The 112,995-nt window shown below is 73.7% G+C and carries 103 protein-coding genes and 1 riboswitch (2 of these 104 only partly in view); of the genes, 39 read left to right on the top strand and 64 right to left on the bottom strand.

The genetic code is table 11. The features are described from left to right. The 6 genes from ACWD4U_RS08315 to ACWD4U_RS08290 all read right to left on the bottom strand — a co-directional run. Positions 1–364 carry the 5' portion of a demethylmenaquinone methyltransferase gene (locus ACWD4U_RS08315; protein WP_363455274.1) on the bottom strand. 332 nt of this gene lie to the left of the window's left edge, so 364 of the gene's 696 nt are visible here — the first part of the coding sequence; the start codon lies at positions 362–364; its stop codon lies off the left edge, out of view. 44 nt (positions 365–408) lie between these two features. Continuing rightward, on the bottom strand, positions 409–1,005 hold the full coding sequence (locus ACWD4U_RS08310; RefSeq protein ID WP_363455277.1) for a hypothetical protein: 597 nt from the start codon (positions 1,003–1,005) through the stop codon (positions 409–411). A gap of 208 nt (positions 1,006–1,213) precedes the next feature. Continuing rightward, positions 1,214–1,825, bottom strand: a complete 612-nt coding sequence (locus ACWD4U_RS08305) for an amidohydrolase family protein (RefSeq protein WP_363455280.1) — start codon at positions 1,823–1,825, stop codon at positions 1,214–1,216. An 11-nt stretch (positions 1,826–1,836) separates the two neighbouring features. Beyond that, positions 1,837–3,045 carry a cyclic dehypoxanthinyl futalosine synthase gene (gene mqnC / locus ACWD4U_RS08300; RefSeq protein WP_363455283.1) on the bottom strand — a complete coding sequence of 403 codons (1,209 nt, stop codon included), beginning with the start codon at positions 3,043–3,045 and terminating at the stop codon, positions 1,837–1,839. A 69-nt stretch (positions 3,046–3,114) separates the two neighbouring features. Continuing rightward, positions 3,115–4,881 (bottom strand): protein kinase domain-containing protein, encoded by a 1,767-nt coding sequence (locus ACWD4U_RS08295; RefSeq protein WP_363455286.1) that lies wholly within the window; start codon positions 4,879–4,881, stop codon positions 3,115–3,117. A gap of 140 nt (positions 4,882–5,021) precedes the next feature. Next, positions 5,022–5,912 (bottom strand): menaquinone biosynthetic enzyme MqnA/MqnD family protein, encoded by an 891-nt coding sequence (locus ACWD4U_RS08290; RefSeq protein WP_363455289.1) that lies wholly within the window; start codon positions 5,910–5,912, stop codon positions 5,022–5,024. A gap of 353 nt (positions 5,913–6,265) precedes the next feature. On the opposite strand from ACWD4U_RS08290, the gene ACWD4U_RS08285 reads away from it, so the two are divergent. After that, positions 6,266–6,469 (top strand): cold-shock protein, encoded by a 204-nt coding sequence (locus tag ACWD4U_RS08285; RefSeq protein WP_043915662.1) that lies wholly within the window; start codon positions 6,266–6,268, stop codon positions 6,467–6,469. A gap of 335 nt (positions 6,470–6,804) precedes the next feature. After that, on the top strand, positions 6,805–7,806 hold the full coding sequence (locus ACWD4U_RS08280) for a bile acid:sodium symporter family protein (protein WP_363455292.1): 1,002 nt from the start codon (positions 6,805–6,807) through the stop codon (positions 7,804–7,806). Between the two features lie 9 nt (positions 7,807–7,815). On the opposite strand, the gene ACWD4U_RS08275 is transcribed toward ACWD4U_RS08280, so the two are convergent. Next, positions 7,816–8,406, bottom strand: coding sequence for a TetR/AcrR family transcriptional regulator (locus tag ACWD4U_RS08275; RefSeq protein WP_363455295.1), 591 nt, complete (start codon positions 8,404–8,406; stop codon positions 7,816–7,818). Positions 8,407–8,420: 14 nt separating this feature from the next. Further along, the gene (locus ACWD4U_RS08270) at positions 8,421–8,783 is read right to left on the bottom strand and encodes a DUF1304 domain-containing protein (protein ID WP_363455298.1); all 363 of its coding nucleotides are present in this window, start codon (positions 8,781–8,783) and stop codon (positions 8,421–8,423) included. 79 nt (positions 8,784–8,862) lie between these two features. Between ACWD4U_RS08270 and ACWD4U_RS08265 the strand changes: the two genes are divergently transcribed. Continuing rightward, positions 8,863–9,408, top strand: coding sequence for a DUF1707 SHOCT-like domain-containing protein (locus tag ACWD4U_RS08265; protein ID WP_363455300.1), 546 nt, complete (start codon positions 8,863–8,865; stop codon positions 9,406–9,408). 14 nt (positions 9,409–9,422) lie between these two features. Here the strand turns inward: ACWD4U_RS08265 and ACWD4U_RS08260 are convergent, their stop codons facing one another. Both ACWD4U_RS08260 and ACWD4U_RS08255 read right to left on the bottom strand, forming a co-directional pair. Beyond that, positions 9,423–9,983: a Uma2 family endonuclease gene (locus ACWD4U_RS08260; RefSeq protein ID WP_363455303.1), complete on the bottom strand. Its 561-nt coding sequence runs from the start codon at positions 9,981–9,983 to the stop codon at positions 9,423–9,425. Between the two features lie 120 nt (positions 9,984–10,103). Continuing rightward, positions 10,104–11,438, bottom strand: a complete 1,335-nt coding sequence (locus ACWD4U_RS08255) for a dicarboxylate/amino acid:cation symporter (RefSeq protein ID WP_363455305.1) — start codon at positions 11,436–11,438, stop codon at positions 10,104–10,106. Positions 11,439–11,816: 378 nt separating this feature from the next. Here ACWD4U_RS08255 and ACWD4U_RS08250 point away from each other — a divergent pair, with 378 nt between their 5' ends. Beyond that, a complete protein-coding gene (locus ACWD4U_RS08250) occupies positions 11,817–13,007 on the top strand; it encodes an MFS transporter (RefSeq protein WP_363455306.1) in 1,191 nt (396 codons plus the stop codon). A 126-nt stretch (positions 13,008–13,133) separates the two neighbouring features. Next, entirely contained in the window at positions 13,134–13,571 is a 438-nt protein-coding gene (locus tag ACWD4U_RS08245; protein ID WP_363455309.1) for a GNAT family N-acetyltransferase, read from the top strand. Positions 13,572–13,578: 7 nt separating this feature from the next. Here ACWD4U_RS08245 and ACWD4U_RS08240 read toward each other — a convergent pair whose 3' ends face one another. The 8 genes from ACWD4U_RS08240 to ACWD4U_RS08205 form a co-directional block, all read right to left on the bottom strand. Continuing rightward, positions 13,579–14,586 (bottom strand): LacI family DNA-binding transcriptional regulator, encoded by a 1,008-nt coding sequence (locus tag ACWD4U_RS08240; protein WP_363455312.1) that lies wholly within the window; start codon positions 14,584–14,586, stop codon positions 13,579–13,581. 4 nt (positions 14,587–14,590) lie between these two features. Beyond that, a complete protein-coding gene (locus ACWD4U_RS08235; RefSeq protein WP_363455315.1) occupies positions 14,591–14,917 on the bottom strand; it encodes a DUF4229 domain-containing protein in 327 nt (108 codons plus the stop codon). A 74-nt stretch (positions 14,918–14,991) separates the two neighbouring features. Next, on the bottom strand, positions 14,992–15,519 hold the full coding sequence (locus tag ACWD4U_RS08230) for a GNAT family N-acetyltransferase (RefSeq protein ID WP_363455318.1): 528 nt from the start codon (positions 15,517–15,519) through the stop codon (positions 14,992–14,994). An 11-nt stretch (positions 15,520–15,530) separates the two neighbouring features. Then, the gene (locus ACWD4U_RS08225; protein WP_449787141.1) at positions 15,531–16,838 is read right to left on the bottom strand and encodes an MFS transporter; all 1,308 of its coding nucleotides are present in this window, start codon (positions 16,836–16,838) and stop codon (positions 15,531–15,533) included. Between the two features lie 86 nt (positions 16,839–16,924). Next, positions 16,925–18,196 carry an MFS transporter gene (locus tag ACWD4U_RS08220; protein WP_363455321.1) on the bottom strand — a complete coding sequence of 424 codons (1,272 nt, stop codon included), beginning with the start codon at positions 18,194–18,196 and terminating at the stop codon, positions 16,925–16,927. A gap of 361 nt (positions 18,197–18,557) precedes the next feature. Next, positions 18,558–19,034 (bottom strand): ATP-binding protein, encoded by a 477-nt coding sequence (locus ACWD4U_RS08215; protein ID WP_363455324.1) that lies wholly within the window; start codon positions 19,032–19,034, stop codon positions 18,558–18,560. 336 nt (positions 19,035–19,370) lie between these two features. Continuing rightward, positions 19,371–20,234, bottom strand: coding sequence for a formyltetrahydrofolate deformylase (gene purU, locus ACWD4U_RS08210; protein WP_363455327.1), 864 nt, complete (start codon positions 20,232–20,234; stop codon positions 19,371–19,373). A 106-nt stretch (positions 20,235–20,340) separates the two neighbouring features. Continuing rightward, positions 20,341–20,781, bottom strand: coding sequence for an SCO4402 family protein (locus ACWD4U_RS08205; protein WP_363455330.1), 441 nt, complete (start codon positions 20,779–20,781; stop codon positions 20,341–20,343). Positions 20,782–21,059: 278 nt separating this feature from the next. On the opposite strand from ACWD4U_RS08205, the gene ACWD4U_RS08200 reads away from it, so the two are divergent. Continuing rightward, complete coding sequence (locus ACWD4U_RS08200) at positions 21,060–22,352, top strand: ABC transporter substrate-binding protein (protein WP_363455333.1); 1,293 nt, start codon at positions 21,060–21,062, stop codon at positions 22,350–22,352. 115 nt (positions 22,353–22,467) lie between these two features. On the opposite strand, the gene ACWD4U_RS08195 is transcribed toward ACWD4U_RS08200, so the two are convergent. After that, complete coding sequence (locus ACWD4U_RS08195; RefSeq protein WP_363455336.1) at positions 22,468–23,577, bottom strand: hypothetical protein; 1,110 nt, start codon at positions 23,575–23,577, stop codon at positions 22,468–22,470. A gap of 187 nt (positions 23,578–23,764) precedes the next feature. Further along, positions 23,765–25,141: a transcriptional regulator gene (locus ACWD4U_RS08190; protein WP_363455339.1), complete on the bottom strand. Its 1,377-nt coding sequence runs from the start codon at positions 25,139–25,141 to the stop codon at positions 23,765–23,767. 255 nt (positions 25,142–25,396) lie between these two features. On the opposite strand from ACWD4U_RS08190, the gene ACWD4U_RS08185 reads away from it, so the two are divergent. Beyond that, a complete protein-coding gene (locus ACWD4U_RS08185; protein WP_363455341.1) occupies positions 25,397–26,101 on the top strand; it encodes a bifunctional DNA primase/polymerase in 705 nt (234 codons plus the stop codon). A gap of 587 nt (positions 26,102–26,688) precedes the next feature. Here the strand turns inward: ACWD4U_RS08185 and ACWD4U_RS08180 are convergent. Beyond that, positions 26,689–27,381 (bottom strand): metal-dependent transcriptional regulator, encoded by a 693-nt coding sequence (locus ACWD4U_RS08180; RefSeq protein ID WP_363455344.1) that lies wholly within the window; start codon positions 27,379–27,381, stop codon positions 26,689–26,691. Between the two features lie 199 nt (positions 27,382–27,580). Between ACWD4U_RS08180 and ACWD4U_RS08175 the strand changes: the two genes are divergently transcribed. From ACWD4U_RS08175 to ACWD4U_RS08165, 3 genes are all read left to right on the top strand, one after another. Beyond that, positions 27,581–28,330, top strand: coding sequence for an SIS domain-containing protein (locus ACWD4U_RS08175; RefSeq protein ID WP_363455347.1), 750 nt, complete (start codon positions 27,581–27,583; stop codon positions 28,328–28,330). 156 nt (positions 28,331–28,486) lie between these two features. After that, positions 28,487–29,416 (top strand): DUF4231 domain-containing protein, encoded by a 930-nt coding sequence (locus tag ACWD4U_RS08170; RefSeq protein WP_363455350.1) that lies wholly within the window; start codon positions 28,487–28,489, stop codon positions 29,414–29,416. Between the two features lie 17 nt (positions 29,417–29,433). Further along, complete coding sequence (locus tag ACWD4U_RS08165; protein ID WP_363455353.1) at positions 29,434–30,309, top strand: alpha/beta fold hydrolase; 876 nt, start codon at positions 29,434–29,436, stop codon at positions 30,307–30,309. Between the two features lie 180 nt (positions 30,310–30,489). On the opposite strand, the gene fxsT is transcribed toward ACWD4U_RS08165, so the two are convergent. From fxsT to pdxH, 6 genes are all read right to left on the bottom strand, one after another. Continuing rightward, on the bottom strand, positions 30,490–34,491 hold the full coding sequence (gene fxsT / locus ACWD4U_RS08160) for an FxSxx-COOH system tetratricopeptide repeat protein (protein ID WP_363455356.1): 4,002 nt from the start codon (positions 34,489–34,491) through the stop codon (positions 30,490–30,492). An 87-nt stretch (positions 34,492–34,578) separates the two neighbouring features. Next, on the bottom strand, positions 34,579–35,838 hold the full coding sequence (locus ACWD4U_RS08155) for a TIR-like protein FxsC (protein ID WP_363455359.1): 1,260 nt from the start codon (positions 35,836–35,838) through the stop codon (positions 34,579–34,581). Between the two features lie 103 nt (positions 35,839–35,941). Next, positions 35,942–36,730: an aminoglycoside N(3)-acetyltransferase gene (locus ACWD4U_RS08150; protein WP_363455362.1), complete on the bottom strand. Its 789-nt coding sequence runs from the start codon at positions 36,728–36,730 to the stop codon at positions 35,942–35,944. 13 nt (positions 36,731–36,743) lie between these two features. Then, on the bottom strand, positions 36,744–39,125 hold the full coding sequence (locus ACWD4U_RS08145; protein WP_363455365.1) for an FxsB family cyclophane-forming radical SAM/SPASM peptide maturase: 2,382 nt from the start codon (positions 39,123–39,125) through the stop codon (positions 36,744–36,746). A gap of 31 nt (positions 39,126–39,156) precedes the next feature. Next, on the bottom strand, positions 39,157–39,342 hold the full coding sequence (gene fxsA, locus ACWD4U_RS08140) for an FxSxx-COOH cyclophane-containing RiPP peptide (protein ID WP_363455368.1): 186 nt from the start codon (positions 39,340–39,342) through the stop codon (positions 39,157–39,159). A gap of 783 nt (positions 39,343–40,125) precedes the next feature. Continuing rightward, positions 40,126–40,749, bottom strand: coding sequence for a pyridoxamine 5'-phosphate oxidase (gene pdxH / locus ACWD4U_RS08135; protein ID WP_363455387.1), 624 nt, complete (start codon positions 40,747–40,749; stop codon positions 40,126–40,128). Positions 40,750–41,074: 325 nt separating this feature from the next. Between pdxH and ACWD4U_RS08130 the strand changes: the two genes are divergently transcribed. Then, complete coding sequence (locus ACWD4U_RS08130) at positions 41,075–42,175, top strand: citrate synthase 2 (RefSeq protein ID WP_363455371.1); 1,101 nt, start codon at positions 41,075–41,077, stop codon at positions 42,173–42,175. A 181-nt stretch (positions 42,176–42,356) separates the two neighbouring features. Beyond that, a complete protein-coding gene (gene serC / locus ACWD4U_RS08125; RefSeq protein ID WP_449787140.1) occupies positions 42,357–43,475 on the top strand; it encodes a phosphoserine transaminase in 1,119 nt (372 codons plus the stop codon). 161 nt (positions 43,476–43,636) lie between these two features. On the opposite strand, the gene ACWD4U_RS08120 is transcribed toward serC, so the two are convergent. After that, entirely contained in the window at positions 43,637–44,548 is a 912-nt protein-coding gene (locus tag ACWD4U_RS08120; protein WP_363458128.1) for an AraC family transcriptional regulator, read from the bottom strand. A 93-nt stretch (positions 44,549–44,641) separates the two neighbouring features. On the opposite strand from ACWD4U_RS08120, the gene ACWD4U_RS08115 reads away from it, so the two are divergent. Then, complete coding sequence (locus ACWD4U_RS08115; RefSeq protein WP_363458116.1) at positions 44,642–46,426, top strand: glycoside hydrolase family 35 protein; 1,785 nt, start codon at positions 44,642–44,644, stop codon at positions 46,424–46,426. On the opposite strand, the gene thpR is transcribed toward ACWD4U_RS08115, so the two are convergent. From thpR to ACWD4U_RS08095, 4 genes are all read right to left on the bottom strand, one after another. Further along, a complete protein-coding gene (gene thpR / locus ACWD4U_RS08110; protein WP_363458113.1) occupies positions 46,423–47,010 on the bottom strand; it encodes an RNA 2',3'-cyclic phosphodiesterase in 588 nt (195 codons plus the stop codon). The genes ACWD4U_RS08115 and thpR overlap by 4 nt on opposite strands. A 40-nt stretch (positions 47,011–47,050) precedes the next feature. Further along, positions 47,051–48,613, bottom strand: coding sequence for an MFS transporter (locus ACWD4U_RS08105; protein ID WP_449787139.1), 1,563 nt, complete (start codon positions 48,611–48,613; stop codon positions 47,051–47,053). Between the two features lie 162 nt (positions 48,614–48,775). Then, complete coding sequence (locus tag ACWD4U_RS08100; RefSeq protein WP_363458110.1) at positions 48,776–49,210, bottom strand: MarR family winged helix-turn-helix transcriptional regulator; 435 nt, start codon at positions 49,208–49,210, stop codon at positions 48,776–48,778. Positions 49,211–49,285: 75 nt separating this feature from the next. Beyond that, entirely contained in the window at positions 49,286–49,831 is a 546-nt protein-coding gene (locus tag ACWD4U_RS08095; RefSeq protein ID WP_363458107.1) for a DUF1707 and FHA domain-containing protein, read from the bottom strand. A 178-nt stretch (positions 49,832–50,009) separates the two neighbouring features. Here ACWD4U_RS08095 and ACWD4U_RS08090 point away from each other — a divergent pair, with 178 nt between their 5' ends. Then, entirely contained in the window at positions 50,010–50,498 is a 489-nt protein-coding gene (locus ACWD4U_RS08090; RefSeq protein WP_363458104.1) for a hypothetical protein, read from the top strand. Between the two features lie 50 nt (positions 50,499–50,548). On the opposite strand, the gene ACWD4U_RS08085 is transcribed toward ACWD4U_RS08090, so the two are convergent. Beyond that, entirely contained in the window at positions 50,549–50,725 is a 177-nt protein-coding gene (locus tag ACWD4U_RS08085) for an amino acid--tRNA ligase-related protein (RefSeq protein ID WP_363458102.1), read from the bottom strand. 389 nt (positions 50,726–51,114) lie between these two features. Between ACWD4U_RS08085 and ACWD4U_RS08080 the strand changes: the two genes are divergently transcribed. Together ACWD4U_RS08080 and ACWD4U_RS08075 are read left to right on the top strand one after the other, a co-directional pair. Further along, entirely contained in the window at positions 51,115–52,740 is a 1,626-nt protein-coding gene (locus ACWD4U_RS08080) for a PucR family transcriptional regulator (protein ID WP_363458099.1), read from the top strand. Between the two features lie 332 nt (positions 52,741–53,072). Further along, positions 53,073–54,389 (top strand): type III PLP-dependent enzyme domain-containing protein, encoded by a 1,317-nt coding sequence (locus ACWD4U_RS08075; protein WP_363458096.1) that lies wholly within the window; start codon positions 53,073–53,075, stop codon positions 54,387–54,389. 75 nt (positions 54,390–54,464) lie between these two features. On the opposite strand, the gene ACWD4U_RS08070 is transcribed toward ACWD4U_RS08075, so the two are convergent. The 4 genes from ACWD4U_RS08070 to ACWD4U_RS08055 all read right to left on the bottom strand — a co-directional run bounded on the left by ACWD4U_RS08070 (position 54,465) and on the right by ACWD4U_RS08055 (position 59,117). Then, positions 54,465–55,622 (bottom strand): hypothetical protein, encoded by a 1,158-nt coding sequence (locus ACWD4U_RS08070; RefSeq protein WP_363458094.1) that lies wholly within the window; start codon positions 55,620–55,622, stop codon positions 54,465–54,467. Then, positions 55,615–56,133 (bottom strand): DUF4365 domain-containing protein, encoded by a 519-nt coding sequence (locus tag ACWD4U_RS08065; RefSeq protein WP_363458091.1) that lies wholly within the window; start codon positions 56,131–56,133, stop codon positions 55,615–55,617. The genes ACWD4U_RS08070 and ACWD4U_RS08065 overlap by 8 nt, the downstream gene beginning before the upstream one ends. Before the next feature lie 203 nt (positions 56,134–56,336). Next, positions 56,337–57,512: a CopD family protein gene (locus ACWD4U_RS08060; RefSeq protein ID WP_363458089.1), complete on the bottom strand. Its 1,176-nt coding sequence runs from the start codon at positions 57,510–57,512 to the stop codon at positions 56,337–56,339. Positions 57,513–57,653: 141 nt separating this feature from the next. Further along, positions 57,654–59,117 (bottom strand): NCS2 family permease, encoded by a 1,464-nt coding sequence (locus ACWD4U_RS08055; protein ID WP_363458086.1) that lies wholly within the window; start codon positions 59,115–59,117, stop codon positions 57,654–57,656. Between the two features lie 193 nt (positions 59,118–59,310). Between ACWD4U_RS08055 and ACWD4U_RS08050 the strand changes: the two genes are divergently transcribed. Both ACWD4U_RS08050 and ACWD4U_RS08045 read left to right on the top strand, forming a co-directional pair. Continuing rightward, on the top strand, positions 59,311–59,589 hold the full coding sequence (locus ACWD4U_RS08050; protein WP_363458083.1) for a DUF2530 domain-containing protein: 279 nt from the start codon (positions 59,311–59,313) through the stop codon (positions 59,587–59,589). 78 nt (positions 59,590–59,667) lie between these two features. Beyond that, on the top strand, positions 59,668–62,106 hold the full coding sequence (locus ACWD4U_RS08045) for an HAD-IC family P-type ATPase (protein ID WP_363458080.1): 2,439 nt from the start codon (positions 59,668–59,670) through the stop codon (positions 62,104–62,106). A 70-nt stretch (positions 62,107–62,176) separates the two neighbouring features. On the opposite strand, the gene ACWD4U_RS08040 is transcribed toward ACWD4U_RS08045, so the two are convergent. Next, positions 62,177–65,467, bottom strand: a complete 3,291-nt coding sequence (locus ACWD4U_RS08040; RefSeq protein WP_449787138.1) for a sacsin N-terminal ATP-binding-like domain-containing protein — start codon at positions 65,465–65,467, stop codon at positions 62,177–62,179. A gap of 110 nt (positions 65,468–65,577) precedes the next feature. Further along, positions 65,578–66,459 (bottom strand): DUF3027 domain-containing protein, encoded by an 882-nt coding sequence (locus ACWD4U_RS08035; protein ID WP_363458075.1) that lies wholly within the window; start codon positions 66,457–66,459, stop codon positions 65,578–65,580. Between the two features lie 512 nt (positions 66,460–66,971). On the opposite strand from ACWD4U_RS08035, the gene ACWD4U_RS08030 reads away from it, so the two are divergent. The 4 genes from ACWD4U_RS08030 to ACWD4U_RS08015 all read left to right on the top strand — a co-directional run bounded on the left by ACWD4U_RS08030 (position 66,972) and on the right by ACWD4U_RS08015 (position 70,454). Further along, on the top strand, positions 66,972–68,267 hold the full coding sequence (locus tag ACWD4U_RS08030; RefSeq protein ID WP_363458122.1) for an MFS transporter: 1,296 nt from the start codon (positions 66,972–66,974) through the stop codon (positions 68,265–68,267). A 62-nt stretch (positions 68,268–68,329) separates the two neighbouring features. Continuing rightward, entirely contained in the window at positions 68,330–68,851 is a 522-nt protein-coding gene (locus tag ACWD4U_RS08025; RefSeq protein ID WP_363458073.1) for a hypothetical protein, read from the top strand. A 12-nt stretch (positions 68,852–68,863) separates the two neighbouring features. Beyond that, a complete protein-coding gene (locus ACWD4U_RS08020; RefSeq protein WP_363458070.1) occupies positions 68,864–69,601 on the top strand; it encodes a futalosine hydrolase in 738 nt (245 codons plus the stop codon). Between the two features lies 1 nt (position 69,602). After that, complete coding sequence (locus tag ACWD4U_RS08015; RefSeq protein WP_363458067.1) at positions 69,603–70,454, top strand: 1,4-dihydroxy-6-naphthoate synthase; 852 nt, start codon at positions 69,603–69,605, stop codon at positions 70,452–70,454. Positions 70,455–70,461: 7 nt separating this feature from the next. On the opposite strand, the gene ACWD4U_RS08010 is transcribed toward ACWD4U_RS08015, so the two are convergent. Then, positions 70,462–70,851, bottom strand: a complete 390-nt coding sequence (locus tag ACWD4U_RS08010) for a cold-shock protein (protein WP_363458064.1) — start codon at positions 70,849–70,851, stop codon at positions 70,462–70,464. A 325-nt stretch (positions 70,852–71,176) separates the two neighbouring features. Beyond that, positions 71,177–72,310, bottom strand: coding sequence for an alpha/beta hydrolase (locus ACWD4U_RS08005; RefSeq protein WP_363458061.1), 1,134 nt, complete (start codon positions 72,308–72,310; stop codon positions 71,177–71,179). A gap of 177 nt (positions 72,311–72,487) precedes the next feature. Between ACWD4U_RS08005 and ACWD4U_RS08000 the strand changes: the two genes are divergently transcribed. Continuing rightward, positions 72,488–72,733 carry a hypothetical protein gene (locus ACWD4U_RS08000; protein ID WP_363458058.1) on the top strand — a complete coding sequence of 82 codons (246 nt, stop codon included), beginning with the start codon at positions 72,488–72,490 and terminating at the stop codon, positions 72,731–72,733. Between the two features lie 7 nt (positions 72,734–72,740). Here the strand turns inward: ACWD4U_RS08000 and ACWD4U_RS07995 are convergent, their stop codons facing one another. After that, the gene (locus ACWD4U_RS07995) at positions 72,741–73,346 is read right to left on the bottom strand and encodes an HAD family hydrolase (RefSeq protein WP_363458056.1); all 606 of its coding nucleotides are present in this window, start codon (positions 73,344–73,346) and stop codon (positions 72,741–72,743) included. A 101-nt stretch (positions 73,347–73,447) separates the two neighbouring features. Between ACWD4U_RS07995 and ACWD4U_RS07990 the strand changes: the two genes are divergently transcribed. Further along, positions 73,448–74,458: an ABC transporter substrate-binding protein gene (locus ACWD4U_RS07990; protein WP_363458054.1), complete on the top strand. Its 1,011-nt coding sequence runs from the start codon at positions 73,448–73,450 to the stop codon at positions 74,456–74,458. Positions 74,459–74,480: 22 nt separating this feature from the next. On the opposite strand, the gene ACWD4U_RS07985 is transcribed toward ACWD4U_RS07990, so the two are convergent. After that, positions 74,481–74,843 carry a hypothetical protein gene (locus tag ACWD4U_RS07985; RefSeq protein ID WP_363458051.1) on the bottom strand — a complete coding sequence of 121 codons (363 nt, stop codon included), beginning with the start codon at positions 74,841–74,843 and terminating at the stop codon, positions 74,481–74,483. 147 nt (positions 74,844–74,990) lie between these two features. Here ACWD4U_RS07985 and ACWD4U_RS07980 point away from each other — a divergent pair, with 147 nt between their 5' ends. Continuing rightward, entirely contained in the window at positions 74,991–75,665 is a 675-nt protein-coding gene (locus tag ACWD4U_RS07980; RefSeq protein WP_363458048.1) for a TetR/AcrR family transcriptional regulator C-terminal domain-containing protein, read from the top strand. A gap of 68 nt (positions 75,666–75,733) precedes the next feature. Here ACWD4U_RS07980 and ACWD4U_RS07975 read toward each other — a convergent pair whose 3' ends face one another. After that, complete coding sequence (locus ACWD4U_RS07975; protein WP_363458045.1) at positions 75,734–76,561, bottom strand: hypothetical protein; 828 nt, start codon at positions 76,559–76,561, stop codon at positions 75,734–75,736. Positions 76,562–76,759: 198 nt separating this feature from the next. On the opposite strand from ACWD4U_RS07975, the gene ACWD4U_RS07970 reads away from it, so the two are divergent. Next, positions 76,760–79,255, top strand: coding sequence for a helicase C-terminal domain-containing protein (locus ACWD4U_RS07970; protein ID WP_363458042.1), 2,496 nt, complete (start codon positions 76,760–76,762; stop codon positions 79,253–79,255). A 199-nt stretch (positions 79,256–79,454) separates the two neighbouring features. Here ACWD4U_RS07970 and ACWD4U_RS07965 read toward each other — a convergent pair whose 3' ends face one another. After that, positions 79,455–79,727, bottom strand: a complete 273-nt coding sequence (locus tag ACWD4U_RS07965; RefSeq protein ID WP_363458039.1) for a hypothetical protein — start codon at positions 79,725–79,727, stop codon at positions 79,455–79,457. Positions 79,728–79,927: 200 nt separating this feature from the next. Between ACWD4U_RS07965 and ACWD4U_RS07960 the strand changes: the two genes are divergently transcribed. Together ACWD4U_RS07960 and ACWD4U_RS07955 are read left to right on the top strand one after the other, a co-directional pair. Next, positions 79,928–81,529 carry a DUF2079 domain-containing protein gene (locus tag ACWD4U_RS07960; RefSeq protein ID WP_363458036.1) on the top strand — a complete coding sequence of 534 codons (1,602 nt, stop codon included), beginning with the start codon at positions 79,928–79,930 and terminating at the stop codon, positions 81,527–81,529. A gap of 46 nt (positions 81,530–81,575) precedes the next feature. Beyond that, positions 81,576–83,207, top strand: coding sequence for a DNA repair helicase XPB (locus ACWD4U_RS07955; protein ID WP_363458033.1), 1,632 nt, complete (start codon positions 81,576–81,578; stop codon positions 83,205–83,207). Positions 83,208–83,213: 6 nt separating this feature from the next. Here the strand turns inward: ACWD4U_RS07955 and ACWD4U_RS07950 are convergent, their stop codons facing one another. After that, a complete protein-coding gene (locus tag ACWD4U_RS07950; RefSeq protein WP_363458030.1) occupies positions 83,214–83,369 on the bottom strand; it encodes a hypothetical protein in 156 nt (51 codons plus the stop codon). A gap of 305 nt (positions 83,370–83,674) precedes the next feature. Here ACWD4U_RS07950 and ACWD4U_RS07945 point away from each other — a divergent pair, with 305 nt between their 5' ends. Beyond that, positions 83,675–85,744, top strand: coding sequence for a HelD family protein (locus ACWD4U_RS07945; RefSeq protein ID WP_363458027.1), 2,070 nt, complete (start codon positions 83,675–83,677; stop codon positions 85,742–85,744). A gap of 17 nt (positions 85,745–85,761) precedes the next feature. Here ACWD4U_RS07945 and ACWD4U_RS07940 read toward each other — a convergent pair whose 3' ends face one another. From ACWD4U_RS07940 to ACWD4U_RS07920, 5 genes are all read right to left on the bottom strand, one after another. Then, the gene (locus ACWD4U_RS07940) at positions 85,762–86,436 is read right to left on the bottom strand and encodes a copper homeostasis protein CutC (RefSeq protein WP_449787137.1); all 675 of its coding nucleotides are present in this window, start codon (positions 86,434–86,436) and stop codon (positions 85,762–85,764) included. A gap of 94 nt (positions 86,437–86,530) precedes the next feature. Continuing rightward, complete coding sequence (locus ACWD4U_RS07935; protein WP_363458022.1) at positions 86,531–87,457, bottom strand: hypothetical protein; 927 nt, start codon at positions 87,455–87,457, stop codon at positions 86,531–86,533. Next, positions 87,454–87,798, bottom strand: a complete 345-nt coding sequence (locus ACWD4U_RS07930) for a PadR family transcriptional regulator (RefSeq protein ID WP_363458019.1) — start codon at positions 87,796–87,798, stop codon at positions 87,454–87,456. The genes ACWD4U_RS07935 and ACWD4U_RS07930 overlap by 4 nt, the downstream gene beginning before the upstream one ends. Positions 87,799–87,823: 25 nt before the next feature. Next, positions 87,824–90,619, bottom strand: coding sequence for an FtsX-like permease family protein (locus tag ACWD4U_RS07925; RefSeq protein ID WP_363458017.1), 2,796 nt, complete (start codon positions 90,617–90,619; stop codon positions 87,824–87,826). After that, positions 90,616–91,335, bottom strand: a complete 720-nt coding sequence (locus ACWD4U_RS07920; protein ID WP_363458015.1) for an ABC transporter ATP-binding protein — start codon at positions 91,333–91,335, stop codon at positions 90,616–90,618. Before ACWD4U_RS07920 ends, ACWD4U_RS07925 begins: the two co-directional genes overlap by 4 nt. A 148-nt stretch (positions 91,336–91,483) precedes the next feature. On the opposite strand from ACWD4U_RS07920, the gene ACWD4U_RS07915 reads away from it, so the two are divergent. Further along, positions 91,484–92,113, top strand: a complete 630-nt coding sequence (locus ACWD4U_RS07915; protein ID WP_363458012.1) for an HD domain-containing protein — start codon at positions 91,484–91,486, stop codon at positions 92,111–92,113. 6 nt (positions 92,114–92,119) lie between these two features. Here the strand turns inward: ACWD4U_RS07915 and ACWD4U_RS07910 are convergent, their stop codons facing one another. From ACWD4U_RS07910 to thrC, 6 genes are all read right to left on the bottom strand, one after another. Continuing rightward, on the bottom strand, positions 92,120–92,374 hold the full coding sequence (locus tag ACWD4U_RS07910; RefSeq protein WP_363458009.1) for a DUF4031 domain-containing protein: 255 nt from the start codon (positions 92,372–92,374) through the stop codon (positions 92,120–92,122). Then, on the bottom strand, positions 92,371–92,727 hold the full coding sequence (locus ACWD4U_RS07905) for a hypothetical protein (protein ID WP_363458006.1): 357 nt from the start codon (positions 92,725–92,727) through the stop codon (positions 92,371–92,373). Before ACWD4U_RS07905 ends, ACWD4U_RS07910 begins: the two co-directional genes overlap by 4 nt. 264 nt (positions 92,728–92,991) lie before the next feature. Beyond that, positions 92,992–94,614: a chaperonin GroEL gene (gene groL / locus ACWD4U_RS07900; RefSeq protein ID WP_363458003.1), complete on the bottom strand. Its 1,623-nt coding sequence runs from the start codon at positions 94,612–94,614 to the stop codon at positions 92,992–92,994. A 304-nt stretch (positions 94,615–94,918) separates the two neighbouring features. Continuing rightward, complete coding sequence (locus ACWD4U_RS07895) at positions 94,919–95,128, bottom strand: cold-shock protein (RefSeq protein ID WP_363458001.1); 210 nt, start codon at positions 95,126–95,128, stop codon at positions 94,919–94,921. A gap of 562 nt (positions 95,129–95,690) precedes the next feature. Then, entirely contained in the window at positions 95,691–95,969 is a 279-nt protein-coding gene (locus tag ACWD4U_RS07890; RefSeq protein WP_354641865.1) for a MoaD/ThiS family protein, read from the bottom strand. A gap of 41 nt (positions 95,970–96,010) precedes the next feature. Then, complete coding sequence (thrC, locus tag ACWD4U_RS07885; RefSeq protein ID WP_363457997.1) at positions 96,011–97,288, bottom strand: threonine synthase; 1,278 nt, start codon at positions 97,286–97,288, stop codon at positions 96,011–96,013. A gap of 17 nt (positions 97,289–97,305) precedes the next feature. Further along, positions 97,306–97,435, bottom strand: a riboswitch (SAM riboswitch). 139 nt (positions 97,436–97,574) lie between these two features. Here thrC and ACWD4U_RS07880 point away from each other — a divergent pair. Continuing rightward, entirely contained in the window at positions 97,575–98,597 is a 1,023-nt protein-coding gene (locus ACWD4U_RS07880; RefSeq protein WP_363457994.1) for a glucosyl-3-phosphoglycerate synthase, read from the top strand. Between the two features lie 97 nt (positions 98,598–98,694). Further along, positions 98,695–100,161 carry an alpha,alpha-trehalose-phosphate synthase (UDP-forming) gene (locus ACWD4U_RS07875; protein WP_363457992.1) on the top strand — a complete coding sequence of 489 codons (1,467 nt, stop codon included), beginning with the start codon at positions 98,695–98,697 and terminating at the stop codon, positions 100,159–100,161. A 15-nt stretch (positions 100,162–100,176) separates the two neighbouring features. On the opposite strand, the gene otsB is transcribed toward ACWD4U_RS07875, so the two are convergent. The 4 genes from otsB to ACWD4U_RS07855 form a co-directional block, all read right to left on the bottom strand. Continuing rightward, positions 100,177–101,022 carry a trehalose-phosphatase gene (otsB, locus tag ACWD4U_RS07870; RefSeq protein ID WP_363457989.1) on the bottom strand — a complete coding sequence of 282 codons (846 nt, stop codon included), beginning with the start codon at positions 101,020–101,022 and terminating at the stop codon, positions 100,177–100,179. A gap of 57 nt (positions 101,023–101,079) precedes the next feature. Further along, positions 101,080–101,307, bottom strand: coding sequence for a DUF3263 domain-containing protein (locus ACWD4U_RS07865; protein ID WP_363457986.1), 228 nt, complete (start codon positions 101,305–101,307; stop codon positions 101,080–101,082). Positions 101,308–101,375: 68 nt separating this feature from the next. Continuing rightward, the gene (locus tag ACWD4U_RS07860) at positions 101,376–102,641 is read right to left on the bottom strand and encodes an extracellular solute-binding protein (protein WP_363457984.1); all 1,266 of its coding nucleotides are present in this window, start codon (positions 102,639–102,641) and stop codon (positions 101,376–101,378) included. Between the two features lie 162 nt (positions 102,642–102,803). Continuing rightward, positions 102,804–103,598, bottom strand: coding sequence for a DeoR/GlpR family DNA-binding transcription regulator (locus tag ACWD4U_RS07855; protein WP_363457981.1), 795 nt, complete (start codon positions 103,596–103,598; stop codon positions 102,804–102,806). Between the two features lie 162 nt (positions 103,599–103,760). On the opposite strand from ACWD4U_RS07855, the gene ACWD4U_RS07850 reads away from it, so the two are divergent. From ACWD4U_RS07850 to ACWD4U_RS07835, 4 genes are all read left to right on the top strand, one after another. Further along, a complete protein-coding gene (locus ACWD4U_RS07850; RefSeq protein ID WP_363457979.1) occupies positions 103,761–104,690 on the top strand; it encodes an SIS domain-containing protein in 930 nt (309 codons plus the stop codon). 147 nt (positions 104,691–104,837) lie between these two features. After that, positions 104,838–105,770, top strand: a complete 933-nt coding sequence (locus tag ACWD4U_RS07845; protein WP_363457976.1) for an ROK family protein — start codon at positions 104,838–104,840, stop codon at positions 105,768–105,770. After that, complete coding sequence (gene nagA, locus ACWD4U_RS07840) at positions 105,767–106,969, top strand: N-acetylglucosamine-6-phosphate deacetylase (RefSeq protein ID WP_363457973.1); 1,203 nt, start codon at positions 105,767–105,769, stop codon at positions 106,967–106,969. The genes ACWD4U_RS07845 and nagA overlap by 4 nt, the downstream gene beginning before the upstream one ends. A gap of 98 nt (positions 106,970–107,067) precedes the next feature. Then, entirely contained in the window at positions 107,068–107,922 is an 855-nt protein-coding gene (locus tag ACWD4U_RS07835) for a class II fructose-bisphosphate aldolase (protein ID WP_363457970.1), read from the top strand. Between the two features lie 41 nt (positions 107,923–107,963). Here the strand turns inward: ACWD4U_RS07835 and ACWD4U_RS07830 are convergent, their stop codons facing one another. Then, positions 107,964–108,884 (bottom strand): carbohydrate-binding protein, encoded by a 921-nt coding sequence (locus tag ACWD4U_RS07830; protein ID WP_363457967.1) that lies wholly within the window; start codon positions 108,882–108,884, stop codon positions 107,964–107,966. A 76-nt stretch (positions 108,885–108,960) separates the two neighbouring features. Then, positions 108,961–110,787, bottom strand: coding sequence for a GGDEF domain-containing protein (locus ACWD4U_RS07825; protein WP_363457964.1), 1,827 nt, complete (start codon positions 110,785–110,787; stop codon positions 108,961–108,963). Positions 110,788–111,108: 321 nt separating this feature from the next. On the opposite strand from ACWD4U_RS07825, the gene ACWD4U_RS07820 reads away from it, so the two are divergent. Next, entirely contained in the window at positions 111,109–111,648 is a 540-nt protein-coding gene (locus tag ACWD4U_RS07820; protein WP_363457961.1) for a flavin reductase family protein, read from the top strand. Between the two features lie 24 nt (positions 111,649–111,672). On the opposite strand, the gene arfB is transcribed toward ACWD4U_RS07820, so the two are convergent. After that, positions 111,673–112,101 carry an alternative ribosome rescue aminoacyl-tRNA hydrolase ArfB gene (arfB, locus tag ACWD4U_RS07815; RefSeq protein ID WP_363457959.1) on the bottom strand — a complete coding sequence of 143 codons (429 nt, stop codon included), beginning with the start codon at positions 112,099–112,101 and terminating at the stop codon, positions 111,673–111,675. A 75-nt stretch (positions 112,102–112,176) separates the two neighbouring features. Here arfB and ACWD4U_RS07810 point away from each other — a divergent pair, with 75 nt between their 5' ends. Continuing rightward, positions 112,177–112,665 carry a hypothetical protein gene (locus ACWD4U_RS07810; RefSeq protein WP_363457956.1) on the top strand — a complete coding sequence of 163 codons (489 nt, stop codon included), beginning with the start codon at positions 112,177–112,179 and terminating at the stop codon, positions 112,663–112,665. Between the two features lie 102 nt (positions 112,666–112,767). After that, a protein-coding gene (locus ACWD4U_RS07805; RefSeq protein WP_363457953.1) for a TerD family protein crosses the window boundary here: on the top strand, positions 112,768–112,995 show its 5' end (the start). Its footprint extends 348 nt past the window's final position; only the first 228 of its 576 coding nucleotides appear in the window; its start codon is at positions 112,768–112,770; its stop codon lies off the right edge, out of view.

The following is a 112,995-nucleotide window of genomic DNA, read 5'->3' as shown; positions in this document are numbered from 1 at the left end:
GCGCGAAGGAGATGGTCACCGCGTCGAAGGAGTCGTCGGCGAACGGGAGCCTGGTGGCATCGCCCGCGGTGAGGGCGAGTTCGGGGTGGCGGGCCTTGCCCTCGGTGAGCATGCCGAGCGAGAAGTCGCACGGGACCACGTCGGCACCGGCCTCCAGGAACGGCAGCGAGGAGGTGCCGGTGCCCGCGCCGAGGTCCAGGATGCGCTGGCCCGCGACGGCACCCACCGCATCGGCCACCGCCCGGCGCCACAGCCGGGCCTGGCCCAGCGAGAGCACGTCGTTGGTGCGGTCGTACTTGGCCGCGACGTCGTCGAACATGGCGGCGACGTCCTGCGGCTGCTTGTCCAGATGGGCTCGGGTCACGACCCCATTGTTCACCTTGCGGGCCCGTCACCCGTCACCAGGGCTCACCGCAGAGCGCGGCGGCCCCCCTTGCGGCGCCGGCGGGACCGCTTCCCGTGCGTGATCGCGGGCATCCCCTCGGCGGCGAACGCCACCGCGAAGCCGCCCCGTCCGATCGTCCCGTCCGCCGGGTGGGCCCGCTTGAACCGTCGGATCCGGTACAGGCAGAGCACGCACAGCAGCACCGCCACCGGCACGCTGGTCTGCGCCAACCCGACGCCCACCGGCTGCGGATACCGCTTTCCGCACACCCGCACCGCGCCCGGGTCGTCCGCCGCGTGCTCCAGGCAGATCGCGTCGCCGACCTGGGCGTTCTCCGGCACCCACAGGTCCGCGGCGGCCAGCTTGCGGCCGTCCGCCAGGTAGCTGACCTGGCTGTAGGTGCCGCTGCCGCCCGGGAGTTGGGTGATCGTGCCCTGCACCCGCACCGGGTGCGCGTTGATCCGGTCCGCCTGGTCGGCCTGCCGCCAGCCCAGCAGGCACATCCCGAGCGCGACCACCGCGCTCAGCACCGCGCCGATGTACCAGCCGCGGCCCAGTCTCGGCCGAGCCGCCGCCGAAGCCGGGTACCCGGGCGGGCGGTCGGGGGTGGCGGCTCGCATGCGTCCTGTCCTGGCTCGGCAACGGGGGCTGAACCGGGATGTTATCCGCTGGCGGGTCCTCAGGTCACGGGGAGTCAGAACCCGCCGGTATGACCATCACCACGCCCCGCCTGCTTTCGGCCAGCGTCCGGGACACAGAACCACCGTGCGGGGCGCGGGACCACCACCGTCCGGGGCGCGGGACTACCGCTGCCCGGGGACGCAGGGACTACCGCCCGCGGTACAGCAGGCGTCCGCCCAGCACCGTCGCCAGACACGCTCCGCCGCGCTGCTCCCACTCCGCTACCGACCCGACCGCGAAGACCGCGAAGTCGGCCGGTCCGCCGACCGTCAGCGGCCGGTGCACGGCGGACGCCGGCGTCGCGTCCGCCAGCGGGTCGAGCTCGCCGGGAGCCGACGTGCCGTCACCGCCCAGCGGGTGCAGTCCGGATCGCGCCACGGCCGTGCGCACCGCCGCCCGTTCGAAGGGGCCGGTGACCGCGGTCGCGCCGTGGCCGAGCATCCGCTGCAGGCCGCGCCGGGCACTGGCGCCCCAGCGCTCGTCGGTCAGCTCCGCGGGGGGCGGCAGCGGCCGCTCCCCCGCCTCCTCGCGCGGGTCCGGGTGGTAGGCGTGCTCCAGCAGCCAGGCACCGTGCCGGTTGACCAGCCCCGGCACCAGCAGCCCGGGCCACTCCCGCACCCGCGCGCCGGCCACGTCCGCGAAGGGCCCGAGCCGCGCGATCGTCGCGCCGTCGACCAGCACCGCCCCGTCGACGATCGGCGAGGCGGTGGGGTCGGCCGGATCGGGCAGCAGCAGCGCGGCCCGGTGCAGCGTCAGCATGGTGAGGGTCGTCAGGAGGTGGCGAGGATCTTCAGCTCGGGGTGCGCGGTGCCGCCCTCGATCGCGGTGGAGGCGATGTGCGAGGCCACCCGCGGGTCGACCGGGTCGTTCGCCGGGTCGTCCAGCACCCGCAGGTGCTCGTAGGTGGTGGAGCGCTGCGCGGGCACCCGGCCGGCGGTGCGGATCAGGTGGATCAGCTCGTGCAGGTTGGAGCGGTGCTTGGCGCCGGCCGCGGAGACCACGTTCTCCTCCAGCATCACCGAGCCGAGGTCGTCCGCGCCGTAGTGCAGCGACAGCTGCCCGGCCTCCTTGCCCGTGGTGAGCCAGGAGCCCTGGATGTGCGCCACGTTGTCGAGGAAGAGCCGCGCGATGGCGATCATGCGCAGGTACTCGAAGACGGTGGCCTGGGTCGAGCCCTTCAGGTGGTTGTTCTGCGGCTGGTAGGTGTAGGGGATGAACGCCCGGAAGCCGCCGGTGCGGTCCTGCACGTCGCGGATCATCCGCAGGTGCTCGATCCGCTCGGCGTTGGTCTCGCCGGTGCCCATCAGCATGGTGGAGGTGGACTCCACGCCGAGCCGGTGCGCGGTCTCCATGATCTCCAGCCAGCGCTCGCCGGACTCCTTCAGCGGGGCGATCGCCTTCCGCGGACGCTCCGGCAGCAGCTCGGCGCCGGCGCCCGCGAAGGAGTCCAGGCCCGCGGCGTGGATCCGGGTGATCGCCTCCTCGATGGAGACGCCGGAGATCTTCGCCATGTGCTCGACCTCGGAGGCGCCCAGCGAGTGGATCACCAGCTGCGGGAACTCCGCCTTGATCGCCGCGAAGTTCTTCTCGTAGTACTCGACGCCGTAGTCCGGGTGGTGCCCGCCCTGGAACATGATCTGGGTGCCGCCCAGCTCCACCGTCTCCGCGCACCGCCGCAGGACCTCGTCCAGCTCCCGCGACCAGCCCTTGTCGCTCTTCGGCGGCACGTAGAAGGCGCAGAACTTGCACGCCGTCACGCAGACGTTGGTGTAGTTGATGTTCCGTTCGATGATGTACGTGGCGATGTGCTCCACGCCTGCGTACCGCCGCCGGCGCACCGCGTCGGCCGCCGCGCCCAGCGCGTGCAGCGGCGCCGAACGGTACAGCTCCAGCGCCTCGTCGGGGGTGATCCGGCCGCCCTCGGCCGCACGGTCCAGAACGGCCTGCAGCTCGGCGGCGGAAAGGTTCTGCTCGGACACCTTGCGGGCCTGCTTTCTTCATCGGAAGGGCGACCGAACCAGCCTACGCCAGCGTATTTCCGGGCCCGCTCACCCCTGCTTCCGCAAGTCCCCGGCCGGGTCGCTGCCCAACGGCGCCTCGCTGACCTGCAGATGGATCGAGGTCCCGTCACTCGCCGCGGTGTACGTCTGCTTCTCCGGGGCGCCGGTGCACCCGGCCCCGTCGCCGTCCGACCGCTCCTGCAGCACCACCTTCCCGGGCTCCGCGGACAGCAGGGTCAGCACGCCCGCGCAGACCGTGTCGCTGAGCTCCGAGGCGTTGCTGGTGCGGCCGACCTGCTCGCCGACCTTGCCGCCGGTGAAGGTGACGGTGAAGTTGGACTCCAGCGGCACGATCTTGGTGGTGATCGGGCCCTTCCAGGTGCCCAGGAAGGAGTCGGGAAGCGATTTCCCGTTGCCGCTCACGGCCGGCGACCCGGTGCTGCCGACCGGGGCGGCGGAGCTGCCGGTCCGCGGCGAGGGGTCGGCGGTGCCGCTCGGTTCGTCGGACGCCGAGGCGCTCGGGTCGTCCGAGGCGTCCGCGCCGTTCGAACCGCCGTCCGCCTGGTCCTGGCCGGGCGAGTGGGAGGACGAGGCCTCGGCCTGCCAGGGCAGGTTGTCGGTCGCCGCGAGCGTCCCGAACACCGTGGCCACCAGCACCGCGACGGCCGCCACCGCGCCCCAGATCCGGTTCCGCCGCGCCCGCCCGGTCGAGGTGACCGCGTCCGGCGCCCCGCCCGGGCCGCCGTCCAGCACCGTCGGCATCCGGTCGGCGAACCCGCCCGGACCGGTCGGCCCCCCGACGCCACTGCCCACCGGGTCGGCTGACGGCACGCGGGCTGACGGCAGGTCGGTTGACGGGCCGTTCGCACCGATGCCGGTCGCAGGGGTCCCAGCCGCGGGGGTGCCGAGCGGCGGTTCCGCCTCCAGGTCCAGCAGTTCGACGGCGGCGCGGCCCACGGCGGCGGCCAGGGCGGGCGGCAGCCAGCCGCCGGGACCGACGGCTCCGGCCGCGCCCGGGGCGAGCCGGGCGCGCAGCTCGGCGGGGGTGGGACGGCGGGCCGGGTCCTTGGCCAGGCAGTCGGCCACCACGGCGGCCAGCTCGCCGTGCAGCCCGGTGAGTTCGGGCTCCTCGTGGATCACCCGGTAGAGCAGGACGGCGGCGCTGACGCCCTCGCCGAACGGGGCCTTGCCGGTGGCGGCGAAGGCCAGCAGCGCACCGAGCGAGAAGACGTCACCGGCGGGGCCGACCGGCCGCCCGCCGGCCTGTTCCGGCGACATGAACCCGGGCGAGCCGACCACGTACCCGCTGTGGGTGAGCGCGGTGGCGGCGTCCAGCGCCCGGGCCACCCCGAAGTCGATCAGCCGCGGCCCGTCCAGGGTGAGCAGCACGTTGGACGGCTTGACGTCCCGGTGCACCAGTCCGAGCGTGTGCACCTGTTCCAGCGCCTCGGCCAGCCAGGCCCCGAGCGCGTGCACCGCGGGAGTGGGCAGCGGGCCGCCGCCGCGCACCGCCGTGCCGAGCGAGGGTCCGGCGACGTACCCGGTGGCGACCCACGGGCGGGGGCCCTCGGTGTCGGCGTCCAGCACGGGGGCGGTCCAGCGTCCGCCGACCTGCCGGGCGGCGGCCACCTCCTGACGGAACCTCGCCCGGAACTCCGGGTCGTCGGCGAGCTCCGAGCGCACCGCCTTGACCGCCACGGTCCGCCCGCCCGCCGTCCGGCCGAGGTACACCCGCCCCATGCCGCCGGCCCCGAGCCGCCGCAGCAGCCGGTACTCCCCGATCCACGACGGATCGTCAGTTCCCAGCCGCTCCACGCCACTTCCTCCCCGACCGGACCAATGGCCCCCCAATGGCCCGACAATCACAAAGTGATCGTCAGATCAGTCATTTCCCTCGACCTTCCCATAATGATCATCAGACCCATAATGATCACCGGGTCACCGGTCGCAGCCGTTCAGACCACCGCCGCGGGCACGGGCTCCCACAGCCGGATCTCCACATCCCCCGGGAAGCCGCTGTCATGCGCGACCCGGCGCGCGAACTCGGCGATCCCGGCGAGCTGCCGCTCCCCCAGCGAGAAGTCCAGCGCCTCGCTGAAGTACCGCTCCAGCAGCGGCGCGTCGAAGGCCTCCCAGCGCGCCGCCTGCTCCGCCACCATGGCGGCCTCGGTCAGCGAGAGGTCCCGGGACTCCAGGAACGCCCGGTGAACGGCGGCGGTCAGCTGGGGGTGCTGCTCGGCGTAGTCGCGGCGGGCCGCCCAGACCGCGAAGACGAACGGCAGTCCCGTCCACTCCTTCCACATCGCGCCCAGGTCGTGCACCGCCAGCCCCTGCCGGGGCGCCTGCTCGAGCGAGGCGCGCAGCGCCGGGTCGCCGATCAGCACCGCGGCGTCGGCGTCGGCCAGCATCGCGTCCAGGTCGGGCGGGCAGCTGAAGTACTCCGGCCGCACCCCCTCGCGCTCCTCCAGCAGCAGCCGGGCCAGCCGCACGGACGTCCGACTGGTCGAGCCGAGCGCCACCCGCCGGCCGTCCAGCTCGGCCAGCGGGCGCTTGCTGACGATCACGCAGGACATCACCGGGCCGTCGCTGCCGACCGCGATGTCCGGAAGCACCATCAGGCGGTCGGCGTTGCGCAGGTACTCCACGCAGGTGATCGGGCCGATGTCGAGTTCGCCGGCGACCAGCCGGTCGCTCAGCTTCTCCGGGGTGTCCTTGCTGAGGTCCAGATCGAGCAGGTTCCCGGTCCGCGCGAGGCCCCAGTAGAGGGGTAGACAGTTGAGGAACTGAATATGCCCGACCCGCGGCCTGACCGCCGCCGCCGGGTGGTCGGCATCCCGACTGCTCACCGTGTGCTCCCTTGCCGTTAGTGCTCCACCGGCAGGGTATGCCCGCTGATTGGGACGGCTCGCATCCGGTGCCCGACACACCGTCCCGCACCGTCGTTAGCCCCTGGTCGGGGCCGCGCCTGCGTGCTACCGTTCACGTCAGTTGCAGTTTGATTCCCCTTGCAGTACTTGGAGCCTGCGGAGCATGTAACCGCAGGCTTTTTGTAATTTTTCAGCAGTATCCGCATCAATTGAGCATTGATTGAGCACTGTGCGAAAAAACTCCGGACTCGTCCGGAGGCGGGGCGATCAGCGCAGCGGACCCGGGCGCCACAAGGTGTGGCGTCCACAACGTCCCTCGCAAGGAGAACGGTATGGCGACCGGAACCGTCAAGTGGTTCAACGCCGAGAAGGGCTTCGGCTTCATCGCCCAGGAGGGCGGCGGCCCCGACGTCTTCGTCCACTACTCCGCCATCAACGCGACCGGTTTCCGCTCGCTGGAGGAGAACCAGGCGGTCAGCTTCGACGTCACCCAGGGCCCGAAGGGCCCGCAGGCGGAGAACGTCGTCGCGATCTGACATCTCTTCACATCTGATCGCTCACGGCCCCTCGGGTCCGTAACGAGTTGCAGTTCCCAAGGGGGCCTCGCCGGCGGCGGGCCCCCTGCCCTTTTCCCGCCCGCACCACGCCTTTCCCTTCGGGCTTTCCCGGCAGGCCTTTCCCGGCAGGGCTTTCCCCGGCCGTTCTCCGGCCCGATCCCGCCCCCGATGCCATCCCCCGATCCCGGCTCGTTCTCCCGGCCCGTTCTGCGGGCTCGGTCTCCCGGCCTGTTCTCCCGGCTCGTTCTGCGGGTGCGATGCCGGCCTCCCGACCCGGTCGATCGGCCCGAGGGCCCCCGGGAGATCATCGAGCCATGGACCGAATCCGCGCCGCCCACCGCGCCCTCGACCGCGCCCTGCGCCGGATCGGTATCGACACCTACCTCGTGCTGCTGCTGTGCACCGTCGCCCTGGCCACCCTGCTGCCCGCCCGCGGCGCAGCCGCCACCGCCGCCGGTGACGCGGTCAAGCTCGCCGTCGCCCTGCTCTTCTTCCTGTACGGCGCCCGGCTCTCCCCGCAGGAGGCGCTGGCCGGCGCCCGGCACTGGAAGCTGCACCTGCTGATCCTCGGCTGCACCTTCGTGCTGTTCCCGCTGCTCGCCGAGGCCACCCGGCTGCTGCCCGACGCGGTGCTGCCCCCGCAGCTGTTCACCGGCGTGCTGTTCCTCACCCTGCTGCCGTCGACCGTGCAGTCCTCGATCGCCTTCACCTCGATGGCGGGCGGCAACGTCGCCGCCGCGATCTGCGCCGCCACCTTCTCCAGCCTGCTGGGCATCGTGCTCACCCCGCTGCTCGCCGCCTGGCTGCTCTCCGGCGCCACCGGGGTCGCGGTCGACGGCGGCCAGGTGCTGGACATCGTGCTCCAGCTGCTGGTCCCGTTCGCCCTCGGCCAGCTGCTGCGCCGCTGGGTCGGCCCGTGGATCGCCCGCCACCGGCTGGTCACCCTGGTGGTGGACCGCGGTTCGATCCTGCTGATCGTCTACGTCGCCTTCAGCGAGGGCGTCCGCGAGGGCATCTGGAGCCGGGTCACCGTCGCCCAGCTGGCCTGGCTGGCCGTCATCTCCCTGGCCCTGCTGGCCGCCGTCCTCGCCTTCACCCACCTCGCCTCGCACCGCCTCGGCTTCGCCCGCCCCGACCGGATCACCATCCAGTTCTGCGGCTCCAAGAAGAGCCTGGCCAACGGCCTCCCGCTGGCCACCATCCTCTTCCCCGCCACCACGGTCGGCCTGACCGTCCTCCCGCTGATGCTCTTCCACCAGCTCCAACTGATGGTCTGCACCGTCCTCGCCCAACGCTGGGCCCGGCAGGCGCGGTAAGCCACGCGCTCAGCCCAGCGGGGTGCGGTGCAGGCTGATCAGCAGGCGCCAGACGCGGCCGGCCAGTTCGTCCGGGGTGGCCTCGACCAGGCCGTGCAGCCAGTCGGCGAAGACGCCGGCGAATGCCGCGGCGACCGCGGACGCCACCAGCCCGGGTTCCGGTGCGCCCGCCAACTCGCGCTCGCGGCGGCTGTGTTCGCGCAGGTCGCGGTGGAGCACCTGCCCCAGCGGGCCGCCGCCGCCCGGGGTCATCAACTCCCGGTAGAGCCCGGCGTGCGGGGCCACCTCAGTGAAGAACTCCCCCAGCGCGGGCGGCGGGACGGCCGGGTCCGGCACCCCGCGCCAGGCGTGCAGCGCGTCCACCGCCGCGCGGACCACGTCCGCGCAGGCGTCCACGGCCAGCCCCGACAGGTCCGCGTAGTGCAGGTAGTACGTGGCCCGGCCGACGCCGGCCCGGCGGACCACCGACGCCACGCTCACCTCCGCCAGCGGACGGTCCGCGCACTCCGCGAGCAGCGCCGCCCGCAGTTTCGCCCTGGTCCGCTCGGCCCGCGGGTCCCCCGCCGCGGTGCGCCCCTCCGGCCGTCCGTCCGTACTCATCCGGTCATCATCGCTCATCCGGCGATGAGCACCGCGGTGAGCGCCAGCGCCCCCGGCACTGCCTGCGCGAACAGGATCCGCCGGTTCGCGGTCACCGCGCCGTACACACCCGCGACCACCACGCACACCAGGAAGAACACCCGCACCGCGAAGCCGGTCGGGTCGTCCGCGACCAGGCCCCACACCAGGCCCGCCGCCAGGAAGCCGTTGTACAGCCCCTGGTTGGCCGCCAGCGGCGCCGTCTTCCGGGCCAACTCCGCATCGAACCCCGACAGTTCACGCCCCGGCCGGCGCTCCCACAGGAACATCTCCAGCACCAGGATGTACGCGTGCAACGCGGCCACCAGGCCCACCAGCACCGCAGCCGTGATCCCCACTACAACCGCCTCCTCATCATGGACAGGCGTCCAGCATACATGGACGACTGTCCAGAATCCCTCCCGCTAAGGTGTCCGCGTGACTTCTCTGCCGGACAGTCCGCAGCGCCCCGTCCGCGACCTCGAGCGCGAAGCCGCCGTGACCCGCCTTCAGAACGCCTACGTCGAAGGGCAGCTCACCCACCAGGAGATGGACGAGCGCCTCCACCGGGCGCTCACCGCCACCACCCCCGCCGACCTCGCCGCGGCCACCGCCGCCCTCCCGGCCGAGGAACCCGCCCCGGTCTCCACCATCACCGCCGCCACCGGCCGGATCACCCGCCGCGGCGCGTGGCGCGTCCCCCGCACCCTCAAGGTCGACTCCGCGTTCGGCCGGGTCCGCCTCGACCTCTCGCGGGCGGTGATCGACCACCCCGTCACCGACATCGAGATCAACATCGGCACCGGCCGCGCGAGGATCACCCTCCCCCGCAACGCCGTGGTCGACTTCGAGGGCGTCCGCACCACCTGGAAGGACCTGCGCTACCGGCCCCCACGCCACCGCCCCACCCCCGACGCCCCGGTCATCCGCCTCACCGGAGTCATCGGCTTCGGCCGCCTCAAGATCCGCCACGCCAAGCACTGACCGCCCGCCCGAGGTCAGAACCCCGCCGTATCCACCCGCAGCCCGAACGGCTCCGGCAACGCGATCGGTTCACCGAACGGAAGCGGGCCGATCGCCCGCGTGTATCCGAGTTCGCCCGGCTCCGAGAAGAGCGTCCAGGCCCGGTCCCGCCGGTCGATCAGCAAGTACAGCGGCGCTCCGTACTCGGCGTACCGCCGCGGCTTCACGAGCCGGTCGGTGTCACCGTTCGAGTTCGAGGTCACCTCGACCACCAGCAGCGTCTGGTCCGGCAGCAGCGCGCCGCCGTCCTTGGCCAAGGTGCGCGGAACCACGGCGACGTCGGGGATGAACCAGTTGCTCGACCCTGGCAGATCGAGGTCGCCGGAGCCCATGATGCACTCGAGTTCCCGCACCTTCAGTCGGAGTTGGTCCCGAACGTCGTCGGCGACCGCCTCGTGGTCCCATCCCGGCGTCATGGGCGTGATGACTCCCTCGATGATCTGGACGCGGTCGCCCGCGTGGTGCTGGATCGCGTACTTCAGCGCCAGCTCCGGATCGACGCGGTCGTAGTGCCGCTCGCTCGGCAGTGCGGTCATCGGCCCCTCCTTCGCCGCCTCCACGCTATCGACCCGAATCCTCAACTCCCAGGATCCTCACCCCAACGAGCGACGGCCCGCACCGTGGGAGGGTGCGGGCCGTCGCGGCGGGTGGGGCGGTCAGGCGGCGACGGGGTCGCTCGCGGTCTGGGCCGGGATGGGGGTGGTGGGGCGGTCCTCGGTGAGGAGGTCGCCGGTGGGGGCGTTGTAGGCGGCGAGGTCGAGGGTCTTCTCGCGGGCGGAGACCAGGATCGGCACCACGACCTGCCCGGCCACGTTGGTGGCGGTGCGGATCATGTCGAGGATCGGGTCGATGGCGAGCAGCAGGCCGACGCCCTCCAGGGGCAGGCCCAGGGTGGAGAGGGTCAGGGTGAGCATGACGATCGCGCCGGTGAGGCCGGCCGTCGCGGCGGAGCCGATCACCGAGACGAACGCGATCAGCAGGTAGTCGCCGATGCCGAGGTCGATGCCGTACACCTGGGCCACGAAGATCGCGGCGAGCGACGGGTAGATCGCGGCGCAGCCGTCCATCTTGGTGGTCGCCCCGAACGGGACGGCAAAGCTCGCGTATTCGGACGGAACGCCCAGGCGCTCGGTGACGCGGCGGGTAACCGGCAGGGTGCCGACCGAGGAGCGGGAGACGAAGGCCAGCTGGATCGCGGGCCAGGCGCCCTTGAAGAAGTTCAGCGGGTTGAGGCCGCCGACGAAGCGCAGCAGCAGCGAGTAGACGCCGAACAGGACGATCGCGCAGCCGACGTAGACGTCGACGGTGAGGGTGGTGAACGGCTTGAGCAGGTCCCAGCCGTAGACGGCGACGGACTTGCCGATCAGGCCGAGGGTGCCGAGCGGGGCGAGCCGGATGACCCACCACAGGGCGGTCTGGGTGAGCTCCAGGACGGCCTCGGAGAGCTTGGCCACGGGGGCGGCCTTCTCGCCGAGCTTGAGGAGGGCCGCGCCGACCACCACGCCGAGGAAGACGATCTGGAGGACGTTCACCTTCAGGAAGGCGTCGGCGATGTTGGTCGGGATGATGCCGGTCAGGAAGTCGACCCAGCTGCCGGCCTTGTCGACGCCCTTGACGCCCTGGGTGGAGAGGTGGGCGCCCTTGCCGGGGTCGGTGAGCAGGCCGAGGCCGAGGCCGACGGCGACCGCGATCAGCGAGGTGGCGAGGAACCAGAACAGGGTGCGGGCGGCCAGCCGGGCGGCGTTGGTGACGTTCCGCAGGTTGGCGACCGAGACGATGATCGCGGTGAAGACGAGCGGCGGCACGGCCAGCTTGAGCAGTTGGACGAAGGTCTTGCCGATGGTGTCCAGGGTGGTCTTCAGCCAGGACACGTCGCCGGACCGGGCGATCCAGCCGAGCAGCAGGCCGAGGACCAGGCCGCCGACGATCTGGGCCCAGAACGGGGTGCGTCGGAGGCGTCCCAGCAGGGTGGGCGCGGGCGCGGTGGACATGGGTGTGCGACTCCGGGGGGAAGGGCGGTGACGGGGGGGAGGAGGCGGGGCGGCGGCACGGCGGACGCGGAAGCCGGGCTCACGGGCCCGGAGTTCCGACAGGGGAGGTGTCGGGGCGTCAGGAGAGGCGTGCCGCCCGCATACAGCCGCCGGAGCGACAGCGACACGGGCCGTCCACGGCGCCGGACAGACGCGGGCAGCGCGGCATGAGCGAGGTGCTCATCCCGGGCTGGTCAGCGGCGTCTGCGGCGGTCATGGCCGGAAGATTAGCAACAAACCTTTGAGATGTTCAAAGTACTTGTTTGAGGACGAGCTTTGACGCTCATCAGTTATACGTATAACTTGAGGGCACACACCGCCTGCCGAGAAGGACGCCCCATGGGCTACGCCGCGCTGCTCCGCGCCCCGCACGTCACCCGGCTCCTGGTGGGCACCCTGGTCGGCCGGCTGCCCGCCGGGATGACCGCCCTGGTGATCGCCCTCGCCCTGCGCGAGGCCGGCACCCCGTACAGCCGGATCGGCCTGGCCACCGCCGCGTACGCGATCGCCGCCGCGATCGGCGGGCCGGTGCTCGGCCGGATCGTCGACCTGACCGGGCAGCCCCGCGTCCTGCTCGCCTCCGCCGTCGCGGCCGGCGGCGGCTACGCGCTGCTCGCCCTCGCCCCCGGCTCCCCCGTCGCCGCCCCGCTCGGCGCGGCGATCGCCGGCCTCTGCATGCCCCCGCTCGAACCCTGCCTGCGCTCGCTGTGGCCGGACGTGGTCGACGAGGAGCAGCTGGACACCGCGTACGCCTTCGACTCCGCCTCGCAGCAGGTGCTGTACGTCGCCGGGCCGCTCGCCGTCGCCGGGATCGCCGCCGCGTTCGGCCCGTCCACAGCCCTGTGGACGGCCGCCGCGCTCGGCCTGCTCGGCGCGCTGGTGGTCGCCACCTCCGCCCCCGCCAGGGCCTGGCGGGCACCGAAGCGGGCCGCCTCCGCCGGGCTGCTCGGACCGCTCCGCTCCCCCGGACTGGTCCTGCTGCTGCTCGGCCTGGCCGGGGCCGGCTGGACGGTCGGCGCGCAGAACGTGCTCTTCATCGCCTACGCCGAACAGCACCCCGGCGGCCTGCCGGGCGGGGCCGGCACCCTGCTCGCCCTCGCCGCCCTCGCCGGGCTGCTCGGCGCGCTCGCCTACGGCACCGCGACCTGGAAGGCCGACACCGCCACCCGTACCTGGGTGCTGGCGCTCGGCATGGCCGTCGGCTACCTGCCGCTGTTGCTGCTGCCCGGACCGCTGCCGATGGCCGCCCTCGCCTTCCTGTCCGGCCTCGGCCTGGCCCCGCTGCTCGCCGCCGCCTTCGTCCTGGTCGCCGAACTCGCCCCCACCGGCACCGTCACCGAAGCCTTCGCCTGGCTGGTCACCCTCTTCGCCACCGGCAACGCCGCGGGCTACGCCGTCTCCGGCAGCCTGGTCACCACCTCCCTCCACGCCGTCGCCCTCTGCGCCACCGCCGGCATCACCCTCGGCGGCATCCTCCTCCTCACCACCCGCACCCGCCTCCGCCTCACCCCGGCCACCGCCACCGCCTGACGGCGGGTCTACGGATCGGGGATACACCGATCGTCTGACGGTCCAGGTCGGCGGAGCGCACCGCCCGGTCCCGACTCCTGCGAATCGACTCGCGTGTCGCCGCTGCCACCTGCTTGGATGCGCCGCATGACGACGAGGATCGAACTGCCTGCGGGCTACGAGGTGTCCACCGATGCGGCGCGGCTTGACCGGGGGGCGGTGCATCGGTGGTTGGCCGAGGAGTCGTACTGGGCGGCGGGGCGGGCTCGGGAGACGCAGGAGACCGCGATCGGGAACTCGCTCAACTTCGGGGTGTACGAGGTGGGGAGCGGGGCGCAGGTGGGGTACGCGCGGGTGGTGACGGACGGGGCGACCTTCGGGTGGCTGTGCGACGTGTTCGTGGCGGAGGAGGCGCGGGGGCGGGGGCTGGGCACGGCGCTCGCCGCCGCGGTGCGGGACCACCTGGCGGGGATGGGGCTGCGGCGGCTGATGCTGGCGACCCGGGACGCGCACGAGGTGTACGCGAAGGTCGGGTTCGAGCCGATGGCGGCGCCGGAGAAGTGGATGATCATCGGCGCGCAGTGACGCACCGTCAGGCGGACGTGGAGCGGCGCACCAGCAGCGTGGTGGCGAGCGGCGCGGTCGCCGTCGGCGGGGCGCCGTCCAGCAGCGCGACCAGGGTGGCGAGTCCGGTGCGGCCGAGCTCTTCGCCGGGCAGGTCGACGGTGGTGAGCGGCGGGCTGAGCAGTTCGGCGACCGGGATGTTGTCCATGCCGACCACCGAGAGGTCGGCGGGGATCCGCAGCCCGAGGTCGGCGGCGGCCCGGTAGACGCCGGAGGCGACCACGTCGTCGTCGCAGACCACCGCGCGGGGGCGGTCGGGGCCGGCCAGCAGCTCGCGGGCGGCCTGCTCGGCGGCCTTGCTGCCCTCGTTCAGGCTGACGCCGACCTCCAGGACGTCGAGGTCCGCGCCGGCCGCCTCGAACGCGGCCTGCCGCACCCGGAAGGTGTACGCGGAGTGCACCGAGCGCAGGCGGCCGATGCGGCGGTGGCCGAGCGCGGCGAGGTGGTCGACGGCGGCCCGCATGCCGGTGGCGAGGTCGAGTTCGACGGTGGGGCGGCCGGGGTTGGCGGCGGGGTCGGCGTCCAGGTAGACGGCGGCGGTGTCGGCGGGCAGCTCGCCGAGCTGGCGGTCGTCCGGGGAGCAGATCAGCAGGCCGTCGAAGCGGCCGGCGCCGGCGGCCTCGGCGAGGGTGGCGGCGTCCCAGCCGCTGCTGACGACGACGGCGAGGCCGTGCCGGGCGGCCTCCTGGTGGACGCCGGTCAGCACCCGGCCGAAGAACGGGCCGAGCAGGTTGGGGACGGCGAGCAGCACCATGCCGCTGCGGCCGAGCCGCAGTTGGCGGCCGGCCGCCTGCGGGCGGTAGCCGAGTTCGCGGGCGGCCCGGTGGATGCGCTCGCGGGTGGCGTCGGAGACCCGGTGGCCGGTGGTGCCGGAGAACACCAGGGAGACGGTGGCCTGGGAGACGCCGGCCAGCCGGGCCACGTCCCGGCCGGTCGGGCGGCGGCGCGCCGCGTCGCCGGACGGGTGGTCCGACACGTCGTCAGCCGGCCTGCGCCTGCTGGGCGGCGGCGCGGGCGGCGTCGTCCGCCGCGTCCTCGGCGGCGTCCCGGTCGGCGGCGCGGGCCTTGCGGGACTCGACGCGCTCCGCGATCTGCGCGGACATCTCGTCACGCTGCTTGCTGAGGACCACGTAGCTGATCGCCGAGGAGGCCACGGCGGCCAGCGCGAAGAGGATCAGCACGCCGAGCGAGCCGACCACCGGGATGACGCCGAAGTGGCCGAGCAGCAGCGCGACCAGCAGGCAGCCCAGGAAGATGCTCACCCGCAGGGAGGTGTAGCGGAGCGTCGCGTGGTTCTTGCTGCTCACGGGGCTTCGTCCTTCACTGCCGGGTGGCGCGACGGTGCGCGCGGGGGTAATGGCCCTCCCAGTGAAGCACGACCTCACACCCGTCGGTCGCGCAGGTCGAGCCACATCGTCACGTCGTCGCGCTCGTCGCCGGGCGCGACCCGGATCCCGCCCGGCACCCGGCCGACCTCGACGTAGCCGCTGCGGCCGTAGAAGGTCTCCAGCCCGTGGCCGCCGCGCAGGGTCAGCCGCAGCCCGGACAGGCCCCAGCCGCGGGCCACCCGCTCGGCCTCGGCGAGCAGTTCGGCGCCGTAGCCGAGGCCCTGGAAGTCGGGGTGCACCATGACGCGCTTCAGCAGCCGCCAGTGGTCCATCAGGTCGAAGCGCATGGACTCGAAGAAGACCACCGCGGCCAGCCGCCCGTCCGGCGCGTAGCCGACCAGCAGTCGGTCCGGGCCGAGGCCGTCGAACTGCTTCTTCGCGGTCGGGCCGACGTCCTCGACGGTCACCGGCGGGACGAAGCCGACGGCGCCGCCGGCGTTGGACACGTCGGTCCACAGCGCGACCACCGAGGCCTGCAGGTCGGGGGTGGGCTCGGGGTCGAGAACGAAGCGCAGCGTCATGGTCGTCCAGGCTACGCGGTCATTACCGCGGTCTGCTTCACCCGGCGCAGGGCCACGCAGCACCCGACCGCGATCACGCACAGGGCGCCGGCCGCGTACCAGGTGGCGTCGTAGTCGCCGAACCGGTCGCGGGCCAGGCCGGCCAGGCCCGCCACCGCGGCGGCGCCGATCTGGTGGGCGGCGAGCACCCAGCCGAAGACGATCGGGGCGTCCTGCCCGAAGTAGCGGCGGCAGAGCGCGACGGTGGGCGGGACGGTGGCGACCCAGTCCAGGCCGTAGAAGATCACGAAGGCGAGCAGCGGCGGGCGCAGCGCGTCGCCGAACAGCTGCGGCAGGAAGAGCAGCGAGAGGCCGCGCAGCGCGTAGTACGTGATGAGCAGGCGGGTGGAGTCGAAGCGGTCGGTGAACCAGCCGCTGGCGATGGTGCCGACCACGTCGAAGACGCCGACCAGGGCGAGCAGCGAGGCGCCGGTGGTGACGGGCATGCCGTGGTCGTGCGCGGCGGGGATGAAGTGGGTGCCGACCAGTCCGGCGGTGGTGGCACCGCAGATCGCGAACGAGCCGGCCAGCAGCCAGAACGGGGTGGTGCGGGAGGCCTCGCGCAGCACCCGCAGCGAGCGGACCAGCGCGGAGCCGTCGGTCCGCGGGGGCGGCGGTTCCTCGGTGGCGCCGTAGGGCAGCAGTCCGAGGTCGGCGGGGCGTTCGCGCATCAGCACCAGGACGGGGACGGCGACGGCGGTGGCGGCGAGCGAGATCACCACGACGGCGGTGCGCCAGCCCTGGTGCTCGACCAGCGCGGCGAGCACCGGCATGAAGACCAGGTTGCCGGCCGCGCCGGCGGCGGTCAGCACGCCGGTGACCAGTCCCTGCCGGGCCTGGAACCAGCGGCCGGAGATGGTGGTGGCGAACGCGCCGGCCATCGAGCCGCTGCCGAGTCCGACCAGCACTCCCCAGCACAGGATCAGCTGCCAGGGCTGCGTCATCAGGATGGTGAGGCCGGAGCCGGTGGCTATGGTCAGCAGCGCGCAGACCACCACCAGGCGCACCCCGAAGCGGTCCATCAGGGCGGCGGCGAACGGGGCGGTGAGGCCGTAGAGGGTGAGGTTGACCGAGACGGCGCTGGAGATGGTGGCGTGCGACCAGCCGAACTCGTTGTGCAGGGCGTCCATCATCAGGCCCGGCGCGGAGCGGAATCCGGCCGAGCCGACCAGGACGACCAGCGAGACGGCGGCGACCACCCAGCCGTAGTGCAGCCGGGGGGTGCGGCGGGGCGGGGCGGGGCGGTCGGCCTGCTCGGCGGTGGTGGTCAGTTCTGTCACCTGCCCGAGTCTCCCGGCCGGGGCCCCGCCCGCGCGACGGGGTTTGCTGCCAAAGAACGCACAGATCCTGACGCCGGGCCGGCGGTTCAGTGTCCGCCGGCCACCGGGAGGCCGTCGGGGACCCGGCGCAGGTTGCGGATCGGCGGGCTGAGCAGCAGCGCCGCGGCGGTGCCCACGGTGACCAGGCCGCCGAGGGCCAGCACCTGGTGGGCACCGAAGGCGTTCATGGCGGGTCCGGCGAGCGCGGAGCCGAGCGGGAACATGCAGACCGAGCCGGCCACCTCGTAGGCGTGGATGCGGTTGAGCACCTCGCCGGGCACCTGGGTCTGCACGCTGGTGGCCCACATGACGCCCCAGAAGCTGATGCCGATTCCGGAGACCAGCTGGGCGGCGCCGAGCACCGGCCAGGGCAGGTCGAGGGCGAAGGCGAACTGCTGGACGGGGAAGGCGAGGACGGCGACCGCGCCGGCCGCGAGCGGGCGGGCCGGCTTGATCCGGATCGCGATCAGGCCGCCGACCACGGTGCCGGCGCCGAACATGCCGTAGAGGACGCCGTAGACGGTGGCGCCGTGCTGCGGGATCACCAGGCCGGCCACGATCGGGTTGAGCGGGCCCCAGGACAGCACGGTGAAGGCCATCCAGATCACGATCACGCCCCACATCCAGCTGCGGGCGCGGAACTCGTGCCAGCCGACCACCAGGTTGCGCCACAGGCTGTCGCCGGGCGGCGGGGCGGGGACCGGGCCGAGCCGCAGCGCGAGCAGGCAGGCGGCGCTGACCGCGTACATCACGGCGGCGATCACCATCACCCAGCCGCTGGAGGCGGCGGCCAGCACGCCGGCCAGCGGGGGGCCGGCCAGGGTGGTGAGCGCCTCGGAGATCCGCAGCACGCCGTTGGCGCCCTGCACGTCGCGGGCGACCAGCGGGACGGTGGAGGCCGCGCCGGGCTGGAACATGGCGGCGGCGGTGCCGGCCAGAGCGAGCAGCAGGTAGAGCTGCCAGAGCTGGTCGACGCCGCGGAAGAACAGCACCGCGAGCAGCACCCGGGTGGTCAGGTTGAGCAGGTCGGCGAAGATCATCAGCCGCCGGGCGGTGAACCGGTCGGCGAGCACCCCGCCGACCAGCACCAGACCGGCGAACGGGGCGAGCAGGAAGGCCATCGCGTAGCCGACCGTGGAGGCGGAGTGGCCGGAGGTCAGCAGGCCGGTGGTGACGGCCACCGGGAGCATCGCGTCGCTCAGCAGGCCGGCCGAGCGGGCGGTGAAGTAGAGCCGGAAGTTGCCGGACCAGATGGCCGGGCCGACGGGGGTGCCGAGCGGTGGGGCGGAGACGGCGGGGTGCAGTTCGGGTGCGGTCACGGCCTCAGTTTTGGTGTAGACCACCACCGTTTTCCAGTGATTTTGGGTCACGATGCGGCTTCCCCGCGGAGCCCGGACGGCAGCCCGCCGTGCGCACCCCGAGCACGGCACGGCGGACCGCCGTCCAGGGTGGCGTCCGTGCCCTGAAGCAGCGACGCCGCGCCCCGTGTTCGCCGAGGTTCCGGGCGGCGGCAGCCAACGACCCCCTGTGTCGGCACCGCCCGGTCTCCCTCGGCGTCCCCTCGCAACGGAGCGCCGCACCCAAGAGTGATCAGTCGGATACGTCACGTCAATGGGTTGTCGGAAATTCGGAAGGATCAACGGAGGCGCGGGCGGCGCGCGACCGGCGCGGCCGAGCGGATCAGCGCGCCGAGGCCATCGGCTCGGCCGCGGCCACCGGCTCCAACGCGTCCGCGCAGAGCGCCGGGCCGGAGCGGTCGATCTCGCACCAGACCCGCTTGCCGGAGCCGTCCGGGTACCAGCCCCAGCGCTCGCACAGCAGCTCCACCAGTTCCAGGCCCCGGCCGTTGGTGGCGTCGGCGTCCGGGCCGGCGTGCCGGGGGGCGGGCGCGTCGTGGCTCGCGTCGGCCACCTCCACCCGCAGCGCCGCCGACGGGGCGTCCGCCCCGACCGGCAGGATCAGCCGCAGCACGGCCGGACAGCCGGTGTGCACCACGGCGTTGGTGACCAGTTCGGAGACCACCAGCACCAGGGTCTCGGCCACCGGCGCGTCCGGGGAGATCCCGTTGCCCTGCAGTCTGGCGCGCACCCAGCGCCTCGCGCGTCCGACCTCCGCCGGGTCCGCCTGGACCGCCAGCTGTACCTGAAGTACCTGCACCGTTCCACCACCCGCACTCGGTATTCGGCCCGCCATGGCATCGACACGAATACGCCTCAGGATGATTCCGTCGCGGGGGCGGAGCAAGAGCTTCGGGCATATTCCAGCGTTCGGGGGACGGCGCGGTGCATACTGTCCCGCTCACCTTGCCGGGCTTCGCACGACCGGTCGGTGCCGCTACCCCGCGGGTGCTAAGACCGTACCGCCAAAGGGCGTTCGCCCCTGGCGCGCCACGAGCGAACAACCCCTCCTACATATGTCCAGCGCGCCTCGAACGCCGGACGCGCGCGCCACCCGGCGCGCGCGTCGTGACCGCTCGTCAGACCTGAGCCGCCGTCAGGCGAAGACCACCGTCCGCGAACCGTTCAGCAGCACCCGGCGCTCGCTGTGCCACTTCACCGCGCGGGCCAGCGCCTGGCACTCGACGTCGCGGCCGATCGCCACCAGCTGGTCGGGGGTGACGTCGTGGGTGACCCGGGCGACCTCCTGCTCGATGATCGGGCCCTCGTCCAGGTCGGCGGTGACGTAGTGCGCGGTGGCGCCGATCAGCTTGACGCCACGGGCGTGCGCCTGGTGGTACGGCTTGGCGCCCTTGAAGCTCGGCAGGAAGGAGTGGTGGATGTTGATCACGCGGCCGGACAGCGCCTTGCACAGGTCGTCCGAGAGCACCTGCATGTAGCGGGCCAGCACCACCAGGTCCACCCGTTCCTCGGCGACCAGGTCGAGCAGCGCCTGCTCCGCCTCCGGCTTGGTGTCCCGGGTGACCGCGATGTGGTGGAACGGGATGCCGTACGACTCGGTCAGCTCGCGGAAGTCGGTGTGGTTGGAGACCACTCCGACGATCTCCACCTGCAGCGCGCCGATCCGGGTGCGGAACAGCAGGTCGTTCAGGCAGTGCCCGAACTTGGAGACCATCAGCAGCACCCGCATCCGCTCCGCGGACTCGTGGATCTGCCAGTCCATCCGGAACGAGGCGCCGATCGCCGCGAAGCTGGCCCGCAGCTTCTCCGCCGTCACCGGCTCCTCGGCGGAGAAGTGCACCCGCATGAAGAACAGCCCGGTCCCGGAGTCGCCGAACTGCTGGCTGTCGATGATGTTGCAACCCGTCATGAACAGGTAGCTGGAGACCGCGTGCACGATGCCCTGCTTGTCTGGGCAGGACAGCGTGAGGACGTACTGGGAGCTGGCGGTCTCTTCCATCGTGCGGGGGCCCCGTTTCTCGGCTCGGGTCTTGACAGCGGGGGACCAGCCTGGCACAGATCGGCCCGGCCGTGTTCGGCTGCCCGCCACCCGAGACCGCCGGGGTTCAGAGGGTCGCGGTCAGCTCCCGCAAGGCGTCCAGGCCCACCGGCGGCAGGTCCGGGTCGTCGCCGTCGTTGACCGCCAGCCGGAAGTGCGCCTCGCGGGCCGCCTGCACCGCCTCCGGCCAGTCCTGGTGGCCGAGGAAGAGCGCCGCCGGGGAGTCCGGGCCGACCTGGTGGACGATCCGCAGCACCCGCAGCACCGCCGCGTCCACCGCGACCGCCTCCGCGGAGTCCCGGAAGATCGAGCCGACGTACTTCTCCGCCGACCAGCGGTCCAGCCAGCTGTCCTCGACCAGGCGGTACACCGCGTCGGCGAGGTCGCCGTACCCGGCGACCTGGCCGTGCAGCCAGGCCGCCTGCTGGAAGCCGGGGTCGGAGAGCATGTGCAGCGCCGAGCGGATCCGCGCGCGCCAGCGCCACCAGGGCAGGTCAGTCAGGGGCATGCCGCCCATCGTGCTTGAGCGGCCGCCGGTTCGAGAAGAGGTTCGGGCAGACCGATACCGAGAATCCATGCTGTCTGACACGGGAAACGATCGTACGTTCCCGATCCGTACGACTTCTACACGCGTCACCGATCGTCACCTCCCCGTGTTCCTCCCCCGTTGGCGATCAGTTCACATTGCGTCCCTCTCGGCTTGCCCGGCCCCGACCAGTCTTGGTCAGCCGAACCTGCGCAATGGAGCACGGGACACCCAGCACGTCCAGGGAGGAACAGAGCAGCATGACGCGGACCGGATCCCCCCACCCGCTACCCGCCGTCACCACCGGCCGCCGCCGCACCGTGGCAGCCCTCGCGGCCAGCGCCGCGCTCCTCCCCGCACTCCTGTCCACCGCCGCCTGCGGCGGCCCGGCCGTCGCCGACGCGACCGGCCAGGAGGTCACCGTGATGACCTGGGCCCCGTCCGGCACCGGAGCCTCCGACCGTCCCGGCATGACCGCGCTCGCCGACGCCATCGGCCGCGAGCTCAACTCGCACGGCGGCCTCGACGGACGCAAGGTCCGCGTCCTCACCTGCAACGAGCACGACAGCGCCGACGGCGCCACCGCCTGCACCCGCCAGGCCGTGGACGCGAAGGTGGTCGCCGTGGTCGGCTCCGCCAGCCAGTTCGGCACCAACTTCATGCCCGTCCTCGATGACGCCGGCATCCCCTACCTCGGCGGATACGGCCTCTCCAGCCCGGAGTTCACCAGCCCGCTGTCCTACCCGGTGGCCGGCGGCATGCCCGCCCTGATCGCCGGCAGCGGACGCCAGCTGGTCGACGCCGGCTGCAAGCAGATCTCGCTGATCCGCCCCGACACCCGGGCCGGCGACGCGCTGGTCGGCTACCTCACCGGCGCGGTCAAGCAGACCAACATCAAGCTCACCGACGTCAAGGCGCCGGAGAAGTCCAACGACTACTCCTCCTACGCCCGCAAGGCGATCGGCGACGACAAGTCCGGCAACTGCGTGCTCAGCGCGCTCGGTTCCGAGCCCACCTCCAACCTGCTCGACCCGTACCGCCGCGCCAACCCGAAGAACACCCAGCTCGCCTCGGTGATCGGCTCCTTCCAGCAGTCCGTGGTCGACTCCACCGGCGGCGACAACGGCCCGCTGCGCGGCGCGTACGCCACCGGCTGGTTCCCGGCCGAGAGCTCCAGGGTCTGGGACGCGCTGCGCAACACCGCCCACACCTTCGGCGGCGGCGCCACCATCGACGTCGCCGACCCCGGCGTGCAGACCACCTGGGTCGCCTACGAGGTGCTCCGGCAGGCGGTCGGCCGGATCGACAAGAGCAAGCCGCTCACCGCCAAGGCCCTGCGCGCCGTGCTGGACAGCGGCGAGCCGATCGACACCGCCGGCGCGACCCCGCCGCTCGGCTGGGGCATGACCAACATGCTCCCCAGCGCCGACTCCCCCCGCCTGGTCAACACCTCGGTGACCTTCCAGCAGGTCCAGGGCGGCCGCCTGGTCGAGCAGCGCCAGGGCTTCACCGACGTCCGCTGGGTCCTCACCAACGGCAAGCCCCCGGCGTAAGCAACTCGCAGCGCAGGGGCTACCACCAGGGGCGCGAGGAACTGCGCGAAGCGGAAGGCATAGACGGCAAGATCCGCCCGGCGAGGGAACTCCCTCCCCGGGCGGATCTCGTGCGTTACAGCTCGCTCGCACCCTTGTTCGGCAGCCCCGTCTTCGTGGCGATCGCCCCCCACAGCCCCGCCGCCTGCTCCTTCGCCGTCGTGGCGGAGCCACTCGCGGTGTTGCCGTTGCGGTAGTGGTCGTTGTCCTTCGCCTTGCCCGCGTCGCAGCCGGCGACCAGGTCACCGGCCCACAGGGCGTACTCGGAGTCCGCGCCGGAGGAGGCCTGCCAGGCCTTCTGCAGCTGCTCCACCAGCTTCGCGCCGTCGGGGAGTTGATCGACCTTCAGGTCGCCGAGCTTCTTCAGCAGGTCCTGCCGCTGGGAGGCGGCGGCGGTCAGCGCGGCCTGGGCGTCGGGCAGGCCCTGGCACTTGCCGACGGCGGTGACCGCGTTGACCACCGAGGAGCGGCTGGAGCTGGCGGTGCCGAGCAGGTCGGACATCGCCTGCGCCTGGGCCTTCATCTCGGGGGTGACGGCGCCGGAGCTGGCGCCGGTCGAGGGGGCCGAGGACTTCTGCGCGACCGTGGTGCCCTTGTCCTTGCCGGAGTCGCCGCCGCTGGAGAGCACGCCGATCAGGACCGCGATCAGCGCCACACCGGCGACGCCCGCCCCGATCAGGATCTTCGGGTCGACCTTGCGGCGCTCCTCCGCGGACGCCCAGGACGGTGCGGCCGGGGCCTCGGGCTGCGGCGGGTAGCCGGGCTGCTGGCCACCGTACGACGGGTACTGCTGGGGCTGCTGCGGGGCGGCCTGGTACTGCTGGGGCTGCTGCTGGCCGCCGAAGGTGCCGCCGTAGCCCTGCGGCGGGGTGGGGGCCTGCCCGGCGGCCGGGTAGGCCTGCGGGGCTCCGCCGACCGCGGGGTCGGCGTTCGGGTACGGCGGCAGGTACTGGGTGGCCGGCGCCGGGTCGGCGGCGGGGGCCGCGGCGGGCTGCTGCGGCGCGCCCCAGTACTCGGGGGCGCCGCTCTGCCCGAGCGGCGGCGCGCTCTGCTGCTGCGGGACCGCGGGCTGCTGCTGGGCGGCGGCGCCCGCCGGGTTGCCCTGGCCGTCTCCGGCGGGTTCCGGTCGGAACAGGTCGTCCAGATTGAACTCGCCGGAATTGGGATACGAGCGGCGCTGGCTCAACGCGATTCCTCACCTGTGCACGGCACCGGGATCCCGGGCCTTTCGGTCGCCCGCCGATTTGCTGACGACAGGCCACAACTGCGTGCCCACGCTACCGGTTCACCGGCACAGGTGACTACGTGGGCCGGGGTGTTCTGTGCTAGGGCTTCACGTCACACCCCGGCGGAGCCGGCGTTCCGGCCGTCCGTCAGGCGGCCTCCCCGTCCATCCGGGCGTGGAACTCCCGTACCGCGCGGTGTCCGCGGTACGGCTCCAGCCGGATGCGGAAGTCGTCCAGGTACTCGACGCCGCGGTTGGAGCGCAGTCCGCTGAGCAGCCGGACCGCCTCGGTGCCGGTCTCGCAGGCGCGTTCCAGGTCGCGCTGCTGGAGTTGGGCGGTGGCGAGCAGCACCAGGTCGACGGCGCGGCGGCGGACCCGGTGCGCCGGGTGCAACTCCAGTGCGGTGCGGGCGTACTGCTCCGCCCGCTCGCCCTGCTGCAGGTCGCGGTGACAGTGCGCCAACTCGTCGGCCAGGTAGGCCTCGTCGAAGTGGACGATCCAGTCGGGGTCGTCGGCCGGGTTGCGCCGCTCCATCGCGGCGAGCGCCTTGGCCGCAACGTGCTCGCAGGCGTGGGCGTCGCCGAGCAGGGCGTGGCCCCGGGCCTCGGCGGCGTAGAACATCGCCATCGCGGTGGGGGTGGCGACCGTGCGGGCGCCTTCCTGGGCGGCGCGGGCGAGTTGGGCGATCTCCCGGGGGTTGCCGAGGGTCGCGGCGAGGTGGCTCATCGAGGCGGCGAGCACGTAGCCGCCGTAGCCGCGGTCGTCGGCGGCCTGGGCGAGGCGCAGCGCCTGGATGTAGTAGCGCTGGGCCAGGCCGGGTTGGCCGGTGTCGACCGCCATGTAGCCGGCCAGCTCGGTCAGCCGGGCGACCGCGCCGAAGAGTTGACGGCCCGTCTCCTCGCGGTAGGAGCCGCCGAGGAAGCCGGAGACCACGCTGTTGAGGTAGTGCACCACCACGGGGCGCACGTGGCCGCTGCCGAAGCGGTGGTCGAGGTCGACCAGCATCTGCGTGGTGGCGCGGATCGCGGCCACGTCGGCCAGGCCGACCCGGGTGCCGCCGGCCCGCGCGACCACCGGGTCGGGCGGGGTGATCAGCCAGTCCCGGCTGGGTTCGACCAGCGCGGAGGCGGCGACCGTGGTTCCGGCCAGGAAGTCGCGCTTGCCGACGTCACTGCGCCAGAGTTCGCAGATCTGTTCGAGCGCGGTGGTCAGGCTCGGCGCGAACTGCAGGCCGACGGCGGAGCTCAGGCTCTTCCCGTCGGCCATGCCGATCTCGTCCACGGTCACGCCGCGGCCGAGTTTGCGGCCGAGCGCCTCGGCGATCACCGCGGGGGCCTGCCCGCGGGGCTGCTGCCCGCGCAGCCACCGGGCGACCGAGGTCTTGTCGTATCGCAGGTCAAGGCCGTGTTCGGCGCCGCAGAGGTTGACCCGGCGGGCGAGGCCCGCGTTGGAGCAGCCCGCTTCCTGGATCAGCTGCTGTAGACGCTCGTTCGGCTCTCGTGCGACGAGTGGTCTCGCGGCCATGGGATTTTCTCGCCTCCCCAACGCCGTCCGGACCCGACCGGAGGGCGACGACTGTGCAACACCATGCGGAATACCCACGGTGACGTACCCACTCCCCACGCGCCCGGGTGAATGCCTCTGTGCGCCCCCACTGCGCCCGTTACCGCCCCTGTTCGCCCGGGGCCCCTCGACCAGGATCACCGTCCCGGGTGACAACGCGGATCCCGTTCGAACCGCTCGGCCGGGGGCCGTAACCCGCACTCACGGACGGTAGTTGTGCAGCACGTGGACAACACCCCAGGAGCCCCCGAACAGAACCTGCCCCCGCTGCTGCTCGAAGCCGTCCGCTACGCCGAGGACCGCCACTGGGAGGTGGCCCCCGGCACCTGGCTGATCGACGGCGACGGGCCGACCCGCTGCTCGTGCGGCGAGCCGCAGTGCGCGCTCCCCGGGGCGCACCCGACCGGCCAGGACTGGCGGCGCCGGGCCAGCGCCGGCCCCGGCGTGGTCCGCAAGTGGTGGACGGAGAACCCCGACGCCTCGATCCTGCTGCCCACCGGCCGGGCGTTCGACGTGCTGGACGCGCCGGAGGTGGCCGGCTGCCTGGCGCTGGCCCGGATGGAGCGGATGGGGTTGCAGCTCGGCCCGGTGGTCGCGGTGCCGGCCGCGCCGGGGCGCACTGGGCGGCGGCTGCACTTCCTGGTGCTGCCGGGGGTGGTGGACAAGCTGCCCGACATGCTGCGGGCGATCGGCTGGTCCCCGGACCGGCTGGACCTGGTGGCCCGCGGTGAGGGCGACTGGGTGGTCGCCCCGCCGTCCCGGGTCGGCGGCTACGCCTCCGCGCAGTGGGCCCGTCCGCCGTCCGCGCTGAACCGCTGGCTGCCGGACGCGGCCGAGCTGGTCAGCCCGCTCGCGTACGCCTGCGGGCGGGAGCCGTCGTCCGCACGCCCCGTGGAGCGCGCGGCCGCCGCCGTGCGCTGACGCCCCGAGTTTGCCCTCCGCCGATCCGGTGAGGGCGCACCGCGCGACACCCTGCGCGGCAGCGACGGGCCCGGCCTCCCAACCGGAGGCGGGGCCCGTCGTTCGCACGTCCGGACGCCGATCCTCCGGAAAGGAACGGTGTACCCGCAGGTCAACGGGGCAAGCCCACCGATCGGGTGACAGCGCTCAAGGATTGGCCGCAGCTGCCGAGGGGATCATCTCCAGCGTCAGCACGGGGCGGACGGAGCGAAGGGAGTGAGGCCCGAGGGAGTGAGGGACGCAGTGCCCGAGGGGCTGCCGGGAGGGCGTTCGGACGGGGAAGCCGAATGCGGCAGCGGGAGGGAGGCCGGGGCGGCGGCGCGGGGAGCCGCCTCCCGGCCACAGCGGGAGGGGATCGGCGGGGGACACCGGAGGGGAACCGGCGGGGGAACGGGGAGGAGCGGGAGGGACGGGAGGGAACGCGCGGGGCCCGGTGCGGGGACACACCGGGCCCCGAGGCGTGCCGCACGCGGGACGACCGCGGAACGCAGCGCGCTGGCGCCGCGACGACGGGCGGGAACTACGGGCTGTGGGCTACCGGCGACCGGCTACGGCTGGGCGACGAAGACGTGCGCGGCGATCTCCTTGCCGAGCTCGGCCGCGCTCTCGCCGCTGCCCACCAGCACCCCGCCGGAGGCGGGCGAGACCCGCACCGTGGCGCCCGGGCGGACCCCGGCGCGACGCAGCGTGCGCATCAGCTCACCGTCGGTCTGGATCGGCTCGCCGATCCGGCGCACCACGACGTCGGCGCCGTCCGCGGCGACCACGATGTGCTCCAGGGTGACCAGCCCCGCGTCGTAGCCCTCGCCCTCGGCCTTGGTGTCGCCGAGCTCGTCCAGCCCGGGGATCGGGTTGCCGTACGGGGACTGGGTGGGGTGGCCGAGCATGGCGAGGACCTTGCGCTCGACGGTCTCGCTCATCACGTGCTCCCAGCGACAGGCCTCCTCGTGGACCTGCTCCCACTCCAGGCCGATCACGTCGACCAGCAGGCACTCGGCGATCCGGTGCTTGCGCATCACCCGGACCGCCAACCGGCGGCCCTCCTCGGTGAGTTCGAGGTGCCGGTCCTCGGCGACCTGGAGCAGGCCGTCGCGCTCCATCCGGCCCACCGTCTGGCTCACCGTCGGACCGGACTGCTCCAGCCGCTCGGCGATCCGGGCGCGCATCGGGGTGATGCCCTCCTCCTCCAGCTCCAGGATGGTGCGGAGGTACATCTCAGTGGTGTCGATCAGCCCTGACATCGCCCCTGGCTCCGTTCTTCGGTGTCCTCACCGCCAATTCTGACGTACCGCGATGACAACCGGATGCGCCCGGAGCCTATGCCCGGGCCTTTTCGTTCCTGTTGACAGCGCGCCACCCCAGGCAGCACCGTGCACGCCGTATCTTTCTCCATGCCGCGGTCTGGACCACCTGACCGCCCACGAGCTGGACGGAGTTGTGATGACCGAGCTGGTCGGCCGGTACCTGGACGCCGCGGTGGCCCACCTGGAGCGGATCCGGGCCGAGGAGGGCGCCAACATCGACGCCGCCGCCGAGTTGCTGGCCGAGGCGGTCGAGCACGGCCGGCGGATCTTCACCTTCGGCGCCGGGCACTCCTCGCTGGCCGCGCAGGACGTGGTCTACCGGGCCGGCGGCCTGGTGGTGATGAACCTGCTGAACGTGCCCGGGATGACCGGGGTCAACGTGATGCCCGCGCACCTGGGCAGCGCCCTCGAGCGGGTCTCCGGGCTGGCCACCACCACCCTGGACCTCACCCCGGCGCGCAGCGGCGACCTGCTGTTCCTGATCTCGCTCTCCGGCCGCCAGGTGATGCCGGTCGAGCTGGCCCGGCACGCCCGCGACCGCGGGATGAAGGTGATCGGCGTGACCTCGCTCGCCTATCCCGGCGCGGTCTCCTCCAACCACCCCTCCGGCACCTACCTCAAGGACAACTGCGACGTGGTGCTGGACAGCAAGATCGCCCTCGGGGACGGCGAGCTCTCCCACCCCGCCGCGGGCGCCCCGTTCGGCTCGGTCTCGACCATCGTCACCAGCGCGCTCATGCAGTCGGTGATGTCCTCCGCGATCGGCAAGCTCGCCGACCGGGGCATCACCCCTCCGCTGTTCCGCTCCGGCAACGTGGACGGCGGCACCGCGTGGAACAACAAGGTGATCGCCGACAACGCCGACCGGATCTACTACGCCTGGTGAACCGACTGCGGGCGGCCGTGGCCGGGGGACCGTTAATCGGCCAACTCCTTTGATCGCCGCGTAAGTTCATCCGCAACAGGGAAGGACTCCCGAGACCGGTGAGACGGGCGGCGGGGGTCGGGGATGCAGGCTGGGGCGGGGCGTTCGATCGGCTTCGTGCGGGAGCAGGACCTGCTGCCCGGGCTGTTCTGGGCCGCCGACGGGGCGTCCCTGCAGGGCCAGGCCCGGGCGGTGGCGCTCGCCCGCTGGGAGCTGCTGATGCTGGTGGTCGCCGCCTTCGCGGGCTCGGCCGACGGCGCGCTGTGGGCCTGGGCCGCCGCCCTGGCCTACCTCGGCGCGCTGTTCATGGCCGTCATGGTGGCCTGGCAGAACCCGCAGCGGCTCTGGTACGACGGCCGGGCGGTCGCCGAGTCGGTGAAGACCCTGGTGTGGAAGTACGCCGTGCGGGCCGACTCCTACCAGCCGCCGCCCCGCAAGCTACCCGACGCCGAGCGCCTGTACGACATCCAACTCGCCGGAATCCTCAGCGAGTTCGACAGCGACCGGGTCACCCCCGGGGTGTCCGAGGAGCTGCGGGTGTGGCGCGCCCCGGCCCGGCACCCGCAGATCACCGAGACCATGGAGAAGCTGCGCGACCAGCCGCTCTCGGTGCGCCGCGAGACCTACCTGCGCGAGCGGGTGCGCAGCCAGCGCGACTGGTACCAGGCCAAGGCGATCCAGTGCCGCAACGCCACCCGCCGGGTGGGCCGGCTGGCCATCGTGCTGCCCGCGGCGGGCCTGCTGCTCGCGGTGCTGCGCGCGCTCGGCCAGTTCAGCTTCGACGCGCTCGGCGCGATCTCCGCGGTGGCCGCCTCGATCGCGGCCTGGGCCCAGCTGCGCCAGTACCGCCCGCAGGCCGCCGCCTACACCCTCGCCGCGGCCGAACTCTCCAAGGTGGAAGCCCAGTTGGCGTCGCTGAACGTGACGTCCGAGGACGCCGAGGAGATCTGGGCCCGGCTCGCCCGGGACGCCGAGGACGCCATCTCCCGGGAGCACACCACCTGGCAGGCGCGCCGCGAGGTGCGCAGCCTGGACATACCCAACTGAGCAGGAGGCGCCGAGTGGTGACACGGAGGATCGAGGCGGAGGGCGGACGCGTCCTCGCGGTCGAAACATCCGGGGACCCGTCCGGCAGACCGGTGTTCCTGCTCCACGGCACCCCCGGCAGCCGGGTCGGACCCGCCCCGCGCTCGGCCGTGCTGTCCCGGATGCGGGTCCGGCTGATCTCCTTCGACCGCCCCGGCTACGGCGACTCCACCCGGTTGCCCGGACGGCAGGTCGCCGCCGCGGCCGAGGACGTGCGGACCATCGCGGACGCCCTCGGGCTCGGCCGGTTCGCCGTGCTGGGCCGCTCGGGCGGCGGCCCGCACGCGCTCGCCTGCGCGGCGCTGCTGCCCGACCGGGTGGTGCGGGCCGCCACCCAGGTCTCGCTCGCCCCGCGCGACGCGGAGGGCCTGGACTGGTTCGCCGGGATGACCGCCTCCAACGAACGCGCCTACCGCCAGGCCGAGTTGGGGCAGCCGCGGATCGCCGGGCCGTTCCAGGTCCGGTCGCGGGTGATCCGCCGCGACCCGGCCCGGCTGATCCGCGACCTGGTCCCCGAACTCCCGCCGCCGGACCGCACCGTGGTCGCCGATCTCGGCATCCGCCGGATGCTCCACTCCACCTACCGCCAGGCGTTCCGGGTCGGCGCGGACGGCTGGATCGACGACGTCCTCGCCTTCATCGCCGACTGGGGCTTCTCCGTCGACGCGATCCGCGCCCCGGTCCGCCTCTGGCACGGCGCGGACGACAAGTTCTCCCCGGTCGGCCACTCCGCCTGGCTCGCCGACCACATCCCCGGCGCCCAGCTCTACCTGGAACCCGGCGCGGCCCACTTCGGCTCGCTGAAGGAGATGACCGACGCCATCCGCTGGGCCGCCAGAGGCTTCGCCGACTAACGGCTGCGCCCCGCCAGGCTGCGCCCCGAGACGGGCGCGGGGAACTGCGCGAGCAACCGATCCCCCGCCGCAAGATCGCGCCACGGTGCAAGTCACTGCCCGCGTCGCGATCTTGCTGGTGGGTGCCTTCCGCTTCGCGCAGTTCCCCGCGCCCCTTGCGGGGCGCAGCCTCGCGGAGCGTCAGAGCGGTTGCGGCTCCAGGTCTCGGTTGGAGCGCTGCCAGCTGCGGGCGGCGATCACCGTGGGGTGCTCCTCGCCGAAGAGTTCGACCAGGGCCGCGACGGCGTGCAGTCGCAGGGCCTCGGCCTCGCTGCGACGGCCGGCCGCGCGGAGGGTCACCGCGAGGTTGGCCTGGCAGACCAGGGCGTCGGGGTGGGTGGCGCCGTACCGCGCGGCGAGGCCGTCGTACGCGGTCCGGCCGAGCTCCTCGGCCTCGGCGAGCTGGCGGTTCTCGGCGAGCGAGTTGGAGAGGTTGATCACCGCGTTGAGGGTGAACGGGTGGTCCTCGCCGAGGACCCGGGTGAGGCCCTCCGCGGCGGCCTGGCCGTGCCGGATGGCGCCGGCCAGGTCACCGGAGCCGCGCAGGTAGATGCCGAGGTTGTTCTCGCAGGCGAAGGAGAACGGGTGGTCCTCGCCGAACAGCCGGCGGTGGCCCTCGTAGGCGTCGGCGGCGATGTCGCGGGCGGTCTCCTTGTCGCCGGCCGCGCTGAGGTCGGCGGCCAGGTTGAGCCGGCAGGCGAGGGCGTCGGCGAAGTCGGGGCCGAACAGGTCGACGTACCGCTCGTAGGTGCGCTCGGTGAGTTCGCGCGCCTCGGAGAACTGGCCGGCCCGGCGCAGCGAGACGGCCAGCGACTTGGCGTTGCGCAGCTCCTCGGGCAGGTCGGACTGCGGGAGGTCGGCGAAGGCCTCGGTGACCTCCCGCAGGAGTTCCACCGACGCCTTGTAGTGGCCGAGTTCGCGCAGGTCGCGGGCGAGGTTGGACTTGGTGCCGAGGGTGTACGGGTGGCGCGGGCCGCGGACCGCCGCGTTGCGTTCGAGGGTGTCCTGGTCGAGGTCGCGGGCGGCCTCGCTGTTGCCGACCAGGCGGTGGTCGATGGCGAGGTTGTTGGCGACGGTGAGGGTGCGCGGGTCGTCCTCGCCGAACAGTTCGGTGAACTGGTTGAAGGTGTCCTGGTCGAGGGCGAGCGCTTCCTGGAACCGGTTGAGGTACCGCAGGTCGGCGGCCATCGAGTTGGCGGTCATCAGGGTGTACGGGTGGTGCTCCCCGAGGAGTTCGCGCTGGCCGACCAGAGTGGCCTGGTTGAGCGCCAGCGCCTCGGTGTAGGAGCCCTGGGAGCGCAGCACGTTGGCGATCTGCAGCCGCAGGCTGAGGATCTGCCGGCGCCAGACCTTCTGCTCGGCGAGGTCGGGTTCGACGTCGGAGCGCTCGGTCCAGGTGGTGTCGAGCTGGCGGCCGAGTTGCAGGGCCTGTTCGAGGTCGACGCGCTTCCACAGGTAGCGGACCCGGTCGATCAGCAGTTCGCGGACCTCGCGCTCGTCGCAGTCCTGCGCCCTGGAGGGCGTGAGGTGCGGCCAGATCTTCTCCAGGGTGGGCCAGTTGGCGGGGTCGTCGGTGTCGCCGCGGGGCGGCCGGGCGTTCACCAGGATGCGGTGGACCTGGTGCATGGCGGTGTTGCGCTCGGCCTCGGTCATGCCGCTGCGCACGACGGCCTGGACGAGCCGGTGGACCTGGAAGGAGTCGGAGCCGGCGTCGGTCTTGGCGAGCGCGTAGCGGCTGACCGAGCGGAGCACCTTGCCGAGCAGGAAGGTGTCGGTGAGCTCCTCGTCGTACGGGTAGAGGGCGAGGCGCATCTGCTCGGAGAAGAAGAACTGGTTGAGCGAGATCGGCTCGGGCGCGAAGAAGGCGCACAGTTCCAGCAGCCGCACCGCGGCCGGGGACTGCTCGCGCAGCCGGGCGATGGAGACGTTCCAGGTGAGGCCGACCGGGGTCGGGTAGTCGACCGGGGTCTCGCCGGCGGCGAGCACCTTGGTGGCCTCGGCCTTGAGCTGGTTGACGTAGCTGTCGACGGGGGTGCGGGTGGTCTCCAGCCAGGCGGCGGCGACCTCGACGGCCAGCGGGAGGTCGCCGACGGCCTCGGCGACCCGGCCGGCGTCCTCGCGGGTCAGGCCGCGGACCCGGCGGGTGAGGTGGTCGACCGACTCGGTGCGGTCGAAGACGTCGACGTTGAGCACCCCGGCCTGCCCGGACCAGCCCTGGTTGCGGGAGGTGACGAGGATGTGGCCGGGCCCGTCGGGGAAGAACCGGCGGATGTCGGCGGGCTCGTCGGCGTTGTCGAAGATCAGCAGCCAGTTGGCGGTGGGGAGGCCCTGGCGGAGCGCGTCGCGGGCGGCCTGGGCGGCCTCGTTGACGTTGTCGCCGACCCGCAGGCCGAGCCGGCCGGCCAGTTCGGCGAGGTCGACGACGACGTTCTCGCTCTGCTCGGCGTCGATCCACCACACCAGGTCGTAGTGCGACATGTAGCGGTGGGCGTACTCCAGCGCGACCTGGGTCTTGCCGACGCCGCCGAGGCCGTACAGGGTCTGCGGCGGCGGGAGGACGGCGGTGGTGCCGCCGGCCAGCTGGGCGCGCAGGTCGTCGAGGACCTTGACCCGGCCGGTGAAGGAGTGGTTGCGCTGCGGAACCTGCCAGAAGGTGGGCTTGGTACCGGGGAAGCGCGGCGCGCCGGGGGTTCGGTCGGGCAGTTCGGTCTCGCTGCGGCCGAGGGCGCGCAGCAGGGCCAGCGCGGCGGCCTGCTCGTCGCGGCCGATCAGGTCGACCGGGTTGCGGCTGTTGTACGGCGCGTTGAGGCGGACGTCGGAGACCCGGACCGGGATCAGCTGGCGGCGGGCTCCGGCCGGGTCGGCGAGCACGGTGCGGTCCCACAGCGCCTGGGCCTGCGGCGACTGCAGGTAGGCGGCGGAGAGCAGCGCGACGGTGCGGTACGCGGAGTCGATGCCGCGGCCGGTGGCCTCGCGCGGGTTGGCGCCGGCGCCGAGGTCGCGCGGGACGACGCGGTAGCCGGCGTCGGCGAGCAGGGCGGAGATCCAGTCGGCCCAGGCCCGGTCCTCGGGGACGTAGCTGAGGTACAGGTCGGCGGGGGCGGTGGGGCGGCGGCGGGCGAAGCCGTCGAGGTGACGCAGCCTCAGGTCCTCGGCCATCGGCGGGAGTCCGGCGACCCGGCCCTGGGTGATCTCCCGGGTGAGGCGCTCGTTGGCGGCGAGCATCGAGCCGGGCAGGCCGGGCTGGTCGCCGAACGGGGCGAGGATCTCCTCGTAGGCGTAGAACGGCCGGTAGGGGATCTCCACGCCGGCCCAGTAGCGGTTCAGCTCCTGGTCGCCGAGGGCGGCCGGCAGGCCGGCGAACTTGATCCGGGCCAGCGCCCGGCCCGCGTCGGCCTTCTCCTTCTCGCCCTCGTCGATGCGCATCGGCACCGGCAGGATGCGGATCTCGCGGTCGCCGTAGCGGTCCTCGATGACCCGGGCGATCCGCGAGGCGCCGTCGATCGACTGGTCGCTGAGGGTGAAGCAGACCACCAGGTCGTCCGGCATCTCGACGGTGCAGATGTCGGCGGTGTCGGTGAGGCCGGTACGGCTGTCGATCAGCACGTAGTCGTAGCGGCGCTTCATGTCGACGCGCAGCGACTGGATGAAGCGCTGGCCGTCGTAGCGCTCGTACAGCAGGTCCCAGTCGAGCCGGGCCACCGAGTAGTCGCGGTTCTGCTGCCCCGCCGGGACCAGGTCGATCCGGCCGCCGCCGGGGAAGTGCGGCCAGGCCAGCGAGAGGGCGTGCGGGTGGATCCGGGCGAAGTCCTCGATCCACTCCGGGTCGCGGTCGACCGGGCGGCGGGCCTCCTCCAGGTAGTCCGCGAACAGGTCCATGATCCCGGTGGTGGCGGCGACCACCTCGGGGTTGAGGAAGGGCCGGAAGAACTGGCCGAGGCCCGGGGCCTCCAGGTCCCAGTCGACGGTGAGCACCCGGTAGCCGTTGGCGGCCAGGATCCAGGCGGTGTTGGCCAGCGCCATGGTGCGCCCGGTGCCGCCCTTGTAGGAGTAGAAGGTGACGATCCGGCCGTGCCGGTCCTCGCCGGTCGCGTCGCGGCGGCGTGCCTGGATCTGCGGGCCCTTGGCCGGCCTCTCGGTCATGACGTTCCCTCCCTGGGGCCGCTGGTGCCCGTAGTCCCGCACGCCGTGCCGCCGGACGGGATCCCGACCGTCCGACGTTGTCTCAACTCATGGGCCGATACTGGGTTTCCGGTACCGCGGTCCGTCGTCGTCACGGTCCGTGCGGTCGCGGTTGTGCTGGTCGTGGGCGGTGCAGGCGCGCATCACCGCGCGTTCCATCTCGCCGCGGAACTCCTCCAGGCTGCCCGGGGCGCCGCTGGCCCCGTCGTCCCGCAGGGTGGGCTTGGGCCGGGCGCCGCGGCTGACGGTCAGCACGCTGTCGCCGATCTCGTTGAGCATGCGTTCGTTGTCGCGGCTCTGCTGGTCGTCCCGGTTCCAGGGCTCCAGGATCGCCACCGATCCGAGGTTGCGCCGGTCCAACCGCCGGATCGCCTCGGCCCGTTGGCCGTCCAGGAAGGCCCAGCGGTCGACCAGCAGCACGCACGGGGCGGCCGGTCGCTCGCTGGTCAGCAGGTGGTCGGACTCCTCCTCGAACTCCCGCACGGTGGGCTGGAAGCCCATGTTGCGGGCGACGTCGGCGGCGTCCTGGGCGAGCGGCCGGGTGGAGTCGGGGCGGAACGGCTGCCAGTCGGTGCGGCGCTCCCCGTACCAGGTGGCGCTGCGGTTGGGCGGCAGTTCGGGCTGCCGGTAGGAGTAGACCGAGATCCGCACCCGGTCGGCGACCTCCGGCGGGTCGAACGCGGACGGCTGGGTCTCGAAGTCGTGGGTCTGGCCGACCGGGATGACGGTCTGGTCGGCGACGTCGACGATCCGCTGGGCGAGGCGCCACACGGCGGTGTGGTACTGCGAGCTGTAGGACGCGATCTTCATCAGCGCGTACAGGCCCTCGGCGGCGTAGTCGGCGCCGAAGCTGTCGTGGTTGAACTGGAGCTCGCCGGCCACCCGGGGCAGCGTGTAGTGGTCCATCGGCACCCACAGCGCCGGGACGATGCCGGTCATCCGGTCCGCGCTGGGCCGGCGCTGGTAGACCGAGCGCCGGGTGAACAGGTGCCACTCCCGGCCGCACGCCTCGGACTTGAAGTACCTCGGCGAGTACAGCGGCACGAACACCCGGCAGGTGGCCAGCTCCCGGGAGAGCCGCTCGGCCCACTTCTGGCCCTGGTGCATCGAGCGGTCCATGAACCCGATCGGGTGCCCGGCCGGGGCGTCGGTGATCTGGAAGATCGCCTCGCACAGGTCCTGGTAGAGCTTGGCCACCCAGAGGTTGGGGTCCGCGGCGCCGCGCGAGTTGACCTTCGGGGTGTGCGCGTAGCTGAGGAAGAAGTACGGCCTCGGTGCGTCCTTCGCCCGGCCCGCTGGGCTGTTCACACGCGCCTCCCCCGAGCCCGCCTGTCACCTGTTCCCCCGAAAGGGTCTCAAGTGTAGGAAGGTTCGGAGCCCGAATGGAATAGGGCCTTGATCTGACGTGTGCTCAAATCCGGCGGTTTCTGAACCACTTGTCGGCGAGGTCGACCGCGTCACGGATCGGCATCAGGAAGCAGTCGGCGTCCCCGACCCGCCCGGCGACCAGCGATTCCAGCCCCGCGGAGAGCGCCTCGCCCATGTCCGGGAAGTGCTCGTCCTCCAGCCGCACCCCGGTGAAGGACTCCCAGCGGCGCCCGCCGTCGGGTTCCCGCACCACGCAGCTGTACTGCTGCGGCCGGCGGTCCGGCTGCCAGTACTCCAGCAGGTGCAGCGGGGTGCAGCACCACACCGGCACCCCGATCATCAGCGCCCGGGCGCCGGACAGGTACAGCCGCTCCACCGGCGAGCCCTCGCCCAGGTGGCTGGGCAGCGGGTGACCCTGCGTCAGGTGCGCGGCGGCCGGGCCGACCGCGCTGAACGAGGTCTGCGGATGGCCGCTGCGCAGCGCCCCCGGCAGCAGCCGCACCTCTTCGGCGAGCCGGCCCATGGTCGGCGAGGCGGGGGTGGCCGCGGCGTCCCACGCGGGCATCGCCGCGTGGTATTCCCGCAGCTGGTCGGGGGTCATCGCGGCGGTGGCCCGGCGGTAGTACGGCGAGGTCCGGGAGTTCTCGGGTGTAGCGGTGTACACGACCAGCGTGCCGTCCGCCCCGAGCGCCTCCCTGAGCGCCCCCACCACCCCGGGTGCGCCCTGTGCGACCGGTCCGAGCGCGCGCAGCGAGGACTGCACCAGCAGCGTCTCGCCCTCCGTGATCCCCAGCGCGCGCAGGTCGCCGGCCAGCTCGGACTGCGAGTACACCTCTGTCCTCCGGTCAGGCTCGGGCGGCGGTGGCCCGCCAGGCGGCGAGGTTGTCGGCGGCGGCCCGGCGGGCGGCGTCTTCGGCCGGCGCGCCGACCGGCACCGCGAGCGCCGGGGCGAGCGCGGCCCGCATCCCCGCGGCGAAGCGCTGTCCCAGCGGGGTGAGCGACCCGGAGTCGGCCAGCGTCTCGACCGCCTCCGCGGTGTGCGCCCGCCAGGTGGCCAGGTGCAGCCGCGCGGCGTCGGCGGCGGCCCCGCCGATGCCGTCGAAGGACCGCACCCGGGCGGCCCAGAAGTCGCTGACCGCCAGGTGCGCGTAGGTGCCCTGCAGCAGGCCCTCCAGCGGCCGCGGGTCGGGCCGCCACGGCGCGTAGTACCGCCGGTCGTCCGCCCGGTCGTACAGGTCGTGCAGGTCGAGCACCGCGCCCAGCTTGACGTGCTGGAACTCGTGGGCGAGCAGCAGCGCCAGGACCGGTGCGGTGGCCGGGCGGGCGATGCCGACCGCGCCGAACGCCTGCCGGGCGGCGGCGCTGACGTCCCGTCCGTCCGGTCCCGGCGCGAGCGGGGTGACGGTGCCCAGGCCCGCGGCGATCCCCGCGGCGTAGTCGGGCAGGTCGCGGCCGAGCAGTTCCCAGGCCTCGCGCAGCGCGCCGGTCCAGTCCAGCAGTTCGCCGTCGCCGAGCCGCTCGGCGGCGGGCCACTGGTGGCTGTCGCGCTGCGGGTCGGTGTCCTCCAGGGCGAGCGTCCAACCGGGCAGCGCGAGGCGGCGTACGGGCTGCCACAGGTGGTCGCCGGCCCGGTCCCAGCCGATCGTGTGCTCGCCGCAGCGCAGCCCGTCCGGGCCGCCGGCGAGCACCGCCTCGGTGCGGCCGTCCAGCCGCAGCCGGCCGAGCGTCGGCAGGTGCAGCCAGCCGGCGCGGACCGGCAGCGGCAGTTCGAAGTCCAGCCGGGCGCGGGCCGCCGCGGCGGCCGCCAGCTCGGCCAGTCCGCCCAGGTCGCCGTCCGGCTCGCCGCCGAGGCAGCGCACCGCCCAGGCCCGGGTGTACGGGTGGGCGAGCACCGCGTCGAGCGCGCCGGGGGCCTTCCGGTCGGCCTCGGTGAGCAGCTGCCAGGCGGGCGAGCCGCCCGCCCCGACGGCGGCCACCAGCCGCCGGGAGAGCTCCAGTTGGGCCTTGGCGAGAGCGCCGACGGCGTCCGCGCCGCCGAGCCCGCGGGCCAGTTCGTCCAGGTGCGCGTCGGTGAGCGGCTGCCGCCCCTGGGCGGGCACCGCGGCGCTCGCGCCGACCCGGTCGCGGATGGTGGTGATGAGCTTCATGAGGTCCCCGCAGAACACCGACGGGTTGTCGAATCCCCGGCCGGATCGGTAACGGTGGGCGTAGAGGCCGCCGCCGCAGGAGCGGACCACCGGGCAGCCGCGGCACTCCTCGGCCAGCCCCGCCAGCCCGGACTGCCGCTGGAGCATCCCCGGGTGCCGGGCGACCTCGTCCAGCGAGTGCGCGAACACGTCGAACCCGGTCGCGGGCGCGCCGTCGTAGGCGGTCTTCAGGCTGTCGGCCTGCTCGAGGCTGCCGTCGGTCTCCACCACCACCAGGTCGGCGGGGTCCAGGCCGAGCGACTCGGTCAGGCTGGAGCGTCCGCGCAGCGTCCGGTGGACCGAGTCGAAGATCCGCACCGGCACCGGCCGCCCCTGCTCCTCCCAGCGCCGGTAGACCGCCAGCAGCCAGTCGGCGTACGGGGTCGGACCCGCGCCGTCCGGCCGCTTCGGCGGCTGGTCCCAGGTGGCGTGCGGCAGCAGGAAGTCGATCCGGGGCGGCTGCTCGGCGAGCAGCGCCTCGTAGACCGCGACCGGGTCGTTCTCGACGTCGATGGTGCACAGCAGTCCGGCGTACAGGTGCCGGTACGCGGGGCGGCGCAGCAGCTCCAGTGCGGCCAGCACCTTGCCGTGGCTGCTGCGGCCGTCGGCGAAGCGGCGGTGCCGGTCGTTGGCGAGCCGGTCGCCGTCCAGCGAGACGCCGACCTTGACGCCGTGCTCGGCGAAGAGCTCGCAGAACTCCTCGTCGAGCAGCACCGCGTTGGTGTGGATCCGCAGGTCGAGCGCGCAGCCCTCCGGCAGCGCGGCCCGCAGCAGCTCGGCGGCCCGCCGCAGCCGCGGCTTCCCGGCGAGCAGCGGCTCCCCGCCGTGCAGCACGACGTGCACGGCGGGGAGCCGGTGGGCCCGGGCATGGTCCCCGATCCGCTCGGCCGTCCGTACCAGCACGTCGTCCCCGGCGGCCTTGGGCAGGCGTTTCCAGGTGGTGTCGGCGTGCTCGTACACGTAGCAGTGGTCGCATGCGAGGTCGCAGCGGCTGTGCACCTTCACCACGAACTGGCTGAAGGGGACGGGGTCGTGCGTCATGGGGCGAACCGATTCAGCGGGGCCCGGGGGGTCAGATCGAGGACTGGAACGCGGCCACCGCCACCTGCCTGGCGGCGGCATCCGGCAGCACCCGCTCGATCTGGGCGGCCAGCTCGTCGGAGTCCAGTGCGGCGAGATCGGCCAGCGAAGGCCGATCGAAAGCGACCTGAGCCCCGGTCAGGTCTTCGGCCGGGTTCGCGGCGAGTGCAGTCGTCATGGCGTTGCCCTCTTCAGGTGAGGCGTGCGAATGGGGAAGCGAAACTCGGCGCCGCAGCCTGAAGCCACAGCGTCACACTGCGGCACACCTCGGAGAAGCATATGGGACTCCCGACTCCGCAGTCGAAGGCCGATCGACCCCGATCTCTTCGCGTCTCCGTTGACACCAAAGGGAGTTGACGCCCCACCAGATGTTTACGCAGCTCAAAAGACCACCCGTTCAGCGGTACCAGCGATTCGACCGCTCGTGCTACCCCCCCGAACACCCGGCCCCCGACACGCCGCCACACTGGCCGTGCCACCTGCCCACCTCGTACAGTGACCGCACCCGCGCCCGGCGCGGGAGAACGAAGAGGGGCCGCGCCCACCACCTCGGCAGTCGCGACCCGTCTCCGTGTGTGCACCACTTCCCGCGAGGGCCCGGCTGCCACCGGGCCTTTCGCATGTCCGGGCTACTTCAGCAGCAGCTCCACCGCCGTGACGACCGCCAGGCACCAGGTGCCTGCCGTGAGCGCCCACGTGGCCCGGACGAGCGAGTCCGCACGACCGCGCTCGCCTTTCCGAACGCCCATGGTGGGACTCCTTCCTCTGCTCCAGCGGGTAGACCCCGCACGGTGGCGGTCCGGCCACCTGGCCATCGCGCCCGCACCCCACCCTGGAGCAGCACACCCGCAGCGTAGCGCTAGCGGTCTACGCCAGCCCGGACTTCACCCGTACATCGGTACCGACGGTTCGTCTCCTCGTGCCAACGGTCGAACGCCTGCACCCGCCGCGCGACTTCCGGTCAGGGGCAGAGCCGCTCCACGCGCCAGCCGTCGGCTTCGGCGAGGAAGCGGAGGCGGTCGTGGAGGCGGTTCTCGCGGCCCTGCCAGAACTCGACGGTGTGGGGGATGACGCGGTAGCCGCCCCAGAACGGGGGGACGGGGACGCCTTCGCCTTCGGGGTAGCGGGCGGCGAGGTCGGCGTAGCGGCGTTCCAGGACCTCGCGGTCGGCGACCGGGCTGGACTGCTCGGAGGCCCAGGCGCCGAGCTGGGAGCCGTGCGGCCGGGTGCGGAAGTACGCGGCGGTCTCGTCGCGGCCGACCTTCTCCACCCGGCCGGAGACCACCACCTGGCGGGCCAGCGCGATCCAGGGGAAGAGCAGCGAGGCGTTCGGGTTGGCGGCCAGGTCGGCGCCCTTGCGCGAGCCGTAGTTGGTGTAGAAGACGAAGCCGCGCCGGTCGAAGCCCTTCAGCAGGACGGTGCGCGAGCTGGGGATCCCGTCGGCGTCGGCGGTGGAGAGCACCATCGCGTTGGGCTCGACCACGCCGGCCTCGTCGACCTCGTGGAACCAGCGGGTGAACTGGCTGAAGGGATCGTCGGCGAGCTGCGCCTCCAGCAGGCCCTCGTGCTGGTAATGCTTGCGCATCACGGTGAGGTCCGGCCCTGGCCGGTCCTCGGTGGGCGTGGAGAGGGCGCTCGGGTGACGTTCCGCGGTAGGCACGCCAACATCATCCCGTACGACAAGCGCCGGACACTGCTACGTCCACGCAAACACCTGGCGATATGGTGTCTCGCCACCGCGCCCTCAACGGCGATCGCGCGGCCCGTGGGGGAAACATCACCGTCGTGGTGTATGGCGCAATGCACTCCGTGCCTGCCACTCTGACACCGAGTGCCAACCACCATCGGCCACCGGCATGCCGCCCCACCACGGCGGCATGTCGCGTCGGATCACTGAAGGAGCCGTTCTGATGTCGGATTTCGTACCCGGCCTTGAGGGAGTAGTCGCCTTCGAGAGCGAGATCGCCGAGCCGGACCGCGAGGGCGGCGCGCTCCGCTACCGCGGGGTGGACATCGAGGACCTGGTCGGCCAGGTCTCCTTCGGGCACGTCTGGGGCCTGCTGGTGGACGGCAAGTTCGCCCCGGGCCTGCCCGCCGCCGAGCCGTTCCCGATCCCGGTGCACTCGGGCGACATCCGGGTCGACGTGCAGTCCGCGCTGGCGATGCTCGCCCCGGTCTGGGGCCTCAAGCCGCTGCTGGACATCACCGCCGAGGAGGCCCGCGACGACCTCGCCCGGGCCGCCGTGATGGCGCTGTCGTACGTGGCCCAGTCGGCCCGCGGCCAGGGCCTGCCGATGGTCCCGCAGCGCGAGATCGACAAAGCCGAGACCATCGTCGAGCGGTTCATGATCCGCTGGCGCGGCGAGCCGGACCCGAAGCACGTCAAGGCCGTCGACGCGTACTGGACGTCCGCCGCCGAGCACGGCATGAACGCCTCCACCTTCACCGCCCGGGTCATCGCCTCCACCGGCGCCGACGTCGCCGCCGCGCTCTCCGGCGCGGTGGGCGCGATGTCCGGCCCGCTGCACGGCGGCGCCCCGTCCCGGGTGCTCGGCATGATCGAGGAGATCGAGCGCACCGGCGACGCGGCCGGCTACGTCAGGAAGGCCCTCGACAAGGGCGAGCGCCTGATGGGCTTCGGCCACCGCGTGTACCGCGCCGAGGACCCGCGCGCCCGGGTGCTGCGCCGCACCGCCAAGGAGCTCGGCGCGCCGCGCTTCGAGATCGCGGAGGCGCTGGAGAAGGCCGCCCTGGAGGAGCTGCACAACCGCCGCCCGGACCGGGTGCTCGCCACCAACGTCGAGTTCTGGGCCGCGATCATGCTGGACTTCGCCGAGGTCCCGGCGCACATGTTCACCTCGATGTTCACCTGCGCCCGCACCGCCGGCTGGTCCGCGCACATCCTGGAGCAGAAGCGCACCGGCCGCCTGGTCCGTCCGGCCGCCCGCTACATCGGCCCGGCCGCCCGCGGCCCGCAGGAGATCGAGGGCTGGGACCAGATCGCCCGCTGACCCCCGTTCAGGTGAAAGCCTGACGGGCCGTCACCTCGTCAACGCCGCCACCGGGTGCGCGTCCGGCCCCTGACCAGGGCCGCCGCGCACCCCGGTGAAGGCTGTCCGGTGCCGCAAAGATCACGTCTCAGCGGCCGGACGGCCGTAACATCTCCGCAATCCAGGGCGATAGGCTGCGGCCGTGGCTCAGATTCAGATCCCCGCCGACAATCTGCCCAACGATGGCCGCTTCGGCTGCGGCCCCTCCAAGGTGCGCCCCGAGGCCCTGAGTGCCCTCGCCGCCACCGGAACCTCCCTGCTGGGTACCTCCCACCGCCAGGCCCCGGTCAAGAACATCGTGAAGCGCGTCCGCCAAGGCGTCGCCGAGCTGTTCTCGCTGCCGGAGGGCTACGAGGTGGTCCTCGGAAACGGCGGCTCCACCGCGTTCTGGGACATCGCCGCGTTCGGCCTGGTGCGCGAGAAGTCGCAGCACCTGAACTTCGGTGAGTTCTCCTCCAAGTTCGCGTCCTCCGTGAAGGCCGCGCCGTGGCTGGCCGAGCCGACCGTGATCAAGACCGAGCCGGGCACCCACCCGCTCCCGGTCGCCGAGGCGGGCGTGGACGTCTACGCGCTCACCCACAACGAGACCTCCACCGGTGTCGCGATGCCGATCCGCCGCCCCGAGGGCGCGGACGCCGGCTCGCTGGTCCTGGTGGACGCCACCTCCGGCGCGGGCGGCCTGCCGGTCGACATCCGCGAGACGGACGTCTACTACTTCGCCCCGCAGAAGTCCTTCGCCTCCGAGGGCGGCCTGTGGCTGGCCACCTTCTCCCCGGCCGCGCTGGAGCGCGCCGCGGAGATCGCCGGCTCCGGCCGGTACATCCCGCCGTTCTTCGACCTGCCGACCGCGATCGACAACTCGTCGAAGGACCAGACGTACAACACCCCGGCCATCTCCACCCTCTTCCTGCTGGCCGACCAGCTGGAGTGGCTGAACGGCCAGGGCGGACTGGACTGGGCGGTCGCCCGCACCGCGGAGTCCTCCTCGATCCTGTACTCCTGGGCCGAGAAGTCCTCCTACGCGCAGCCCTTCGTCGCCAAGCCGGAGGAGCGCTCGCAGGTCGTCGGCACCATCGACTTCGACGACTCGGTCGACGCCGCTGCGGTCGCCAAGGCACTGCGTGCCAACGGCATCGTCGACACCGAGCCGTACCGCAAGCTCGGCCGCAACCAGCTGCGCATCGCGATGTTCCCGGCCGTCGACCCGGCGGACGTCGAGAAGCTCACCGGCGCCATCGACTACGTGGTCGACAACCTCTGAGCACCCGCTGAACGCGAACGGCTGAGCGCCGCCCCCACCGGGCGGCGCTCAGCCGTTCGCGTTCACTTCTGGAGGATCGCGCCGACGATCACCACGGCGAGCAGCAGCACGAAAGCACCGGTGACGATGCGCATACGGGTCTTCGGGTCCACGCTTCGAGGTTAGTCGGTCGCACGGCGGGCCTCGGCACTGCCCCGCTCGGGGCCGTACAGCGAGGTCAGCTCCTCGGCGAGCTCGGCCGGGTCCACCGCGCGCAGCCGGCCGTCGCCGCGGTACTCGCGGGCCCGGAAGACGGTCGGGGCGACGCCGACCCGGCGGGTGAAGATCCGGGTGAAGTACGCGGGGTCCTGGTAGCCGACCCGGCGGGCGACCACCGCGACCGGCAGTTCGCTGGCGGCGAGCAGCTGCTTGGCCTCGTTCAGCCGGACGGTCAGCAGGTACTCCTTCGGGCTGGTCGCGCCCACCGTGCGCACCGCGCGGCGCAGCTCGGCGACGGTCATGCCGGCCCGCCGGGCGTGCTCGCCCACCGACATCGGCAGGCAGGCGTCCCGGCGCAGCACCTCCAGCACCGGCTCGCCCGCCGGGTCCAGGTCGGCGCGGTGCCGGTGCAGCTCGACCAGCAGCTCGTGCACCCCGGCGGCGGCCTCCACGCCCGTCAGCGGACCGCCGCGGCGGATCGCCCCGGCGATCCGGGCGAACACCCGCTGCGCGGACTCGGCGGCGTCCAGCGGCACCACCTCGACGTCCGGCAGCAGGCCCAGCTCCTGGTACCCGGCGGTGGCGCCGCCGGTGAAGTCGACGAAGGACTCCGACCAGCCGTCGGCGTCCGGCGCGTAGTGGTGCGGCACGCCCGGGCGCAGCCACAGGACCGCCGGCGCGACGACCGGCAGGCGCTGCCCGCCGGGCAGCGCGTACCAGCCGCGGCCGCTGCTCACCACCACCGCCACCCAGTGGTCCAGCACCCGTGGGCCGACCGTGGGCAGCCGGCCGCGCTGCATGCCGACGCCCAGGCAGGCCAGGCCGGTCCGCAGCTGCGCCGGACCGGGCGTGAGGTACTGCCACCAGCGCTCCATCGTCCTCCCGTCCTGCTCGTCCGTCACGACAATCCAACACGCCGCCGGACTTTGTCCATGGCTCTGGCCTGGGCCTTCTTGCACGCTAGGGGCATGCTCACCTACGACTCGACCGGCTTCCGCCTCGACGGCCGCCCGTTGCGCATCCTGTCCGGCGCGATGCACTACTTCCGCACCCGCCCGGAGCAGTGGCCCGCCCGGCTCGCCGCCCTGCGCGCGATGGGGCTGAACACGGTGGAGACGTACGTGCCGTGGAACCTGCACGAGCCCGCCCCCGGCCGGTTCGAGCGGCTCGACGAGCTCGGCGACTTCCTCGACGAGGCGCGCCGCCAGGGCCTGTGGACGATCGTCCGCCCCGGCCCGTACATCTGCGCCGAGTGGGACAACGGCGGCCTGCCCGGCTGGCTCACCGCCGAGGTCGGCCGCCGCGCCCGCACCTCGGACCCCGCCTACCTGGCCGCGGTCGACCGCTTCTTCGACGTGCTGCTGCCGCAGGTGGTCGAGCGCCAGTGGGGCCTCGAGGGCGGCACCGTCCTGATGGTCCAGGTGGAGAACGAGTACGGCTCCTTCGGCTCGGACGCCGACTACCTCGCCCACCTCGCCCGCGGCCTGCGCGGACGCGGCGTCACCGTGCCGCTGTTCACCTCCGACGGCCCCGAGGACCACATGCTCGCCGCGGGCGCCGTCCCCGGGGTGCTGGCCACCGTGAACTTCGGCTCCGAGCCGGAGGCCGCGTTCGAACTGCTGCGCCGCCACCGCCCCGAGGACCCGCCGTTCTGCATGGAGTTCTGGAACGGCTGGTTCGACCACTGGGCCAAGCCCCACCACACGCGCGACGCCGCCGACGCCGCTGACGCGCTGCGCCGCATCCTGGCCGCGGGCGGCTCGGTCAACCTCTACATGGCCCACGGCGGCACCAACTTCGGCACCACCGCCGGTGCCAACCACGCCGACCCGCCGTTCAACTCCACCGACTGGACGCACTCGCCCTTCCAGCCGGTCACCACCTCCTACGACTACGACGCGGCCCTGGACGAACGCGGCCTGCCCACCGCCAAGTTCGACGCCTTCCGGGAGGTGATCGCCGCCTTCGCCGAGGAGCACCCCGGGCTGGTCCGGTACCTGGACGACCGGGTCGCTCAACTCCCGCCCGCCGCACCGGTGGTGACGGCCCGTTCGGTTCCGCTGGACGAGTTCGCCGCGCTGCCGTTCGGGCCGGCGGTGGCCTCGCCGGTGCCGCCGCTCTTCGAGGAGCTGGGGCTGGAGCACGGACTGGTCCGCTACACCGTGACGGTGCCCGCGCTCAGCGCCGAACTGCCGCTCACCGTCGAGGGGTTGCGCGACCGGGCCGGCCTGCGGGTGGACGGCAAGCGGGTCGCCGAACTGGAGCGCGGCGTGCCCGCCGAGCCGGTCGCGGTCTCCGGCGGGGCGCAGCTCCAGCTCCTGGTGGAGTCGCTCGGCCGGGTCAACTACGGCCCGCAGGTCGGCGAGACCAAGGGCCTCACCGGCGTCCGCCACGAACGCCAGTACCTGCACGGCTGGCAGGCCGAACCCCTCGCCCTCGACCCGCTCCCCGCCGCCGCGTACGCCCCCGGCGAGCCCGGCCCCGAGCTCCTCGCCCGCGGCACCTTCGACCTCGAGACCACCGGCGACACCTTCCTCGCCGTCCCCGAGGGCGCCCACGGCTACCTGTGGATCAACGGCTTCCTGCTCGGCCGCTACGACCTCCGCGGCCCGCAGACCACCCTCTACTGCCCCCAGCCCCTCCTCCGCGAGGGCACCAACACCCTCACCCTGCTGGAACTCGGCGACGCCACCCCGTCCCGGGTGGAACTCCGCGAGGCCCCCGAGCTGGGCCACCAGAGCTCGCCCCGCTAGGGTCGCGCTCCCCAGTCCGCCAGCGGCCACTCCCCCACCGTGGTGTAGCGGGCGGGGCCGTAGCCGAGTTCGCTGCGCATCAGTTCGAGCCGGCCGGCCTGCCACTCGGTGCCGCGGAAGCCGTCCATCACCGCGGCCATCGCGTGCAGCTCGCCCACGGCCGCGCGCTGTTCGGCCCGGCGGCGCCCGCGGGTGGAGCCGGCCCGGGCGAGGGTGAGGTGCGGGTGGAAGCCGTGGGTGTCGTCCGTGACGTCGAGGGCTTCCCGCACCTGCTCCGCCAGCCGTCGCAGGGCCCACACCTCGCCGTCGACGCCCGACCAGAGCACCCGGTCGCCGAAGGTCCCGCCGCCCGCGAGCCGCAGGCGGTGGGCGCCGCACTCCCCGGCCACCCGCGCCAACCCGGTCTCCAGTCGCGGGACGTCGGACGCCGGCACCTCACCCAGGAAGGCCAGGGTGAGGTGCCAGCCGGCCGGCTCGCTCCAGTGCAGCCGGTCCGCGCCCGGCATGGACCGCAGCGGGGCGGCGGCGTCGGCGAGTTCCTGCAGGGCCGGGACCGGCGGGTTGACCGCGACGAAGAGCCTCATCCCGCCATCCTGCCGCAGCGCGTCCGGTCCCGACGGATCATCAGCAGGCGGGCGCCAGCTCGTCCTTGGACACCACCGTGAACACCCGTCCGCGGCGCCGCACCGGGTGCAGGTCGAAGCGCACCCGCAGCCCGCCGAGCCGTCCCAGCACCAGTGCCACCACCGCGGCCGCGGCGGCCGAGACCAGTCCGCAGGCGAGCAGGCCGAGCCGCGGGCCGTACTGGGCGGTGACCCAGCCGACCAGCGGGGCGCCGATCGGGGTGCCGCCGGTGAAGACCAGGACCAGCAGGCCCATCACCCGGCCGCGCATCTCCGGGTCGGTGCCGAGCTGCAGCGCCGAGTTGACCGAGGTGTTGAAGGTCAGTCCGAACACGCCGATCAGGGTCAGCAGCAGCGCGAAGCTCCAGTAGCCGGGGGCGAACGCGGCCAGCACCTCCAGCGCGCCGAAGGCGAACGCGGCGGCCACCAGGCGCCGCAGCCGGGGCGCGCCGCGGCGGGCGGCGAGCAGCGCGCCGGTCAGCGAGCCGACCGCCATCGCGGTGTTGAGCAGGCCGTACTCGCCGGCCCCGACGTGGAAGGTGTCGCGGGCGAAGCCGGAGAGCAGGGTCGGGAAGTTGAAGCCGAAGGTGCCGATGAAGCCGGCCAGCACCATCGGCCAGAGCAGTTCGGGGCGTTCCCGCACGTAGCGCAGGCCCTCCCGGAGTTGTCCGCGTTCGCGGGCGATCCGCTCGACGGGGCGCAGTTCGCTGGTGCGCATGGCGAGCAGGCCGCCGATGACCGCGGCGAAGGAGAGTGCGTTGACGGCGAACGCCCAGCCGCTGCCGACCGCGGCGATCAGCGCGCCGGCGACGGCGGGTCCGACCAGGCGGGCGGTCTGGAAGTTCGCGGCGTTCAGGCTGACCGCGTTGGCGAGGTCCTTGGCGGGCACCATCTCGCTGACGAAGGCCTGCCGGGTCGGGTTGTCGACCACCGTGACCAGGCCGAGCAACAGCGCGAACAGGTAGACCGCGACGGGCGTGACGAGGCCGGTGACGGTCAGGACGGCGAGGCCCGCGGCGAGCAGGCCCATCGCGCCCTGGGTGGCGATCAGCAGGCGCCGCTTGGGCAGCCGGTCGGCGAGGACGCCGCCCCACAGGCCGAACAGCAGCATCGGCAGGAACTGCATGGCGGTGGTGATGCCGACCGCGAACGGGCTGCCGGTGAGGCTGAGCACCAGCCAGTCCTGGGCGATGCGCTGCATCCAGGTGCCGGTGTTGGAGACGACCTGGCCGGCGAAGTAGTACCGGTAGTTGCGGATGCGCAGGGACGAGAACATCCCTCCCGGGCGGGTGAACCGGCCCGGCGGAGCGGCGGGGATCTCCGCCGCGGTGCGTTCCTCGGGGTCGTCGTCGCCGCTGCCGGGCAGCTCCACGGGGGTGGGTGCCTCGGTCCGGGCGGCGGGTGCGCCGGTCGGCGCGGTGTCGGTGGCGGCCGGCTCGTCGGTGAGCGGCTCGTCGACGCGGTACCCGGCGGGCCGGGTGGAGAGGCGTCGGGGGTCGGTGCGGAGGTCGGTGCGGATCGTCGCGGTACGGATGGCGGCGGCTCGGGTGGCCGGCGGTGTCACGGTGTGTTCTCCCCTCGACACGCCGCGGCCGGATGTGCCGGCCGCGGCGTGGTCTGTGCGCTGGTGGGTTCCTGCGGTGATGCGGTTCTCCTTCGTTCGCCCGGGAGGCTCGGATGCGTGGACCTGCGGATGCGTGGACGTGCGGATCGGGGACGGCGTGGACTACAGGTGGGCCAGCTTGTAGAGCACCGGCGCGGCCTGCTTCAGCCGCTGCCACTCCTCCTCGTCGAGGCCCTCGGCGAGCTCCGCCAGCCAGGCGTTGCGCCGTCGGCGGGACTCGTTGAGGATCTCCTCGGCCTGCTCGGTACTGCTGACCACCACCTGCCGGCGGTCCTCCGGGTGCGGCTCGCGCCGCACCAGGCCCTTCTCCTCCAGCATCGCGATGATCCTGGTCATCGACGGCGGCTGGACGTGCTCCTTGCGGGCCAGCTCGCCGGGTGTCGCCTTGCCGCAGCGGGCAAGCGTGCCGAGCACCCCCATCTCGGTGGGGCTCAGCGACTCCTCGACCCGCTGGTGTCGCAACCGTCGGGCCAGGCGCATCGTGGACGACCGCAGCTGGCTGACCGCCACCAGGTCGTCCTCGGACATCTCGGGCATGTCCTTAGCTTATGTCATTACTCTCGCTAAGGAAAATTGATTTCGATCACGCCCGGACCCGTGCCGCGCCGGAGGTCAGTCCGCGGTGAGCTGGAAGCCGAGCCGGCCGAACCGCAGCCGGTCGCCGGGGCGGACCACGATGCCGCCCGCCAGCCGGTGCTCGTTCACGTAGGTGCCGTTGCTGGAGCCCAGGTCGTACAGCACCCACTCGCCGGCCTCGAAGCGCAGCTCGGCGTGGCAGCGGGAGACCGTGCCGTCGCCGAGGCGCAGGTCGCTGCCGGTCATCCGGCCGATCCGCAGCCGGCCCGCCGCCGGGTCGGGCAGCCGCAGCCGGGTGAGCTGCTCGGCCTCCCAGGTCTGGCGCAGGCGGACGTTGAGCGCGGACACCCGGGCGACGGTGCGCAGCAGCAGCCGGGAGAGCGGGCCGTGGGTGCGCAGGTCGGCGACGACGTCGGCGAGTTCGGCGCTGCTGCGGGCGGTGAGCACCAGTTCCATCCGGTGCAGGAAGGTCTCGTGGGAGAGCGCGCCGCTGCCGACGCCGTCCCGGAGCAGCTCCAGCGCGCTGTCCCGCTCGGCCTGCGAGGGACGGGCGAGCCGGGTGCTGAACTCCTGAGCGCTCATGACGTGATTGTCGGCCGGGCGGCGGGGCACTGTCCAGGGACGCCGCGACGGCGGTCCACCCGTCCGGCCTGCGGCAGGACCCGGCCGATTTCGGCGAATCCCTGTCAACTCCGGTACCGGGCCGGGTCGGGATGGCAGGATCCGAGGAGTAACCGCGGCCGCCAGGGGGAGTGACGCCATGACCGTGATCGCCGTGACCGGACACCTCGACCTCACCTCGACCACCGCCTGCGCGGTCCGCTGCGCCCTCGCCGCGTTGCTCGCCCCTTACCCGGCCGCCGAGTTGACCGGCGTGTCCTGCCTCGCCCCCGGCGCCGACTCGGTCTTCGCCGACGCCGTCCTCGACCTCGGCGGGCGGCTGGTCGCCGTCCTGCCGGGCACCGACTACCCCGACCCGCAGGCCGACGCCGCCGAACGCGCCGAGTTCGCCCGCCTGCGGACCGCCGCCCACCAGGTCGTGGTACTCCCCGCCGAACAGCTGGACTCCGCCGCGTACGTCGCCGCCAATGACGAACTGCTGCGCCTCGCCGACGAGTTGGTCGCCGTCTGGGACGGCCGGCCGGGCAACGGCCCGGGCGGGACGGCGGACATGGTCGCCGCCGCCCGGGCCGCGGGCGTGCCGGTCCGCCTGGTCTGGCCGCCCGGCGCCGCCCGCACCCCGCACTGACGCACCGCCGGCCGACCTGAGGCTGACGCGCCGTCAGTCCCCGAGCCCGCTCACGGCTCCAGGCGGTTCGGGCCGCGGAACAGGAACACCGCCTCCCGCAGCGAGGGCAGCCCGAGCGCCAGCATCAGCAGCCGCCCCAGCCCGAGCCCGAACCCGCCGTGCGGCGGCATCCCGTACCGGAAGCAGTCCAGGTACCCGGCGAGCGGGCCGTCCGCCCGGGTGTCCATTGCTCGGGGCCGGTCTCCGGGGCGATCGGCAGTCTCGGCTCGGCCCGCGACGCCACCGCCACCCGCTCCGGGATGATCTCCACCGCACCGAGCTTCACCACCGGGTTGGCCACCACCGCGCCGGTGACCTCGACCGCCGACTCCACCGTCAGCCCCTGCAGCGCCGCCCCCGCGCCGGTGCGTCACCTGCACCATCCCGGCGTGGTCCCGCACCACCACGAACTGCACCTTGCTCTGCAGCCGCAGCGTGTTCACCCACCCCTTGACGGTCACCGTCTCGCCCGCGGCCCTCGCCACCTCCGGTTTTCCCGCGCCGCGGCCGCCGCGGCACTAGGCTCGACCGAAGCGGCCGGGTGACGAGCCGTCAGGGATCCGGGGGTGGACTTCCGTTGGTCGAGTCGGTCGAGAACGGGTGGGAACGGGCGGCGCCGGAGCAGACCCTGGACGGGGTGCTGACCCTGGTGGGGCCGCTGGTCGAGGTGGGGGCGGTGCCGCGGCCGGGGGTGGCGGTGGAGCGGCTGGCGGTGTTCGACCCGCTGGATCCGCAGGCGCGGCCCGGCACGCTGCTGGTGGCGGTCGGCGTCGACCCGGGGGCGACGGCCGCCGTCGCGCTGGTCCGCGCGGCCGGCCGGGACGGCGTGGCGGCGGTGGTGCTCCGCGAGGAGCCGGACGGCGCGCGCAGGGCGGCGCTGTCCGCGGCGGCGATCGAGGCGGGCACGGCCCTGCTGTTCCGGACCAGCTGGGCCGACTGGGGCCGGGTGATCGGCACCCTGCAGGCGGGCCTCGCCGCGGCGGGCGGACCCGGCCACGCCAACGTGCCGCTGGGCGACCTCGACCGGCTGGCCCGGGTGATCGCGTTGCAGGTCGGCGGCGCGGTGACGATCGAGGACATGGACTCCCGGGTGCTCGCCCACTACTCCAGCAGCCCGGAGCTGGACCCGATCCGGCTGGAGACCGTCACCACCGGCGAGGTGCCGGCGTCCCGGCAGAAGGCGATGAAGGAGGCCGGGTTCTTCACCGCCATCTGGACCTCCCGTGACGTGCTGCGCCGCCGCGCCCACGGCGACGTCCCCGAGCGGCTGGTGGTGGGCGTCCGGGCCGGCGACAAGCCGCTGGGCACCATCTGGGTGGCCGCCACCGGGCAGGCCCCGCTGCCGTCGACCGCGGAGGACGCCCTGCGCGCCGCCGCCCGGACGGCCGCCCCGCACCTGCTCCACCACGACTCGCGCACCACCGGCCGGGACGAGCAACTGCTCGCGGCGGCCCGCGCGTTGCTGGACGGCCACGGGTCCGCCGCGGCCCTGGCCGAGCGCAGCGGCCTGTCGGCGGCCGGCCGCTGCGCGGTGCTCTCGCTGGGCGCGGCCCCCGGCGGGACGGACGGCCCGGCGCGCACCAGGCTGGAGAGCCGTACGCACCGGAACTGCGCGGAGGCGGGACACGTCCCGATCGTGGTGCCGTCCGAACGGGGGATCCTCGTCCTGCTGGGCAACCTGGCGGAGAATCAGGCCCGGGCCGAACACCAGGTGGCGGTGGTCGGGAGCCTGCTGGCCCGCCGGCTCTCCGACGAACTGGGCACCCGGATCCGGGTCGGCCTGGGCGCGGTCGAGGCCCGCCTGGAGGACGCGCCGGCCTCCGCCCGCACCGCCGAACTGGCCCTCGGCGGACTGCTGTTCGGCAACTCGACGGCGGACTGCGCGCGCCTCGACGAGGTCGCCGACGCGGTCGCCCTCGGCCGGCTGCTGGCCGCGCTGCAGACCGTCCGGCTCCCGGTGGACACCCCGGTGGCGCGGCTGGTCGCACACGCCGAGCCGAAGGGCGAGCGCGTCCTGCTGGACACCCTGCGCGCCTACCTCGACCACTCGCGCGAGCAGGGCCGGGCCGCGGACGCGCTGGGTGTCGCCCGCAGCACGTTCACCCACCGCCTGCAGAAGGCCCTGAAGATCTCCGGCCTCGACCCGGACGACCCCGACGCCCGGCTGCTGGCCCAGCTCCAACTCCGCCTGCGCGACGGCTGACTCCGCCATCGCGCACCACCACGCCGCGCGCACCGACACAGGCCGGATTCGTCGCCGGGCACCGCGACCGGCCGCGTTCCTCGTCGGACCGCACGACCCGGGGCGCGACGGCGGGCCGGCGCCGCCGCCGGGCTCCGCCCCGTCCCGCCCGGGCCGCCCTGACGCGCCGTCATGTCACCGCCCGGTCCGGTCCGGCGTACGGCCGGGCGGCGGGATGTCGGCGAACCCGGGCCGTGGGACGAAGACCCGGGACCCGGCCCGCAGGCAGTCTGGACTCACGCCGGGCGACGGTCCCGGTCCTCCCGAGCCGACCCCGAGCGGAGCGTGCCACCATGACCGGTCCCCGCCCCACCGCCCTGCCGAGCCCCGAACGGCGCGAGCTGATCCTGCGCGCCGCCGTCCGCGAGGGCCTGCTGCACCCCGAGGACGCGCCGCTGGCCGCCTTCCTCGACCTGGACTCCGTCGAGCAGACCGTCGCCGACCTGCGGGGCGCCTTCCCGCCCGAGGTCGAGGTGCTGCACGCCTTCGCCGCCAAGGCCAACCCGCTGGTGCCCGTGCTGGCGCGCCTGCGCGAACTCGGGATGGGCTGCGAGGTGGCCAGCCCCGGCGAGTTCGCGCAGGCGCTGGCCGCCGGGTTCGACCCGGAGCGGATGGTGCTGGACTCGCCCGCCAAGACCCGCCGGGAACTCGCCGCGGCGCTCGACCTCGGCGTCGCCGTCAACATCGACAACTGGCAGGAACTCGAACGGGTGGACGCGCTCATGCGCGGCCGGCAGACCCGGTCGCGGATCGGCGTCCGGGTCAACCCGCAGGTCGGCGGCGGCACGATCGGCGCGATGAGCACCGCCACCGCCACCTCCAAGTTCGGCATCCCGCTCACCGACCCGGGCAACGCCGCCCGCCTGGTCGAGGCCTTCCGCGCCCGCCCCTGGCTGACCTGGGTCCACTGCCACGTCGGCTCCCAGGGCTGCCCGCTGGAGCTGATGGCCGCGGGCGTCGGCGCGGCCGTCTCCTTCGCCGAGAAGGTCAACGGCGAACTGGGCCGCCGCCAGGTGGTCGGCATCGACATCGGCGGCGGACTGCCCGTCAACTTCGCCGACGACCGCACCGCCCCGGGGTTCGCCGACTACGTCGACCAGCTCGCCCAGCACGCGCCCGCACTCCTGGGCGGGGACTTCCGGGTGATCACCGAGTTCGGCCGCTCCGTCCTGGCCAAGGCGGGATTCACCGCCGCCCACGTCGAGTACACCAAGCAGGTCGGCGGCCGCGACATCGCCGTCACCCACGCCGGCGCGCAGGTCGCCACCCGCACCGTCTTCATGCCCGACAGCTGGCCCCTGCGGATCACCGCCCACCACCCCTCCGGCGCCCCGAAGACCGGCGCCCCCGTCCCCCAGGACGTCGCCGGCCCCTGCTGCTTCGCCGGCGACCTCCTCGCCCGCGCCCGCCCCCTCCCCCTCCTCGAACCCGGCGACCTGGTCTGCCTGCTCGACACCGGCGCCTACTACGCCACCAACCACTTCGCCTACAACTCCCTCCCCGAGCCGGCCATCCACGCCGCCACCCTCACCCCCACCGGCACCGTCCACTTCACCCCCCTCCGCCCCGCCCAGACCATCCCCGACCTCCTCCCCCACACCACCGGCTGAGCCAGCCACCCGACCGGCCCCTTCCATGCCGTACGAAAGGGGCCTGAAGCCTGGCACCGGAGGGCCCGGGACGGATCAGTCCGGGACGACGTAGAAGTCGGCCGGCTGTTGAAGCAGATAGCGGGTCCCCCGCCGGACGAGTGTCCCGGTCACCGAAACCGTTGCTCCGCGATCGTGCGCTTGGGTGGCGATCCCGTAGCTCTCCTCGGGAAGTTCGAACCACACTCGCCGAAGCCGGTCGTTCAGGTCACCTTCCACGATTCCCGCGATGCTCACCTCGCCCGGCCCCGCGAAGCCCTCCCGGTGGAGCCGCACCACCGCTCCGACCACGCGGACGTCTTCAGTCGGCGTCTGCGCTCGCAACTCCCGGGCGGCTTCGCGTAGAACCGCGACGTGGTTGGAAGTGATCACCACTGGCCTGGTCGGCTCCATCGGTCGAGACAGCGCCCAGGAGAACTCGATGTCGGTGGGCTCCGGACTCCCGCCCGAAAATCCTGCCAGCGCCTCGCACAGGTTTGCGTTCACCCCGTGACCGACGCGGCCCGTGAACGACTCCATCCCGCGCCCCAGGCTGATCACCTCATCGGCGGCGGCCACCGCCTGCACCGTGGAGTCATGGAGGGAGAGCGAGACACGACGCTGGAACGGCTGCTCAGTCTCAGAGATCCCGCCCGCCGTCGCGTCGAGGCCGGCCTGGCCGATCAACGGCGGAATGGGGATGTAGACCGTGAGCACATAGCTGCCCTCAAGCGTCGGCCCCAATCTGACCGAGCGCATGAAGTCCGTGACCTGCGTCGGTTTCCGCGCAGGCTGCACGAGCCGCTGCCGATCGATGCCGGCCGAGACGGCACTGACCAGGACCCACTGATGCAGGCTCTCGAAGGCCCTCACCCCGTCTTCGATGGGCATGGTCCCCGGTTCCCCGGTCGGACGGGTTCGTACGTACTGGACGTCGGCGTCGGCACGGGCGATCTCGACGACAATCTGCGCAGTGCCCCGGTCCTCAGCGGTCGACAGGGTCTCCAGCATGCCCTGCACATAGGCGTCGTATCCCCGCATTCGCGGGCTCTTCGGAATGAAGACCTCGAACCCGTCGGCGTCCGACACCCAGAGCGTCCCGCCCGGCTCGGAAGATGGACGCCAGCCGCGCGAGGCGAGATACAGCGAGATGCGCCGGGGGTCGGACGCCTGGGACGTGCTGAACTCCCCGAATCCCGTGATCATCTCACTCACCGCCATTCGACAGAGATCCCACCACGAGCCCGGTGAGCGACTCCATGGTCAGCAGGTTGGCCACGGGCACGTGCACCGACTTGCTCGCTTGCCTGTCCGGGTCGATCGGCTCTTCCGCCATCATGTCGAGCCAGTAGACGGCGTGCCGGAACCGAAGGAACTCGGCAGATGATTCCACATACTCAGTCTTCTCGGCCGGAACGTGCACCAGGAAGAGGTACCGCCTACTCGGAAGGTCGTCGCCGACCACACCGATCAGATCGTTGTAGTTCTTGACCGGGATCGAGTACGAGAAGCACCCGTCGACATAGACGGGATTGCTGCAGGACTTGATCTGCGCCTCGATCAGTGGGTATCGCATCGTCCCGGCCCTGCCGGGAAAACCGATCTGGATATCCACTCCGTCGACGTCCAGCACTCGTCTGCCCGGATTCAGACCGGCCGCACAGGCCAGGGCCCAGACCACACCCTCCGCGAAATGGCCCTGCCACACCTCGCTGTTGAGCGTCACCCCGTCGCTCCCGAAGCTCCGTGACCCGACACCTGAGCACCACCCGTCCAAGCCCGGTTTCGTGCCCCGATCCTGCACCACGCGGACGAGGTCCGGTGGCCGATTGCCCTACGTTCACCCCCCTCGGCTCGCGCGCGAACAGCGCGACGGCCCTCCCTCGGTCCGGGGAAGGGCCGTTGGACGACCTGGAAGCAACGCTGCCGTCAGGTCGCGGCGGCAGTGGCGGCAGGGCGGCGGGACAGGGCGTCGGAGACCTTGGCGGTGGCGTACAGGGAGACCGCGAGGGCGGTCACCAGGGTGGCGCCGGCGGCGAAGACGCTGCCGTCGGAGACCGCCTTCGCGCTGCCCGCCTCGGTGCGGGCGGACCCGGCGAGGAACGGCAGGACCACCAGCACCGCGACGCCGAGGACGACCTCGCCCCAGACCACCTTCGGGAAGTGGCGCAGCGTCAGGTGGAGCAGCGAGGCGGAGTCGTCGGCCCGGCGGGCCTGCTCGATCCGCGGCATCAGCCAGAACTGGTTGAAGGCGCCGGCCGCGACCAGGCCCAGGACCAGCAGGATCTTGACCAGCAGGGCGATGCCGTAGCCGGTGGTCCACAGCTGGGAGACGGCGCCGACGTGCTTCCAGCCGAGCCACAGGCCGGAGACGGTGACCGCGCCGACGCACACCATGGCGACCAGGCTGAAGCGGCGCCAGATGTCGGCCCACACCAGGCCGGCGCCCGCGCCGAGGCGGCTGCGGGTGCCCGCGAGGGCGACCAGCAGGGCCAGGCCGCCGAGCCACACGGTGCCGGAGACGATGTGGGTCTGGTCGAACACCGGGTCGAGCCAGCGGTCGAGCTCGGTGGGAACGGTGGCCGGTGTGCCGGCGATCAGGGTGACCGCGAGGGCGGCGGGCAGCGCCGCGAGGGCGAGGCGGTCGAGGTGGCGGCGCACCGCCGGGACGAACAGCGCGATCAGGGCGACGGCGGTGGCGACCAGCACGACGTTCTGCAGCAGGTAGAGCGTGCCCTGCGCGATCCAGGCGCCCTTGGCCGCCGGGGCGTCGAGGAAGTCCGCGATCCGGCCGGGGGCCATGGCGTCGCCGAAGGGCATCCCTTTCCCGGCCCGGGCGACGCGCGCCACCAGCTGGAAGTACCCGGTGACCAGCAGGACGACGCCCGCCCAGGCCAGGTAGCCCGCCGACCGCCTGCGCAGCGCGGCGGCGTCCTCGGCGGTGGTGCTCTCGGCCCTGAGGGCCGGGCGCACCGCGGCGGCGTAGGTGACGGTGCTGCCGATGGCGCCGCTCAGGCCGACGAAGTAGCCGGTCTTGGTGAGGACCCGCCAGATTTCGGGCGTGGTGTATCCGGCCGTCTTCGCGGCCAGCAGCAGATGACTCATAAGGTTAGCCTAGCCTCAGTAAGGCTACCCTGTCCTTACCTGTGCTTTACCTCTCATGACCGACCGTCAGGCAGCAAGCACGACGGCGGCCCCGCACTCGTCCAGGAGTGCGGGGCCGCCGTCGTGGCCGTACGGCTCGGGTCAGAGCAGGCCGAGGGCCGGCATCAGGTAGTAGAAGGCGAAGACCGCGGCGACCGCGTAGAGCGCGATCGGGACGGTGCGGGCGCGGCCGGCGACGATGCGCAGGAGGCAGAAGGAGATGAAGCCGAAGCCGATGCCGTTGGTGATGGAGTAGGTGAACGGCATCATCACGATGGTGAGGAAGGCCGGCATCGCGATGGTGTAGTCGGCCCAGTCGATCTCCTTGATGGAGTTCGCCAGGATCAGGAAACCGACGGTGACCAGGGCGGGGGTGGCGGCCTGGGCGGGGACCATGGTCGCCAGCGGGGTGAGGAAGAGGGCGACCAGGAACAGCGCGCCGGTGACGATCGAGGCGAAGCCGGTGCGGGCACCCTCGCCGACGCCCGCGGTCGACTCGACGAAGCAGGTGTTGGCGGACGAGGAGGTCGCGCCGCCCGCCGCGGTGGCGATGCCGTCGACCATCAGGATCCGGTTGATGCCGGGCAGGTCGCCCTTCTCGTCGAGCAGGTGGGCCTCGTCGGCGACGCCGAGGATGGTGCCCATCGCGTCGAAGAAGCAGCTCATCAGCACGGTGAAGACGAACAGGATGCCGGTCAGCATCCCGACCTTGCCGAACCCGCCGAACAGGCTGACCTGACCGACCAGCCCGAAGTCGGGGGCGGCGACCGGGTTGCCGGGCCAGGCCGGGACGGTGAGGCCCCAGGCCTCGCCGGAGAGGCCGGCGAGCTGCTGGATCAGGACGGCGATGCCGGTCATCACGGCGATCGAGATCAGGATCGCGCCGGGCACCTTGCGGATCACCAGGGCCATCGTGAGCAGCAGGCCGAGGATGAAGACCAGGACCGGCCAGCCGTGCAGGTGCCCGCCGGTGCCGAGCTGGAGCGGCACGGTGGTGTGGGCGGCGTCCGGGACGCGGGTGACGAACCCTGAGTCGACCAGGCCGACCAGCGCGATGAACAGGCCGATGCCGATCGCGATGGCCTTGCGCAGGCCGAGCGGCACCGCGTTCATGACGCGCTCGCGCAGCCCGGTGGCGACCAGCAGCATGATCGCGAAGCCGGCCAGCACGACCATGCCCATGGCGTCGGGCCAGGTCATCTTGGGTGCGAGCTGCAGCGCCACGATGGTGTTGACGCCGAGACCGGCCGCGAGGCCGATCGGGACGTTGCCGATGACGCCCATCAGCAGCGTGGTCAGACCGGCGGTGAGCGCGGTGGCCGTGACCAGCTGGGCGCTGCTCAGGTGTGTGCCGTGCATGTCGGTCGCGGACGCGAGGATGATCGGATTCAGCACCAGGATGTAGGCCATGGTGAAGAACGTGGCGACACCGCCACGGATCTCCCGGGGCAGCGTGGAGCTGCGCTCGGAGATCCTGAAGAAACGATCCAGCGCGCCGGACGGGGGCTGCGGCGAGGTCTGGGAGGGCTCGGGCGACGCGGCGGTCGACTGGGCCTGCGGAGACATTCGGGGGCCTCGATCGGGGTGAGCACAGAGGGAGTGGGGGAGTTTCAGTATGGCGATCCCGATCGTGCACGCGCCATCTTCGCGCGTAGAGCAAGCCCCTTACGGCGAGCCCGCCCCGCTCATGCCCCACGCGGCCCGGGCAACCGCCGAAGCCTCTGCCGGGCCGCCCGCCCCGCCCCGTACGCTAGGGCGCATGCCCAAGACCGCGCTGCGCCCCGCTCCCCCGCCGCTCGAGGCGAACGACGTCGCCATCGTCGGCACCGGCACGGTGCTGTGGTTCGTCGGCTTCGTGGCGCTGCTGCCGTTCCAGGGCTGGCTGTCCGACCACGGGCACGGCACCTGGCCGTGGATCTGCCTCTCCGGCGGCCTGCTCGGACTGATCGGCCTCAAGTACTGCGTCGCCCGCCGGGACGCGATCCGCCGGGCCCGCGCCGCCGAGGCCGCGGCCGGGGCCGCCGCCGAACAGGGCTGATCCGGACCGCCACCCGTCCGGCCCGAATCGCCCCCGAGTGGGGCGCACCGGACATTTCACGCACCTAGAGTCGGTGCCATGACGCAGTCACCGGAAGGCACGGCCCCCAGCCCGCCAGGCGCCCACCCCTCCGGTGCGGGCGGGGTGCACGGCACCGGACTGAGCGCCGCCGAGGTCGCCGCGCGGGTCGCCCGCGGACAGGTCAACGACGTTCCGGTGCGCTCCAGCCGCTCGGTGCGGGAGATCGTCCGGGCGAACGTCTTCACCCGGTTCAACGCCATCATCGGCGTGATGTTCGGCATCATCCTGGTGGTCGGCCCGATCCAGGACGGCCTGTTCGGCCTGGTCATCGTCGCCAACACGGCGATCGGCATCGTCCAGGAGCTGCGCGCCAAGAAGACCCTGGACAGCCTCGCGCTGATCGGCGAGGCCCGCCCGCAGGTCCGCCGCGACGGCGCCGCGCAGCAGGTCCCCACCTCCGAGATCGTGCTGGACGACACCGTGCTGCTCGGCATCGGCGACAAGGTGGTGGTGGACGGCGAGGTCACCGAGGCGGACGGCCTGGAGATCGACGAGTCGCTGCTGACCGGCGAGCCCGACCCGGTGCTCAAGCACCCGGGCGACCAGGTGATGTCCGGCTCCTTCGTGGTCGCCGGGGCCGGCGCGTTCACCGCCACCAAGGTCGGCCGCGAGGCGTACGCCGCCAAGCTGGCCGAGGAGGCCAGCAAGTTCACCCTGGTCAAGTCCGAGCTGCGCAGCGGCATCGACCAGATCCTGCGGTTCATCACCTACCTGCTGATCCCCACCGCGATCGGCCTGATCATCAGTCAGCTCGCGGTGCAGCGCAACGACTGGAAGGAAGCCGTCCGCCGGATGGTGGCCGGCATCGTGCCGATGGTCCCCGAGGGCCTGGTGCTGCTCACCTCGGTGGCCTTCGCGATCGGCGTGATCCGGCTGGGCCGCAAGCAGTGCCTGGTCCAGGAGCTGCCCGCGATCGAGGGCCTGGCCCGGGTCGACACCGTCTGCCTGGACAAGACCGGCACCCTCACCGAGGGCGGGATGGACCTGATCGACCTGCGGCCGATCGCCGACCCCGAGCAGCTGCCGCCCGCCGAACGCCCGCTCGCCGAGAAGGCCGTGATCGCCGAGGCGCTCGGCGCGATCGGCGCCGCCGACGCCCGGCCGAACCCCAGCATGCAGGCCGTCATCGACGCGTACGGCCCGCCGTCCGAGGGCCGCTGGCGGGTACTGGAGGCGATCCCGTTCTCGTCCGCCCGCAAGTGGAGCGGCGTCCGGCTGCTGGAGCCCGGCGGCGGCGAGGGCAGCTGGCTGCTCGGCGCCCCAGACGTGCTGCTGCCCGCCGGCCACCCCGCACTCGGCGAGGTCGACGAACTCGGCGCCAAGGGCCTGCGCGTGCTGCTGCTCGGCCGCAGCCCGCTCGCCATGGACGACCCCGACCCGGCCGCCGAACTGCGGCCGCTCGCCCTGATCGTCCTCCAGCAGCGGCTGCGCGAGGACGCCGCCGACACGCTGCGCTACTTCCGCTCGCAGGACGTCCACGCCAAGGTGATCTCCGGCGACGCCGCCGTCTCGGTCGGCGCGGTCGCCTCGCACCTCGGCCTGCCGGGCGCCGAGACCGCGATCGACGCCCGCACCCTGCCGGCCGACCCGAAGGAACTCGCCGACGTCGCCGACCGCACCGCCGTCTTCGGCCGGGTCACCCCCCAGCAGAAGCGCTCGCTGGTCGGCGCCCTGCAGTCCCGCGGCCACACCGTCGCGATGACCGGCGACGGTGTCAACGACGTGCTGGCCCTGAAGGACGCCGACATCGGCGTCGCGATGGGCACCGGCTCCGACGCGACCCGCGCCGTCGCGCAGATCGTCCTGCTCGACGACCGCTTCGCCACCCTGCCGTCGGTGGTCGCCGAGGGCCGACGGGTGATCGGCAACATCGAACGGGTGGCCGGGCTGTTCCTGGTGAAGACGGTCTACTCGGTGCTGCTGGCCCTGCTGGTGGTCATCACCCAGGTGCCGTACCCGTTCCTGCCGCGGCACTCGACGGTGCTCTCGTCCCTGACCATCGGCATCCCCGCGTTCTTCCTGGCCCTCGCCCCCAACACCGAACGCGCCCGGACGGGCTTCGTCCGGCGGGTCCTGCGACTCGCCGTGCCCGGCGGGATCATCGCGGGCACCGCCACCTTCGTCGCGTACGCGCTGGCCCGCGGCGACGACGAGACCACGCTGGAGGCGGACACCAGCGTCGCCACGCTGACGCTCTTCATCGTGGCGATCTGGGTCCTGGCGATCGTGGCCCGGCCGTACACGTGGTGGCGGCTGCTGCTGATCGGCGCGATGTGCGGCGCGTTCGCCCTGGTCCTGGTGGTCCCCTGGCTGTCGGACTTCTTCCAGCTCCAACTGGTGGGCTGGCGCGATCCCCTGACGGGGGTGCTGATCGCGGTGATCGCGGGGTTGCTGCTGGAGGTCACCTCGCGGGTCTTCGTGCGGAAGGGCGAATAGGGGCTCTGGGGGTACCTCCCGGCCCCCCTTGGGGCTGGGGGCGGAACGGCGAGCCCGGGCCCCTGAAAGCTCATTCGTAGTCGCGGGCCGCGAGGAGTTCGTAGGCGCGGTCGGGTTCGGTGAGGGCGGTGAGGATCTCGAAGCGGCGGTGCCATTGGTTGACGGACCAGGCGAGGCCGGCGGCGAGGCCTTCGGGGGTGGCGGCGTGGAGGAGGCCGGGGACGGGGGGGACGTCGAATTCGTCGTCCTCGTCGGCGGGGTCGGTGTCGTCGGGGTCGTAGGGGCGTTCGGGGGCGGTGGCGGTGGGGTCCCAGCGCCAGGCGACGTGGGCGTCCTCGCCGTCGGGGCCGACGACCAGGAGTTCGTCGTGCTCCTCGTAGACGGCGGGGCAGCCGGGGAGGAGCTCGCGGACCACCGCGGGGGTGCGGTGCAGGGTGCCCTCGGAGAGGACGCGGCCGCCGGCCACCTCGCTGGCGAGGGAGACGTGCAGGCGTTCGGCGAGGGCGGCGGCGAGGGCGGGGTGAACCGGGAGGACGGCGTGGTCGTGGAGGAGTTCGACCAGGTCGGGGGCGTCGGCGACGACCGCGGTGGTGGCGTCGACGATGACGGTGCGGTCGTCGCGGCGGCCGGTGGCGTCGTCGAGCGGGGCGAGCGCGCGGACCACGTCGAGGCCTTCGACGCGGTCGGCGGGGAGTGCGGCCAGCGCGGAGTAGATGCCGTGGAGTTGACGGTGGGTCACCTCGGAGGCCGGGTCGACCAGGCGGTCGACCAGCTCGTCGGGGCCGTGCGGTTCGGCGAGCAGGGCGGCCAGCGTGGTGCGGACGCCGAGGGCGTGCAGGAACTGCGGGTCGAGGGTGGTGCGGGCCTCGTCGTAGAGGCCGCGCAGCAGCGGGTCGGCCCCGGCGGCGCGCAGGCCGGCGGGCTCGCGGCCGTCCAGGACGGGGTGGTCGCGCAGCCACCAGGCGGTGTACGGCGGGAGGTCGGCGTACGAGCCGTCGGGGAGCAGGGTGCGGACGGGGGTGATGACGGCGTCGCGGTAGGGCGGCCGGGAGAGCAGGGCGAGGGCTTCGGGCCAGGCGTCGTCGTCGACCAGGTCGAGGTCGCGGACGGCGAGCAGCTCGGCGGCGACCGGGGGGACGCCCAACTCGGCGCTGTCGTCGGCGTGCAGGGCTTCGAGGACGTCCTCGCACCAGTCGGCGAGGCCGTCGGGGGCCTCGTCGATCAGGCCGGTGGGGGCGCCGCCGGCGGCGCGGTCGGCGGGGACGGTGGGGTCGAGGCGGTCGAGGTCGTCGGGGTCGAGGACGACGTCCTCGGCGCGGACCAGGGTGAAGGTGGCCAGTACGCCGGCGGCGGCGAGGACCTCGGGGCCCCAGCGCTCCAGCAGGTCCTCGTCCACGAAGGCGGCGTCGTCCTCGCGGGCGAGCGCGGCCAACGGGCCGTCGGGGAGCAGGAGTTCGCCGGCCCGGGCGAGTTCTCCCTCGTCGTCGGGGAGGGCCAGGCGGGAGAGCCAGGGGTGTTCGCCGGGGGCCGGGGCGGCGGCCCTGACCAGGGCGAGGACGGCGTCGGCGAGGTCGACGGCGCCGTCGAAGTCGTCCTCGCCGACTTCGAGCGAGCGGGCGACGGCGGCCCTGACCTCCGGCGTGTCGAGGATGCCGGCGGGGGTGGCGCTGCCGGCGCCGAGCTTGGCCAGCAGCGGGTGGGCGGCGTCGGGGTGGGCGAGGCGCAGGTCGAGCAGGTCGAGGGCTTCGGCGAGCGACTCGGGGTAGCCCTCGTAGCCGGCCCAGTCGGCGGCGTCGGAGGGCAGCAGGACGCGGCGCGGCCCGGTGACGGTGCGGCCGTCGGCGAGCGGGACGGGCAGCGCGCCGAGCGACTCCGGGTCGGCGCCGCCGAGGGCGGCGTAGAGGCTGCGCCACCAGACGGGGTCGCGCTCCAGGCCGCCGAGCTGGTCGACCACCTCGGCGAGCGGGACGCGGCGGACGTCGAGGGTGCGCAGTTCGGTACGGCGTTCCAGGCCGGCCGGGAGCAGGCCGGGGAAGATCGGGGCGAGCGCCTCGACCACGGAGTGGTCGGCGCCTTCCAGCAGGACCGCGTCGCGCGGGCGCAGCGCCGGGGTGCCCTCCTCGGTACCGCGCGGGTGCGGCAGGAACGGGGTGCCGGGCAGGCGGTCCAGGATCGCGGCGCGCAGCGCGTTGTCGAGGGCGCCCTGGCCGAGGCGGGCGGGCACCAGGCTCAGCGAGTGGGTGTCGGCGCCGCGGGCGCGCAGCAGGTCGGCGTAGGCGTCGGCGGCGCGTTCGGTGAGGAAGTCGGTGAGCGGGCCGGGCGCGACGTGGCGGCGGGTCGGGTCGAGCGGGTAGGAGGCGATCAGCAGCGCGGGCACGCCGAGCGGCTCGTCGCTGGGGGTGGGCGCGTGGACCACGGCGGCGGTGCGGGTGCGCTGCGGGTGGCCGGCGTGGTTGACCGGGACGGCCCAGGTGAGCGACCACCAGGGGCGGCCGCGCTCCTCGGTGGTGCGGTCGGCGAGCAACGCGGGGTCGAGCGGGCCGCTGGCGCTGACGGTCTGCCAGGTGGTGCTGTCCGGGCCGTCGGTGACGGTGACGGTGGCGAGCGCGTCGGGCCGCGCCGGGTCGTCGGTGCGGGTGAGGGTGCGCACGCCGTCGGGGGTCTCCACGGTGACCTCGGCGAGGCCCGGGAGGGTGAGCAGCAGGGCGTCGTCGATCTCGGCGAGCAGCCGGCGGGTGAGGTCCTCGGCGGCGGCGTCGCGCAGCGGGAGGACGACCACGGTGTCGTAGCCCTCGGGGGCGCCGCCTTCGGCCTGGAAGGGCAGCCGGAGCAGCGGGACGTGGCCCTCGCGACGGGTCAACTCCTCGGCGAGCTGCGGGCGTTCGGCGACCAGCGCGCGGGCCTCGGTGAGCGACCAGCGGACTCCGCCGGCGGCGGAGAGCACCGCGGGCTCGTCGGTGACGGCGAGGACGGCGGAGAAGCCGACGCCGAACCGGCCGACCACCGGACCCGCGTCGCCGCGCTTGGCGGAGGCGCGCAGGGTGGAGAGCGACTCGACGGCGGCGGCGTCCAGCGGGACGCCGGTGTTGGCGGCGGCCAGCACGCCGCCCTGCAGGGTCAGCCGCAACCGGCCGGGGCCGTGGCCGGCGCGGGCGGCGGCGTCGGCGGCGTTCTGCGCCAGTTCGACGATCAGCCGGTCCCGGTAGCCGCCGAGGGCGAGCTCCTCCTCGGCGTTGGCGTCCTCCCGGAAGCGGGCGGGCGCCGCGGTCCAGGCCTCCAGCACGGTGTGCCGCAGCTGGGCCGTGTCGAACACGTCCGCGCCCTGGGGGGACGCCGCACTGCCGATGATCCGAGACTCCACGTGCCGGGCCGCCCTTCGCGGTTGCCATGCGAATGCCTGCATACGGTCGGCATTCTGCCAGGGGGTGGCGGCCCCGGCGGGCGCAGCCGGTGGGCGGCCCGACGGGGGGCCTACGAGTGGCCCAACTCCTCCGCCGGGGCGTCCGGTTCGACCGAGCCGGAGGTCCGGTCGGGGTGGATGTGGAGGGGTTCGACCACGGTCTCGTCGAGGATCAGCTCGGCCGGGACGGGCGGGGCGGGGAGGATCGCGGCCTCGGAGTGCGCGCCGCAGCCGTAGGCGAGCGAGACGACCTGGCCGTCGGCGGGGCCGAACTCGTTGCCGCAGACGCCGAAGGCCTGGCCGAGCGAGCCGCCGATCGGCACCAGGAAACCGCAGGTGGAGCAGGACGCCGGGGCGGACTGCGCCATCGGCGTCTGCGGGCCGTACGCGTGCTCCCAGCGCTCGGCGGCCTGGTGCAGGCCGAGCCGGGAGAGCACCCGGGGGCGGCCGAGGCCGAGTTCCTCGGCGACCGAGCCGATCTCGGCGCGGGCCGGCGGCGGCTGGATGCCGGGGTCGGCGACCACGACGTCCTCCTCGGCGGCCTCGGCCAGCGCCGAGTTGGGCGCGAGCTCGTCGTCGCCGGACCAGCCGACCTCCAGCCGGGCGTCGTCGGCGCCGGTGGGCAGCAGGTCGCCGGGGCCGAGGTCGCCCGGGCGCAGCCGCTCGCTCCACGGCACCCACTGCGGGGCCAGGACGGAGTCCGGGCCGGGCAGCATGACCACTTCGTCGAGGGTGATGTTCTTGGCGCGCGGCGCGCGGGCCACCGTGACCGCCCAGCGCCAGCCCCGGTACGCGGGGTCGAGGCACTCGAAGGTGTGGGTGACGACGCGGTCGGCGTCGGCGTTCGCGTTCAGGTGGAGGCCGACGACGGCCTCCCCGACGCTCTCCACGACTGCCTGGCGGGCGAGGTCGACGGCCTCGGCACAGAGCCGGTCAGGGGTACGGCTTCGCATCGCAGCACTCACGGCGTCGGTTCTCTCCCAGTCCTGTCATCCTGCGGTCTCTCCCGAGGCGGTCCGCTGGCGGGCTCGCTCGGACGCCGCTGCCACGTCTCTTCTATTCTGCTCGACCCGGGACCGCTCCGTGGCCGGGCCGCGCCGCCCCGGTCGGTCACCCCCCGCAGCGCCGCGCCGGGCATGCGCGTAGTGCAGGCTACCCGCCGGTCGGTGGTGGGGCACAGTCCGGGGCGGTGGGCCCGGGCGCGCCGAGCCCGCGGCAATCACTCGTACGGCGCGCCGATCTCAGGCAGGATGGGCATGTGGCGGAAGAGAAACCGCCGCAGCACGGACTGCACCCCGGGCAGGCCGAGAGCCGGTCGGAGGCGCACGCCGTGTCGCGGCAGCAGCCGACGGTCCCCGGCGCGCCGGAGGCGGGTGGGTCACACCCGACGGGCAGTCAGGACGTACCGGAACCGCCGACCGTCAAGCAGCGCGGCGCACTCGCCCGCGGGGCGTCGGCGGCGGGGGTGCGCACCGGGCGGGTGGTGCACGGGACGGGGCGGCGGATCCGGCGGGCGACCTCCGCGGAGGGCGCGGGCGAGTCCGGGCTGGCGAAGCTGATCGAGCTGCACGCCCTGAACTCCTTCGGCGACATGCTGATCACCGTGGCACTGGCGTCCACCATCTTCTTCTCGGTGCCGACCGGCGAGGCCCGCGGCCGGGTCGCGCTGTACCTGCTGATCACCATGGCGCCGTTCGCGGTGCTGGCCCCGGTGATCGGCCCGCTGCTGGACCGGCTGCCACACGGCCGCCGCACGGCGATGGCGATGTCGATGCTGGCCCGGGCGATGCTGGCCTGGGTGATGGCCGGGGCGGTGACCTCCGGCGGGCTGGCGCTGTACCCGGAGGCGCTGGGCGTGCTGGTGGCGTCCAAGGCGTACGGGGTGGTGCGCAGCGTGGTGGTGCCGCGGCTGCTGCCACCGCAGCTGTCGCTGGTGAAGGCGAACTCGCGGGTGACGCTGGCGGGCCTGGTGGCGACGCTGGTGGCGGGCGGGGTGGGCGGGCTGCTGCACCTGATCGGGCCGGGCTGGCCGCTACGCGGAGCCTTCGTGGTGTTCGTGATCGGCGCCCTGATGGCCTTTCACCTGCCGCACAAGGTGGACTCCGCCAAGGGCGAGAAGCGGGCCGAGCTGCACGCCGAGCCGCACGAGCCGCGGCCGCGCGGCGTGCTGCGTGCGGTCGGACCCTCGGTGATCATGGCGCTGCGCGGGGTGGCGTCGCTGCGCTGGCTGGTCGGGTTCCTGGTGATGTTCCTGGCGTTCCTGATCCGCAAGGACCCGATCGGCGGGCTGCCGGAGACGGCGGCGCTGGGCGTGGTCGCGGCGGCCGCCGGGGTGGGCAACGCGCTGGGCTCGGTGCTGGGTTCGTGGCTGCGCACCCGCGGCTCCGAGGTGATGGTGACCACCATGGTGCTGCTGGCGACGGTCGCGGTCGGCGCGGCGGCGCTCTGGTACGGGGTGGCGACGGTGACGGTGGTGGCGGCGACCTCAGGCATGGCGGCCTCGCTGGGGAAGCTGGCGCTGGACGCGCTGATCCAGCGGGACGTGCCGGAGGCGGTGCGCACCTCGGCGTTCGCCCGCTCCGAGACGGCCCTGCAACTCTCCTGGGTGGTGGGCGGCGTGGTGGGCATCTCGCTGCCGCTGAACGCGGTGCTGGGCCTGTCGGTGGCGGCCGCGGTGATGGCGCTGATGCTGCTGTGGACCTTCCACTCGCTGCTGCGGGTACGGCCGCGCGGCGCGGCGACCCGTCCGCGCGTGGCGTAACCCGCGGGCGACTCGGGCACCCCGGCGTCCCGTGATCGCGGAAGCCGGGTAGCCTCTTGCGCATGAGCCTCAGCACCCGCGTCATCGCCGGACTCGCAGGCGCCGCCGTCGTCGGCGCCGGTCTCGTCGGTTTCGGCATCTACCAGGCCGTCGACAACGGCAAGCCCGCCAAGAACGAGGCCACGATGGTCGTCGGCACCTCGTCGATCACCGCCGAGCCGTTCTGCTACGACGGCGGCAAGCCGCTCACCGAGGACTTCCTCAACGACTGCGCCACGAAGGCTCAGAAGGCCAGCGACGCGAAGAAGCTGCCGCGGCTGGACGTGCGCTCCAGCGACCGGATCGGCGTCGGCGTGCCGAAGGACCTGGCCGACAAGGGCTGGTACGCGATGACCGACGGCGGCTCCGGCTCCGGCCGTGCCTCGATCATCAGCAACGCCACCGGCGTCACCTACTCGGGCTCGCAGCCCGCCACCACGCTGATGTCGCAGACCGCCACCACCTCGGTGACCGTGGTGTCGCAGAACCCGGAGACCAAGGAGTTCTACGCGGTCTGGTTCTTCGACCTGAACAACAAGCGCTGACCCAGCCGGTCGATGACCGCTGAGCACCACGACGAGCAGTCCGGCCGCGCGGCCGGACTGCTCGTCGTCGTCGCCGTGCCCGCCGAGGCGGAGGCGGTGCTGCGCGGGCTGCGCGACGGCGCCCGGCCGCTGCCGCTGCCCGGCGGGGAGCTGCGCCGCGCCGTGCACCCGGACGGCACCGCGGTGGACGTGCTGGCGGCGGGCGTCGGCCCGGCCGCCGCGGCGGCCGGCACCGCGGCCGCGCTGGGCCGCTACGGCGGCTACCGGTTGGTGCTGTCGGCGGGCATCGCGGGCGGTTTCGCGCCGCACGCCCCGATCGGCTCGCTGGTGGTCGCCGACGCGCTGGTCGCCGCGGACCTGGGAGCCGAGACGCCGGACGGCTTCGCGGACGTCACCGAGCTGGGCTTCGGCACCGTCCGCCACGAGGTGCCGGCCGGGGTGGTGCGGCTGGCCGCGAACGCGCTGGCCGCGGCGGTCGGCGAGGTGCTGACGGTCTCCACGGTGACCGGTTCGGCGGAGCGCGCCGAGCGGCTGAGGGAGCGTCACCCGCGGGCGCTGGCCGAGGCGATGGAGGGTTTCGGGGTGGCCGAGGCGGCCGCCCGGCACGGGCTCCCGGTCGGTGAGCTGCGCGCCGTGTCCAACGCCGTCGGGCCGCGCGACCGCGCGGCCTGGCGGATCGGCGAGGCGCTGGGGGCCCTGGAGCGGGCCTTCACCGCGCTGCCGCCGAACCGTCTGCTCCAGGAGGTCTGAGATGGCCGAGCCGCTGTCCGTGGCGTACTCGCCCTGCCCGAACGACACCTTCGTCTTCCACGCCTGGGCGCACGGCCTGGTGCCCGGCGCCGAGGCGCCCGAGGTGCGGTTCGCCGACATCGACGTCACCAACGGCCTGGCCGAGCGCGGCGAGCTGGACGTCCTGAAGATCTCCTACGGCCAGCTGCCCTGGGTGCTGGACGAGTACGCGCTGCTGCCGTGCGGCGGCGCGCTGGGCCGCGGCTGCGGGCCGCTGGTGCTCACCGCGGAGCCGATCGACGCGGCGGCGCTGGCGGGCCGGCGGGTGGCAGTGCCCAGCGAGCGCTCCACCGCGTACCTGCTGTTCCGGCTGTGGGCGGCCGAGGCGGTGCCGGGCGGCTTCGGCGAGATCGTGGTGCTGCCGTTCCACGAGATCATGCCCGCCGTACGGGACGGGCGGGTGGACGCCGGACTGGTGATCCACGAGGCCCGGTTCACGTTCCGCAACTACGGGCTGCACTGCCTGGCCGACATGGGCGAGGCCTGGGAGGCGGCGACCGGGCTGCCGATCCCGCTGGGCGCGATCGTGGCCCGCCGCTCGCTCGGCGCGGAGCGGCTGCGCGCGCTCGCCGACACGATCCGCGCCTCGGTGCGGGCCGCCTGGGACGACCCGGCGGCCTCCCGCGGGTACGTGCTGGCGCACGCGCAGGAGATGGACCCGGACGTCGCCGACCAGCACATCGGGTTGTACGTCAACGAGTTCACCGCCGACCTCGGCGAGGAGGGCTACGCGGCGGTGCGCGGCCTGCTCACCCGGGCCGCCGGGCAGGGACTCGTCCCCGCGGTCGACCCGGGTGCGCTGGCCTTCGGCTGACGGGGGCTCAGGCCCCGGCGTCGAACTGGTCGGCGATGGCGCGCAGCACCATCGCGATCTTCTGGCCCTCGGCGCGGGCGGGGTAGCGGCCGCGCTGCAGGCCGGGCAGCACGCTGTCCAGCTTGGTGATCAGGTCCTGGACGATCGGGGCCATGTCGTCCGCGCTCTTGCGCTGGTTGGCGGCGACCGACGGCAGCGCGTCCAGCAGCGTCACGGTCATCGCCTGGTCACCGCGGTGGCCGGCGGCGATGCCGAACTCGACGCGCTGGCCCGGCCGCAGCGTGGTGACGCCCGCGGGCAGCGCCTTGGTGTGGACGAAGACCTCGCCTCCGTCGTCGCGCGACAGGAAGCCGTAGCCCTTCGTCTCGTTGAACCACTTGACCTGGCCGGTGGGCATCTCGAAAAGTCCTCGGTATCGGGTGCGAGCGACCCCGTCGGGTCGCGGATGGGTGGGCGGGCCGACCACGGTGTGCGGGCGGCCGGTATCGCTCAGTAGAGCAATGATCCCTCAGCGTCCGCCGGAACACCGAGGGGATTCCTGACCGGGGTGGGCCCGGGCCTCGCGCCTTCCGCGCCTTCCACTGGCTCACACCCCCGATCGGCGACGGGCGGGCGTTCGTGGACCAGCCGCTGGTCGACCCGCGCGATGGCTGCATACCCGGGGCGGGCGAGGGTCGAAACTCCCTGCGCGCGCGGAGTTGCGGGCAGTGACGCCGGGCCGGTCAGGACGGGTCCGCGAGGTGCCCGCCGAGCCAGCCGAGCGAGGCCGGGAGCATCCGCGACCAGGTGGTGAAGTTGTGCCCGCCGGTGTCGAGCGTGATCGAGGAGACCTTGGTGCCGGTGCCCTTCGCGGCGGCGGTGAACCGCTCGGTGTCGGCGAAGTAGTCGCCGTCGCCCTCCCGGCTGCCGCCGACCAGCAGTGCGGTGGCCGGCGCGGGCAGGTGGGCCAGCCGCCAGCCCAGGTCGGCCTCGTCCCGGCGCTGCGCGCTGCCGCCGAACAGGTCGCCGGTGGTGGCGTCCTCGGCCGCCCTGTAGTACCCGGACAGCGACACCGCCGCGGAGAACACCTGCGGGTGACGCATCGCCAGTTTCAACGCGCAGTACCCGCCGGTGGAGTTGCCGACCACGCCGAGACTGCCCGGCCCGTCCGCGATCCGGTAGGCGGAGCGCAGCGCGGCGGGCACGTCCGCGCTGAAGTACGAGTCGGCCTGCGGGCCGCCCGGGACGTCCTCGCACTCGGTGTCCCGGGGCATCGCCGGGGAGGGCCGCATCAGCACCAGCACGGTCGGCTTGGCCTTGCCCTCCCGGGTCAACTGCAGCTGCACCGCCGGGTAGTTCAGCTTGGTGATCAGGTTCTTGGCGTCGCCGGGGAAGCCGGTGATGGCGATCGCGGCGGGGAAGCGCCGGTGCTGGAACTCCGGCTGGAAGTACTGCGGCGGGAGGTAGACGTACCCCTCGGTGGCCAGGCCGGTGGTCGCCCCCGACAGCCGGACCTTCTCCAGCCTCCCGACCTGCGCCGGGTCCCGCCCGACCGAGTTGGTGCCGCGGACGTTCTCCGCCGCCAGCTTCTGCACGCCCTCGGTGCGGCCGCGCAGCTGGTTCTGGACGGTCACCGGCCCGGCGTCGCCGGTGCCCAGCAGGTCGTCCCAACTGCTGTAGAAGGCGAAGTAGTTGTTGGCCAGCAGCCCGAGCGTGCAGATCACCGCCAGCTGGGTGCCGACGATGGTGCCCAGCCGCCCCAGCACCGCCTGCCAGCTGCGCCGGGCCAGCCGCGGCCACAGCCACACCGTCCCGGCCACCATCAGCGCCGAGACCAGCGCGGACAGCGCCAGCACCTTGTGACTGGTCAGACCCACGCCCCGCTCCCACTTCTCGCACTCGCCGGTCCCAGCATGCCTGAGTGTTTCCTGGGAACCTTGAGCGTTCAGTCGGAAACCGGACGGCTCCGCCCCCGCCGATCGGCGGGGGCGGGCGGGGCGGGGCCGCGGTCGGTGGGAGACTGGGGGCGGCAGCCGCAGCAGGAGGAGTCGCAAGTGAGCCGTCAGTCCACCGATCCCGGTGACACCCTGGTCCGCGTCGGCGGGATCGTCTTCGGCGTCGGGATGCTCGCCACGATCGCCACCTTCGTGCCGCTCTTCCTCGACCTGCCGCGCCTGCCCACGGTGGCCTACTGGCTGTGCATGCTGATGCCGGCCGGGCTGCTGGTCTCGCTGACCGGGCTGTTCACCACGGCCCGCGCGGACGCCCGCAAGCGGCGCGCGGCGGCCGCCTCCGCCTGACGGCCCGTCAGCCCAGGTGGGCGGTGAGCCAGGCGGGGAACTCGGTGAGGTCGCGCAGCACCACGTCGGCGCCCGCCTCGGCCAGCTCCGCGGCGCTGTACGGGCCGGTGGCCACGCCCACCGCGACGGCCTCGGCGGCCCGGGCGCCCCGGATGTCGCCGAGGTGGTCGCCGACGTAGACGTGCGCGCCGTGCGCGCGCAGCGCGTCGCCCTTGGTCTCCGCCCACAGGTCGCCGACCAGGGCGTCCACCTCCAGCCCGATGCCGTCCAGGTGGCGGCGGGCGTTCGGCTCGTACTTGCCGGTGATCACCAGCACCCGGCCGCCCACCGCACGCACCGCGGCGACCGCGGCCAGCGCCCCGGGCAGCTCCAGGCTGCCGGACACCGCGTGTTCCGCGTACAGCTCGCGGTAGCGGTCGGCGACGACCTCCACCCGGTCCGCCGGGAACCAGTGCGCGAGCTCGTGGACCAGCGGCGGGCCGAGCCGGCTGACCGCGAGGTCGGCGTCGATGTACGTCGCGGTCTCGGCGGAGAGCACCTCGTAGGTGGCCTTGATGCCGGGCCGGGTGTCGAGCAGGGTCATGTCCAGGTCGAAGCCGACGGTGAGAGCCATACGGCCAGCCTAGTCAGCGGGGTTTCCCACCGGATGAGCCGGGCCGGGCGCGGGGGGACGGCGATACTGCCGGAAACCGCCCGCGACGTCGGAGGTCCCAGGTGTCACGCCCCCTCTCCCGCCGGGCCGCGTTCGCCGGGCTCGGCGCCGTCCTGCTGACCGGCTGCGGCCCGCGTCCGCTGCCCGTCGAACTGCCGCTGCCCGACCGGTCCGGCAGCGGCTCGCCCAGCCCCACGCCGACGCCCACGCCGACGCCGACGCCGAGTGCGACCGTCACCGGTGCGGACGGCCCGGTGGTCGTGCCCGGCGGACCGATCCGGGTGGTCGCGCTGGACACCGCCGAGCTGGACTCCGCGATGACGCTCGGCATCACCCCCGTGGGCGCGGCGAAGGCCCCGCTCGACGCCGGGCCGCCCGACTACTGGCCGGCCTCCCGGCTGGCCCGGGTCGCGGTGGTCGGCGACATCGCCGCGCCGCCCGACGCCGCCGCGATCGGCGCGACCCGCCCGCAGCTGATCCTCTCCAGCCAACTGCGCGACGGCGCCCACCTGGCTGCGCTGCAGGCCCTCGCCCCGACCGTGCTGACCCGCACCACCGGCGCCCCGTGGAAGGAGAACTTCCAGCTGCACGCCGCCGCGCTGGACCGCCGCGACCAGGCCGCCGCCGTGGTCGCGGGCTACGCCCGGCACGTCGATCAGGCGACCCGCACACTGGCCGCCGCCGGGGCGGCGGGCCGCCGGATCAGCCTGGTGCGCTTCGTCGAGGGCTCCCCCACCGTCCGCCTGTACGCCCGGCAGAACTTCCCCGGCTCGGTCCTCGCCGACCTCGGCCTGCCCCGCCCCGACCCGCAGAACACCGACCAGTTCGCCGTCGAGGTGACGCCCGACCAGCTCGCCCAGGCCGACGGCGACGTGCTGCTGTACGCCGGCTACGGCGACCCGGACCGTTCCGGCCTGACCGCCGCGCTGGCCTCCCCCGCCTGGCAGTCGCTCGGCGCGGTCCGCTCCCACCACGCCTTCCCGGTCGACGACCGGCTGTGGTTCCAGGGCATCGGCTACACCGGCGCGCACTTCCTGATCGCCGAGCTGCTGCACCTGCTCGGCGTGGCCTGACGACCCGTTCGGTGGCGGTGCGTCAGGCGGGCGCGGCGGTGCCCATGGCGAGCAGCGCCGCGCGGAAGACCACCACGTGGCGGGCGTTCTGCAGGATCCACACCCAGCGCGGGAAGCCGGACTCGGCGGCCTTCAGCAGCGCGGCCACGTCGATCCGGGCCAGTTCCTCGTCGCCCTTGCGGGCGAAGGCGGCCCGTACCGAGGGCGCGGCGGTCAGGTTGCTGTAGAGGATCACGCAGTTGATCGCCAGCACCAGGCCGAGGACCACCTGGTGCAGGACCACGGCCCAGCTCCGCCCGGTCAGGTCGAGCGCGGCGGTGGCGGCCAGCACGGCGGCGATCGCGACGGGCGCCCAGGTCTCGTGGCCACCCGCGTCGAAGCGCATCCCGTTCTCCTCCAGCACGGTGCCGCGCACGCCCTGGCGGCGCAGTTCGGCGCGGGCGGCGACGGTCGCGGCGGCGCCGAAGCGGGCCCGGACGACCGGGATTCCTGAACTTTGTGCAGGAGCCTCCGGCCGCCCTAGGGTGAGGCCATGGCACGCGACACGCTCACCCGCGAACAGATCGTCCGCACCGCCGTCGAACTGCTCGACGAGGACGGCCTCGAAGGCCTCAACATGCGCAGCCTCGGCAAACGGCTGGGCGCCGCCGCCACCGCCGTCTACTGGCACGTCAAGAACAAGGACGAACTCGTGCTGGCGGCCGGCGACCTGGTCTGGCACGAGATCCCGCTGCCCGAGCGCGACCCCGCCCAGTGGCGCACCGCCGGGACCGCCCTCGCCCTCGACCTGCACGCGATGCTCGCCCGCCACCCGTGGCTGGTGCAGGCCTTCGGCTCGTACCTGTTCCACGGCCCCGGCAAGGCCCGTTTCGACGACCACACGCTCGACCTGTACGAACGGGCCGGCTTCACCCCCGCCCAGGCCGACGTGATCGCCGCCGCCGTCTTCACCTACGTCCTCGGCAACGCGCTCGCCGTCGCCGCGACCGCCTCCCTGCACCGACGGCTCGGCCGCGACGGCCAGGACCCCGAGCAGGCCATCGCCGACACCATGGCCAAGGCCGTCGCCGTCGGCCGCGACTACCCCCGGCTGCGCGCCCGGCTCGACCGGGAGAGCCCCGCCGACTACGCGGACGCCCCCGAGGACACCCTCGAACTCGGCCTGCACGCGCTGCTCGCCGGACTGGAGACCCGCCTCGCCGCCTGACCCGGCGTCACAACGTCCGGGCCTCACTCCGGCTTGCCCGACGCAGCGTCACGACACCCGGTCGACCCTCACTCCGACTTGCGCCGACGCAGCGTCACCACCAGCAGGAACACCGCCGTGATCACCGCCGCCACCCGCAGCGCCCCCGGGGCGCCGGCCCAGGTGCTTGCGCCCGCGTCGCTGCCCGGAGCCAGCGCGGTGCCCCAACGGCCCTGCTCCCGGCCCCAGTTCCACACCGCGAAGCCGGTGAGGGTGGCCAGCGGGATGCCCAGCACGGCGAACTTCCGGGTCATGTCGGCCAGTCCGCGCGACAGGTACGACACGCCCCATCCGGCCAGCATCGCCAGCAGCGAACCGGTCACCGCGCCCGCCAGCAGCGCCGTCGCACCGAGCAGCAGCAGCGGCGCGGGACGCCGGGACGCGCCCGGCCCGGGCTGCGCCGCGGGCTCCTCGACGGGCGGGGCGTCGGCGGCCGGGGCGGGCCGGCCGAACAGCGCCTTCAGCGCGCGGCGGCCCAGGCCGGGCCGCGGCTCGGGGGCGGCGGGCGGCTCGGGCACGGCCGGGGTCAGCGGCTCCGCGGCGGGCTCCGGCGCAGCCGCCGGCTCCGGCGGGGCGGTCGGCAGGTCGAAGTAGACGGCGTCCCAGCCCGGGTAGGCCTCGGTGACGTCGGTGCGGCCGCGGCCCTCCGCGTACTCGGCGGCCCGCCGGACCTCCGCGTCCGTCGGCCCGGACGGCTCCGGGTCCGGCTTCTTCAGCTCCACCGCGGGCGTCTGCGGCGGTACGCCCGGCACCGGGGGCACCGCCGGCGGCGAGTCCACCGCCTGCCGGGGCAGGTACACGCTCTCCCCGCCGCCCTCCGCGGATCCGCCGTCCCGCCACCACGAGCCGCCCGCCATCGCCCCGCCTCACCTCAGCCGTCCCCGCCGCCCCTGACCGTACCCACCCCCGCCGCCCCCAAGCGAGCCCCGCGCCCCCGCACGCCCCACCCCGCACCGCGCGCCGGGACGGCCCCGGACGGGTGGCTGACGGTGGTTCGCGCGGAGTTCTTCCGCCGTTCTGGGCTCCATCGCGCCGGGTTGACTAGTCTGGACCGGATGACCGCACCGCAGAGCGCGCCGCGCGCCACCCGCGCCACCGCCCCCCGCACGCTGGCCGAGGAACTCCGCGGCCGGGGGGACGAGGCCGTCGCCGCGCTGCTCCGGCGCCGGCCGGACCTGCTCAACCCGGTGCCGAACGACCTCACCCAGCTGTCCGCCCGGCTCTCCAGCCGGGCCTCGGTGCTGCGCGCGCTGGAACGCCTCGACCGGTTCACGCTCCAGGTCGCGGAGGCGCTGGCGGCCGCGCCGGAGGGCGCGACGGACAGCGCGGTACGGAGCCTGCTGACCGGCCCGGCCCGGGTGAAGCCGCACCCGGGAGCCGACCCGGTCGACCGGGCCGCGGTGACGGCGGCCTTCCCCGCCGCGCTGGAGCGGCTGCGCGAACAGGCCCTGCTGTGGGGCCCCGACTCCGCGCTGCGCCTGGTCCTGGCCGTCCGCGAGGCGCTCGCCCCGAGCGCCGCCAACCCCGGTCGGACCGGTCTCGGCCCGACCCTCGCCGAGGCCACCGTCGGCATGTCCCCCGCCCGGCTCCAGCAGCTGCTCGCCGGGGCCGGTCTGCCGCCCACCCCGGACCCGGTGACCGCCGTGGCGGCGCTGACCGCCCTGCTGAACGACCGCAAGCGGCTCGGCGCACTGCTGGACCGGGCCCCGCAGCCCGCCCTCGGCCTGCTGGAGCGCCTGGTGTGGGGCCCACCGAGCGGCACCGTGCCGGACGCCGCACGCCAGGTCACCGCCGAGGAGGCGCACAGCCCGGTCGAATGGCTGCTCGCCCGCGGCCTGCTGCTCCCGACCAGCCCGACCTCGGTCGTGCTGCCCCGCGAACTCGCCCTGCACCTGCGCGGCGGCCGCACCCACCGCACCGTCGACGCCGCCCCGCCGCCGGTCGCCCCCGTGGTCGAGCGCGACCCCGTCCAGGCCGACCGCACCGCCGCCGGGCAGGCCGCCACCGCGGTGCGCACGGTCGAGGAGCTGCTGGAGTCGTGGGGCCTCACCCCGCCGCCCACCCTGCGGGCCGGCGGCCTCGGCGTCCGCGACCTCAAGCGCGCCGCGGCGCTCCTCGAATGCCCCGAGCAGGACGCCGCGTTCTGGCTAGAACTCGCTTACACCGCAGGCCTGTTGGCTCCCGACGGCGAGGTCGACGAGGCGTGGGCGCCGACCCCCGCGTACGACCAGTGGCTGCAGCAGGACACCGCCGAACGCTGGTCCCTGCTGGCCCGCAGCTGGCTCACCGCCACCCGGGTCGGCCGGCTGGCCGGCACCCCCGACGGCAAGGGCAAGCCGCGCGCCGCCCTCGGACCCGAACTCGACCGCACCCTCGCCCCGTCGGTGCGCCGCGCCGTCCTCACCCGGCTCGCCGAACTCCCGCCCGGCACCGCCGCGAGCCCCGCCGCCCTGCTGCCCGCGCTGCGCTGGCACCGCCCGCTGCGCGGCGGTCCCACCGGCCCCGACGGCCGTGACCTGCGCGAACAGCTCACCGACTGGACCCTGCACGAGGCCGAACTACTCGGCGTCACCGGCCGTGGCGCACTCGCCGCCGCCGGCCGCGCCCTGCTGGAACACCGCGAGCCCGCGGACGTCCTGGCGCCGCTGCTGCCCGAACCGCTCGACCACGTCATCCTGCAGCCCGACCTCACCGCGATCGCCCCCGGCCCGCTGCTCACCCCGCTCGCCCAGGCCCTCGCACTCTGCGCCGACATCGAGTCCAAGGGCGGCGCCACCGTGTACCGCTTCACCCCCGACTCGGTCCGCCGCGCCCTCGACGCCGGCCGCACCGCCGCCGACCTGCAGGCCTTCCTCGCGCAGCACTCCCGCACGCCCGTCCCGCAGCCCCTCGCGTACCTGATCGACGACGTGGCCCGGCGGCACGGCGTGCTGCGGGTCGGCGCCGCCTCGTCCTACCTGCGCTGCGACGACCCGCAGCTGCTCGGCGAGGTGATGGCCGACCGGCGGGCCGCCGAACTGCGCCTGCGGCTGCTCGCCCCGACCGTGCTCGCCGCCCAGTCCGGACCGGAGACCCTGCTCTCGGTCCTGCGCACCATGGGCTACGCGCCCGCCGCCGAGTCCGCCGACGGCGACGTGATGATCACCCGCCCCGACAGCCGCCGCACCCCGCCGCGCACCGCCCCCGCGCCGGTGCCCGACGGCCCGGCCCGGCCCGACGACACGCTGCTCGCGGCCGCCGTCCGCGCCATCCGGGCCGGCGACCGGGCCGCGACCGCCGTCCGCAAGGAGACCGTCCCCGGCCCGGCCGCGGCCGCGCTGCCCCGAAGCGCCGCCGCGGACACCCTGGCGGCCCTGCAGACCGCCGTCCTGCTCGGCGAACGCATGTGGATCGGCTACGTCAACGCCGAGGGCCTCGCCTCCCAGCGCGTCATCGACCCCGTCCGCGTCGAAGGCGGCTTCGTCACCGCCTACGACCACCTCTCCGACGAGGTCCGCAGCTTCGCCCTCCACCGCATCACCGGCGTCGCCGAGGTCGACGAGCCCGCGTGAGCACACACGCACAACCAGGGGCGCGGGAACTGCGCGAAGCGGGAGGCACCCACCAGCAAGATCGCGACGCCTGACGGTGGCCTGCACGTGGGCGCGACCTGGCTGTGCGTGATCCGTTGCTCGCGCAGTTCCGCCCCCAGCCCCAAGGGGGGCCGGGAGGTGCCCCCAGCGCCCCTGTCGGTGCGCTCGCGCTTCGCGACTAGTGGCCGGAGGCCTTGTCCTGCTCCGCCTTCTGGTGCTTCGCCTCCTCGACGATCGCGTGCGGGTCCGGCATCTTCGGCTCGACGCCGGTGAGCAGGCCGGTGCCGGTGAAGGCGACGGTGCCGAGCAGGCCGCCGGGCTGGCCGATGTCGGCTACCTGGTCGAGGGCGGCGGTGTCGGTCGCGGCCTGGGCGGGGGCCGCGCCCATCGCGGTGGCGAGGGCCGCGCCGGTGAGCGCCAGGCCGGCGAGGAATCGGTTGCGCTTCGTCATGGGCTGCCCAACGAGCGTCCGCCGTGCCGGTCACCCTTCCGGAGGCCGGGTCACCCTTCCGGTGCGCGGGCGTCCGGTTCGGCGAACGTCCGGGGGCGTTCAGGGACGGAGGTTAGACTGCCGAACGAACAGAACAGGGGTGGCCGCCGGCGTCCACCTGGCCGACCGGGGCCCAGCGGCCCCCCGACGGGACCAGAGACGTGACCACTGCCTCCGCTCCGCCGAGCACCGCCGCCCCCGCGGCGCCGGCCCGCACCGCGGGGGCGCGGCTGACCCGCCGCCACCGCACCGTCCTGTTCACCCTGCTCTGCTTCGCGGTCTGCCTGGCGCTCGGCCTGCAGCAGTGGAGCGCCCTGCAGCTCGGCGGGTTCGACCTCGGGATCTTCGACCAGGGCGTGCGCGGCTACGCGCACTTCGAACTGCCGGTCTCCACGTTGAAGAGCGTCCACCACGAGTTCCCGGCGGGCTTCTCGCTGCTCGGCGACCACTTCTCGCCGGTGCTGGCGCTGCTCGCCCCGCTGTACTGGGTGTGGGACGACCCGCGGATGCTGCTGATCGCCCAGTCCGCGCTGTTCGCGGCGGGCGTCCCGCTGGTGCGCCGGATCGCCGACCGGTCGTTCGCCCGCGCCGACGACGGCGTGCGCCGCCGGGTCCGCGACCTGGGCGCGCTGGTGTACGGCCTGGGCTGGCCGCTGCTGATCTCGGCACGCGGCGGCTTCCACGAGGTGGGGTTCGCCGTCCCGCTGTTCCTGGTGCTGTTCGAGCGGGCCGGGGCCCGGCGCTGGGTCACCGCCGGACTGGCGGCGCTGCTGCTGTGCGCGACCAAGGAGGACCTGGGGCTGGCGGTCGCGGCGTTCGGCGCGGTGGTGCTGCTGCGCGAGCGGGGCGGCGGCGACCGGCGGGCGCAGGCGTTCGGCTGGGCGCTGCTGCTGGGCGGTCCGCTGGCCAGTGCGGTCGAGATCGGCTACCTGATCCCGGCGATGGGCGGCGAGCCGGGCTACTACTGGAACTACGGGCAGCTCGGCGCGAACGGCGGCGAGGCGCTGCGGCACGTCCTGGGCCATCCGTGGCTGCTGGTGGAGTCCGCGTTCTCCAGCCCGCTGAAGCCGGTCCTGCTAACCTGGCTGGTCGTCACCACGGCCGCTCTGCCGCTGCGCTCCGCGACCTCGCTGGTCGCGCTGCCGCTGCTGGCCGAGCGGATCCTCTCCGACAACCCCAACCACTGGTCGATCGCCCGGCACTACGACGCGTTCCTGTGGCCGATCCTGGTCACCGCCGCGATCGAGGCGCTCGGCCTGCTCTGGGCTCAGGACCGCCGGGTGCTCGCCCGCCGGCTGGGCGCCACCGCCGCCGCCCTCACACTCGCCGCCTCCGCCGGACTCGGCCTCTACCACCTGCTGCTGCCGTACGAGTGGCAGCCGAAGCCGGAGCTGGCCGCGCTGACCCGGGCCGCCGCGCTGATCCCGGACGGCGCCACCGTGGAGGCCGACAACCAGGTGGCCCCGCGCCTGACCAACCGCACTCAGGTGGTGCTCGCCGACGGCGTCCCGCGCGGCCAGGAGTACGTGGTGCTGCGCTACACCCACCGCGCCTTCCCGTTCCAGCGCGACCCCGAGCAGGCCGAGTACCGCGCCTCGCTGCTGGCCCGCGGCTACCGCGAACTCTTCGACCAGGACGGCGTCACCCTCCTCCAGCACCCCGGCGGCCCCCTCCCCGGCGCCCCCCTCCCCGCCCCCGGCGTCACCAAGCCGGTCCAGGAGGTCATCCCGCCGGACGTCGGCCACAACTTCTTCATGGGCTGATGCGGCACACTGGAGGTTTGGCCCGGCCGGAAGGGGATGCACGGACGTGAACGGACCGCTGATCGTCCAGAGCGACAAGACGCTGCTGTTGGAGATCGACCATCCGCAGGCGGCGGAGTGCCGGCGGGTGATCGCGCCGTTCGCCGAGTTGGAGCGCGCGCCGGAGCACATCCACACGTACCGGGTGACGCCGCTGGGGCTGTGGAACGCCCGGGCCGCGGGGCACGACGCGGAGCAGGTGGTGGACGCGCTGGTGAAGTACTCGCGCTACCCGGTGCCGCACGCGCTGCTGGTCGACGTCGCGGACACCATGGCCCGGTACGGGCGGCTGCAGTTGCAGAAGCACCCGGTGCACGGGCTGGTGCTGAGCACCACGGACCGGCCGGTGCTGGAGGAGGTGCTGCGGTCGAAGAAGATCGCGCCGCTGGTGGGGGCCCGGGTCGATCCGGACGCGGTGGTGGTGCACCCGTCGGAGCGCGGGCAGATCAAGCAGGTGCTGCTGAAGCTGGGCTGGCCGGCCGAGGACCACGCCGGGTACGTGGACGGCGAGGCGCACCCGATCGACCTGGACGAGGACGGCTGGCAGCTGCGGCCGTACCAGCGGCAGGCGGTGGAGGGCTTCTGGCACGGCGGCAGCGGCGTGGTGGTGCTGCCCTGCGGCGCCGGCAAGACGCTGGTCGGCGCGGCCGCGATGGCGGAGGCGAAGTCGACCACGCTGATCCTGGTCACCAACACGGTCTCGGCCCGGCAGTGGAAGCACGAGCTGGTGAAGCGGACCTCGCTGACCGAGGACGAGATCGGCGAGTACTCCGGTACCCGCAAGGAGATCCGTCCGGTCACCATCGCCACGTACCAGGTGATGACCACCAAGCGGAAGGGCGTCTACCCGCACCTGGAGCTGTTCGACGCCCGCAACTGGGGCCTGGTGGTCTACGACGAGGTGCACCTGCTGCCCGCGCCGGTGTTCAAGTTCACCGCCGACCTGCAGGCCCGTCGCCGGCTCGGCCTGACCGCGACGCTGGTGCGCGAGGACGGCCGGGAGGGCGACGTGTTCAGCCTGATCGGCCCGAAGCGGTTCGACGCGCCGTGGAAGGAGATCGAGGCGCAGGGCTACATCGCGCCCGCCGACTGCTGCGAGGTGCGGGTGACGCTCTCCGACTCGGAGCGCCTGATGTACGCCACCGCCGAGCCGGAGGAGAAGTACCGCTTCTGCTCCACCACGGCGACCAAGCGCCGGGTGGTCGAGCGGCTGGTGGAGAAGCACAAGGGCGACCAGACCCTGGTCATCGGCCAGTACATCGACCAGCTGGACGAGTTGGGCGAGGCGCTGGACGCCCCGGTGATCAAGGGCGAGACCTCCAACGCCCAGCGCGAGAAGCTGTTCGAGGCGTTCCGCACCAAGGAGATCAGCGTGCTGGTGGTCTCCAAGGTGGCGAACTTCTCCATCGACCTGCCGGAGGCCACCGTCGCCATCCAGGTGTCCGGCACCTTCGGCTCCCGCCAGGAGGAGGCCCAGCGCCTCGGCCGGGTGCTGCGGCCCAAGGCCGACGGGCACGCCGCGCACTTCTACTCGGTGGTCGCCCGGGACACCGTCGACCAGGACTTCGCCGCGCACCGCCAGCGCTTCCTGGCCGAGCAGGGCTACGCCTACCGGATCGTCGACGCCGACGACCTGTAGGGGCTGCTACAGCTTGACGCCGTCGCGCCCGAGGAAGAGCACGCGCGCGGCGGTGTCGAGCACGATCCCGACGTTGCGGACGGCCGCCGCCACGGGGCTCCGGCGGCGGCCGGTGGCGGCGCTGCCGCCGCTGACCTGGGGGTTCACTCGTTCGGTCGTCATGCTTCCACGCTAGGTCGGGGCGCCCCGGCCGGGCATCAGCCCGAAGACCCGAGCCGGTGGGACCGAAGTCGTCCTCGCGGCGTACCGCCCCTGAGACCAGGGGAGGGGTGAACCCCGAGTGGAAAACGATTCGCACCCCGAGCACCGCAGGTCTAAGATCGTCCGTCTGCCCCTCCCGAACCGTGGTGCCTGTGCCGTCGGCAGCCGTGGGAGTACCGACCGCTCGGCAACCGGCCGGTGTCCTTCACCGTGAGCTCTCCCGACGAGTCGGCCGCCCCTGTTGCGCGCGGCCGGGAAGGTCCGCCGTGCACTCCCCCACCACCGAAACCGCCACCGACGCCGATCCGCTGGGTCGCGAGCGCGCCCACCTCTCCTCCTCCCGCGCGGCGCTGCGCGCGATGCGCGAGGACGTCGAGGCCCTCGACCTGCGCGACGTCACCGGCACCTGGGTCTCCTCGCTGGTCCTGCAGAGGCAGATCGACGAGCGGATCAAGGCGCTCGCCGACCTCGCCCACACCCCGCTGTTCTTCGGCCGCCTCGACTACCTGCACGCGATCAGCGAGGCCGAGTCGGAGGGCAGCGGCGGCGAGCGCTTCTACATCGGCCGCCGGCACGTCCACGACGCCGGCGGCGACCCGATGGTCATCGACTGGCGCGCCCCGGTCTCCCAGCCGTTCTACCGGGCCAGCCGCACCGAGCCGATGGACGTCGCCAAGCGCCGCCGGTTCGGGTACACCGGCGGCGAGCTGACGGCCTACGAGGACGAGAACCTGTCCGACCCCGCGGAGTCCGACACCAGGTCGGCGCTGCTCGCCGCGGAGATCGAGAAGCCCCGTGTCGGCCCGATGCGGGACATCGTCGCCACCATCCAGCCCGAGCAGGACGAGATCGTCCGCGCCGACGTCACCGGCACCGTCTGCGTCCAGGGCGCCCCCGGCACCGGGAAGACCGCGGTCGGCCTGCACCGCGTCGCCTACCTGCTCTACGCACACCGCGAGCGCCTCGCCCGCACCGGCACCCTGGTGGTCGGCCCGAACCGCTCGTTCCTGCAGTACATCGAGCAGGTGCTGCCCGCCCTCGGCGAGCTGGACGTCGCCCAGGCCACCGTCCAGGACCTGGTCGGCCACGTCGAGGTGCGCGGCGTCGACGCCGCCGGCACCGCCAGGATCAAGGGCGACGCCCGGATGGCCGAGGTGCTGCGCCGGGCCGTCCGCTCCGGGATCACCGTGCCGACCGAGCCCTGCGTGGTGGTCCGCGGCTCCCGCCGCTGGCGCGTCCCCGCCTACGAACTCGAGGAGATCATCCGCGAGTTGATGGACCGTGAGATCCGCTACGGCGCCGCGGCGGAGGCCCTCCCGCAGCGCATCGCGCACGCCGTCCTGGTCAAGATGGAGCAGGGCGGCGAGGCCCCCGACGACCGGGTCCAGGACGCCGTCGCCCGCAACGCGGCGGTCAAGGCCGTGGTCAAGGCCTGCTGGCCGCCGGTCGACCCGGTCAAGCTGGTGCACCGGCTGCTCTCCGACCCCGTGTTCCTGGCCGCCGCGGCGGAGGGCATCCTCGCCCCGGACGAGCAGCAGGCGATCCTGTGGGCCAAGCCGCCGCGCTCCGCCCGCACCGCCCCGTGGTCCGCCGCCGACGCCGTCCTGATCGACGAGACCACCGACCTGGTGCACCGCACCGCCTCGCTCGGCCACGTGGTCATCGACGAGGCGCAGGACCTCTCCCCCATGCAGTACCGGGCCGTCGGCCGCCGCTGCACCACCGGCTCCGCGACCGTCCTCGGCGACCTCGCCCAGGGCACCACCCCCTGGGCGACCGGAAGTTGGCAGGAGGCCCTGCACCACCTCGGCAAGGACGGCGCCCACATCGAGGAGCTCACCCAGGGCTTCCGCGTCCCCGGCGAGGTGATCGCCTACGCCTCCCGGCTGCTGCCCGCGATCGCCCCCGGGCTGGCCCCCGCCACCTCCGTCCGCGACGCCCCCGGCTCGCTGACGATCCGCCAGGTCCCGGACGGCGGGCTGCCGGACGCCGTGGTCGAGGCCTGCCGGGCGGCGCTCCGGCACGAGGGCTCCGTCGGCCTGATCGCCGCCGACGACCGCATCCCGGCGCTCGCCGAAGCCCTCACCGCCGCGGGCCTGCCCCACCTCGCCCCCGGCACCGAGACCACCGCCGAATCCCGCCTCACCCTGGTCCCGGCCTCCCTCGCCAAGGGCCTCGAGTACGACTACGTGGTCCTCGACGAACCCACCGCGATCATCCACGGCGAGCCCGACCACCGCACCGGCCTACGCCGCCTCTACGTCGCCCTCACCCGCGCCGTCTCCGGCCTGGCGGTCCTCCACACCGACCCCCTCCCGGAGGAACTGGCACCGTAGCCGACTCCCCTGGTGGCTCACTCGCCGATGAGCGTCCGCCACTGCGCGACCTTCGCCGGGTCGACGGCGCCCTCCCAGCCGCCGGTGCGGACGGCGCCGCCGATGTGGAAGGCGTCGAAGCCCGCGGCGCGGAGGGCGGGGACGTGTTCGGCGCGGAGGCCGCCGCCGACCAGGATCTGCTGGCGGTAGCCGGGTTCGCCGGACTTGGCGAGTTCGCCGGCGAGGACTTCCTGGCCGGCGTCGACGCCGGTCGCGGCGCCGGAGGTGAGGAAGGTGTCGAGGCCGGGCAGTTCGGCGACGGCCGCGCGGACCTCGGAGCGGTCGGCGCTGTGGTCGATGGCCCGGTGGAACGTCCAGGCGCAGCCGGCCGCGGCGTCGGCGACGGCGCGGGTGGCGGGGAGGTCGACCTGCCCGTCGGCGGTGAGGAAGCCGAAGACGAACTCCTCGGCGCCCTCGGCGCGCAGGGCGGCGGTGCGGGCCAGCAGGTCGTCGAGGTCGCCGGGGGTGAAGCCGTCGCGGATGCGGAGCATGACCCGCAGCGGCAGCGACACCGCGGCGCGGATCGCGGCGAAGTCCGCGACCGAGGGGGTGAGCCCGTCGGCGGCCATGTCGGTGACCAGTTCGAGCCGGTCGGCGCCTCCCGTCTCGGCGGCCCGGGCATCGTGAGGGGTCAGCGCGATGACTTCGAACATTGGTCTAGACATATCCGATAGCCTGCCACATCGACCCGCCCCGGGCGACCCCCCGCCGTCGTTCGGCCGAGCTTCCTCCCCCGTTCGCGCCCCGTTAGCCGAGCGCCCGGCGCGCCCGGCTGCGCGCCCGCCCGGCCTGACCGGCCGCCAGCAGCCGTCCGGCCGCCGCCAGCCCGAGCGCGACGCCGGCCGCCCACGGCAGCAGCCGCGGGACCCCGCCGACCTGCTCCCACAGGCTGAACAGGCTGAACGCCCCGGTCAGCGGCAGCACCGCGACGCCGACCGCCGCGGGCAGCAGCCGGCCCCGCGCCGCGCCCAGCACCGTGAGCGCCGACGGGACGACCAGCAGTCCGACCGGCCACCAACCGTCCATCAGGTACCGGGTGTCGAAACCACCCTGAGCCTGCGTCAGCAGCCAGCCGCCCACCGCCCCGACGGCCACCCACCACCGGCCGGGCCGCTCCAGCAGCTCCGGCGGCGCGGCGACCAGCAACGCCGCACCCGCCAGGTACGGCACCAGCGCGGTGGCCCCGTACAGCAGCAGCCACCAGTCCGCGGCGGAGCCGACGAGCAGGCCGAGCCGCAGCGCCGCGAGCAGCGCGACACCGAGGGCCAGCACCCGGGCGGCCCGCCAGACGCCGAGCGCCGCGGCGACGGCGAGCAGCGGCGGGACCACGGCGAGGCCCAGCACGGGGAGTTCGAGCCCCAGTCCGGCCCGGGCCGCGCTCAGCACCTCGCGGGTGCGCGGGTCTCCGGGGAAGGCGCCCAGGCCGACCAGGGCTCCGGCGAGCAGCGGCGCGGCGGCGGCGAGCAGGCGGCCGCCGGGGGTGGTGGCGGTCAGGCGGGTGCGCAGCCGCAGGCCGTAGGCGGCGAGGTCGAGTGCTTCGCGGGCGGTGGCGAGGCGGCCCGCGCCGGCGGTGGTGTCGGCGAAGACCTCGGCGAGTTCGGTGCCCCGGTCGCGGCGGTAGCGGGCGGGGTAGAGGGCGAGGGCGGTGCGCAGGGCGACCGGCCGGGCGGTCACGCGGTGGCCCCGTGCGGGCGGGCGTGGCCGCCGAGGCGGCGCTGGGCCTCGGCGGCCACGGTGCGCAGGCGCTCGGCCTCGGCGGTCAGCAGCTCGCGGCCGGCACCGGTCAGGGCGTAGCTGCGGCGGGCCCGGCCGTCGACGATCTCCTCGGCGGCGACCTCGATCAGGCCCTGCTGGAGCAGCCGGTCGAGGGCGCCGTAGAGCGTGCCGGTGCGCATCCGCACCCGCCCCCCGGAGATCGCGTCGACCTCCTGGATCAGCGCGTATCCGTGCCGGGGGGCGTCCGCGAGGGCGGTGAGCAGCAGCAGGGTGGGCTCCTGCAGGGCGCGTTCGGTCATGCACCTACATATATCGCCGACCGGCCTATCCGCGCCATCCCCGGCGCCCACTGACCGGAGCCCACCGCCCACCGGTCGCACCGTGCGCACCCGCACGCCGCGGGCGCCACCGCCCACCGGTCGCACCGCCCTCGCCCGGCCGGCGGGCCGCGGCGAGCAGTCCGGCCAACACCGGCAGCGCCAGCACGAGCAGCGCGATCGTCGGCCAGGGCGCGTCCGCGAGCCGGACCGCGGGCGCGCCGAGCTGTCCGGCGGCGCGGGAGCGCAGCAGGGCGAACGCGGGGACGGCGCCGCCGACCGCGCCGAGCGCCGCGCCGAGCAGCGTGATCAGCCCGGCCTGGAGTCCGGCCAGGGTGCGCCGGGTGCGCGGCCGGGCGCCGATCGCGGTGAGCACGGCGGCGTCCCGGCGGGCGTCGGCGGCCGCGAGCGCGGTGGCGACCACGGCGGCGCCGAGCACCACCAAGGCGGCGAAGGCGCTGAGGGCGACACCGATCAGGCTGTCGGCCGGCCGGTAGCCGCGCTCGACCTCCAGCACCGCGTACGGGGCGAGCCGGGCCACGGTGGCGGCGGCCCGCCGTTCGGCCTTCTCGACGGGCGGTGCGGCCGGCAGCCAGATCGACCCGGTCGGCTCGACGGCCAGGCCGAGCCCGCGGACCGTCTGCGCGCCGACCACCAGCGGCGCGTACCGCTGCGTGGCGGGCCGCTCGACCAGCACGCCCGGGATGCTCTGCTCCCGCTCCGCCGTCCCCGCGGCGCCCTGCATGCGCAGCCGGACCTGGCCGTCGTGCAGGTAGGCGGGGTCGGTGACGACGACCTTCCCGGCGGCCAGGGCGGCTTCGGCGGCGGGGTCGTGCAGGGCCAGCAGGTTGTGCAGGACGGCGGCGTCGCCGACCACCAGCGGGCTGGTGTCGGGCCGCCCGTAGCGCTGGCCCCCCTCGGCGTGGACGGTGGCCTTGCAGCCCTGGCAGAAGACGTACACCGCCTGGCCGAGGTCGGCGCGTTCGCCGAGGTCCGGCAGGTCCTGGGCGAGGGCGGTGCGCAGTTGCGGCAGGGCGGCGCTCTCGCCGAGGGCGTCCAGCTGGACCGAGTTGACGGGGCGTCGGAGCTGATAGGCGGCCCGGTCCTGGGCTTCGGCGCCGGTGGTGTGCACGCCGACCGCGACCGCTCCGGCGACCGCGGCGAGCACGGCGGCGACCGCGGGCGCGGTGCGGGAGCGGTGCCGGGCGGTGTCGCGCAGGGCGAGCCGGGGGCCGAGCGGCAGGCGGCGGGCGAGCCGGCCGCACAGGGCGAGCAGCGGCGGGGTGAACAGCAGCAGGCCGAGCTCCGCGGTGACCGCGCCGGCCAGCACCGCCAGGGTGCGGACGGACAGCCCGGCCAGCACCGCGGCCCCGCCGGTCGGTTCGGCGACCGCCCCGTACAGCGCCAGCGCGACGCCCGCCGCGACCACCGCCGCGCCGAGCAGCGGCACCCACCGGCCGGGCGGACGGACCTCGTCGCGGCCGGTCAGCCCGGCCAGCACCTCGCGGCGGCCGGCCTGGACGGCGGGCAGCAGCGCCGCCAGCACCGCGGTCGCCACGCCGATCGCGGCGATCGGCAGCAGGTCGGCCGGGTGCAGCGCCAGGTGCCCGAACCGGCTGCCGCCCGCCTGTTCCAGCCAGGGCCGCAGGACGGCGACCAGGGTGCAGCCGAGCACCGTGCCGAGTCCGGCACCGGCCGCCCCCAGCAGCAGGCCGCCACCGAGCACCACCGCCCGGACGTGCCCGGGCCGGCCGCCGGCCGCGCCCAGCAGGGCGAGCTGCCGCCGGGCCTGCCGGGCGCCGATGGCGAACGCCGGGCCGGCCAGCAGGGCCACCTCCAGCAGCGCCAGGCCGGCCGTGGTGGCCACCGTCATCGCGGTGCGCTCGCGCTGGTCCGCGGCGCCGACGGCGTCCTGCCGGGCCATCGCCTCGGCGGGCGGGTGCAGCGCCACCTGACGGGCGGTCACCGTGTAGCCGTGGCGGTTGAACTCCTGGACCTGCGGCCAGTCGAGCCGGGCGCCGGCGGGCAGTTCGACCAGCCAGGCGGCCTTCCGGGCGGCGGCGTCCTCGGCGTCCGCGCCCAGCGGCGCGACGCCCGCGGCGGCCTGCGCGGCGTCCAGCGGGCCGTACAACTCGCCGGGCCGGGCGACCAGTTCGGCCTTCCGCAGGTCACCGGGGTGCTCGACGGTGCCGGTCAGGGTGAACGGTGCGGACTCCAGGCCCTTGACGGTGACGGTGTCGCCGAGCCGCAGCCCGGTCTGCGCCAGGAACGCCGGGGTGGCGGCGGCCTCGTGCGGGGCGGCGGGCGCCCGGCCGGCCACCAGGTCGACCTTGCCCTGCCAGATCGGGCGGGTCAGGTCGGCCTCGAAGGTGTCGGTCGGGGTCAGCCCGTCCCGGGTGTGCACGGCGGCCGCCGGTCCGGTCCTGGCCGGCACCAGGGTGCTGCCCGGGGGCAGCAACTCCCCGATCAGGCGGGCCGGTTCGGTGGTGGCGGCGCGCAGCTGGACCGCGCTCGGCGGGGCGGCGGGGTCCTGCGGCAGGGTGCGCACCCCGTCGTCGGGGAACACCGCCTGCTCGATCGTCCGGCCCGGGGCGTACGCCCCGATCAGTGCGTCGCCGTGGCCGAGCAGCCGGTCCGAACGCTCGGCGGCGGTCAACTGCCCGCTGCGGTAGACCACATCGGCCCCCGCCACGCCCAGCACCGGCAGCGCGACCATGGCCAGCACCAGGGCACTGCGACCGGCCGCCCGCCGGGCGTCGCGGCGGGCGATCCGCAGTGCGGCCCGCCAGGCCCGGGCGCTCACCGGGCCACCTCGATCCGCTGCTGCACCGACTGGTCGGTGATCCGGCCGTCGCGCAGGAAGACCACCCGGTCCGCCCAGGCCGCGTGCCCCGGGTCGTGAGTGACCATCACCGCCGCCGCGCCCGCGTCGCAGCGGGCCCGCAGCACCCCGAGAACGGCCTCGCCGGTGGCCGAGTCCAGCGCGCCGGTCGGCTCGTCGGCGAGCACCAGCCGGCGCTCGCCGATCAGCGCCCGGCCGATCGCGACGCGTTGCTGCTGGCCGCCCGACATGTCGTCGGGGAACCGGTCGGCCAGCTCACCGATGCCCAGCTCCGCCAGCGCGGCCAGCGCCTCGCGGCGCGCCGTCCGGGCCGAGGCGCCGTCCAACTCCCGTGGCAGCGCGATGTTCTCGGCCGCGGTCAGGGCCGGTATCAGGTTGTAGTCCTGGAACACGTAGCCCACCGCGCGGCGGCGCACGTCGGCCAGCCGGGCCCGGCTCAGGCCCTCCAGCGGCGTCCCCTCGACGAGCACCCGGCCGGTGCTGGGCCGGTCCAGGCCGCCGGCCAGCGCCAGCAGGGTCGACTTCCCGGAGCCGGACGGCCCCATCACCGCCACGAACTCCCCGGCGCTCACGGTCAGGTCCAACTCGCGCAGCGCGTGCACCTCGGCCGCGCCGCGACCGTGCACCCGGCCGACTCCCTCCAGGCGCAGCACCGGCTGCGCACTCGGTCCGGACATGGCTCCCCCTTCGAGCAGCGAAACGTCTTGCATACCGAGTATGTATAGCTCGCGATCGAGAGATGCTCAAGTGTGCGACATAAGTCGGTGAACTACATATAGGCTAGGCGATGTCGGCCGGTCCGGGCGAGGGAGCAGAATGACCGTCATGACCGCATCGCCGTCCGAGCGCTGGCACGCCCTGCTGACCCGCTGCGGTGCCACCGCAGACCCCGAGCCGTACGGCCGCGACCTGCTCGGCCGCTGGGCCGAACCGCAGCGGCGCTACCACACCACCGACCACCTGGTGGCCGTCCTCGACCACGTGGACACGCTGGCCGCGCACGCCGAGGACGCGGACGCCGTCCGCCTCGCCGCCTGGTTCCACGACGCCGTCTACCGGCCCGACCGCTCCGAGAACGAGGAGCGCAGCGCCGCCCTCGCCGAACGCGCGCTGCGCGAGGCCGGCCTGCCCGAACCGCTGGTCGCCGAGACCGTCCGGCTGGTCCGACTCACCGTCACCCACCACCCCGAACCCGGCGACCGCAACGGCGAAGTCCTCTGCGACGCCGACCTCGCCGTCCTCGGCGGCGCCCCCGACCGGTACGCCGCCTACGCCGCCGCCGTCCGCGAGGAGTACGCCTTCGTCCCGGACGACGCCTTCCGCGAGGGCCGCGCCGCGATCCTGCGGCAGCTGCTCGCCCTCCCCGCCCTCTACCGCACCCCGGAGGCCCGCGAACGGTTCGACGCCCGGGCCCGCGAGAACCTGGCGGAGGAGCTCAGGACGCTGGAGAGCTGACCCGCGCTACCGCTTCCTGCGCCGCAGGCCCGCCGCCGTCAGCCGCGCCACCAGCTCCTTGCTGCCGACCGGGCTCGCGCCGAGCGCCACTGCCTTGTCGTACCAGGCGGCCGGGATGTCGTAGTGGTCGCGTTCGAAGGCCTTCGCCGGGGCGCCCAGGGTCGCGGCGAAGGCGTGCAGTTCCTCGTACGAGACGTCGCTGACCAGGTGCGACCACCACTTGCCGTGGCCGGGCCAGTTCGGCGGGTCGACGAGGATCACGTCAGCCCGCCGACGGGGGCGACGACCACCCCGCGCTGCCCGCACACCCAGTGCGGATCAGGCCCCAACTCCGGCTCCACACTCAACGCGTGGGGATCGTCGTCGGCCGCGCACGAGGCACACAGCGGCCACCGCCCGTAGCCCTCCAGCAGCGCGTCCTGCACGTCCTGCGCGATCAGCCCCAGCACGAACTCGGTCCCGTCCGGCCACTGTTCGAGCCACCACCGCCGATGCGTCACCGCATCCTCGACCAGCGAAACGATCGCCGCCTCCGCCACATCCCGGGCAGTCAGGTCGGCAAGGATCAGCGCCCGAGCGCTGTGCAGGGCGGATTCGATCTCAGAACTGGCCATCCACCCATTCTCCCGCAGCTCACCCCACCGCCGGGAACCCCTCACTGCTCAACTCCACCCCGAACGGCTCCGGCAACGCGACCTGGATCTGCCCTCCGTCGATCTCGGCGCGTCGGCCCTCGGAACGTCCCGCTCCCGCCGGCGGTCCGGCAGAGACCGTTACACCTGCCCAGCCTCCCGCGCAGCGAACGCCGCAGGGGCGGCCTCCCCGTGAAGGGAGACCGCCCCTGCGAAGCGATCAGGACTCGCCGATCCCGGGCGGGATCAGAAGTCCATGTCACCGCCCGGCATGCCGCCGCCGGCGGCCGCGGCGGCCTTCTCCGGCTTGTCGGCGATGACGGCCTCGGTGGTGAGGAAGAGCGCCGCGATGGAGGCGGCGTTCTGGAGGGCGGAGCGGGTGACCTTGGCCGGGTCGATGATGCCGGCGCCGATGAGGTCCACGTACTCGTTGGTCGCGGCGTTCAGGCCGTGGCCGGCGGGCAGGTTGCGGACCTTCTCGACCACGACGCCGCCCTCGAGGCCGGCGTTGGTCGCGATCTGCTTGATCGGGGCCTCGAGCGCCACGCGGACGATGTTGGCACCGGTGGCCTCGTCGCCCTCGAGCTCCAGCTTGTCGAACGCGACACCGGCCTGCAGCAGGGCGACGCCACCACCGGCGACGATGCCCTCCTCGACGGCGGCCTTGGCGTTGCGCACCGCGTCCTCGATGCGGTGCTTGCGCTCCTTGAGCTCGACCTCGGTGGCCGCGCCGGCCTTGATGACGGCCACGCCGCCGGCCAGCTTGGCGAGGCGCTCCTGGAGCTTCTCGCGGTCGTAGTCCGAGTCGGAGTTCTCGATCTCGGCGCGGATCTGGTTCACCCGGCCGGCGACCTGGTCGCTGTCGCCGCCACCGTCGACGATGGTGGTCTCGTCCTTGGTGATGACCACCTTGCGGGCGGTGCCCAGCAGGTCGAGGCCCGCGTTCTCGAGCTTGAGGCCGACCTCCTCGGAGATCACGGTGCCGCCGGTGAGGATGGCGATGTCGCCGAGCATGGCCTTGCGACGGTCGCCGAAGCCCGGGGCCTTGACGGCGACGGACTTGAAGGTGCCGCGGATCTTGTTCACGACCAGGGTCGACAGGGCCTCGCCCTCGACGTCCTCGGCGATGATGACCAGCGGCTTGCCGCTCTGCATGACCTTCTCCAGCAGCGGGAGGAGGTCCTTGACCGAGGAGATCTTGGAGTTGGCGATGAGGATGTACGGGTCCTCGAAGCTCGCCTCCATGCGCTCCAGGTCGGTGGCGAAGTAGGCGGAGATGTAGCCCTTGTCGAAGCGCATGCCCTCGGTGAGCTCGAGCTCCAGGCCGAAGGTGTTGCTCTCCTCGACGGTGATGACGCCTTCCTTGCCGACCTTGTCCATCGCCTCGGCGATGAGCTCGCCGATCTGGGTGTCGGCGGCGGAGATCGAGGCGGTGGAGGCGATCTGCTCCTTGGTCTCGACGTCCTTGGCCTGGGCCAGGAGCTGGTCGGAGACGGCGGCGACGGCCTTCTCGATGCCGCGCTTCAGGGCCATCGGGTTGGCGCCGGCGGCGACGTTGCGCAGACCCTCGCGGACGAGCGCCTGGGCGAGCACGGTGGCGGTGGTGGTGCCGTCACCCGCGACGTCGTCGGTCTTCTTGGCGACCTCCTTGACGAGCTCCGCGCCGATCTTCTCGTAGGGGTCCTCGAGCTCGATCTCCTTGGCGATGGAGACACCGTCGTTGGTGATCGTGGGGGCGCCCCACTTCTTCTCCAGGACGACGTTGCGACCCTTCGGGCCGAGCGTGACCTTCACGGCGTCGGCAAGCTGGTTCATGCCACGCTCAAGGCCGCGGCGGGCTTCCTCGTCAAAGGCGATGATCTTGGCCATCAGAAGTGGTCCTCCGGGACACGGTCGACTGCTCGGACCAAGGGGTGCCCGCGACGGACGGCCCAGCGAGCGGGGGTCCCTTCCCCTACCGCTCCCGGGGCCTCACCGGCCCGGTCCGTTTGTCACTCTCACACTGTGAGTGCTAACGCCAATGATTAGCACTCTCGGGTGTCGAGTGCAAGCCCATTCGCGCACCGCGCCCGGGCGTCCGCGGGCGCTCCCGCCTGCGCCCGGGAACGCGGACAGGCCCGCACGACCGTGGTCGTACGGGCCTGTCGGCGTGTGTGTGGACTACCGGGCCGGATCAGGCACCCGAGGCCGCGCGGACCATGTCGGCCTGCGGACCCTTCTGACCCTGCGAGATCTCGAACTCGACCCGCTGCCCTTCCTCCAGGGTGCGGTAGCCGTCCATCTGGATCGCGCTGTAGTGGACGAACACGTCCGCTCCACCGTCGACCGCGATGAAGCCGTAGCCCTTCTCGGCGTTGAACCACTTGACGGTGCCCTGAGCCATTCCGAACTCCCCTTGTGCTGTGCTGGCCCTTCAGAGATCCGCGGGACCGCGGACCCAGAGGTCTGGAAGGCCGCTCCTGGGGACTCCCCCCCTAAGGCGCAGCCTCTGTCGCGGCTGAATGTATCCGGATAAGCGCCCTCTGCAACAGGCCCAACTTTCGGGGAATGGCCGTCCGCCGATGGGGATATGACGGGGCGAAAGGCGCAGAGCTGCACAATTGCCACCGGACATAACGGACCTGTCACCGCAAATTGCCGGAAGAATTCTGACGGCGGCCTGACAGAAGTGGCGGTATCCGGTCCTACGCGCGTCTCAGAGCGCGGGACGAAGCGGCGTCGGCGCGGAGCGTGGTGCGCAAAAACGAAGGATTGAAAGGCGCCGAGGAGGGGAACGGCCCTTGCCCGGCACTCTACTCCCCCGCCCCCGCGGGATTTCCAGCGCCCCGCCGGGCGGATAGCCGCAGGTGTGCGGCGCATTTCCGCGGGGACCACGCCCGGCCGCCGCCGGCCACCGGAAATCGGAATTCCGGGCCGACGGCGGCGGGGCGGAAAGTGACGCGGCCTCAGCAGCCGCCGGCCACCGCCGGGATGATCGACACCGAGGAGCCGTCCTTGATCTCGGTCTCCAGGCCCTCGGCGAAGCGCACGTCGTCGTCGTTCACGTAGACGTTGACGAAGCGGCGCAGCTTGCCGGTGTCGTCCAGGATGCGGGCGGAGATGCCGGTGTGGTTGGCCTCCAGGTCCGCGATGACGGCGGCCAGGGTGGCGCCCTCGGCGGTCACCTCGGCGGCGCCGCCGGTGTAGGTGCGCAGGATGGTCGGGATGCGGACGGTGGCGCTCATGGCGGTGGCTCCTCGGGGGGCTGGGGGGATGGGCCGGGGGATCAGGCGGAGGCGAGGCCGGCGGCGCGGAAGGACTCCAGCGTCGGGCGGATCACGGCGGTCATGCCGGCGTCGGAGACCGCGTCGAGGGTCTTCAGGCCGTCGCCGGTGTTGATCGCGACGGTCTCCTTGGACGGGTCGAGCTGACCGGTCTCGACCAGCTTCTTCAGCACGCCGACGGTCACGCCGCCCGCGGTCTCGGCGAAGATGCCCTCGGTGCGGGCCAGCAGCTTGATCGCCTCGACCACCTGCGCGTCGGTGACGTCCTCGACCGCGCCGCCGGTGCGGCGGGCGATGTCGAGCACGTACGGGCCGTCGGCCGGGTTGCCGATCGCCAGCGACTTGGCGATGGTGTCCGGCTTGACCGGCTTGATCACGTCGCGGCCGGCCTTGAACGCGGCCGACACCGGGGAGCAGCCCTCGGCCTGGGCGCCGAAGATCCTGTACGGCCGGTCCTCGACCAGGCCGAGCTTGATCAGCTCCTGCAGGCCCTTGTCGATCTTGGTGAGCTGGGAGCCGGAGGCGATCGGGATGACGATCTGCTCGGGCAGCCGCCAGCCGAGCTGCTCGCAGATCTCGAAGGCCAGGGTCTTGGAGCCCTCGCCGTAGTACGGGCGGAGGTTGACGTTGACGAAGCCCCAGCCCTCGCCGGCCGAGTCGCCGATCAGCTCGGAGCAGAACCGGTTCACGTCGTCGTAGTTGCCCTCAATGCCGACCAGCTCGCCGCCGTAGATGCCGGCCATCACGACCTTGCCCTGCTCCAGGTCGCGCGGGATGAACACGCAGGACTTGAAGCCGGCCCGGGCGGCCGCGGCGCCCACCGCGCCGGCCAGGTTGCCGGTGGAGGAGCAGGACAGCGTGGTGAAGTCGAAGGCCCGGGCGGCCTCGATCGCGCAGGCCACCACCCGGTCCTTGAAGGAGTGGGTGGGGTTGCCGGAGTCGTCCTTGATGTGCAGCTGCGCGGTGAAGCCCAGCTCGCGGCCGAGGTTGTCGGCCTTGACCAGCGGGGTCCAACCCGGGTTCAGGTTGGGCTTGTCCGCGACGTCCGCGGGCACCGGCAGCAGCGGGGCGTAGCGCCAGATCGACGCCGGGCCGGCCTCGATCCGCTTGCGCAGCTCCTCGGCGTCGTAGCCGTCGTAGGCGTAGGCGATCTCCAGCGGCCCGAAGCACTCCAGGCAGGCGAAGCTCGGGCCGAGCGGGAAGCGGGTGCCGCACTCGCGACAGGACAGCGCGACGGCGGGGCCGAGGTCGACAGTGGGTGCGGAAGTGTCAGAAGCCATGGTGGCGAGGCCCTTTCTCCTCATCTTCCCCGGATCGCGGTCGCGTCCGGGACGGAATTGGCACCTGTCCCGCCGGCCTCGAAACGGCCGTACGGGAGGGTTGCCGGGACTTCAACGGGCCGTTCCCTCAGTCCCTCTGGATGAGCTCTGTGAAGTTGTGGTCTTACGCTGCGGACGACCCCGGCGTGCGAAGGTCGGAACGCAGTACGAAGACTGTATCCGAAGGCCCGCACTGCGGACCCACACCGTCCGATACCCGAGACGATGCGAGACAGGGAGCGAGATCTTGGCCGAGCAGCCCGTGCCCGGGGTACTGCCGGAGGTGGCCGAGTGGCTGCGCCGCCGCTCGTGGACCGCGGCCGACCGGCCGCTCGACCGGCTCCTCGCCGCCAAGCGCGCCGCCGGGCCGGCCGGAACCGTCAGCGTGGTGCTGCCCGCGCTGGACGAGGAGCCCACGGTCGGCGAGATCGTCACCGCGATCCGCACCGAGCTGATGGAACGCGTGCCGCTGGTCGACGAGTTGCTGGTGGTCGACTCCGGCTCGGTGGACGGCACCGCCGCCGCGGCGGCCGCCGCCGGCGCCAGGGTGGTGCACCGCGACGCGATCCTCCCCCGGCTGCCCGCCGAGCCCGGCAAGGGCGAGGTGCTGTGGCGCTCGCTTATGGTCACCCGCGGCGCGATCGTCTGCTTCGTCGACGCCGACCTGCGCGAGTTCGACCCCGCCTTCGTCTCCGGCATCGTCGGCCCGCTGCTCACCGACCCCGACATCCACCTGGTCAAGGCCATGTACGACCGCCCGCTGGAGGTGTCGATGAGCGGCTCCGCCGCGGGCGGCGTCGCGATCGTCCCGGCGGGCGGCGGCCGGGTCACCGAACTGGTCGCCCGCCCGCTGCTCAACCTGCACTGGCCGCACCTGGCGGGCTTCGTCCAACCGCTCGGCGGCGAGTACGCGGCCCGCCGCACGCTGCTGGAGCGGCTGCCCTTCCCGACCGGCTACGGCGTCGAACTCGGCCTGCTGGTCGACGCGTTGGAGCTGGTCGGGCTGGACGCGCTGGCCCAGGTCGACGTCGGCATCCGGCACCACCGCCACCAGGACGGCCAGGCCCTCGGCCGGATGGCCGCCACCATCTACCGCACCGCGCTGGAACGCCTCGACCGCACCCACCGCCTCAAGGCCGATCCGGACCTGCTCCGCCCCCTGCTCACCCAGTACACCCGCACCGCCACCGGCTTCGCCCCCACCACCCATCCCGTCCCGGCCACCGAACGGCCCCCGATGACCGCCATCCCGGAGTACCGGGACCGCTGAACGCCGGACCCGCGGCGCCGGGTCCGCCCCCGACTGTTCACCCCCGCCCGTCGTGCCGAGTGGTTTGGTCACGGGGTCGCACGGCAAGGTTGGCTGTATGGCCGATCACGCGTCCGAACGCCCCACGCAGTCCGGAGCCGCCCCGATCCTGGTGGCCTCCAACCGCGGTCCGGTGTCCTTCAGCAGCGGGGACGACGGCACGCTGACCCTCCGCAGAGGCGGTGGCGGCCTGGTCTCCGGGCTGTCCGCGATCGACGACCCGTCCGCGGTCTGGGTCTGCGCCGCGCTCTCCGAAGCCGACCGCACCGCCGCCCGGCAGGCCCCCGACGGCCGCCTCGACCTGGCCGGACACGACGTCGGCGGACAGGCCGTCCGGATGCTGGACATCGACCCCGGCACCTTCGCCCGCGCCTACAACGGCGTCGCCAACTCCACCCTGTGGTTCGTCCACCACCTGCTGTACGACACCCCGACCAGCCCGTCCTTCGACGACCGGTTCCGCCGCGAATGGGACTCCTACCGGGCCTACAACACCGCCTTCGCCGAGGCGCTGGCCGCCGAGGCCGCCCCCGGCGCGGCCGTCCTGGTGCAGGACTACCACCTCTCGCTGGCCCCCGCGCTGCTCCGCGAGCTCCGACCCGACCTGCGGATCGGCCACTTCTCGCACACCCCCTGGGCCCCGCCCGAGTACTACCGGATGCTCCCCGACGACGTCGCCGCCGCCGTCCTGGCGGGCATCCTCGGCGCCGACCGGGCCGGCTTCCTCACCCGCCGCTGGGCGCTCGCCTTCGCCGACTGCTGCGAGGCCGTCCTCGGCGCGAGCGTGGACCGCGAGGCGCTGGCCGTCACCTACCACGGCCGCACCACCCGGCTCGGCGTCCACGGCCTCGGCGCCGACGCCGACTTCCTGCGCGAGCGCGCCCACCGGCCCGACGTGGACGCCCGGCTCGCCGCCCTGCGCGAGGCGGTCGGCGACCGCCGCACCATCGTCCGGGTCGACCGCACCGAGCTCAGCAAGAACATCGTCCGCGGCCTGCTCGCCTACCGGCACCTGCTGCGCACCCGCCCCGAGTGGCAGGGCCGGGTGGTGCACATCGCCTTCGCCTACCCCTCGCGGCACGACCTGCCCGAGTACCGCGAGTACACCGCCGCGGTGCAGCGGGTCGCCCAGGAGATCAACGACGAGTTCGGCACCACCGAGTGGCAGCCGCTCATCCTGCACGTCAACGACGACTTCCCGCGCTCGCTGGCCGCCTACCGGATCGCCGACGTGGCCCTGGTCAACCCGATCCGCGACGGCATGAACCTGGTCGCCAAGGAGGTCCCCGTGGTCTCCGACGACGGCTGCGCCCTGGTCCTCTCCCGGGAGGCCGGCGCCTACGCGGAACTCGCCGACGACGCGATCACCGTCAACCCCTACGACGTCATCGCCACCGCCGACGCCCTCGCCGAGGCCCTCACCATGCCCCTCGCGGAACGCGCCGAACGCACCAAGCGCCTGGCCGCGGCGGCGACGGCGCTGCCGCCCCAGCAGTGGTTCCTCGACCAGCTGAACGCACTCTGAGCAGCACCCCAAGCGCTACCGCAGCAGTTCCGCGACAGCGCTGAGCACGTCCACCACCCCCGCCGGCCCCGCGACCACCAGGTCCGCGCGGTCGGCGAGGGCCCGGACGGGGGGCTCTCCGGTGACCGGGCCGCTGCAGACCAGGAGGCCGGGCAGTCCGGCCTCGCGGCGGCGGTCGACCTCGTCGTAGGCGGCGAGGTCGCCGAGGTCGTCGCCGGCGAACAGGACCGTCTTCGCGTCGCGCTCCGCCAGGAAGCCCCGCAGGGCGACGCCCTTGTCGACGCCGGGCGGTCGCAGTTCCAGCACCATGCGCCCGGGTTCGACCACCAGCCCGTGGCGGTGGGCGAGTTCGGCGAGCGGGCCGCGGAGCAGGTCCAACAGGCCGTCAGGATCGGCGGTGCGCCGGGTGTGCACCGCCACCGCCCGCCCCTTGTCCTCCGTGAACGTCCCGTCGGGCGCCCCCAACGCGGCCAGCAGCGCGGGGAGTTCGTCGCGGACCGCGGACACCCCGGCGGGCGGCTCGGGGGCGGTCACGGCGCCGGTGGCGGCGTCCCAGCGCTCGGCGCCGTAGTGGCCGAGGATGGTGAGGTGTTCCAGGCCGGGAGCGTCGGCGAAGCCGCCGTACGCGGCGGCCGTGGCGGCGGGGCGGCCGGTCACCACGACGACCGAGCCGACCAGCGGGGCCAGCGCGGTGAGGGCGGGCAGCACGCCGGGATGGGCGCGGGCCCGGTCCGGGTCGGCGACGATCGGGGCCAGCGTGCCGTCGAAGTCGAGCCCGACGACCGCGGACCGCGGATCGGCGAGCAGGCCCGCCAGTCCGGCCCGTCCCGCCTGGGACGTGATCTGCTCAGCAATTCCCATGGCCCCGACGCTACCCGCCGCCCGCCCGCCACGGGCGGCATTCGCCGTGGATCCGCCCTACCGCGCGGCGCGCCGCTCCTCGCGGATCCGGCGCAGCCGGTTGACCAGCACCGGGTCGGCGCGCAGCGCCTCCTCGCGGTCGAGCAGGGCGCCCAGCAGCTGGTAGTAGCGGGTCGCGGAGATGCCGAGCTCCTCGCGGATCGCCTGTTCCTTGGCGCCCGCGGTCCGCCAGCCGCGGGCCTCCAGTGCGAGCACCGCCCGGTCGCGTTCGGTCAGTTCGGCCACGCCCCCAGGCTAGCGGCAGCCGCCGACGGCACGTCGCCGCAGCCGTCGGCCCTCGACCGCGGCCCGCGTCAGCCCTTGCGGGCGCGCGCGGCCTCCGCGGCGGCGGCGCCCTGCAGCTCGGCCAGCACGTCGTCGCCGCCGGGCTTCACCGCGGTGCCGATCCGCTGCTTGATCATGCTGCTGACCTTGTCCCAGGACGGGTCGCCGAGCGGGTAGAAGTTGGCGTTCGGCAGTGCGTTCAGGAACTCGGTGAGGTCGTGGTGGTTGGGGTTGGAGGCCATGTCCTCGAGGGTGTCCTGGGTGACCGGCAGCATGTTGTACTGCTCGTCGAACTTGAGGGTGTTCTCCTTGGTGTACAGGAAGTTGAGGAACTTCTTGATCTCCGCCTTGTGCCCGCCCGCCTTGAACGCCATGACCCAGTCGGCGACGCCGAGCGTGGTGGTCTTGACGCTCGCGTCCTTGCGCGGGATGACGGTGGTGCCGTACGGGACGTTCGCGTTGACGGCCTTGGCGATCAGGCCGGGGTGGCCGTTGAGCATGCCGACCTTGCCGGCCGTGAAGTCGGCGAAGGCGGTCTTGCGGTCGACCTTGGCGGGGTCGTCGTAGGTGAGGTGCTTGTCGACCAGGTTGGTGCGCAGCCAGGCGAAGGTGGCGCGGTTCTGCGCGCTGTCGATGGTGTAGTTGCCGGCGTTGTCGGAGAGCCCGCCGCCGCCGCTCATGGTCCAGATCATCGACTCGCCCTGGGCCTCCTCGGGGCCGAGCGGGAGCGCGTACGGGGTGACGCCGGGGACCTTGGCCTTGATGAGTTCGGCGTCCTTGCGCAGCTCGTCCCAGGTGGCGGGCGGGTTGGCGATGCCGGCCTTCTGGAAGATCTCCTTGTTGTAGACGAACACCCGGCTGGAGGCGATGAACGGTATGCCGTACTGGCTGCCGAGCACCTGGCCGGCCTTGGCGAAGGAGTCCAGGATGTTGGCCTGGGTGTCGATGGAGAGCACGTCGCCGGCCGGGTAGAGGCGGTCGGCGGCGACCTGGTCGGCGTAGCCGCCGGTCTGGACGATGTCGGGGGTCTTGCCCTTGGCGATCAGGTCGGCGACCCGCTTGTCGATGTCGGTCCAGCTGACCACCTCGACGTTGACCTTGATGTCGGCGTTGGCGGCCTGGAACCGGCGGGCCACGTCGTTCCAATAGTGGGTACTGGAGTTGGCCTCGTTGTCGCCGTAGTCGGCCGCCACCACGTTGAGCGTCACACCCCCCGTCGCGCTCGACAGGATGCCGCAGCCGGAGAGCAGCAGGCACCCGACGACGGGCAGGGGGAGCAGCGCTGATCGCTTCACGGGGGGACCGCCTTCCGGAGGGATGATGCGGCGACCCTGGCAGTCCCAGGTCAAGTGGTACATACCTGTTGTGCGCGAAGTTATCGAAGTGTCAGTTCCCGTTGCGCTCAGCGCAACGGGAAAGACACAACACTCCGATAACCGGACGGAACTGTCGGACCGTCAGGCGGTGAGGACCTCGACCCCGGCCTCGGTGAAGGCGTCCGCCAGGTCGGCCGACAACTGGTCGTCGGTGACCAGGGTGGCGATCCGGTCCAGGCCGCAGATCCGGGCGAAGGCGCGCTGGCCGAGCTTGGAGGAGTCGGCGGCCACCACCACCCGGCGGGCCCGCTCGGCGAGCATCCGGTTGACGCTGGCCTCGCCCTCGTGGTGCGCGGTGGCGCCGTGCTCGACGTCGAGCGCGTCCACGCCGAGCACCGTGACGTCCAGGGCGAGTTCGCCGAGCACCAGGCCGGCCAGCGGGCCGATCAGCTCGTAGGACTGCGGCCGGGCGACACCGCCGGTGACCACGATCTTCACCTGCGGACGGACCGTCAGCTCGTTGGCGATGTTCAGCGCGTTGGTCACCACGGTGAGGGCCTGCCCGGGGCCGGCCTCGGACCGCTCGGCCAGGTCGGAGCGGACCGCCAGGGCGCGGGCCACCTCGGTGGTGGTGGTGCCGCCGTTCAGCCCGACCACCTCGCCGGGGGCGATCAGGGTGGCCACCAGCGCGCCGATCCGCTGCTTGGCGTCGGCATTGCGCGCGGTCTTGTAGCGCAGCGGCAGGTCGTACGAGACGCTGTGCGCGACCGCGCCACCGCGGGTACGGGTCACCATCTGCTGCCGGGCCAACTGGTCGAGGTCGCGCCGGATCGTGGCAGCCGACACGTCCAGCGCCTCGGCGGCCTCCTCGACCTCCAACTTGCCGTGCTCCGCCAACAGTTCCAGCAGCGCGTTCCACCGCTCGTACCTGGACAAACCCTCGCCCTCCCGGGTTCTCGCACGCGCCCAGCGCGCGGTGCGCACAGCTTGGCACAAGTCCATGCCTCGAACAGCATTGCGCAATGATGCGCGAAACGGCTATAAAACAATCAGGTTTGCGCACGCAGCCTCAAGGGAACCCCAAAGGAGCCCGCACTCATGCCGCACCCGTCCCTGACCGGCGAGGAGATCGCCACCCAGCCCGCCGACTGGCGCACCGCCGCGGCGCTCGCCGAGACCGCGGGCGCCGACCTGCCGCAGCGCGGCGAGCGCGTGGCCGTGGTCGGCTGCGGCACGTCCTGGTTCATGGCGCAGGCCTACGCCGCGCTGCGCGAGAGCGGCGGCCACGGCGAGACCGACGCGTTCGCCGCCTCCGAGTTCCCGCACGGACGCCGCTACGACCGGATCCTGGCGATCACCCGCTCCGGCACCACCACCGAGGTGCTGCGCCTGCTCGCCGACACCGACCTGCCGAGCACCGCGATCACCGCCTGCACCGACCAGCCGGTGGCCGCGGTCGCCGACCGCCTGGTCGACCTGGGCTTCGCCGACGAGCGCTCGGTGGTGCAGACCCGCTTCGCCACCACCGTGCTGGCGCTGCTGCGCGCCCACCTGGAGCTGGAGGGGGCGCTGCCCGCGGGCGTCGCCACCATCGCCCAGGCCGCCGCCGACGCCGAGCAGGCCGTCGCCTGGCAGGTGCCGGCCGAGCTGGTGGAACTGGAGCAGATCTCCTTCCTCGGCGCGGGCTGGACCAACGGCCTGGCCCAGGAGGCCGGGCTGAAGATGCGCGAGGCGGCGCTGGCCTGGACCGAGGCCTACCCGGCGATGGAGTACCGGCACGGCCCGATCTCGATCACCGCGCCGAACCGTGCCGCCTGGGCCTTCGGCGAGCTGCCGACCGGCCTGGCGGAGGAGGTCGCCGCGGTCGGCGGCCTGCTGGTGGCCGGCTCCGGCACCGGCGGCCTGGACCCGCTGGCCGACCTGGTGCGGGTGCACAAGCTGGCCGTGGCGCTCGCCGAGCACCGCGGCCTGAACCCGGACGAGCCGCGCAACCTGACCCGTTCGATCATCCTCGCCCAGCCGAGCTGATTGTTCGCCAGAAGACGATCAGCCCGCCGCAGCGGGTCGCAAAACCCCTAGGAGACCCCAAAGAGCGATAAAGCTCACCTCTCAGGACCAGACCAATCGAGCAACTGGACTAGACCTCTTCGACCTGGCCAAGGGAAACTGTCCCCCGTGAAGCACGTCATCGCACTCGATGTAGGCGGCACCGGCATGAAGGCCGCGCTGCTCGCCCAGGACGGCTCCGTGCTGTTTGAGGCACGCCGACCGACCGGGCGGGAGCACGGCACCGACGCCGTCATCGCCACCATCCTCGACTTCGCCGCCGACCTGGCGCAGGAAGGCCGCGACCGGTTCGGCGTCGGCCCCCTCGCCGCGGGCGTCGCCGTGCCGGGGACGATCGACGAGAAGAACGGGATCGCGGTCTTCTCCGCCAACCTCGGCTGGCGCGACCTGCCGATGCGCAAGCTGCTCGGCGAGCGCCTCGGCGGGCTGCCCGTCGCCCTCGGCCACGACGTCCGCTCCGGCGGGCTGGCCGAGGGCCGGATCGGCGCCGGCCAGGGCGTGGAGCGCTTCCTGTTCATCGCGCTCGGCACCGGCATCGCCGGCGCGATCGGGATCAACGGCACCATCGAGGCCGGCGCCCACGGCTACGGCGGCGAGATCGGCCACGTGGTGGTCCGCCCCGGCGGACCGCGGTGCGGCTGCGGCGCCCGCGGCTGCCTGGAGACCCTGGCCTCGGCCTCCGCGGTCTCCCGCGCCTGGGCCGACGCGGTCGGCGACCCGGCCGCCGACGCCGCCGCCTGCGCGCTGGCGGTCGACGCCGGCGACCCGCGGGCGATCGAGGTCTGGCGGACCGCGGTGGACGCGCTCGCCGACGGCATCGTGCTGGCGCAGAGCCTGCTCGACCCGTCGACGGTGATCGTCGGCGGCGGGCTCGCGGAGGCCGGTGACACCCTCTTCACGCCCCTGCGCGCGGCGATCGGCGAGCGGTTGACCTTCCAGATGCCCCCGAAGGTCGTACCGGCCATGCTCAAAGACACCGCGGCGTCCCTGGGCGCTGGCCTGCTCGCCTGGGATCTGCTCTCGATGGAGGTGTCCGCGTGACAAGCGCACGCAACCGACCGGCGGCTGGGCCGCGGGGTACTGCACTGGCCGGCGGCCGACTGGTCCTGCCCGGCGGGGTGGTCGAAGGCGGTCGGCTGACCGTCGAGGGCCCGCGCATCGCGGGCCTGGGCGGCGAGCCGGAGCCGGGTGACCTCGACCTCACCGGCTACACCGTCGTCCCGGGCTTCGTCGACCTGCACGTGCACGGCGGCGGCGGCGCCTCGTACGCCTCGGGGATCGCGGAGGAGGCGCTGGTCGCCGCCCGCACCCACCTGGAACACGGCACCACCACCACGGTCGCGTCCACCGTCACCGGCGAGATCGACGAGGTCTGCCGCCAGGCGGCGGTCCTCTCCGAACTGGTCGAGGACGGCGTGCTGGCCGGCGTGCACTTCGAGGGCCCGTTCATCTCGCACAACCGGTGCGGCGCCCACCGCCCCGACCTGCTGCGCGACCCCGACCCGTCGCTGGTGCGCAAGCTCGCCGACGCCGCCCGCGGCCACGCCAAGATGTTCACCCTCGCCCCGGAGCTGCCCGGCGGCCTGGAGTCGGTGCGGATGCTCACCGACAACGGCATCATCGCCGCCGTCGGCCACACCGACTCCGACTACGACCGGACGCTCGAGGCGATCGACGCCGGCGCCACCGTCGCCACCCACCTGTTCAACGCGATGCCGGGCATCCAGCACCGCGCCCCCGGCCCGATCGTGGCCCTGCTCGAGGACGAGCGGGTCACCGTCGAACTGATCAACGACGGCATCCACCTGCACCCCTCGGTGCTGGAACTCGCCTACGGCACGGCCGGCGCCGACCGCGTCGCGCTGATCACCGACGCGATGGGCGCGGCCGGCATGGGCGACGGCCTGTACCCGCTCGGCCCGCTCCAGGTCCGGGTCGAGAACGGCGTCGCGCGCCTGGTCGAGGGCGGCTCCATCGCGGGCTCCACCCTCACCCTGGACGTCTCCTTCCGACGCGCCGTCACCGTCCTCGGGCTCAGCCTCGACCAGGCCGTCACCTCGCTGTCCACCGTCCCCGCCCGACTGCTCGGCCTGGCCGACACCATCGGCACCCTGGAGGCAGGCAAGAACGCCGACCTCGTCGTCCTCGACTCCGACAGCTACGAGCTCGTCGCGGTGTTGCGCCGCGGCGAGTGGATCGTCGGCGCGGACCGCTTCGCTCAGGTCGGCAACCCGGCCTGACCCGGGCCGCCCGCCGCGACGCGGGCGCCCCGGACTCCCGCCACGGGGGTGAGCAGCGGAACCTGCGCCTCGCTACTCACCCCACCGGGAGCCCCGCCTTGCCGCTCGCCCGTACCTCCGACCTGCTCGCCTCCGCCGCCGCCGACGGCCGCGGACTGCCCGCCTTCAACGTGATCACGCTGGAGCACGCCGAGGCGATCGCCGCCGGCGCGGAGGCCGCCGGCACCCCCGCGATCCTCCAGATCAGCCAGAACGCGGTCGCCTTCCACGGCGGGCGGCTGCTGCCGCTGGCCCGCGCCTGCGCCGAGGTCGCCGCCGCCGCGCACGTCCCGCTCTCGCTCCACCTCGACCACGTCGAGGACTTCGACCTGCTGCGGACCGCCCCCGCCGCCGGGTTCTCCTCCGCGATGTTCGACGCCTCGCACCTGCCGCACGCCGAGAACGTCAAGGCCACCGCGGAGGCCGGCGCCTGGGCGCACCGCCACGGGCTGCACCTGGAGGCCGAGCTCGGCAAGGTCGGCGGCAAGGACGGCGCACCGCCGCTCTCCGCCCACGCCCCGGGCGCCCGCACCGACCCGGCGGAGGCCGCCGCCTACGTCGCCGACACCGGCGTGGACGCGCTCGCCGTCGCGGTCGGCTCCTCGCACGCCATGACCACCCGCACCGCCGCGCTCGACCACGAGCTGATCCGGCGCCTCACCGCGGCCGTCCCCGTCCCGCTGGTGCTGCACGGCAGCTCCGGCGTGCCGGACGCCGAGCTCACCTCCGCGGTCGCCGCCGGCATGGTGAAGATCAACATCGGTACGGCCCTCAACCTGGCCTTCACCCCGGCCGTCCGCGACCACCTCGCCGGCGACCCCGCGGTGACCGACCCGCGCAAGTACCTCGCCCCGGCCCGCACCGCGATGGCGCGGACGGTCGAGCACCTCGCCAGGGTCGTGGCCGGGAGCTGACGACCCGTGAGGGGGCGCGGTCGACCGCGCCCCCGACGGGCCTACTTCGTCGGGTAGCTGTTCACCGACATCGGCGTCAGGGCCACCTGGTCGAGCAGCACGCTGCCGGACGTGCCGGCCGGCAGGGTCACCGTCAGGGTGTTCTGCCCGGCCTGCAGGTTGGGCCATATGTTGGTGCTGTACCAGGACTGGGCCGGATCCGGCGTGCCGGACTTGGAGTAGTTCTTGAACGTGACGCCGCCCTTGTGGTCCTGCCCGTTGACGGAGACCGCGGCGGGGGTGTCGGCGCCGGTGTTGTTGAAGTGCAGCCAGAACTTGTACTGGCCCGCGGTGGCCGCGTTGACGGTCCAGGTGAAGGTGGAGCCCGCCTGCAGGGTGAGGTAGCTGCCGTCAGCGGAGATCGCGCCCTTGACGGTGGAGTCGGTGGCGGCGCCCTGCGCCTGCAGCTTGGTCGCGTCGGAGAGCGGGTCGCCCGCCGCGGTCGGGCTGGGCGCGGCGCTGGAGGCGACCGGGGCGGAGCTGGCGGGCGCCGCGGTGCCGGAGTGGCTCGCACCGGCGTCCGGCTTGCCGTCGCCGTCGCCGGTGGAGAGCGCGATGCCCGCGCCGACCGCGATCGCGGCGACCACGGCGACGGCGCCGATCACGGTCGCCTTGCCGCGCCCGGCCGGGCGGTCCTCGCCGGGCCGCGGACGGGAGCGCTCGGCGTACCGCGGCTGGTGGGGCAGCGCGGTGGTGGTCTCCTGACCCGGCTGACCGGGCTGGGCCGGCTGCGGGCGGGCGGCCGGCGGCTGCGCGGGGCGCTCGCCGTAGCTGGCCCGGCCGACCTCCATGGGGCGGCTGTACGAGCTGCGCGGCTGCGCGGGTGCGGCCTGCTCGCCCTCGGCGGGGCGGTACAGGTACGCGAAGGGGTCCTCGTCGCCCGCGCCGCCCGCGGGCGCTTCGTTGCTGCCGGCCGTGGTCACGGTCAACTCCCCAGTGCTGGACGCTCTCGTACCCAGGGCACCCTACCTGGCATTGCTGAGCTGGGGGAAAGCCGGATCAGCCCGCGCGGCGGTGCGAGCGCTCCCCGCGCGAGCCGCGCACCGCTCCGCCGCGCGCCCGTTTCTCGTCGTACATCCGCTCGTCGGCCGCGTGCAGCACCTCGTCGATGCTCATGCCGCAGCCGGCCCAGCCGATGCCCAGGCTGACGCCGACCCGCATCGCCCGGTTGTCGATCCGCATCGGCGGGAGGATCGCGCCGCGCAGTCGGCCCGCCAGGTCCTTGGCCTCCTCGCGGCCGATGCCGTCGGCGAGCACCACGAACTCGTCGCCGCCCATCCGGGCGACGGTGTCGCCCTCCCGGACGGCCTGCTGGAGGCGGCGGGCGACCTCGATCAGCACCGCGTCCCCGGCGTTGTGGCCGAACCGGTCGTTGACCGACTTGAACCCGTCCAGGTCGCAGAAGAGGACGGCCAGGCCCTTGTCGCCGGGCGGCTGCGCGGCCCGGCGGTGGCCGGCCCAGGCCTCGCTGCCGGGCGACTCGGCGGGGACCACCGCGTGCACGTGCGCCACCGCGGCGCCGCTGTGGCGCAGCACCTGCCCGGCGGCGAAGGCCTCGCGGTCCCGTTCCAGTCCCTCGTCAGGGGCCGCGTAGCCGTGGGCCAGCGCGGCGGGGGCCCCGGGGCCCGGGTAGGCGGCGTGCGCGGCGTACGAGGGCGGGTAGGGGGCACCGGGCGGGGGCAGGGCGTGGCCGGACGGCGCCTGGTGGCCGAGTTCGCCGGGGTGCGCGACGGCGTGCGCGGGGAGCGAGCAGAGCCGGCGGCCGAGCCGGGCGCGCAGTTCGGCGCCGTTGGGCAGGCCGGTGAGGGCGTCGTGGCTGGCGCGGTGGGCGAGCTGGAGCTCGTGTCGCTTGCGGTCCTCGATGTCCTCGACGTGGGTGAGCAGGAAGCTGGGGCCCTCGGCGGCGTCGGCGACCACCGAGTTGCGCAGGCAGACCCACTGGTAGCCGCCGTCGCGGCGGGCCAGCCGCAGTTCGGCGCGCCCGCCCTCGGCGCTGGTGCGGCGCAGCAGGTCGAGGTCGTCGGGGTGCACCAGGTCGGCGAAGCGCTGCTGGCGCAGGGTGGCCCGGGGGCGGCCGAGCAGTCGGCACAGGGCGTCGTTGACGCGGGTGAGCTGGCCCATCGCGTCGCCGTGCAGCTCGGTGATGGCCATCCCGCTGGGGGCGTACTCGAAGGCCTGCCGGAAGGACTCCTCGCTGGCCCGCAGGGCCTGCTGCTCCTTCTCCAGGCGGGCCAGGGCGCGCTGCATCTCCGCGCGCAGCCGGGCGTTCCCGATCGCGATGGAGGCCTGCAGGGAGAACATCTCCAGGGCCTCGCGGGTCCACGCACCGGGGCGCTTGCCGCTGCGCGGGCGGTCCACCGACAGGACGCCGAGCAGGTCGCCGCCGGCGCTGTACATCGGGGCGAGCAGCACGTCCTGCGGGTGCCAGTCGTTGGAGTAGACCGGCAGCGGGCCGTCGCCGGTCCAGGTGGGCACGTCGGTGGCGATCGCCCAGCCGCGGTCGTGCGGGATGAAGCGCAGGGTGCCCCAGTGGTCGGCGACCTGCAGCATCCGCTCCCAGGACTCCCGGGAGCCGACCTGGCCGAGCAGCACCGCGGGACCGCCGAAGGCGCTCTCCTCTATCTCCCACACCGCGGCGACCACCAGGTCGCCGTCCGGGCGGACCAGGCTGACCGCCGCCGCGTCGAACCCGAGCCCGTGCACCGCGCCTTCGACGACCGCCTGCAGGGTCCCCGCCAGGCTCCGGGCAGCGTTGAGGTCCGCCACGACCCGGTGCAAGGTGCGGAGGGTCGCGAGGCGGACGTAGGGCTCCGACTCGGCTTCCATGCGGGGGCTCCCCGGCTGTTCGGATAGTGCTTGAAAGGTTGTCGTCCGATTGCCAGAAGAACTGAATCACAGGGAGCACTGCGATAGGCACGCTCGGTCAGCAATAGCCTGTCAGTGTGACTCAAATCACATAATGCTCATGCCGAGGAATGCTCCGGAATCCGGCCGTACCGGGAGCTTCCCCAACAAACGCCCGCCGAAGGCCCGCTGAACGAGGGTCAGCTCGCGGCGCCGCCTTCCCGCAGCTCAGCCCAGCGACCGACCGGACCTACGACCAGGGCCCGATACCGGCGGGCCGGACCGGGGACTACCGTGCGGTACGTGTACAGCACCCCGCAGTCCCCCGCCGCCACCGCCGCCGCCACGCCCGAGGAGTTCCGCGCGGCGCTCTCCCAGCTGGCCTCCGGCGTCTCGCTGGTGACCGCCCACGACCCCGAGGGCGGCGCCGACGGCGAGGACGTGGGCATGACCGCCACGTCCTTCCTCTCGGTGTCGCTGGAGCCGCCGATGGTGCTGGTCTCGGTGCGCGAGGACTCGCGGATGGACGAGCTGCTCACCCGGGTCGACACCTGGGCGGTGTCGCTGCTGGCCGAGGAACAGCGCACGCTGGCCTCGCGGTTCGCGATGAAGGGCCGGCTCAGCGACCGGCTGCTGTTCGCCGACGCCCCGCACACCCGCGGCCCGCACTCCGGGGCGCCGCTGATCACCGGGGCCCTGGCCACCGTCGAGTGCCGCACCGAGCAGCGGGTGCCGGCCGGCGACCACGTCCTGGTGCTCGGCCGGGTCCTGGAGGCCCGGGTGACCGCCCCGGCGGACGGACCGCTGCTGTACTTCCGCAGCGGCTACCGCAAGCTCGGCTGACCGTCCGTCAGCAGGGCTGGCGCGTCACTCCGGACGGATCCGGCCCCGGCCCTGCTTCAGCGAGGCGCGGTGCTTCTTGCTCTCCAGTCGCCGCTCGACCATGCCGCGGCTCGGCTTGGTGGCCCGCCGGGCCTTCGGCGGCGGTGCGGTGGCCTCGCCGAGCAGCGCGGCCAGCCGGGCCGCCGCCACCTCGCGGTTGCGCCACTGCGAGCGGTGCTCGGAGGCGCGCACCACCAGCACCCCGTCGACCAGCCGGGATGCCAGCCGCTCCAGGGCGCGTTCCTTCCACACCGGCGGCAGCGCGGCGGAGGCCGCCAGGTCGTACAGCAGCTCGACCCGGCTGTCGGAGGTGTTCACGTGCTGCCCGCCCGGTCCGGACGAGCGGGAGAAGCGCCAGACGAGCTCGGCGTCGGGGACGACCACCGAACCCCGTACGCGCACAGGCTCAGTCATGCGCCCATCATCCCGTCCGGCCGCGCCCGCGTCACGCGGTTAACGCCGCCCGCCCGCGAGGGGAGAATGGCGGGCGTGATCGAGCTCGGCTACTCCCTCTCCACCCGTTTCCCCGACCCCCCGCAGACCGACTACCGGACCGCACCGGTGCGGGCGCTGCGGCACGACCTGTTCGCCGGCGACGTCTACCTGGAGGCGGACGGCTCGGACGTGGAGACCCGCTGGGGCTGGGTGCCGGTGCTGGACTTCGCCTGGGCGGTGTGCGACATCGCCGACCGGCTCGACGACGACCCGCGGGGCAGCCGCTCGGCCCGGGTGGTCACCGAGGACCTGGACTTCACCCAGAACACCGAGCTGCTGCGCTTCACCCGCCGCTTCGGCTGGGTCGAGATCACCGCCACCTGGCGCCCCGACGACCCGCCGCTGGTCGTCCGACACGCCGAACTGCGGCGCGAGGCGCGGGACTTCCTGCAGGATGTGCTTGCCGATCTGTTCGATCTGCACGAGGGCCTGGCCGACAACCCGAACATCTGGACCGTCCAGGGCCGCTACCCCAGAATCTGACGGCCGACCGGGGGAGGAAACCATCCGTCCACCAAGCGATGGAACCAACGGCCGCCCGTCCGGCGTTCTCCCCGCAAAACCGACCGAAGGGACACCACAACCATGCCCGTGAGCCTCTCCAAGGGTGGCAACGTCTCGCTGACCAAGGAGGCCCCCGGCCTGACCGCGGTCACCGTCGGCCTCGGCTGGGACGTGCGCACCACCACCGGCTCCGAGTTCGACCTCGACGCCAGCGCGATCGTCCTGAACGGCGAAGGCAAGGTGTACTCCGACCGCCACTTCGTCTTCTTCAACAACACCAGCACCCCGGACAGCACCGTCGTCCACACC

It is taken from the genome of Kitasatospora sp. NPDC002522, assembly GCF_053595195.1.
This window is presented reverse-complemented; position numbering and strand designations above follow the sequence as displayed.

Coding starts and splice junctions, on each gene's coding strand:
- ACWD4U_RS08045 (WP_363458080.1), top strand. CDS start 59,668: ATGACGCAGTCACCGGAAGGCACGGCCCCCAGCCCGCCAGGCGCCCAC.
- ACWD4U_RS08085 (WP_363458102.1), bottom strand. CDS start 50,725: ATGGACACCCGGGCGGACGGCCCGCTCGCCGGGTACCTGGACTGCTTC.
- ACWD4U_RS08050 (WP_363458083.1), top strand. CDS start 59,311: ATGCCCAAGACCGCGCTGCGCCCCGCTCCCCCGCCGCTCGAGGCGAAC.
- ACWD4U_RS07975 (WP_363458045.1), bottom strand. CDS start 76,561: ATGGCGGGCGGCTCGTGGTGGCGGGACGGCGGATCCGCGGAGGGCGGC.
- ACWD4U_RS07825 (WP_363457964.1), bottom strand. CDS start 110,787: ATGGAAGCCGAGTCGGAGCCCTACGTCCGCCTCGCGACCCTCCGCACC.
- ACWD4U_RS07980 (WP_363458048.1), top strand. CDS start 74,991: ATGGCACGCGACACGCTCACCCGCGAACAGATCGTCCGCACCGCCGTC.
- ACWD4U_RS08100 (WP_363458110.1), bottom strand. CDS start 49,210: ATGCCCGAGATGTCCGAGGACGACCTGGTGGCGGTCAGCCAGCTGCGG.
- ACWD4U_RS08260 (WP_363455303.1), bottom strand. CDS start 9,983: ATGACCGCACTGCCGAGCGAGCGGCACTACGACCGCGTCGATCCGGAG.
- ACWD4U_RS08145 (WP_363455365.1), bottom strand. CDS start 39,125: ATGACGCACGACCCCGTCCCCTTCAGCCAGTTCGTGGTGAAGGTGCAC.
- ACWD4U_RS08060 (WP_363458089.1), bottom strand. CDS start 57,512: ATGAGTCATCTGCTGCTGGCCGCGAAGACGGCCGGATACACCACGCCC.
- ACWD4U_RS08250 (WP_363455306.1), top strand. CDS start 11,817: ATGGGCTACGCCGCGCTGCTCCGCGCCCCGCACGTCACCCGGCTCCTG.
- ACWD4U_RS07875 (WP_363457992.1), top strand. CDS start 98,695: ATGGCCGATCACGCGTCCGAACGCCCCACGCAGTCCGGAGCCGCCCCG.
- ACWD4U_RS08035 (WP_363458075.1), bottom strand. CDS start 66,459: ATGCGAAGCCGTACCCCTGACCGGCTCTGTGCCGAGGCCGTCGACCTC.
- ACWD4U_RS08190 (WP_363455339.1), bottom strand. CDS start 25,141: ATGGCCGCGAGACCACTCGTCGCACGAGAGCCGAACGAGCGTCTACAG.
- ACWD4U_RS08245 (WP_363455309.1), top strand. CDS start 13,134: ATGACGACGAGGATCGAACTGCCTGCGGGCTACGAGGTGTCCACCGAT.
- ACWD4U_RS08310 (WP_363455277.1), bottom strand. CDS start 1,005: ATGCGAGCCGCCACCCCCGACCGCCCGCCCGGGTACCCGGCTTCGGCG.
- ACWD4U_RS08075 (WP_363458096.1), top strand. CDS start 53,073: ATGACCGGTCCCCGCCCCACCGCCCTGCCGAGCCCCGAACGGCGCGAG.
- ACWD4U_RS08255 (WP_363455305.1), bottom strand. CDS start 11,438: ATGTCCACCGCGCCCGCGCCCACCCTGCTGGGACGCCTCCGACGCACC.
- ACWD4U_RS08180 (WP_363455344.1), bottom strand. CDS start 27,381: ATGTCAGGGCTGATCGACACCACTGAGATGTACCTCCGCACCATCCTG.
- ACWD4U_RS08015 (WP_363458067.1), top strand. CDS start 69,603: ATGGCCGAGCCGCTGTCCGTGGCGTACTCGCCCTGCCCGAACGACACC.
- ACWD4U_RS08275 (WP_363455295.1), bottom strand. CDS start 8,406: ATGAGTACGGACGGACGGCCGGAGGGGCGCACCGCGGCGGGGGACCCG.
- ACWD4U_RS08115 (WP_363458116.1), top strand. CDS start 44,642: ATGCTCACCTACGACTCGACCGGCTTCCGCCTCGACGGCCGCCCGTTG.
- purU (WP_363455327.1), bottom strand. CDS start 20,234: ATGGAAGAGACCGCCAGCTCCCAGTACGTCCTCACGCTGTCCTGCCCA.
- ACWD4U_RS07850 (WP_363457979.1), top strand. CDS start 103,761: ATGCCGCACCCGTCCCTGACCGGCGAGGAGATCGCCACCCAGCCCGCC.
- ACWD4U_RS08120 (WP_363458128.1), bottom strand. CDS start 44,548: ATGGAGCGCTGGTGGCAGTACCTCACGCCCGGTCCGGCGCAGCTGCGG.
- ACWD4U_RS08175 (WP_363455347.1), top strand. CDS start 27,581: ATGACCGAGCTGGTCGGCCGGTACCTGGACGCCGCGGTGGCCCACCTG.
- otsB (WP_363457989.1), bottom strand. CDS start 101,022: ATGGGAATTGCTGAGCAGATCACGTCCCAGGCGGGACGGGCCGGACTG.
- fxsA (WP_363455368.1), bottom strand. CDS start 39,342: ATGACGACTGCACTCGCCGCGAACCCGGCCGAAGACCTGACCGGGGCT.
- ACWD4U_RS08095 (WP_363458107.1), bottom strand. CDS start 49,831: ATGAGCGCTCAGGAGTTCAGCACCCGGCTCGCCCGTCCCTCGCAGGCC.
- ACWD4U_RS08305 (WP_363455280.1), bottom strand. CDS start 1,825: ATGCTGACGCTGCACCGGGCCGCGCTGCTGCTGCCCGATCCGGCCGAC.
- ACWD4U_RS08010 (WP_363458064.1), bottom strand. CDS start 70,851: ATGCCCACCGGCCAGGTCAAGTGGTTCAACGAGACGAAGGGCTACGGC.
- ACWD4U_RS08200 (WP_363455333.1), top strand. CDS start 21,060: ATGACGCGGACCGGATCCCCCCACCCGCTACCCGCCGTCACCACCGGC.
- ACWD4U_RS07985 (WP_363458051.1), bottom strand. CDS start 74,843: ATGCGCTTCGACGCGGGTGGCCACGAGACCTGGGCGCCCGTCGCGATC.
- ACWD4U_RS07895 (WP_363458001.1), bottom strand. CDS start 95,128: ATGGCTCAGGGCACCGTCAAGTGGTTCAACGCCGAGAAGGGCTACGGC.
- pdxH (WP_363455387.1), bottom strand. CDS start 40,749: ATGCGCAAGCATTACCAGCACGAGGGCCTGCTGGAGGCGCAGCTCGCC.
- ACWD4U_RS08055 (WP_363458086.1), bottom strand. CDS start 59,117: ATGTCTCCGCAGGCCCAGTCGACCGCCGCGTCGCCCGAGCCCTCCCAG.
- ACWD4U_RS08285 (WP_043915662.1), top strand. CDS start 6,266: ATGGCGACCGGAACCGTCAAGTGGTTCAACGCCGAGAAGGGCTTCGGC.
- ACWD4U_RS08230 (WP_363455318.1), bottom strand. CDS start 15,519: ATGACGCTGCGCTTCGTTCTCGACCCCGAGCCCACCCCCGACCTGCAG.
- ACWD4U_RS07970 (WP_363458042.1), top strand. CDS start 76,760: ATGACCGCACCGCAGAGCGCGCCGCGCGCCACCCGCGCCACCGCCCCC.
- ACWD4U_RS08130 (WP_363455371.1), top strand. CDS start 41,075: ATGTCGGATTTCGTACCCGGCCTTGAGGGAGTAGTCGCCTTCGAGAGC.
- ACWD4U_RS08205 (WP_363455330.1), bottom strand. CDS start 20,781: ATGCCCCTGACTGACCTGCCCTGGTGGCGCTGGCGCGCGCGGATCCGC.
- ACWD4U_RS07950 (WP_363458030.1), bottom strand. CDS start 83,369: ATGACGACCGAACGAGTGAACCCCCAGGTCAGCGGCGGCAGCGCCGCC.
- ACWD4U_RS08280 (WP_363455292.1), top strand. CDS start 6,805: ATGGACCGAATCCGCGCCGCCCACCGCGCCCTCGACCGCGCCCTGCGC.
- ACWD4U_RS07920 (WP_363458015.1), bottom strand. CDS start 91,335: ATGTCCGGACCGAGTGCGCAGCCGGTGCTGCGCCTGGAGGGAGTCGGC.
- ACWD4U_RS07915 (WP_363458012.1), top strand. CDS start 91,484: ATGACCGCATCGCCGTCCGAGCGCTGGCACGCCCTGCTGACCCGCTGC.
- ACWD4U_RS07890 (WP_354641865.1), bottom strand. CDS start 95,969: ATGAGCGCCACCGTCCGCATCCCGACCATCCTGCGCACCTACACCGGC.
- ACWD4U_RS07930 (WP_363458019.1), bottom strand. CDS start 87,798: ATGACCGAACGCGCCCTGCAGGAGCCCACCCTGCTGCTGCTCACCGCC.
- thpR (WP_363458113.1), bottom strand. CDS start 47,010: ATGAGGCTCTTCGTCGCGGTCAACCCGCCGGTCCCGGCCCTGCAGGAA.
- ACWD4U_RS07940 (WP_449787137.1), bottom strand. CDS start 86,436: ATGTTCGAAGTCATCGCGCTGACCCCTCACGATGCCCGGGCCGCCGAG.
- groL (WP_363458003.1), bottom strand. CDS start 94,614: ATGGCCAAGATCATCGCCTTTGACGAGGAAGCCCGCCGCGGCCTTGAG.
- ACWD4U_RS07965 (WP_363458039.1), bottom strand. CDS start 79,727: ATGACGAAGCGCAACCGATTCCTCGCCGGCCTGGCGCTCACCGGCGCG.
- ACWD4U_RS08020 (WP_363458070.1), top strand. CDS start 68,864: ATGACCGCTGAGCACCACGACGAGCAGTCCGGCCGCGCGGCCGGACTG.
- fxsT (WP_363455356.1), bottom strand. CDS start 34,491: ATGACCGAGAGGCCGGCCAAGGGCCCGCAGATCCAGGCACGCCGCCGC.
- arfB (WP_363457959.1), bottom strand. CDS start 112,101: ATGACTGAGCCTGTGCGCGTACGGGGTTCGGTGGTCGTCCCCGACGCC.
- ACWD4U_RS08090 (WP_363458104.1), top strand. CDS start 50,010: ATGACCGTGATCGCCGTGACCGGACACCTCGACCTCACCTCGACCACC.
- ACWD4U_RS07905 (WP_363458006.1), bottom strand. CDS start 92,727: ATGGCCAGTTCTGAGATCGAATCCGCCCTGCACAGCGCTCGGGCGCTG.
- thrC (WP_363457997.1), bottom strand. CDS start 97,288: ATGGCTTCTGACACTTCCGCACCCACTGTCGACCTCGGCCCCGCCGTC.
- ACWD4U_RS08025 (WP_363458073.1), top strand. CDS start 68,330: ATGAGCCTCAGCACCCGCGTCATCGCCGGACTCGCAGGCGCCGCCGTC.
- ACWD4U_RS07995 (WP_363458056.1), bottom strand. CDS start 73,346: ATGGCTCTCACCGTCGGCTTCGACCTGGACATGACCCTGCTCGACACC.